Genomic DNA, 88787 nt, shown 5'->3' with positions numbered 1-88787 from the left:
CCCCTGACCCTGGACCTGCGGGCCCTGCCGCCCGGCCCCTACCAGGTGCAGGTGCTCGACCTGCTGGGCCGGCCGCTAGCCACGCACACGCTGGCCGGCAACGAGCAGTACGCCCTGGCCGCGCAGCACCTGCAGCCGGGTCGCTACCTGGTGCGGGTGGTGGGCCAGACCGTGAACCTGACCCTGCCCCTGCCCCTGCTGCGCAACTAGAGTGTGCGCCTAGCGACAGGAACGTCATGGGCCTATCCTCGGCCTAGTCCTTCGCGACTTATAAGCAAAGCTCTGGCTATCTGGCCAGAGCTTTTTTTGTGCGTCCATGCGGCGCTGATTATCCCGGCAGGGCTATCGCCTCGCACGCGGCCCGATGGCGTTAGGCTTCCCATACCCAAGCGTACCTGTTCGGCCTCCCTAGTGGCTTGGCGGCGATGGGGTGCTGGGGCCAGCACCCCATCGCCAGTAAGAGTCTGGAGCCATAAGACTGGATCGCCAAAACGAGCTTAAGATGTACAGATACATTTCTATACTATTCTTAAACAAAACCCTGACAGCCCAAAATGTTCTGCTCTTCACTCTTTTTATTGTGTTATTCATTTTTTTTTGCGACATTGTGACTAGTATACCAATTCAGTTATGGCATTGTGATTATTTGTCACACTCACCACATTAGCTCGTAGCCCTATTTATGGGTGAATTTTGTACTATTTTAACCATCCTTCAACTGAATATGGCACTCCTACAAGTACTGTTATCCCCAACCTGAGCTGAAGTTGGTACGTCCCATGCAGAAGTTTTTAACTCTCTTTTCCTCGCTCCTATGAGAACAGCATTTACTACCTAACTGGTACCACTGGCGCATTTAGGTGGCACCTGGGTTTCTCTCGTCTGGGACTACTCAGTCAACCACTAAGTACAGAACCTTATGGGAACGGGGGCGATGCCTGGATAAGTCCTTGACTTCTAGTGGATAACCAGCTCCGCCCGATTGAAGCACGACCGTGAGCCGAAACTAGTAGCTCCTGGCCTATTAGCTACTAACCCCATGGTGAGAGAAAAGGAAAGAATAGGGAAAGGACACTGCGGGATAGAGCAGGCGTTGGTACCGCCTCGTTTGTGAAGCTTGACCTCGAGCAAGCGCTATTTACACTTTTTCGACCCATTGTTTGCCTTTTTCACTTAATTTATTAAACAATTTAACCGCTGGTTTAGTATAGCTCCCTTGAAAATCCTTTACAATCCGGCCTAGTCTCGGGTTACTGTATCACATCTACTACATAAGATTTTGACTCCCTTTTCATTGCTCCTAGGAAAACCTTGTTTACTACTAACCTGAGCCCTCCTAATTTAGGCGCTATCTCGGCCCTTCCCTATCCCTAATACTGGAGCTGTTCTGTGTCTCTCCCACCATTCCGGTGGTTGTCTACAAAAGTTGATTTAACGCATTGGTTTTCTGATTACCATCTCTCATTTTTTTATTACTCTTTATGAAAAAATTTCTTACTCAGCTTCCGCCGTTTGTCTTCTTGGGTCGGCCCTTACTTACTGCCCCGGTGCTAGGGCTCCTTCTTAACCTAGTGCTAAGCTTTTCAGCGGCCGCGCAGTTTGGTGAGGACATATCGGTTTCCCTTGCTAGCAATGCCGCCACGGCCCCAGCAGGTTCGCAAGCGATCTTCATCTTTACCTGCTACAACAACGGTGGATTTTTTAACTCAACCGTCAACGTGACGTTAAACATGACGCTAGTTACAAACCCGCTCTTTCTGCCGAAACCCAATCCGGTACAGGTGACGCCCTCGGGCTCCTATAATCCCTCCACCGGGCTATTAACGCGCACCGTTTCCATTCCAAGTGGCCAGAGCGCTTTTATCAAGGCGACCTTCACTATGCCCAACTATGCTATCACTGCCAACTGCCAGGCTGTATACATATCTGGCTATCTGGGGACTGAAAACCCTGGCAACAATGGGAGCAACACCAGCATCCCCCTACCAGTGGAGCTGGTGCACTTCGAGGCGGTGGCCGCCAGCAGCGACGCGCTGCTGAGCTGGACCACAGCCAGCGAGCGCAACAACGACCGCTTCGAGATCGAGCGCGCCTTCGACGGCCACGCCTTCGAGCGCCTGGCCACCACCCCCGGCCAGGGCTCCAGCACCCGCCCCAGCAACTACCGCTTCACCGACGCCGGGGCCGCCCGCTACGGCTTCCCCCTGGTCTACTACCGCCTGCGCCAGGTCGACACTGACGGCACGGCCTCCTTCAGCCCCGTGCGCACCGTTGCCTTCGCCAACAGTCCCGAAACCGGCCCCAGCCTCTACCCCAACCCCGCCGCCGACGGCCAGCCCCTGACCGTGGACCTACGGGCCCTGCCCCCCGGCTCCTACCAGGTGCAGGTGCTCGACCTGCTCGGACGCCCGCGCGGCCGCTACACGCTGGCCGGCGCCGAGCAGCACCCGCTCCCCATCTCGGACCTGGCCCCCGGCCGCTACCTCGTGCGCATCCTCGGCCAACAGGTGAACCTGGCCCTGCCCCTGACACGCAACTAAGCCGGTCACTGGCATCCAGACGCCTCACTTCTGCGCAAAGCTCCGGCGCTCGGGCCGGGGCCTTCTCATTGTATCGACGGTTGTCTACCAAAGCTGTAGAGCAATTTAACGCCTTGGTTTCCTGACTACCATCTCTCATTTTTTGTTACTTCCTATGAAAACCCCTCTTACATCGCTTCTGCCGTTTGCCTTGTCGCGCCGGCCCTTATTCACTGCCCTAATACTAGGGCTGCTCAACCTAGCAATGAGCTTTTCGGCCGCCGCGCAGGCGGACGTAGGCACATTCTTCCAAACCGTTGGCCCCTCGCCAGCCGCAGCGAACACGCCTGTAAGATTCGAGTTTGCAGTCAGTAACTTCTCTGCTTTCCCATCCTCAGGCGTGCAGCCGAGTCTAGTCTTCACTAACCCAATCACTGGTACGACGTCGTCTCTCACTAATGTCGTGGTATCCAGTGAGGCTAAAGGGACCCCTTTTAGTGTACCTTCTCCCTCTTATAATTCCAATACCGGGGTGATGTCGTTTGGCACCTTTAGCATTCCCGCTAACACTTATGTTCTCTACACAATTAGGTTCACCATGCCCAACAGAAGTGTCAGGGCCAACGGCAACGTATCCTACGTATTCGGTATCCCTGACCCCACCCCAAACAACAATGCGTCTACTGCTACCATCACTTCGACGACGCCGCTACCGGTGGCGCTGACCCAGTTCGAGGCGGTGGCCGCCAGCAGCGACGCGCTGCTGAGCTGGACCACGGCCAGCGAGCGCAACAACGACCGCTTCGAGATCGAGCGCGCCTTCGACGGCCACGCCTTCGAGCGCCTGGCCACCACCCCCGGCCAGGGCTCCAGCACCCGCCCCAGCAACTACCGCTTCACCGATGCCGGGGCCGCCCGCTACGGCTTCCCCCTGGTCTACTACCGCCTGCGCCAGGTCGACACTGACGGCACGGCCTCCTTCAGCCCCGTGCGCACCGTTGCCTTCGCCAACAGTCCCGAAACCGGCCCCAGCCTCTACCCCAACCCCGCTGCCGACGGCCAGCCCCTGACCGTGGACCTACGGGCCCTGCCCCCCGGCCCCTACCAGGTGCAGGTGCTCGACCTGCTCGGGCGCCCGCGCGGCCGCTACACGCTGGCCGGCGCCGAGCAGCACCCGCTCCCCATCTCGGACCTAGCCCCCGGCCGCTACCTCGTGCGCATCCTCGGCCAACAGGTGAACCTGGCCCTGCCCCTGACACGCAACTAAGCCGGTCACTGGCATCCAAACACCTCTCTTCTGCGCAAAGCTCCGGTGCTCGGGCCGGAGCTTTTTTGTATACTGCCAGGTCAACCAGCCCGACAAACCTGTCTCCTTGCGCACGGATCGCCGCCGTGGTAGAACGTTCAGCATCCGTCCCTGACCGACCCCAGCCAACGAGTGGGCCCGGGACCCAGCGCCACCGATATAGCCGAATCAGAATCATACCGCGAGCCACGTTCTGACCCATAAGATTGAAGCTCAGCATTGAGCCGAGGCAGTAGTCCCTCGTCTACCAGCACTTAACACAACATTTACAAATTATTATTCTGATAGGCACTTGTGTTAGCGTCTCCTATCCGTATCCCTGCCGGCTAGCGCCCCTTTCTACAAGAGTGGCCCCTTACCCGATACGTCCGACAGGGGCATGTCAGGTTAACTCCTATGGGGCTACAGCTATTACTATGAGTCGTTTCCATAAGCCACTAATTTAGAAACATTTACCTTGAGCTCAAGTACAAAAATCAGAACACTATACTCACTAGATAAATATTCTTGCCTTTAGTTATCCTTTCAACCATTTTGTTCAACTTTCATATTTAATATGTCAAACAAAATCACTTTCTATTCGTAAAAGCTCGGGAAAGCACATCAGCCTTGCTCAGGCGATACCAAAGCTCTTTTCTTGCCCTGGGCATAGAACGATTTAACGATTTGATTTTCCGAATTGTATCTCACTTACATTACCCCCATGGAAACTTCTCCTACCGCTCAGTTGCCGCTGTTTGCTTTTGTGCGCCGACCCTTATTCACTGCTTTAGTAGTAGGGCTGCTGCTTAACCTAGCGCTGAGCTTTTCAGCCGCCGCGCAGACTTGTGACGTGTATACGGTAACCACCGCTAGTACAGCCACAGCCGCGCCGGGCCAGACCGTGAGCTTTACCCTCACCACCTACGCCGGCTCGGGTCCATTTGGTTTCGCTGGCCCACCCTTCACTGTGGAACGGATCATGGACCTGGGAGCGTCCCCGATACCGCCATTCTCAGTTGCTGATCTTCCTAACCTAGTGTTACCCCCCGGAGCCTCTGTCGCAGTCATTTCCGGGGGCTTGAGGGTAACCTTTCAGCAGGTTTTTTTGACTACCGTTCCCTCTGGCACCGCCAGCAACAGCACGGTTAGCTTTACCATGCCCACCAGTAGGACGGTCATCTCGGCCAACAGCACCGCACGCTCGCTTAACGTCCCTAACGATGTCAATCCGCTCAACAACGGGTCTAGCACCGTCATTAACCGGGGGCCGCTACCGGTGGCGCTGACCCGGTTCGAGGCAGTGGCCGCCAGCAGCGACGCGCTGCTGAGCTGGACCACGGCCAGCGAGCGCAACAACGACCGCTTCGAGATCGAGCGCGCCTTCGACGGCCACGCCTTCGAGCGCCTGGCCACCACCCCCGGCCAGGGCTCCAGCACCCGCCCCAGCAACTACCGCTTCACCGATGCCGGGGCCGCCCGCTACGGCTTCCCCCTGGTCTACTACCGCCTGCGCCAGGTCGACACTGACGGCACGGCCTCCTTCAGCCCCGTGCGCACCGTTGCCTTCGCCAACAGTCCCGAAACCGGCCCCAGCCTCTACCCCAACCCCGCTGCCGACGGCCAGCCCCTGACCGTGGACCTACGGGCCCTGCCCCCCGGCCCCTACCAGGTGCAGGTGCTCGACCTGCTCGGACGCCCGCGCGGCCGCTACACGCTGGTCGGTGCTGAGCAGCACCCGCTCCCCATCTCGGACCTGGCCCCCGGCCGCTACCTCGTGCAGGTCCGCGGCCAACAGGTGAACCTGGCCTTGCCCCTGACACGCGACTAAGCCGGTCACTGGCATCCAAAGTTCCGGAAACCCCTTATTCGTTTTCCAATATGGGAGTGAAGCTCCGGCTCAGTAGCTGGAGCTTTTTTGTGCGCACTCCTGAGGGAGCAACAGTACAAACTTCGTGACAATAACTCAATAGTGAGTTTGTGGGCTCCATTTAAATGACCGGGATGGGCGTTTAAGCGGAGCTCTACAACCCTCTCTTTTTTTCGCTGAACCCATCCTACTGTTATAACAGCGGCTATGTAATCCATCGATTCCGTGTTGTCTTAAATATTCATAAAATTCATCAATAGATTTCATTTCCTTTTTCCATTCAGGATTCAACTCAGGGAAAAGATTATGAGCATCTGTGTTCTTCATAAATTCTGAATTATTTCCCAGAATCTTTTTCCACTCGAATAGGCTTGTCAGATAATTCCTGAATAGCAGAATGCTAATGAGTTAGGTTTAGACCCATATCTGCTGATCAAGCTTTTTATTACTTCTTGATATTTTTCTAAGTAGTTCATTTGATTAAAGTTTGTAAAGCGACATACTAGTTTGCCATTTCTAAATTATCATAATTATTTAAATTAGGCACTACGCTACCTCTATGATATTAAAGTTTAGGGGTTAACAGCCGCCTGCCCAACTAACAGGGGTTGGAGCACCGTCCACACGGTGCGGGCCACGATGCGGTGGCCGGCCGCCGTGGGGTGAATACCGTCGGGCTGATTAAGCTGCCGGATACCGCCCACGCCTTCGAGCAGAAAGGGAATCAGCACCAAATCGTTTTGGGCGGCGATTTCCTGATACAGCGCTTTGAAGTCGGCGGCATACGCGGTGCCCAGGTTCGGGGGAATCTGCATGCCCGCCAGCACGATTTGGGCGCCCGGGCTGCGCCGCCGCACCGTGTCGATGATGGCCTGCAAGTTGCGCCGCGTGTCGCCCAGGGGTAGACCGCGCAGGCCATCGTTGGCCCCCAGTTCCAGCACAAACACCGCCACGGGTTGGCGCAGCACCCAGCCCACGCGGCTGCGCCCCCCGGCCGTAGTTTCGCCACTCAGCCCGGCGTTGACGACTTCGTAGCCCAGGCCCAGGGAATCGATTTTCGCACTTACCAAAGCGGGGAAGGCCTGTTCCGGCTCCACCCCGTAGCCAGCTGTGAGGCTATTGCCAAAAAACAGCAGCCGCTTTTTACCCGCCGCTGGAGTGGCCGGCGCGGCCAAGGGCCGGCCGGTGGGCGCGGCCGACGATGAGCCTGCCACCTCCGCCGGCTGATTAGAGTTGCAGGCACCCAGCGTCAGGGCCAGTAGGGCAGCCAGCGAAAAACAAACGACGTTCATGGGTAGCGTTTTGGGCACGAAGCCGTAAAGCAGAAAATATGATAAAGTATTTGGCGTCTTCCCTAAACGTAACGCGCGGCGCGGCCTCTGGTTACGCCAGGACCCCGAAACTGGGTGCTTGGCCCCGACCTACTGGCTTGCCAGGGGTGGCCCCAGACGATAACATCGATATTATTTTTTCGCATGAGCATCCTTCGAGTCGATAACCTCACCAAAACCTATTCCGGCGCCGGCCAGGACCTGACCGTGCTGCACTCCGTCAGCTTCGAGCTGGCGGCCGGCGACACGTTCGCCATTGTAGGGCCTTCGGGCTCGGGCAAAACCACCTTGCTGGGCTTATGCGCCGGCCTCGACCGGGCCACTTCGGGCAGCGTGTGGCTCAACGGCATTCTGCTCGATCAGCTGAGCGAAGACCAGCGGGCGGCGGTCCGCAACCAGCACGTGGGCTTCATTTTCCAAAACTTTCAGCTCTTGCCTACGCTCACGGCCCTGGAGAACGTGCTCGTGCCCCTGGAGCTGCGGGGCCGGCGCGGCGCGGCCCAAGTGGCCCTGACCCTGCTCGACCGCGTGGGGCTGGCCGACCGGGCCCACCACTACCCGGCCCAGCTCTCGGGTGGCGAGCAGCAGCGGGTGTCGCTGGCCCGCGCCTTCGCCAACCGCCCCGCCGTGCTCTTCGCCGACGAGCCCACCGGCAACCTCGACCCGAACACCAGCGAGCGAGTGGTAAACCTGCTTTTCGAGCTGAACCGCGAGGCCGGCACTACACTGGTTCTGGTGACGCACGATTTGGAGCTGGCGGCCCGTACCCGACGCATTCTGCGCCTGCGCGGTGGTGAAGTGGTCGCTGCCGGAGCCGCCACTCCTTAATTAGGAGTTAAGAACACGATAAACTTAAAAGATAAAAAAAGATCCAATGGACAGCCTGGAATCCGGGGTGAACGGGCACCCAGATGCCTTCGGTAAAAGTCTGGCAGTTGTCATCTTGACGATGGGGATATTGGTGATCATCACCGCAATAAGAAAATGGGCTTGGTTATACGCCGCGATCTCCATTACCGCTCCGGCTGGATACGCGACCGATCAGCAAGTACCTCGGAAGCCATACTGCCCGCGTATGGGGAGCCATTATAGGGGAATCTTATTACCATTCGGGCTTCTCATGGTTTGCAGCAAGTTTCTTAAATAACAATAAGTTATGAGCAACCCTACTGCGGGATGACATAGTCGTAGAACAACCACCGAACGACCTGCTGCGCACTCGCTCGGTGGTTGTTCTCCAATTAATATCCATTTCCGCGACTGGTTCCTCATTCCTCCCCCCGGGACCTTTCCGTTTTCGGTATTTCCTGCTTCCTTCTATTCCACTCCCTGTTCTACTTCACCGATCCTACCTCACTCCGATGACCCAATTCCGCTGGCTCTTCCGCATGGCTTGGCGCGACAGCCGCCGCAGCCGGACACGGTTGCTACTGTTTATGGCCAGCATCGTGCTGGGCATCGCCGCCCTGGTGGGCATCAACTCGTTTGGCGACAACCTGGCGCGGAGTGTCGATGAACAGGCGCGGGAGCTGCTGGGAGCTGATTTGGTGTTGTCGTCCGGCGGCCGGCCATTCCCGGCCAGCATGGAGCCGCAACTGAAAAGCCTGGGGCTGGAACGCACCCGCGAGGTGGCTTTTGGCTCGCTGGTCGAGTTCCGGCCGGGTGGCGGCATTCGACTGGTGCAGGTGCGGGCCCGCGATGGCGGCTTTTTTTACGGCCAGTGGCTGACCGCCCCGCAGTTGGCGGCTCAACAGTTTGCCACTCCGGGAGCAGCCCCCGGGGCCTTGGTCGACGACGTGCTGCTGGTGCAGTTCGGGGTCCGCATTGGCGATTCGGTCCAGGTAGGTCGGGTGAAGCTGCCCATCATCGGGCGGGTGCTGAAAACGCCGGGCCAGTCTACCATCACTGCCTCCGTGGCTCCCACGGTGTTTATCCCGGTGGCGCTGTTGCCGAAAACGGGCCTCATCCAGCGCGGCAGTCGGGTGCAGTATCGGCGGGCCTTCCGGTTTGCACCGGGCACCGACGTAGCCGCCGTGCTCCAGCCTCTCACGGACCGCCTCAACAAGGCTGATATCGACATCGACACCGTAGCCAGCCGCCAAAAACAACTAGGCCGCTCCTTCGACGACCTCACCCGCTACCTGAGCTTGGTCGCCTTCGTGGCCCTGTTGCTGGGCTGCGTGGGCGTCGCCAGCGCCGTGAACCTTTATGTGCGCGAAAAGCTGGCGGCCGTGGCCGTGCTGCGCTGCCTGGGGGCCAGCGGCCAGCAGGCTTTGCTGATCTACCTGTTGCAAACTGCCGGACTGGGGCTGGTAGGCGCGGCGCTTGGGGCGGCGCTCGGGGTGGCCGTGCAAGGGCTGCTGCCGCGGGTACTGGGCGATTTTCTGCCGGTGACCATCACCGTAAGCCCATCGTGGCCGGCCGTTCTGACGGGTCTGGCCACCGGCCTGCTCATGGCCATCCTATTTGCGCTGCTGCCGCTGCTCAGCATCCGGCGCGTATCGCCGCTGCGCGTGCTGCGCGTGGCGTTTGAGGACGACGCTTCCCGGCCCGACCCGCTACGCTACCTGGTAGGAATTGTTATCGGCCTGTTCATTATGGGTTTTGCTTACCACCAAACGCAGGAGTGGAAACTCGCGCTGGGCTTTGGGGCGGGGCTGCTCGCGGCATTTATGGCGCTGGCCCTCCTGGGCCGGCTGCTGATGGTGCTGCTGAGGCGCTTTTTCCCCGTGGGCTGGAGCTACGTGTGGCGGCAGGGGCTGGCTAACCTATTCCGCCCCCAGAATCAAACCCTGACTCTGATTACCTCCATCGGGCTGGGCACATTCCTGCTGGCCACTCTCCTGCTCACGCAGGCCCTGTTGCTGGGCCGGGTGCGGTTAGCCGAGCGGGGGGCGCAAGCCAACCTGGTGCTGTTCGACATCCAGCGCGAGCAACTGGCCGGGGTCGAGAAACTACTCGGCGCGCAACGGCTGCCGGTCCTGCTCCGGGTGCCCATCGTTACGATGCGCCTGACGGCCATCAACGGCCGCAAAACTGCGGACCTGAAACGAGATACTACTTCCGGTATTCCCAGCTTTGTTTTCAGCCGCGAGTACCGCGTGACCTACCGCGACACCCTGAATTCTTCGGAAAAACTGGTGGAAGGCACCGCGCCCAAGCGCGACCTCAATGGCACACCGCTTATTTCGGTTGAGGCCGGGTACTTGCGGCGCGCCAAGCTGCAGCTCGGCGACACGCTGGATTTCAACGTGCAGGGCGCCCCCCTCCGCACTATTGTGGGCGGCACGCGGGAGGTTGACCGCAGCCGGGTGCAGCCTAGCTTCCTGGTGGTGTTTCCCGCTGGGGTGCTGGAGCAGGCGCCCCAGTTTCAGGTGCTGCTCACGCGCACCACTACCACCCGGGAGCTGGCCGCCGTGCAACAGGCATTGGTCCGGCAGTTTCCCAACGTGTCGGCCATCGACCTGGGCCTGATTCTGCAAACCATTCAGGACATTCTGGGTAAGATAAGTTTCGTCATTCGCTTCATGGCTGGTTTCAGCATGCTCACCGGCTTGCTGGTGCTGAGCAGCTCGGTAGTCATCAGCCGCTACCAGCGCGTACGCGAGAGCGTGCTGCTGCGCACGCTGGGCGCCAGCCGCGGCCAAATCCTGCGCATTACCCTGGTTGAGTACGGCCTGCTGGGCTTGCTGGCGGCGCTAGCTGGTATTGGCCTGGCAGCCCTGGCGGCCTGGGCCCTGGCGGTATGGGTGTTTGAGGTTAGGTTTGGGCCGGCGGTGCTGCCCCTGCTCGCGCTGGCTGCCTTGGTTGCCACCCTCACGGCGGGCATCGGCCTGTTTAATAGCCGCGACGTATTGCGTCGTTCCCCGCTGGAGGTGTTACGAGCAGAGGGCTGAAGCAGGCAGTGGCGAGCGCTGCCCCTGTCTTTATTCTCGTTCGGTTGGGCACTTGCCCACAACCAGAGCAGTTTTCGGAAAAGAATTAAAAATCGGCTGGTCAAGTTTTTAATTCTCCATTTTTAATTTTTAATTCCTAAAAAACAGTGCCCTGACTGGAGAACGGCTCTGCTAGTGCTCCTACCAACCAGTAGGCCGACTGCCTTTGCTCTCCCTCGTGGACGCCTCCCCCAAGCACGCCTTGGTTGACCCACCGGGTACTCCGCCCTGCCTGCTACTTGCCTCCGGCTAAAAGGCCAATTGCCCGTGGGCCGCCGAGCACAAACCATGTGGGGCCCAACCTGCCAAGCCTGGGCGCGCAACTGGCCGTTCGCCGAGAACAAGACGGTCGCCACAGCTCATTGCCCACAGCTTGTACTGCGACCGCAACAAAGCTGCTCGCTTTCGCAGTTGCCTCAAGCGGCTTCGGCGTTTGGCGAGCTACTCCAATCAAGCCACGAACTGCTTCCTGAGAGCGCTTCGTTGCTGCCTTGGGGTGCAGAAGTTACTGCACCCCAAGGCAGCAACGTTACGACAGCAGACTCTAGGGCATCCGCAACCAGGTAGCCTCTGGGGCCGACTGAGGTACGGAGCTGCGCAACCAGCTCCTAAGAATGCGGCTTTCTTCCCTGCTCTAACGCTTCTGCGGGTCCGCTCGATGGAGCAGGCCAACTGTACGGATGCCTACGATTGATAAAATCCATTCGCAGAAAAGTTTTCGTTGAAATTATAATTTTATACTTTAAAAAAATTCAATTTTACTTAATCCAATATAAAACTCGGTAAAAACCAGTTTGATATGGATAAATTGTGATATTACCTCTGCTCACTTGGCGGTTATACAAAAATAAAAAAGCCATTATAGTTGCACATCACAGATTCTTTCTGTTGATTTACAAAGGATTTTCGTTCTTCTAATTGTGTTTTTCGAGCAAGTCTACCAGAGGTTTGTTTTTTTGACCATAACTTGCAGATATGATTTTTAATGCTTGAGATTGCCATCATTTTATCTTCTTTTAATACTAATTCAAAAACACACTTAATTTAACCATATCCATGAAACACCTCTTCTTTGCCGAGTGGCCGCTGCTAGCTCGGCCAGTTCCTACTTGGATGCTTGGTCTTTTGGCCTTGTTGGTGGTCCAGTCTCATTATGCTTATGCTCAGTTTCCGCGCGCTGAGTCGTTCCAGAACTCTACAACAATAGGCCAAGGTTTCAGACTCGGAGGCACTGCCAAGCTGACTGCTGCCAACCCCAACCCCATTGACCCTCAGGGCGCGGGCTACCTGCGCCTGACCTCGGCGGGCAACGACCAGGCCGGGTTTGCCATTGACCGGGGTTCGTTTCCGGCTCCGCAAGGCTTCAGCATTTCATTTGAATTTTTTGCCTACGGCGGCAACGGAGCTGATGGGTTCTCGGTATTCCTGGTAGATGCGGATAAAACGAGTGCCAATACTTTTACGCCGGGGGCCTCGGGTGGCTCGCTGGGCTACGCTCAAAAGACCATTAATCCCCTTAGCGATGGGGTACCGTTTGGCTACATCGGTATCGGCATTGACGAATATGGTAACTACGCGAACGGCACCGAAGGCCGGGTGGGCGGCATCAATACGCCTAACCTGACGCCCGACGCGGTTTCTATCCGGGGGGCGGGCAACGGCCGTAGCGCTACCGACTACCCTTACCTGGCCGGCAGCCCCACCCTGCCCTTCAGCCTCGACGTGCCCACCGCCCGAGCCCAAGCGGGCTCCAACGACTATCGGCGGGCCTACATCGACGTGGTTCCCCAGAACACCACGCCAATCACGTATAAGATTACCGTGCGAATTCAACACGGATCCGTGGTAGAAACAGCCGTGAACGGTGTCTCCGTCCCGACCCCGCCCAGCAACCTACGTATTGGCTTTTCGGGCTCGACCGGGGGCAGCACCAACTTCCACGAGATCAGAGCGCTGGAAGTAAAGCAAACTCCCATCCTGAGCGACGACCTGGCCAGTACCAACTACAATCAGCCCGTTTCGATTAACCTTCTTAGCAACGACCTCTTCCTATACGCTAACTACGCGCCCGGCAGCTGCGACCTGGACCCCACGACCCCCGGGGTCCAGCAGGTGCTGAACCTGCCTCAAGGCCAGCTGACGGTGTCGAACAGCGGCGTAGCGACCTTTACTCCTAACGGCACGTTTGCGGGTGTCGTCACCGTGCCGTACACGGCAGCCGACGTGCTGAACGTGTCGGAGACCCCACCTTTGCAAGCGAACCCCGCTAATATTACCATCATCGTGCGCGGGGCGGATATCACCAACGCCGTAAGCGGCCCGACAGCCGCAACCCCTGGCAGCCAGGTGGAGTACACGGTGACCACCTCCAACCTGGGCACCCTCTCGGCAACGAACGTGGTGCCAACCCTACAACTGTCGGCCGGCCTGACCAATGTGGTGGTCAGCAACGGCGGCACGTATAATGCTGGTTCGGGCCTCGTAACGTTCAGTACCACCAGCTTGGCGGCGGGCGGGACTCCGGCTACCAACACGGTGAGCTTTACCGCCCCGAATAGTGGATCGGTAACGGGTACCACCGGCAATACCTCAACTGAGCCCGACCCCGTAGCAACTAACAACATCTCCTCCATTACAACCCTCATCACGGGGATAGCGAACGTCGCGGGCGTGTGCGCTACCCCCGGCAAGGATGGAATCAGCTCCATCGGTCTGGGATCAGCTCCTAACACGTACTTCCCGGGCCAGTCCATTACGAACAGCGGCGGGGCTTCGAACATCGTCCTCGGCGCGGCCCTGACCGGCACGGGGGCCAGTAGCACTCCCATCACGGCGGGCGACCTGGTGCTGGTAATGCAGATGCAAGGGGCAACCCTGAACACCTCCCAATCAGCGGCCTATGGCAGCGGCGGCTCTCAAGGCAAAGGCAACATTACCACCAGTGAGTTCACGGCTGGGTTGTACGAGTACGCCGTGGCCACCAACTCGGTGAGTGCCTTAAGCGGCGGTACCCTCACCCTAGATCGGGTATTGACCAACACCTACGCTAATCTCGATTACGACGCCGCAACCAATACCGGCCAGCGCCGCTTTCAGGTAATCCGCGTGCCGCAGTACTCGGCCCTTACCGTGGCCGACTCGGTGGCCGGGGCGGCCTGGAATGGGCGGGCCGGGGGCGTGCTGGCCGTGGACGTGGCCGGGCGGACTACGTTTAGCGGCAATGCCTTACTGACCATGACCGGTCGCGGCTTTCGGGGCGGAGCGGGGCGCGCTCTTAGCGGCACGGGCGATGAGAGCCTGCAAGGCGATGAATACCGGACCTTGTCGACGGCCAATGCCAACGGCCAGAAGGGAGAAGGCACGGCCGGTACCCCACGGTACGTGAACAACGACGGCACCCTGCTCGACACGGGGGTAGAAGGCTACCGCGACGGCAGCAGCGGCCGCGGAGCCCCGGGGAATGCTGGCGGGGGCGGCACCGACTTATTCCCCCGGGATAACTCGCGCAATAGTGGCGGCGGCGGCGGGGCCAATGGCGGCGCAAGTGGCCTGGGCGGCTACGGCTTGGGCTACGTAGGTAATACCTCTGATAATGCCCAAGGCATCGGGGGCGACGCATTTGGAGCCTCGGTGGGTCGGCTGGCGATGGGCGGCGGCGGCGGCGCGGGCTCGGCCCAAAGCGGCGGGATGGCGAGCAGCGGCAGCAGAGGTGGCGGCATCGTCATTCTCCGTACGGGCTTAGTAGCCGGTAGCGGCCGCGTGAACGCTAACGGCCTCAACTCGGCCAGTACTACCAATGCCGGCGCCGGCGGCGGCGGCGGTGGCGGCTCGGTACTGCTGTTAGCAGCTAATGCCAGTACGCTCAGTAACCTAACCGTAAGCGCCAAAGGGGGCCGGGGCGGCAGTGCTAACCGGCTACTCGGCGCGGCCTATGGCCCCGGGGGCGGGGGCGGCGGCGGAGCGGTACTCGCCAATGGCACCCCGGGCTCATTTTCGGCAGTTGGGGGGCAGAACGGCACCACTACCGTGCTCGGCGCTTCCTTCGGGGCGACTAAGGGCGCGGATGCCACGATTCAAACCAACGCGCCCGGCAGCGGGTCGGGTAATACGGTCTGTCTGCCGGCTCTTAATGTGTCGATGTCCACCACGACGCCCGTCCGGGTACGCTCCAGCGCCACGGGCCCAATAAAACCAGCCGTTTATACGATTACCGTTGCCAATACGGGTGGTACCGCTACGGGGGTGAGTGTACTAAGCACGCTCCAAGCCAACGTCTTCAAATACGATGGGGCGGGCAATACGACTACCGTTACGTTGAAGAAGGCTGATAACAGCACCTCCACTCCTACCTATACTGCCCCGGCCAATGGAGTAAGTGTGCTGGAATTTGGTGGCCTCACCATCCCCGCCGGCGCTACCCTTACCACCAATTTCCAAGCCACCATTGATCCGCTCACGGCCCAAAATAATTTCCCTTACCAGGCATCGGCAGCGGTGAGCTACGACAACCCCCGGCGAACTTCTGCGGCTACCGGCACCATCCAGCCCGGTGGCAACTACGCTGGTGGGGTCGATGCCAGCCTAGACGCGGCGGGCGGCCGAAACTATACCAGCAGCTCCAGCACGGCGGAAGACGTGACCATCACGGCGCCGCTGCCAGTGTCGCTAGCCCGCTTCACAGCGGTGGCCCTGCGCCTCGACGCCCAATTGCGCTGGACTACCGCCAGCGAGCATAACAACGACCGCTTCGTCGTTGAGCGCAGCCTGGACGGCTACTCCTTCGAAGCAGTAGGCAACGTGCGCGGCCAGAACAATAGCTCCCGATCGACGGACTACGAGTTTATCGACGCCGGAGCCGCTCGCCTCACGGCTTCGAATAAGCCCGTATACTACCGCCTGCGTCAGGTTGACATCGACGGGAGCAGCGTACACTCGTCGGTACGCGACGTACTGTTCGGGGGCAAAGGGGTGGTTGCGGTGTACCCCAACCCGGCAGGATACTCGGCCACTCTCGACTTGAGTAGCTTGCCTATTGGTAACTACTCGGTGCAGGTGCTCGACCTAACGGGCCGCCAGGTAGCTAACTACTCGCTGCCCGGCACGGCCCGGCACCCGCTGGATTTGCAATCGCTCGCTGTCGGCACGTACATGGTGCGCGTTAGCGGCGGCGCCATGAACCAGTCGCTGCTACTAACCCGGGAGTAAACAACTCGGCTGAAAGGCAAAAAAGGCTCCCGGCAATGCTCCGGGAGCCTTTTTTATTGTCGGGAAAATCCGTTATGACAGGCTAAAGGTGGGGCGGGCATACGTCGGCGACGGGCGGGCGACTCGGGGCGTGGCTACGGAGCAGACCCGGCCCCAGCCCAGGAAGCGCGGGTGGGGCGTCACAGCCCCCAAGCCAAACGGCAGCCCTACTCCCGCTTGGGTATCACGTGTGCAAAACCCAGCCAGAACCGGATAGTACAAGCCGTTACGACGCAGACCGCGCCAGGCGGGCTTTCCGTTGCCGCAGCCACCGGAAGCTTAGGATAGCCCCGGCCAGCAACAGCAGCCATTCGCCAGGCTCCGACATCCGCTGCGCTTCCTCGCCGGCATCGAGCGCACGGTGGCCATTCAGCATTTGCTCCTGCTTGCGGCGCAAAGCTGCTTTTTGGGCCTCATTTTCGAGCGATAAATACGCGGTAAGGGGGGTGAGAATGCCCGAGCGGAAGCTGTGTTGAATCAGGCTTACCTCCGCCGGGGCGGTGGTCGCGGGGTGATGCAGCCGGGCTCGCCATAAACCCTGGAGCAGCAGGCCCGACTGCCAGTCGCGCTGCCGGATGGCCGCTTCGGGCACATCCAGATGGGAAGTAGCCAGCACGAAGTCGGGTTGGCCATTGGCCGGCAGATAGGCGGCCGGCCGCTGAGCATCAGGCCAGGCCACTACGGGGGCCGCCGCGGTGGGCTTCGTTAGCGCCGGCCCCGTACGCGAGATCGATTCGGTATCTAGTGAGTGCGGGACTAATTGACCGTCTTCCAGCAATTCATAAAATGTGTCGCTTTCGGGGTAGGCGTGGCGCAGGTCGGCGAAATTATCGGGTAATATGGCCTGATTAAAATCAGCTGATACGACTACGATAAGGGGGTAGCGGTTCTGGGGCTGCTCGGCGGCCTGCACAAGGATTTGCCGAATGGCCCGGTCAAGGTAGAAGCCGCCTTCGTAGCGGCCGGCGGCCGGATAATTTACATCGCGGCTGGCGGCCGGCAGCGTAGTCACGTAGGTGCCCACCAAACTGACACGAACATCATCTCCCGACAAGTGTTGGCGGGCCACCAACGCATCTATCTGACACTGGTACCGGGCCTGGTACCGCGCCTTTCCCGCCGACATATCCACTAGAAAATGATAATAGGGTTGGCGGCGCACCACCGGCAACGTGGCTTTTTCGGCGGCCGTCACGTAGGCCACGCCAGGAACAGGCGGCACAGCTGACGTCGGCTCTGGGACGGCTGGCGTGGATGCGGCTGGCGGGGGCGTGGCAGCATGGCCCAACGCCACCGTGTGGTCGTCGATGCGGAAGCGCAGCGGTTCCTTGTGGAGCAGTTGTATGCCAGTGAACCGGATTTCACCGGCCGCAATCGGGAACATGCGCAACGCCACGCGGTTGCCGCTCACGTACTGGAGCAGGCCCGGGTCCCGGCTTTCGTTGCGAATCTGCGAGTACACCCAGGCCGCCGCTCTTTTCTCCGCTAAGATGCCCGGCTCACGGCGGCCGTTGATATCGAGATAATAGTCGCTGATAAAGCAGCCGGCCGGGAGCCCAAAGGTGGTGGCATACTCGCGGCTCCCAGAACCATGAGAATTGGTGATCGTAAGATCCAGCCAGCTTACCCAGGCCCGCTGGCGCGCATCGTAGTGGCTACGGGCCGCCAGTTGCGTGAGGGTGGGCCGGGCAGTCGGGGTCTCCTCATCCGAGCGGCTAACCGGGGTCCCGCTAGCGGAGCCAGACGGTTCAGAGCCCCAAAAGACGCGTTTCAGGGTCGTTATTTTCTCTTCGGACAAGGTAAGATTGTCGAGTACCAGCCAGTTGAAATACGCCGACAGATAAGGTACTCGCGCCCCCGTAAACGAAGGGCGCGGCCGAAAAACACTCGTCTTGTACTGGTCGATTACCTGCAAGGTGTTGCCCAGCACCTCGGCGTCAATCGGGCGATAAGAGCGGGCATAATCAGGGGCATACACGTAGTCAAGGGCCTCGTGGAGCACCATACGGTGGTGGTAATAATGCAGTGTAATACCCAGCGGCAGCACGGCCGCGGCTTCGGCCAGACCCAGGGCCAGCACCCGGCCCGAAAAGAAGCCGCGGAGCATGGCGTAATCCTGAGCCAGCTCGCGAACATGCACGATAAACAGGGCCAGCGGCGTCAGGAGCAAAAAACCCACCCCGATGGCGATTACGGCCACCACCGACAACGGCAGGAGCGGTAGAAATACCAGGAAGAAGTAGAAGGTATACGAGAGCGTAATGCCGCGCCCCAGGTACAGGGCCAGCCGCACCCGGGGCTTCGTGGGCGTCGGCACGCACAGCAACCCTGCGTTTAGTACCGCCAGTCCATACCACCAGGGACCGTCAAAGTCACCGAAAAAATTATCTGTTCCCACCCCTAAGCTGAGGTAGTCGCGGGCTTGCCCATTGTTAATGGCTAAGCCTAACAGGGGAAGTAAGCCCGTGATTAACACCTTCCAGGCCCACTGGTACTGGCCCCACCTGCCTGCCCGACGGGAAGCCAGGATGTAGACTCCCCGGGCCAGGAAAAGTAGAAAGATCAGCGTACCGGCAATGATCATTACTACTACTCCGTGCAAACCTAATTTCTTTAGCCCGCCGCCCACCCTATCTAAGCCCAGCACTTGCCACAGCGGCAGCACCAACTGCGCGAACACATACCAAGCCACTGGCACGGCCAGCGCGGCCCCAAAGCTGGGCAAGGGGCTACGTTCCTTATCCTCGGGGGTAAGACGCAACACCAGTACCGCGACGGCATGGGCCAGCGTGGGCATAAGAAAGGTGCCGACGTAAAGTGGCAGGTCGCCTGCTACCATCCACCGGGGCAAGTCGAATGGTATTAGCCCCGAGAGATGATAGCAGTAGATGTACAGGAATGCAGTGTATGCCACCAGGGCCACCACGGCATACCCGCCGGAAAGCGTGGCCCGACGACGCCATTGCCAGGTAGCGTACCCGGCATGCAAGCCTCCGAGCAACACGAGCACTCCCCCAAACCACTGCCACAGATGCTGGCTTTCCGCCGGCAGCAGGGTATGGATGACGTCGTAAGTGGCCCTCAGCAACGTGAGTAGGACCAGCAGCGGCAGCGTATTCAGAAGCCACAGCCATTTCGGATTAAGCAGAGTGCGCACGGATAGCAGTGGTTTTAAACAGGAAATACAACAGCGCGCAGTGGGCGGCCACCAGAGAAAACAGATACACCAGGGCCCCCTGCGCTTCGTGCAGCCACCCCGGTGGCGGCCCGCCCACCGGCAGTACCCGGCCCAGCGTTACCGCCCCCACTATGCGCGCGGCATTGACCAGTAAGGTGAGTCCGAAGCTGACGACCACCAGCGCTAACACTGCCAGCGCCGGTCGCCGGCCGTGCTGGTGCAAATACGTCGCAGCCAGCAGCAGCCAGCTCAGCAACCAGAAATTCCCGCCGGCACACGATTTATCGATCACGATGCGCAGGCCCGGGTGCACATAGCCGCGGCCAGCATCGAAGACGGAGGTGGAGCTGAGCATAATCTCCACCAGTGCATTAGTTGGCGCCAGCAGAAACCGCACGTCCGCGGTAGTAGCCTGGGCATACAGCAGCTTAGCCGCAATGAAGGCGGCTACAACCACGACATAAGAAGGCCGGCAGGGAGATGACATTGGGAGGTAAGCTGAGCTTGTGCTTCGACCTCGCAAACATAGTTTAAAGTACTTTGTAATTAAAAGTAACGGGTAAACAAATTTCACATCCTTGACATATAACGCTGTATATCAAACATAATAAATCAGTAACTTCTCACTTAGGAGCCCCGCTTGAGCGGAGGCATTGCGGCCAAGAGCCTCGTATCTTACATGAAAACAAAGCGCGGATCAGGTAGGAAATGTTGAATCGTGCCAGGAGTTTTCGGCGCCCAGCCTGTAATCACCGCATCAGGAAGGAAATGCTGAATCGTGTTAGCCGCTGGCGGTACCAGTGATTCAGTTGCGGGCGTTCCGTGACGAGCGGGTGCCATTCTGTGCGCGGTTGCCGATTTGTATTCTTTGAGAACATAGAATAGTAGGAAAACCGAAGTTGGGGACTAGCCGCGTGGCGGCGGGAGGTTGGTAGAACAGGGTACCCCGGGCTAAACCAGAGCTACGTCGCGGTTGGCAGGGCCAACAGCCGAATCTGTCACCGCTACGCGGCTCTTAACCACATGACCTCTTGATTACTACCAACCTTCCGCCGCCACGCGGCTCTCAACCACCTGGCCTCGCTGACTTACTACTAACCTACCGCCGCTACAAGGCTATTTCGCAACTTGAGATAGGAAAATATACCGTACGCTGCATCGGACACTCAGCCTCCAGTTGGAGTTGACTTCTTCGGTAGCGGTCCGGTCTATTAAGGTGCTCAGACAGCGCAGTCGTACCTTTGCAATTCACCCATCCAAAGTACTCTATACCGTACAATTGGCTGGGTATCAGTTTTTGATTTCCCGTATCAATTTTCACCAGGAAATTCGGCACACGTCAGTCGCGGGCGCTTTACATGGGCCTTGACTGCATCGAAACGGTATACTTTTACCTATGAACCTGTTATCCGCCGAGAATATCTCGAAGAATTACGCTGACCGCTGGCTTTTTAAGGACCTGAATTTTGGCCTGCAACAAGGGCAGCGCGTGGCTTTTGTGGGCATCAACGGCACCGGCAAAACCACGCTCATGCGCGTGCTGGCCGGCCTGGAAATCCCCGACTCCGGCTTGGTGAGCGTCCGCAAAGGCATCCGGGTAACTTACCTGGGCCAGCAGCCCGTGTTCGACGAAAGCCTGAACGTGGAGGAAACCATCTTCGCCAGCCAAAACGACACGCTCAAGGCCATCAAGGAATACGAGCACGTGGTGAACGACCCCGACCACAAGCCCGACGACCTGCAGCGGGTACTGGAGCGCATGGACGCCCTCAACGCCTGGGACTACGAGGCGCAGGTGCAGCAGATCCTGGGCCGCCTGGGCATCCTGGGCGAGCTGCTGACCCGCAACGTCAGCCAGCTCTCGGGGGGGCAGCGCAAGCGCGTGGCCCTGGCCCGGGTGCTGATTGAAGAGCCCGACGTGCTGCTGCTTGACGAGCCCACCAACCACCTGGACCTGAGTACCATCGAGTGGCTCGAAAACCGCCTGTCCTCCCCCACCCTCACGCTGCTGATGGTGACCCACGACCGGTATTTCCTCGACAAGGTAGCCAACGAAATCGTGGAGCTCGACAAGGGCCAGATGTACCGCTACCAGGGCAACTACGCCTACTTCGTCGAAAAGAAAGCCGACCGCGAGCTGCGCGAAGCCACCGAGGTTGAGAAGGCCCGCAACCTGTTTCGTAAGGAGCTGGAGTGGATGCGCCGCATGCCCCAGGCCCGGGGTACCAAGCAAAAAGCCCGCATCGACGCGTTCTACGTGACCAAGGAAAAGGCCAGCACCAACCTCAGCAAGCAGCAAATTGAGCTGAGTGTGAAAACTACCCGGCAGGGTGGTAAAATCATCGAGGCCAGCCACCTCAACAAGCGGTTTGGCGACAACGTGGTGCTGGATGACTTCAGCTACGTCTTCAAGAAAAAGGACCGGATTGGCCTCGTGGGCCCTAACGGGGCGGGCAAGTCTACCCTGCTCAACCTGCTCACGGGCAAAATGCTGCCCGACTCCGGCACCGTCGACGTGGGCCAGACCACGGTGTTTGGCTACTACACCCAGGCCGAGCTCGAATTTGACCCTGAGCAGCGCGTCATCGACATCGTGAAGGAAATAGCCGAAGTGGTAGAGCTGGCCAACGGCGACGTGCTCACCGCCAGCCAGTTCCTGAACCTGTTTCTGTTCCCGCCAGCCCAGCAGTACACCCTGGTCAGCAAGCTGAGTGGCGGCGAAAAGCGCCGCCTGCAGTTGCTGCGCGTGCTCATCAAAAACCCCAATTTCCTGATTCTCGACGAGCCTACCAACGATCTGGACCTGGCCACGCTCAACATTCTGGAAGACTTTCTGCTGCACTTCACCGGCTGCCTGCTCATCGTCAGCCACGACCGCTACTTCCTCGACCACCTCGCCGAGCACCTTTTCGTGCTGGAGCCCGGGGGCGCCATCCTCAATTTCCCCGGCAACTACACCGACTACCGCGAGTACCTGGCCGAGCGCGAAACCGAAGCGGCCATCGAAGCCGAAGAAAAGGCCGCCAAAGCCGCCCGGGCCGCCGCGAAGCTCGCCATCCCCGCAACCGTGAGCACGGCCGGGGCGCCGACCACGCCGGCTCCGAAGCGCCGCCCGACCTTCGCCGAGAAGAAAGAATACGAACAGCTCGAAGCCGCAATGGCGGCGCTGGAAACCGAGAAGCAGGAAATCACCGCGAAGTTGAACGGCGGCAGCGGGAGCCCGCAGGACTTTGCCGCCTGGGGCGCCCGCTTGCAAGCCCTGGAAAAGGAGCTGGCCCAAAAGGAAGAGCGGTGGCTGGAATTAGCCGAATTCATTTAGGTACGCTCCCTTCTTATTCCTAGCCTCCAAATCAAAGAGCCGGCCCCGCTACAGTGCGGGGCCGGCTCTTTGATTTGAGCGTTTTTCCTGACGGCAGTCTAACCTGCCGACTATTCTACTCACTCACTGGTGGAGGTTAGCTGATGATGGATTTACCAGTGGGCGCTATTGCCGCGTGCGCACCTGCACAAATTTCAGCGGCACCGTGCGGGAGCCCACCGGAGCCTGGACCACCACGCTGTCGGCAGCGTCGTAGCGCGGGAAGTAGACGTAGCCGCGTACCTCGTAGCCGGGAGCCAGGGTTACTTTGCGCAGGGCATATTCCTGCAACTGAGCAGCCCGCTGCTGCATGAGGTCGGCAGCTACGGCCTGCTCCATCTTGGTAGCGGAAGAAATGACGTTGTACGTCACGGCTACGTTTTGAATAGCGGCCCGGCTCTGGTACTGCGCTACGGTTTCGCGCTTGCCGATGCTGGCGATGTCGGTAGCCATGCTAACCGCGCCCAGGGCCAGCCCTAACCAGTCGACCCGGGCCGCTTTGGCGGCGGCTTTGTCGGACCCTTCGCGCAGGGCGGTTATTTCCGGCTCGGGGTCGTAGGCCGCCAGCGACCTTGGGGGCAGCGGCGGCAGCGGCAGCGACATGCTGGCGGCAGCCACGGCGGCCGTTACCTGGGTGTCGGGCAGCGGCTTGGGGCGCTTGGTTCGCGGGGCCGCAACGGGGGCGGGCGCCCGGCTTACCTCGTACTTGAAGGCCGTCGGGTCGACCACCACAGGGTGATTGGTAGAGTTGTGGTACTCTGCTTCAAAAACCACCCGCGTGGGCTCGTAGTGCACGAAGCGCAGCCGAACTTCTACATTGTCGGCCACGGCCTGAGCTTGGGCCCGCCCGTTGTTAAACAAGCCCGCCGGCCGCGCCGGCTTCAGTTCCAGCCAATAGGTAGGAGAACAGGCCGTGGTGGCCAACCCCACTAAGGCCAGTAGATACAAGCGGCGGCAATAAACAGACAGCATAAAATCCATTACGTAGAAAATGGCTTCTCGCGGGAAGATGCCACTAACCCGGCTAAGGTTGCACCCGCCCGCGCTTTTTTTCACAATATCGCTACTGATCGGGTATCTGCCTGTCAAATACCTTGCCCGTATCAATCCGAGTTGGCTAAGCCTGATGGTGAAAAGTAGAAAAATACGTAAAGCAATTTACTGAACGAGGTACGGCTGGTTATCCGCCTTAACCTCCTGGGCCGCCCTGGGCCAGGCCCCCAGGTTGCTCGCCGCCGAGAAGCTCAAAAAGAGGACGAGCCACACGTACCTCGTCTGTGCAATGGGAAGCTGACGACGAGGGCCCACAGGAGCAGTTGAGCTACATGTACCTCATCTGTGAAATGGCTTAAGCAGTGAGAAAACAGATGTCTCACGCCCCTGGAGTCGGGGTCCAATCATTGATAGCGATACGGCACAGCTACCCTGTGGTAGCTCCAAAGCCGATTTTATAGCCATTGACGCAATTTTGAACAATTTTGCGGCCGGCTTAGCAAGCTAATGCAGCCAGGGGTGGCAGCGACGATGATACGCTATCAACGAGACCTCTCGGAAGTGGCACCTGGCCTACGCTCGCGTTATTTTGAATCTTTCTTCCGCCCATGCCCGCCCTTTCGCCCGAACTCCGACGTGCCCTTTTTCAGCTTCCGCAGAAAGAAAAAGACCAGCTCTTAGCCCGCTTGGTGGCCCAGGACCCGGTTCTGACCGAGCAGCTCACCTATCGCCTGCTTGAGGGGCCCGACGCGCTGGAAACCCGACGCGCCATTCTGCGCGCTCAAGTCGATGACCCCGTGCGCGGCTTTCACCAAACTCCCAACGACTTGCTCGTTATTCTGCGGCAGCTGCAGGCCCGGCTGGCCTACCACGCCAAGATTACCGAGGACGTAGTCGGCGAAACGGAGTTGAGCTGGCGCCTGTTGGCCAACGTATTCCGGCACCAGCCGACCATGACGGCCCAGTTGCACGGCCCCACCCAGCCCCTACTGCAGCACCTCACCAAGCGCACTCACGAGGCCCTGAAGCAAACCACCAAGCTGCACGAAGACTACCTCCTCGAACTGGCCCCAACTGCCAACGCGGTGCTGGCCGCGCTGTGGCAGTCGGGCGCCGCGCCCCTGGCCCGCGAGGCCGGCCTGCCTCGTTCACTTGCTGCCTAACCAATAACCAACCCAAGTTACCGCCTAGCCGCAGCGCGGCGACAGGTTGGTAGAAATAAATAGCGTCGTCACCTGAAAGCCGCGTAGCGGTGACAGAGCCGCTGGACGAGTCTGTCACCGCTACGCGGCTTTCAATTCACCATCGTTATTCGGTTCTATCAACCTGTCGCCGCGCTGCGGCTAGCCGGCAACTGGGCATTGCTCAGATTCGTGTCCCGTTGTCTGGCCGCTCTCCTATGGATGGGTGAGGTATTATCAATTTAGTATAGTACACGGAAACGGAATAGGACGCCGCTCTAAAAGATTAATAAACAGCTAGCAATTCGAGAATTTTGCCTTGGGGGCCCGCGCGGCACCAGCCTAGGTTGCGCCAGGTGAAACCAGCTGTCGCAAAACCACCAAGCCTCGCAGGGCCGTGGAGACAGCTGCTTTTTCCTTAGTAGCGCTCGGGTTAATACCAAAGACTTGGGCGTCCGAATCAGGGCCCAAGGCATCCTTTCCCTGCCGAAGGCAGTACAATCCTCAGCTTCTTTTCTACTGGCCTGTTTTTCTGAATTGCCATGTCTAGCACTCCCGGACCCGAGGGCCAACGCCCACCCCAGCTATCCGAAAACGACCTGCGCCATGCGCTCGACGAGTTGGATGCCAAAATCAAAACCTTGCACAACCGTGCTCACGCCACGGCAGCGGGCTCGCCCAATACCTACCAGGCCCACGCCGAGGCCCTCGAGGCTAAACGCGCACGGCTGGCCGAGCAGCTCGGGCAGGCCCCCGCACCGGCCGATGGCTCGGAGCCAGGGGTATGGAACCAGATTCGGCACGGCATCGAGAACCTGCGCGAAGACTTACGACAAATTCTATAAATATTTGGTAATTAGCTGCCCGGAGTGCAGCTGTGAGCCTTACACCATTGCCTGTTTCAGGGCGCGGCACCAGAGACCAGATGCTTCAGCATGCTCAGCTGGGCGGCTCGCTCTTCTTCGGTCTGTTACAACGCAAACGGCCCCGGCTTTAGGTGAAGCCGGGGCTGTTTATTACTGATTCAAGCTATTACTGTTTACTCTATCTCGTTGGCCAACGCTACGCCGGCTCGCGGAAGCCCACCCAGGTGAAGCGCTTGATGACGAACTCCGGGTTGGTGAAGCTGGCGTTGCCGGCGGGGTTGCCCCCGGTTACGTGGAAGTCGGAGAAGCCCGCGTTCTGGTTCACGTAGATGCCGCCGGTGAGGTTGAAGCTGACGGGCGTGCCGGCCAAGCTCATCTCGTCCATAATTTGCTCTTTAATAGCCTCATCGGTAGTATAAGCCCCGCAGGAAATGGCGCCGTGCTCGCGGGCCAGCTGGGCGGCGAGGCGGAGACTCTCCTGGGTGTCCTTGGTTTTGATAATCAGCATAATCGGCCCGAACAACTCCTGGCTGAACTGCTCTACCCGGCTGGAATCGACCTCGTGAATGCTCGGCGAGCAGGTCCGGGCATTTTTGAAGGTGGGGTTTTCCACGGCGCCGTGGGCCAACACGCTGCGGCCCCCGTCGAAGGCCAGCTGCTTCACCCGCTCGTGGGTGGCCGGGTTCTGAATGGCGCCGAACACGTGCGGCGCGGCCTTGGGGTTGGTGGCCAAGCCGGTGATGGCAGCCGAGAGCTTCTGCACCACTTCCTCGTAGGGCACAACGGTGTCGCCCACCCGCACGCCGGCAGCGGGAATGAAGAAGTTCTGCGGAGCGGTACACATCTGACCCGAATACAGGCTCACGGAGAACGCCAGGTTCTGAGCTACTTTGTCGAGGTCGGTGCAGCTGTCGAGGATGATGCTGTTGACGCCGGTTTTCTCGGTGAAGACTGTTTTCCCTTTCAAGCTTTCCACGTACTCCCCAAATTGCGAGCCCCCCGTATAGTCAATCAGCTTTACGGCGGGGTCTTCGGCCAGCTCCTTGGTGATGAGGTGGTCGTCGGCGTCCACGGCCAGTTGGCAGATAAAGGGGCTCAAGCCGTGCTCGACCAGCACCTTTTGCACCTCGGCCACGACAATGGCGATGGGCAACACCGCCTTGGGATGGGGCTTGATGATGGTGGGGTTGCCGGTTACCAGCGAGGCAAACATGCCGGGCACCGTGTTCCAGGTCGGAAAGGTGGAGCAGCCGATAACCAGCGCCAGGCCCTTGGGCACGGCGCGCCAGGTCTTGTTCAGGGTGAGGCTGTACTTGCCCATGGGCTTTTCCCAGCGGGTATCTTCGGGAAAGCGGGTTTGCTCCTCGTAGCCGGCCGCAATGGCCTCCAGGGCGCGGTCGGCGGCGTGGGGGCCACTGGCCTGGAACGACATCATGTAGGCCTGCCCGGTGGTGTGCATGGTGGCGTAGGCAATCTCGAAGAAGCGGCTCTTCATCCCTTCCAGCGCCTCGGTGAGCAGGGCGGCACGCAGGGCAGGCTTCAGCTTACGCCACTCGGTGAAGGCTCCCTGGGCATTCTTAATCAGGGTTGAGGGCGAGTAGAAAGGGTATTTGATGCCCAGCGACTGCTGCTCGTAAGGCGATTCTTCCTGGCCGACCCAGCCTTCGGGCTCGCCCTGCTGGAGTTCGGTAAACTGCTGGCCGCGCAGGGCGGCGAATTTCTCGCGGCCTTGCGCGTCGGCGTCGGCCCCGTAGATCTCGGGCGACGGGTTTTCGGGGAAAGCTGCAAAGAACGTGCGCCCGTGCAGGGCCTGCACGGCGGCGTCGAGGGTAGCTTGGTGCTTGTTAATCATCGTGGGTCGGACGAATTGATTCGTGGGAGGTGAGCGGCAGTGAAGCCGGGGCGCAAGTTACAGCAGGCCGGCGACCTTGCCTTTTCCCGGGTTAAATCACATCGGCCAAGGCCAAAAATAAGTGCCTTGTCTTGCTGGCCAAGAACAATTTACCCCCCTTAATAGTCTCAAAGAATAAATCTAATTAATCATGAAAAAGCGTATCTTTGTTGATGTTACTCTACCCTATACAATATACACTTTATTATATTACCGTCCAATGCAAAGAATTCTACTCCTGTTATATGTTTTGGTGGTGGGTAGCCTGATGGCGCCCCTGCGCGCCGCGGCCACACCACCCACCGTGCCCGGTCAGCTGACTGTTAAGCTGCGGCCCGGCTTCCGGCCGACTGCTTTGGCGGGAGCTTTGCTCACGCTAAATGCCCAAGAGCTACGGCAAAAGTTTCCGCGGGCCCTCCCTCCCGAGGAAAAAAAGCCCGGCAGCATCGATTTGCGCGGCATTTACCAGTTCACCCTGTCCCCCACTATTCCCCTCGACCGGGCTCGTGCGGTGCTGTTGGCCACTGGAGCCGTCGAATACGTGGAGCCGCTCTACATCCGACTGCCCCAGGCCCAACCCAACGACCCCCTGTCGGACTCCATGCTCATCAGCATTAGCCGCAGCCAGTTCTACCTGAAGCAAATCAGTGCTTACCGAGCCTGGGATGTGGTCAGCGGCGACAGCAACATCGTCATTGGGATTACCGACGGCGGGGTGCGTCTCACTCACGAGGACCTGCGCTCGCAGCTTAAGTACAACTACAACGACCCCATCAACGGCGTCGACGACGATGAGGACGGCTACGTGGACAACTTCATGGGCTGGGACATGGCCAACAACGACAACAACCCTGGCTACGACCCGTCCATCGTGCACGGCACGCTGGTGGCGGGCGTGGCGGCCGCCCAGTCCAACAACGGCGTGGGTATTGCCGGGGTGAGCAACCAGTGTCGGTTTCTACCCGTGAACATCTACCCCAATACGCTCACGGGTGTCTTTTCCGGCATCGAAGCCATCGTGTACGCCGCCGACCACGGCTGTCAGGTCATCACCATGAGCTGGGGCGCGCCCGGCGGCTACTCCCGCCTCGAGCAGGACGCCATCACTTACGCCGCCGTGAACCGCAATGTCGTGCTGGTGGCCGCCGCTGGCAATACCAATGCCGACCTGCTCTTTTACCCAGCATCCTATAACCACGTGCTGTCGGTATCGGGCGTAGACAATAACGACCGAAAAAGTCCCAATGCCACCTTCAGCCGCCGCGTCGATCTGGTAGCGCCGGGCGTGAGTATCCTCACTACTTACGGCTACCACGCCACCACTGGCAACGGCCCGGCCGATGCCGACTACGGCGCCGTGGGCGGCACCTCGTTTGCCGTGCCGATGGTGGCGGCCGCGGCGGCGCTGGTGCGGCAGCGGTTTCCGGACTTTACTGCGGCTCAGGTAGTGGCCCAGCTACGCCAAACTACCGATAACATTGATGCGCTACCCGTTAACGCCGCCTGGGTCGGCCGCCTGGGCACCGGCCGCCTCAACATGCTGAAGGCCGTGACCCAAACCACCACCCAGGAAGCCCGCGTAGTGACCAGCACTTTCGCCCCCACACTTCCGGCCTACGCCCCCGGCGACGCCTTCCGCCTGACGGCGGAGGTGCAAAACATCCTTTACCCCATGGCGGCACTCACCGTCACGCTTACCTCGCTTTCGCCTTACCTCCGGGTGGAGCAGGGCAGCTTTACGATTGGCAGCCTGCCTATGCTAGGCCGAGCGAGCAACGCCGCCGCACCTTTCCGGTTATCCGTGGTCAGCAGCGGTATTCCTCTGAATACAACCGCCACGCTGCGCTATCGCCTCACGGCCAGCAGCGGGTACCAATTCGATCAGTTTGTCGATGTTACGCTGAATCCTGATTACGTAGTGCTGGAAGCCAATGACCTAGCCGTGACACTGACCAGCCGCGGCAACCTGGCGTTTGACGACTTGGGCGCTACGGTGGGCCGGGGGGTAACGTACCGGGGTAGCGGGAACATTCTGAACGAAGGCGGCCTGATGCTGGCCACCAGCCCCACCCGCGTGTCGGACCGTCTGCGGACCCGCTATGGACAGTCGCGGCAGTCGTTTTTCAGCCTGACTCAAGCCACGCGCCAGCAGCCAGGCCCCCGCGCCGACCAGGAAAGCCTCGCCGAGTTTCAGGACTCGGTTCCGGTAGCTGGCACCCGCATTCGGAGCGTGGGCGTGGCCGTACGCCAGCGGGCTTATGCCTGGGCTGCGCCCGAGCGCCGCGACTTCGTGGTCCTGGAGTATTCGCTCCGTAACCTCACGGCCGATACGCTCAAGCCGCTTTACGCGGGCCTGTTTATGGACTGGGACTTACCCAACCCCGACGGGGCCGCCCGCAACGTTGCAACCTGGGACGACACCCGCAACCTGGGCTATTGCTACGCGCCGGTTCAGACGCCCAGCCCCGGCGTGCCGGCCGTGTATGCCGGGGTCCGCTTGCTGCGGGGGGGCACGCCAGCCGTGTATTCCATTAACAATAATGCGCCAGTGGGCTCGCCCGTGAGCCTGTCCGATGGCTTTTCGCTGCCCGAAAAATTCCTCACCTTAAGTAACGACACCGACCCCGACCAGCGCACCGCCGGTTTGCCCAACGGGGCCGATGTATCGCAGGTAGTGGGAACCCGACTCCTTAGGCTGGCCCCCGGCGACTCTACCACCGTGGTTTTTGCAATGCTTACGGCCTCGACGCTGGCGCAGCTGCAAGCTGCGTCTGACGCTGCGGCCCGCTCGTACACCACCTTGCTGTCCTCCCGGTCGGCCGCGCTCGCCACGAGCATTCGTGCGTACCCTAACCCCACCAGCGGCTTGGTCTGGGTGGAATTTTCGTCGACGCTTGGCTCGTTCGAGCTGCAGGTGCTCAATAACATGGGGCAGGTGGTTCTGCGCCAAGCGGGCCGTGGCAGCTCGACAAATCTTAATTTGGCCAACCTCGCGCCGGGGCTTTACCAACTGCGGGTGCAAGGACCAGCGGGCGTGCTAACCCGCGCCGTCGTAGTAAATTAAGCGGTAGGGATTCGTGTAAAATGACCAAATAATAGCTTACTAATAAGCTTCTACTACTATTACACTTGTTGTCAAGTATAAAAATATCGGACTACACTTCAAGGGTCATTGCTAATTTTGTAAGCCACCAAGTTATGTTTGGCAACTTGCAGAAAATATTATCCTAGCTGTTCAACAAGCCAAGGATGATCGAGTAGCATTGTAACGTTCCTAGTTCTACAAAGTGTCACTATGAAAATCTATATATTCGGCAATGGAAACATTAGCTTCTCTAATTTCAAGAAGTATTATGAAGAGGTCATTAATCAGTACTTAGACAGTGGCAACAGCTCTTTTCTACTTTGCGATTTTAAAGGTGTTGACACATTAACAATGGAACTCTTAAAATGTAGTTCATCAAGAGTTACTGTTTATCATATCGCTGATAAACCTCAATACTTGCCGGATAAATTCAAGACGAAGGTAGGAAGCTGGACAGTTTTAGGAGGTTTTGAGAATGATGAACAGCAGGATTTAGAAGTCATAAAAGAATGCTCTCATTTTATCGCGGTGGACTTCAACTCTGATAGCAAACGCAAAAGCGGGACGCAGAAAAATATTGAGCTTTGTAAAGAATTAGGTAAAATCGAATTGAAAGTTTAATAGTAGTACCGGGTCTTTTTCCCGCAACAAGCCCCGTACTTGTCTAGATAGAGCCGCTACAGGCTGACTCCTCAGGCAGATTTGTAACCTCGGCTAGGCGAGTCTTCGGAGCGGCCGTTGTGAGTTCATGCCCGCTGTTTTACTTTGACAGTGGCCGTTGAATCCCAGAGATGGTAGCCCACGTGTTTTTTGATTGATAGTCAGCCTGTTGATAACTAAATTAATTAGCAAAATGTTTTACGCAGGCTTCTGTAATTCACCTATTGCTTACTGACGTGCCTGCCCTTAGTCCATTACCTGGTTAAGCCAAGCTTATAAGATTACCCACTAGGCCTATAGAAAAGACTAAAAAAGTCTTTTCTAATATTTTTAGTCTTTCAGAAAATTTGTATCTTTGGGTATGTCAAACGTAAAGCTTCCTACGCAGCTGCCTTTGCAGCAATTTGCCCGTTGTGTGAACAATTCGCAACGACCCGCCGACTACGTTGGCGATTGGCCCGAAGCTGGCCGTGTGTATTCCGTGCGCGTGCTGCCGCACGCTCGCACCGGTCAGCCCCAGGTGCACATCCTGGGCTTTTACGCCGAGCGTCCCTACGGCGCCTTCGCTGCCCACCGCTTCGAGCAAGTAGCCGATGTGTGGCTGAATTAAGCCTTACCGGCGGTCGGCCGGTTCATTTCACCCATTTTGGCCCCGTTGGCTTAGCAGCCGGCGGGGCCGGTTTGTAGAGTGGAGCCCTGGCTCCGCTACTCCGAATGCATTTGCCGGTGGCTCAGAGCCTCTCCGAAAAATAACTGGAACATCCCGCCATCTAGCATAGGCTGAGCACATAGAAAGCACAATAATTGGCTGTTTATCCGATTGCGCCGCTGAAGGCTTATTTTGGGGCCCACTTTCTTTGGCTTTACTACCTTTCTGCTATTATGCCGGTTACGAAACCAACGCTGCTGTACCTGACAGACCTGTATTTTGAGGCCAAAGGCCGGCGCTACTACGAGGAAGATTTGTTCCTGACTAGCCGCTTACGGGAAGATTTTAACCTGGTGCTCTGTCATCCCTGCGATTCGCAGCCCTTCGAGCAATTAGTGGACCTCATCGTTTTTCGTAATACGGGGCCAGTCCTCCAATACCAAGCTTATTTCACGGCTTTTGTCGAGCGGGTGGCCGCCCAGCAGCTCCGCACTTACAACACGATGACCGGCCAAGGTGACCAGGCGGGTAAGGGGTACTTGATGGAGTTGACCCGGCAGGGATACCCGGTTATCCCCTCCATCGAGCAGGCCGCCGACCTGTTTCGGCTACCGCTGGCCGAGCGTTACATGGTCAAACCGAAGGACGGGTCGGACTCAATTGGCTTACAGGTCGTCTCGCGGGCCGAGCTGACTACCCTAGACTGGCAGGGTCAAATAGCTCAGCCGTTTATTGACTTCCAATACGAAGTATCTTTTTACTACATTGACCAGCAGTTACAATACGCCCTCTACGCGCCGGATACCCAGAAAAGGTGGCAGTTAGCAGAATATGAGCCCACACCCGCCGACGCCGCTTTCGCAGATCAGTTCATTGCCTGGAATACCATTGCGCACGGCATCCAGCGGGTGGACGCCTGCCGTACCACGCAGGGCGATTTGCTGTTAGTTGAATTGGAAGATCTCAATCCCTACCTGTCACTCGATTCGCTCAGCCCAACCCGACGGGAAGCCTTCCTGCACAACTTCAAGCAGTCGCTCCAAGCAACTATTTCGGCGAAGCGGAGGTAGGGACCTCAGTCTAACTTGGCATGGGATCGGGCCCGGGGCGGATGAATACATAGTCTGCATGGTCGAGGAGCCCAGTAAGCACGCGGCCAGGCCGCTCCACCGCGTTGTTCAGGCGCGGCGGGGAAGTGCTCCACCCCACCGGCTACCGGCCGTAGTGGTAGAGAATACCCCGGTCGGAGGGCGTCCAGAGGCAGGCCTTTTGGCCGCAGGCTTTTAGCGCATTATTGGTCCAGGTGTTGCACGTGTACAAGAAGCTGTACACGCGGCGGGCCTCGTAGAAAGCGTCGTTCGGGCCGTAGCTGTGGCCCTGGATGTGTTGCACGTGCCCGGCCGCATCGTAGCGAAAGCTATCTTGAATATAGGCAATCAGGCGAGCGTACTCCGCCCGGCTTAGGTGCAGGGGCACGGTGTCGGGGCCGGGGGTCGGAGCGGGTAAATACGTGGTGTGCATGGCCGAGGAACCCAGCCAAAATGCGGCCACGAATGCCGTGCGGAATTTAAGGTCGGCCCAAGTGGGCGTGTAGAGGTAAAAACCCTTGTCGCCCCACCCGAAGGCCAGGTAGCGCAGGGTAGTATCGCGGGAGGGGATGTTGCGGAAGGGCAACAGCTGGCTCCAATCCTGCTGCGGGGTTTTGACGGGCACCACGATGTCGGTATGTACGCCGTTGGTGTGCACAAACACCAGCACGTCGGCCGGGGCATTGGGCTGGGTTTTGGCCACCGGAATGCGCCCGAGGACGAACGCGGCCGCCAGGTACAGGCAGATGGCCCCCACCAGGACCCCCACCGCGTACCCAACCGCTTTCATTACCTGCCGAATCGTAATCCGCATGGCATCGCGATGTTGAAAGTTATAGCCTTGGCTACCCCCGATAACTATTGCGCAGTACCGGCCTGCTGGCTGTCGCGCGTATTTTTCTGCACGGCGATGGCGGCAAACAAGCTAAGCAGAAACGACATGGCGTAGAACCCCTTTTCGCTCAGTGTGAGGGTGGCGTGCCACAAGCCTACCACCAGTAGCAGCAGGCAAAGCACGGTGGAGAACCAACTCAGACCATAGTAAATAGCGGTAACCGGAGTGCCTTCGAGACGGTCGCGTACGCTTTTTTGCAGGGAGATGGCGGCGAACAAGCCATACATTAGCACCGTGAAATAATAGCCCTTTTCATTAAGCGCCATCTGGGCGTTCCATAGTCCAACAATGAAGGCCGCTATGCCTGCGAGGAGGGCAACCCAGGAAGCAGCAATAAAGGCGTTGGACGGTTTTGGCTGGGGGTTCATGGTAACTACTGAGTGAGATTGGCTTGCCAAGTACGGTATAAAGTTGGACAATATGCGGGCCCAGGATAAATAGACTAAGCCTCGGAACACTGCCGCCGTCGTGGGCCGTACGCCAGCGGCAATCTACAGCTTCGGCGGGAATCCTTATTCATGGGTGGCTCCAGACCATCTGGCTGCTTCCCATACCGAATGGCACCCACTCCCGCTACGCTTCTCCTCCCCAAGCTGTTTAAAGGCCCCTACTCCAGCGAGCGGATGTCCCGCCCTAGTCAGCGCCGGTGGCCGGCAACCAGTGCTGCTGCCCACGGCAACGGGAAGCCGGGTAATTAGAACGTGCTCGTCCGGGCACCCGTGGCCATTCCTCAATGCAGGGGGCGTTTTTTTACCAGCCCGCCCTTGGTTTCGCGCACGCTGTGCATCACCACGAAGGCCTGGGGGTCGATGCGGTCGATTTCCGTCTTGAGGCGGGTTACTTCCAAACGGGTGGTGACGGTGAACACGATGTCGATGGCCTCGCGGGAGTGGCCGTGCGAGCCAAACCCGCGCCGCCCCGCGTAGATGGTGGCCCCGCGCCCCAGCTTTTCGGTGAGCATGCGGCGAATCTGTTCGCTGTGCGCCGAAATGATAGTGACGCCGGTGTATTCCTCGATGCCTTCGATGATGAAATCAATTGTTTTGGCGGCTGACAGGTACGCCAGAATAGAGTACAGAGCCGTTTCCACGGAGAGCAGCGCGGCGGCCACCCCGAAAATCAGCAGGTTGATGAGCAGCACCACATCGCCCACCGACAGGGCGGTTTTCTTGCTCAGGTACAGGGCCAGCACCTCCGTGCCGTCGAGCACGGCCCCTCCCCGGACGGTAAGCCCAATGCCGGCACCCAGGAAAAAGCCGCCGAACACGGCAATCAGGAGCTTATCCTGCGTGAGCGTGGGAAACGAAATAACGAGTAGTACCAGGGCCAGGCTCACAATGGCGACCAGTGTTTTGAAGGCGAATGCTTTGCCTAACTGGTAGTAGCCCATCAGGATGAAAGGCAGGTTGAGCACGACAATCAGGAGCGAAATCGACACCCCGGTGAGCTGGTTGATCAGCAGGGATATGCCCGTTACGCCGCCATCAATGAAGCCATTGGGCAGCAGGAACCCCTTCAATCCCAATGCGGCAGCGGCCACGCCCGCGGCCAGGAAGGCACCTTGCACCAGCTGTTCGCGCACGGCCCACCCCGCAAAGGGAAAAACCCATTGCTCAGGCTGGGCCGGGGTGTTGCTGGCAAGTCGGCGCCGCTTCTCCCGATAATGACGAATAATAAATTGGGGCAGTAGCATACTAACGTGGTGGATACTTAGCGCCTCAATCAAAGGCGGCCATTAGATAAAGCGGGGGCCAGCAAGTCGCGTTTTTTCGTAACGGCTGGCCAGGTGATGGGCTTGTTTGAGACGGCCGAAGAAGCGTTTGCCTGCCCATTCGATCACATGCCCGCGTATATCGCAAGTTTAACGCTTTTCTCACCCATTAGTTGGCAGGCTCATGGAGGCGAGTTTGGTAGTCCCCACACCAACCCCAGTTGGCCACTTCGGCGCTTGTGAAATGGGAAGTCTTACAAACCATCCGCTATAATCAAGCATCAGAAAAATCACGGCCCGTCAGGCCCTGCTCAGTGAGTTGGCCGGAGCGGCCCGCTCACGGCACTCCACCAGGAAACGCAGCCTTGCGCCGGCTGGAGCATCGGAGAGGTGGAATCAGAAACTATGGCGACGGGCCGGCGCCTACCCTACTTACCTGACGCCTGCGCCTGGACCTGGTGCCCACGGTCGCGACCAATATCGGTGGCTTATGCGCGACGCCAGCCCGCGGCGCATTCCCTTGCTTTCCGGCATCTTTGCGAGGCAATGATGAAAACCCTCCGCAAACTGCTGGTCCGCACGCTCGGCTTCGAGCGTTACATTCGTTTCGTGAGCGGCGTGTATCTGAGGCTGGTAAGCCGGGGCTGGGGCCGGCAGAAATACCCGGAGCTGTTTTTCCTGGAGCAAATCATTAAGCCGGGCTTTGTGTGCCTCGATATCGGGGCCAACCTGGGGTACTACTCCGTGGCCCTGTCGCGGCTGGTGGGGGCAGAAGGCCAGGTGCTGGCCGTAGAGCCAATCCCCGATTTTCAGGCCATCTGGCAGGACAACGTGAAAAGCAGCGGCTTCAACAACCTCACGCTGCTACCCTATGCCCTGGGCGGGCAAAATACCACGGTGCAGATGGGTACCCCCGAGCGGGACGGCCTGCTCCACCACGGCATGACTAAAGTAGCCGCCAGCAACCCCCAGGAGCACTACGCCCGCACCTACGAGGTGCCCATGCGCGTCCCCGACGATCTGTTGGCGACCCTGTCCCGCCTCGACTTCGTGAAGTGCGATGTGGAAGGCTTCGAACACGAGGTATTCCGGCACATGCAAGCCACCCTGCGGCGCTTTCAGCCGCTCATTCAGACGGAGCTCAACGGGCTGGAAAACCGACGGGCGGTAGTGGCAGTGTTAGACGAGCTAGGCTATAAACCATTTATGCTCTCGGCTCATTCAGAGCTCGTGCCCTGCTCCGAAGCTCAATTGGCCAGCGCGGTTACCGCTGACTTTTACTTTTTGGCGCCGACCAGCCCGCTTCGCTAACAACCTTTTGGCGCGCCGGCCGAACAAGGGAGCTATGCACTTTACCGTCATCACCCCCACCCACCAGCGGCGCGAGTTGCTGCCCGAGGCCGTGGCCAGCGTACGAGCCACCATCAGCGCCCCCCTCGACTTCTCGTTCGAGCACTTGATTTATGATAATGGCTCGCGCGACGGCACCGCCGCCTACTTGCGCGAAGCCGCCGCCCAGCCCGGCCCGCCGCTGCGCCACTGGCATCACCCCGGTCGCCAGCTCGCCGGCCGGGCCCGCAACCAGCTCATCCAGGAAGCGGCCCCCGAGGCCTGGCTGGTACCCCTGGACGACGACGACATCCTGCTGCAGCGCACGCTCTACCACTACGCCACCCAAATCGAGGCTCACCCGGGCCGCCCTTGGTTCGTGGCTGACTTCCTGCGCGTAGACGAGCACGGCCGCTACCTGCCAAATGAGGATTACTATGCCTGGCAGTTCGACACGCCCGCCGACATGCTCCGGGCCATTTTCCGGGCCGAGCATTTCATCCAGGGTAACGTATGCTACAGCCACGCCTTCATCGACCAGGTGGGCGGCTACGACGGCGAGCTGGCCATGGCCGAGGACCTGGACCTGTACGTCCGCTTCCTGCTGGCCGGGCAGTTGCCGGTGCTGTGCCCGCACATCAGCCACCTGCACCGCTTCCACTCCCGTAATGTGAGCATTGGCGTCGATGCGGAGAAGCACAATGCTGATCTGCGGGTGATTTACGAGAAGTACCGCGGGCAATTGCAGGCCTTGGGAGTCGAGGCACCGGGCTAGCTCATCCACGATTAAGGGACTGGCTCCGAGGCCGAGCTAGCGCAAAGCGGACTCGCTCGTAGCTTAGCGCCCGCATAAATTGCCCCCATTGCCGATGTCTTCCGAAGAACAGCAGGCCCACGCCGAACTGCAAGCCTGGCAGCAGCGAATGCAGCGCCGGCCTTCGTTCCTGAACAACTTTGCCCGGCGGGTGCAAACCCGGCTCAACGCGCTGCTGCCCGAGCGGGTACACCAAGCCATTACCAGCGCCATCAAGCACATGGTGCGGGGCGTGCTGTTTGGCTCGAAACATACCACCAGCCAGCCGTTGGGCGAAGCCTCCCTGGCCGTGCGGGAAAGGGCCGTGCGCGACCGCATTCGCGACTACCGCACCATGGCCACTGCCGAAGGGGCCGTCACCGGGGCGGGGGGCTTCCTGCTCGGCCTCGCCGACTTTCCGCTGCTGCTGGGCCTCAAGATCAAGCTGCTCTTCGACGTGGCCGCGCTCTACGGCTACGACGTGCACGACTACACCGAACGGCTGTACGTGCTGCACGTCTTCCAGCTGGCCTTCAGCAGCCAGCACGCCCGCAACGCAACCTACCGCCGCCTCGCCGATTGGGACGCCTACCGCCTGGCCCTGCCGCTGGACCCCACCGAGTTCGACTGGCGCACCTTCCAGCAGGAGTACCGCGACTACATCGACCTGGCCAAAATGGCCCAGCTGCTACCCGTTATCGGGGCGGCCGTGGGGGCCGTGGCTAATTATAAGCTCATCGAACAGCTCGGCGACACGGCCATGAACTGCTATCGAATGCGGTATTTCGCCCCCCAAAAGGCGCCGTGGCTAGCCAACCCGACAGCTTGACCCAGCCGGGGTAGGCGCCAGATTCGGAAATAACCAGGAAATCCAGCCCCTCTGCTCGCTAAACTGACAATGCGGTGCCGAACACCCAGCAGCGCGCATAGGTTCTTGAGAACTGCCAGCTAGCATCCTTCCTACCCCACTCCAGACGCAGCTTTTCCGACCGGGTAAAAACGCTTGTTTGGTGCGGGCCGCTGCTGGTGGTAATAAAGGATTGTGGCGCGGAGTTCAGTCGGCAGCCTGACCGTTCAGGGTGAACAGCGCTAGGACGGAAGCTCGTACCACACGCGGCCCGCTAGGACCTGAAAGTTGTTGCGGTGTTTTCATCCTTATTGGGTTCTCCTCTTTTCTGCGAAAACGCTAAAATTAAGCTAGGATGGGAGCGCGTAACGGTTATACCCTCGCGCTCACCGAACCTTTGTCCGCGTCAGCAACTGGGCGAACAGGTCGGGCAGCAGGCGCTTGACCAGCACGGCCAGCGTTTCGCGGCCCCCGATGAGGACTTCGTTTTGGCCTTTGGCAATAACGTGCACTGCCTGCCGGGCAAAGTTTGCAGGGGTCATACCGCGGTTGGTAGCTTCGTCCATCGTACTTAGTGGCGTTCCGTTGCCGGTGAGCGCGTTGATGGAGATGTTAGTGCGGATAAAGCCGGGGCAGATGAGGGTGATGCTAACCCCCGTACCCGTCAACTCAGCCCGTAACGAATCAAAGAAGCCGTGCAGCGCGTGCTTGGAAGCCGCGTAAGCCGAGCGGTAGGGAGTGCCAAACTTGCCTACCAGGCTGCTGATGACGACCACCCGCCCCCAGCCCTGTCGTAGCAGCTGGGGCAGAACGGCCTTCGTGAGCGCCACGGTACCAAAATAATTGACCTCCATCAACTGCCGGTCCACGGCCAGCGTGGTTTCCAGAGCCAGGGAGCGTTGGCTAAGCCCCGCATTGTTCACCAGCACATCGAGACGATCATAATGCGCCAGCACGCGCCTAACCGCTGCCGGATGGCTCTCAATGTCGGCCACATCGAGAGGAAGTACCAGGGCCTCCGAAGGCGCACAGGCCGCTCTTACCCGTTCCAGGGCCGCCACGTTGCGCGCCGACAGCACCAGCCGCGCACCTTGCCGCGCGAACTCCAAGGCTAGCGCCTCCCCAATGCCCGCCGAAGCGCCGGTAATCCAGACAACTTGTTGAGAAAAGCGCATAGAACAACTGAGAAAGATCACGGGAAAGCTATCCAGGTAAAACTGGTTTTCAGACTCGCCTGAGCGGCCTCCCGCCAGGGGGCCGGAGTCGGGGCCAGTCGGTGGCACCACGGATGGTACTCCGCAGGGCTGGTTGAAGTACGAAGGTTGAATAGGCAAGCCGTTCTTCTGTCTTACCCATTTTCAACTGAAAATATGCTACAAGATGCTTAGTCCTTCTCACCAAAACAACCAAAACGGCCGCCTCAGCGTACTGAGGCGGCCGTTTTGCTAGGTTCCTAACCTAAACCAGAACCATTACTTCTGCGACATCTGGGCTTCGCCGTGCTCCATCATCCGAATCAGGTTCAGGGCCGAGCCGGCTTTGAACCATTCGATTTGGCCCTCATTGTAGGTATGGTTGAGGGTGATGAGGTCGGTGTCGCCGTCGGCGTGGTGCAGGCGCGCCTGCAGGGGCTGGCCAGGGGTGAAGCTGGTCAGGCCGAGGATGTCGATGGTGTCGGCTTCTTCCACCAGGTCGTAGTCGGCCTTGTTGGCGAAGGTGAGGGCCAGCATGCCCTGCTTTTTCAGGTTGGTCTCGTGAATGCGGGCGAAGCTCTTCACAATCACGGCTCGCACGCCGAGGTGGCGGGGCTCCATGGCGGCGTGCTCGCGCGACGAGCCTTCGCCGTAGTTCTCATCGCCCACCACCACCGTGCCGATGCTCATGCTCTTGTAGCTGCGCGCCGACTGCGGCACGGTCACGTAGCCGTCGCCCTGCACAGCGAAGTTGCGCACCGAGTTGGCCTCGCCGTTGAAGGCGTTGGTGGCGCCAATGAGCATGTTGTTGGAGATGTTGTCGAGGTGGCCGCGGTATTTCAACCAGGGGCCGGCCATCGAGATGTGGTCGGTGGTGCACTTGCCCTGGGCCTTGATAAGCAGGCGCAGCCCTTTCAAGTCGGTGCCTTCCCAAGGCTTGAAGGGCTCGAGCAGCTGCAGGCGGTCGGAGCTGGGGCTCACGATTACCTGCACGCCGCTGCCGTCAATGGCCGGGGCCTGGAACCCGGCATCTTCCACGGCAAAGCCGCGGGGCGGCATTTCTACGCCCACCGGCTCGTCGAGCTTCACGGGGCCGTTGGTCCCGGGGAGCGTGTCAGTGAGCGGGTTAAAGGTGAGGTCGCCCGCAATGGCGAAGGCGGTCACGATTTCGGGCGAGGCCACGAAGGCGTGGGTGTTGGGGTTGCCGTCGTTGCGCTTGGCGAAGTTGCGGTTGAAGCTCGTGATGATGGAGTTCTTGCGCTTGGGGTCGTCGGTGTGGCGGGCCCACTGGCCGATGCACGGGCCGCAGGCATTGGCCAGCACCACGCCGCCCATTTCGGCGAACGTATCGAGCAGGCCGTCGCGGGCCACGGTATAGCGCACCAGCTCCGAGCCAGGTGTCACGGTAAACTCCGCGTTCACGTGCAGCCCCTTGGTTACGGCCTGCCGGGCAATGGAGGCGGCGCGGGTGATGTCTTCGTAGCTCGAGTTGGTGCAGGAGCCGATGAGGCCGACTTCCAGCTTCTCGGGCCAGCCGTGCTCGCGCACGGCGTCGGCGAACTGCGAGATGGGCCAAGCCGCGTCTGGCGTGAAGGGGCCGTTCACGTGGGGCTCGAGCTCCGACAGGTTGATTTCGATGAGCTGGTCGTAGAAGCGCTCGGGCTGGGCGTACACTTCGTCGTCGGCCCGCAGGTGGGCGGCGATGGCAGAGGCGGCGTCGGCAATTTCGGCGCGGCCCGTGCCGCGCAGATAGTCGGCCATCTTCTCATCGTAGGTGAAGACCGAGGTGGTGGCCCCGATTTCAGCTCCCATGTTGCAGATGGTAGCCTTCCCGGTGCAGCTCAGATTCTCGGCGCCCTCGCCGAAGTATTCCACGATGGCACCGGTGCCGCCCTTCACGGTCAGGATGCCGGCTACTTTCAGGATAACGTCCTTGGGAGCCGTCCAACCGTTGAGCTTGCCGGTGAGCTTGACGCCGATAACCTTCGGAAACTTCAATTCCCAGGCCATCCCGGCCATCACGTCGACCGCATCGGCCCCGCCGACACCGATGGCAATCATGCCCAGGCCGCCGGCGTTGGGAGTGTGCGAGTCGGTGCCAATCATCATGCCGCCGGGGAAGGCGTAATTTTCGAGTACTACTTGGTGGATGATGCCCGCGCCGGGCTTCCAGAAGCCGATGCCGTATTTATTCGAAACCGAGGCCAGAAAGTCGTAGACCTCTTTGTTCTCGGTGTTGGCCTCGGCCAGGTCGGCCGTGGCGCCATCTTTGGCCTGAATGAGGTGGTCGCAGTGCACGGTGCTGGGCACGGCGGCCGTGGCCTTGCCGGCCTGCATGAACTGGAGCAGGGCCATTTGGGCAGTGGCGTCCTGCATGGCCACCCGGTCGGGCGCGAAATCGACGTAAGAAACCCCTCGCTCGTAGGCTTGCTTTGCCTGGCCCGTGTAGAGGTGGGCGTAGAGAATTTTCTCGGTGAGGGTGAGCGGGCGCGCCACAGCGGCACGGGCCGCCTCGATGCGGGAACCCATGTCGGCGTACACGGCGCGAATCATTTCTAGGTCGAAAGCCATAGGATATGCAATAAAAAGAGTGTGGTTGCGCAAATGTAGTACCTGCGCCAAGTTGTACCTAGCCAAAATGCGCGCGGGCAGTTTATGAAGGCTAACGCAGGATTTCGCGTCCGTGTTCGGGTGCTGAAGCACAGCCTTACACCACTACCGGAGCGGATGCTCGCCGGAGCAAGCACCCGGGCAACCAGCAGCCGATTGGGGCGGATGACGGTTTTGGCGCTTCCCTTCGCATTTTTGTGCTTATCTATTTTGCACTTCCTTATGAACAACTACCTCGTCGGCCTGATGGCTACCGCCGCGCTAGGCCTGGGCGCCTGCCAGTCCAACACTTCGCCAGCAACTGAAACTTCTACGCCGGGGGGCACGGCCGCTCCGGTCCTCACGCCGGGCCCCTGGCGCGGGGTGCTGGCGGCCCAGGGCCGGGAAATCCCGTTTCTGTTCGAGGTGAAAACCGAAGCCGGCAAGCCGGTGGTCTACCTCATCAACAAAGGCCTGGACGGGGAAGAGCGGCTGCGCTGCGAGGAAATCTTGTCGGCGGGCGACTCCACCACCATCCGGCTGCACGTGTTCGACGCGGCGCTGGTGGTACGGACCGACGGCCCCAACAAGCTGAAAGGCCACTGGGTAAAGTACGATGCCAAAACGCCGTACCACGTGCCCCTGACGGCTGCCCAAGGTCCGCAGCCGCTGTTCCCCCCGACCGATCGGAATTCCCGGGCGGAATTTGGCGGCACCTGGCAGACCACGTTTACCGACGAGACCGGTACGAAATACCCGGCAGTGGGCATTTTCAAGCAAACCAATGGCGAGGTCACCGGCACCTTCCTCACCACGACCGGAGACTACCGTTACCTAAGTGGCGACGTGAACGGCCAGGAATTAAGGCTGGCCACTTTCGATGGTAGCCACGCCTTTTTGTTCACCGCCACGCGCAACAGCGACACCAACACCATCATCCACGGCGACTTCTACAGCGGCAAGGCCGGCCACGAAACCTGGACGGCCCGCCTCGGTGGCCCCGCTAAGCTGCCCGATGCCGACGCCCTTACTTACCTCAAAAAAGGAGAAAGCCGCCTGAACTTCAAGTTTCCCAACGTGTTCGAGGGCGGCGCCATCTCCCCTACCGACCCCAAGTACCAGGGCAAGGTGGTGGTGCTCCAGATCCTGGGCTCGTGGTGCCCCAACTGCCTGGACGAAACCAACTTCCTGGCTCCCTGGTACGAGAAAAACAAGGCCCGCGGCGTGGAAGTCATTGGCCTGGGCTACGAGCGCAGCGCCGACTACAAAGTGGCCTCGGCCCGGCTGCGCAACATGCGCACGCGGCTGAACGTCGGCTACGACGTGGCGGTGGCCGGCGTAAGCAACAAGGACTCGGTGGCGAAGTCGTTGCCGCAGCTAGCCAAGTTCCTGGCTTTCCCCACCACCATCTTCCTCGACAAAAAAGGCAACGTACGCAAGATTCACACCGGCTTCGCCGGGCCCGGCACCGGCAAATATTACCAGGAGGAAATTGCCGCCTTCAACCAGGAGGTGGATAAGCTGCTGAAAGAGTAACCCCAGGCCGCGGCAGGAGCCCGGAAGAAATAAGTTAGACTACGCGATAGCCTAAGACCCGAGCCGTACGTATCCGTAGAAGTTATAGACCACTGTGCTTGTGGTAGTTTCCTTCTTTATTTTTTCACTCATGAAAAACATCCTAGTGCCTACCGATTTTTCGGCCGAAGCCCACCACGCCTTCGCCGTAGCCCTGCAACTGGCCCAGCACACGGGCGGTAGCGTGACGCTGCTGCACGTGTTGGAAGCCCCCGAGGCCACCACGGCCAACTTTAGCGCTTTCGGCGGGCCGGTGAACGGCGGTGAACTGCCCAACAGCAACGGTGGCATCGACGAAATATTCATCATTCGGCTGATGGAGGTGACCAAGGGCCGGCTGCACGCCCTGAAGAACGAAGCCTCCAGCCTGGCTCCGGGCGTGCCGGTGAGCGACGCCGTAGAGGTGGGCCGGATTGGCGACGGCATTCTGCAAGCCATCGAGCGGCATGGCACCGACCTGGTAGTCATCGGCGCGCAGGGCCGCGGCGCCATGGAGCATTTTTTCGTGGGTTCCAACACCGAACGGCTCATTCGGCTGGCCCCCTGCCCGGTGCTCACCGTGAAACACCAGGCAGCTGAATTCGCGGTGCGCACCATCGTTTTCCCCTCCGACTTCTCCGCCGAAACGGCCGGGGCTCTCGCGGGCCTGCGCCAGGTGCAAGCCACTTTCCCCAACGCGGCGCTGCACCTGGTGCAGGTGGTGTCGGGCGGCGAACCCGCCGACCAGCAGCAGATCGAAGCCTTCGCGGAACAAAACCACCTCAGCAACTACCACATCGCCGTCTTGGATGCGGCCAGCATTAGCACCGGCATCGAGCAGTACGCCCAGCAGGTGCAGGCTGATTTGGTGGTCATCCCCACCCACGCCCGTTCCGGCCTAAGCCGTTTTCTGCAAACCAGCATCGCCGAAACTGTGGCCACCCATGCCTTTCCGCCGGTGCTCACTTATCACTTATGATCAGAGTGGTATTTTAAACGATGAGTCACTATAGCTATATTTTACGGAGTGAACCAACTGAGTTAACCTTCTTCGACACGCTGCGAGTAGCTTTTGATCTTATAAAAGATGAGTATGGACTAGAATTCAAATACGCATTTTTTGAGGAGGGAGCTAACGATCTTGGTCGCCACGTTTATTGGGAAACAGGCAAGCAGGCTATTCTCAGCTTAGTTGAAGACTTGGCTACGCCTGTACGCTACTTAATGATCGAGGCGGCAACGCGAGCAGAAATGGAACGCCTTGGAGGGTGTTTGAAAGACCTCCTGCCTGTTATCTCCCTCGAAGAACTCCAGGAAGAGGCACGCCAAAAAATGATGGATGATCCGCAAACCTTAGTGCGAATGGCAATAGGCACAGGGAAGTTATTCGACCCCACTTCATTGGAAATTCTGCGGAGTGGATTACAGTGTGATGATGATATGGTTCGTTTCAGAGCAGCGGCAGCAACCAGCTTCACAGAATGGACGGATTTTTTACCAGATCTGATTCAGATGAGTCAAAACGACCCCAGCCCTGAGGTACGGAAGATGGCTTCTCTAGCAGTGGAGGCTTGTCAAAGAAGCTTATAATTCCAAAAATATTAAAGAACCTAATTTACTGCCCCCGAAGTATCAATTTCATTTCAAAGCATAGATTTAACACGTAGTAGATAATCTATCCTCATCTTCTTCAAATACTCAATCAGAGAAATTGAAAGAATTAAACTAATACCAAATTAATATTTTCAAATAATTTAATTTGATGGGTACAAAAACCTAGACTCATGGCGTTTAAATATGGGGGATTAATTTAATTCATTCAGCATTTCTTCTTGTATGATATTTTTTCTAGAAGAGAGGTTCGGCAATCCTGAACTATTACAATTAAGTAGTTATTAGGTGGGGTGGAACAATAGCAAGCCTACAGATTTTGAATCTTATATGAAGATGCGATTTGTAACACGAGGGATTAGAGGAGCCAGAAAAGAGATATACAACGAGTACCGAGGAGATAAGCAAACTGATACTCCCAAATAGTGCAGTACAAATTAAAGCTTAAACGATGCTTTCTACTACAATCACGCAAATTCTCGCAAATTCCTCACTCACAGTTGACGAAAAAGTTGAAAAGATAACCGGGGAGCTTCATTCTTACCCAGATAAAGGAATTGCAGAAAGCATTGAGTTTATCATGAACACGGATGATGCTAATGCGGCTAGCTATCCAGCAAACTACCTAGCTTTATTACCAAATCTGCAAAAGGAGAAAAGGAAAGTAGTTGAGAATATTCTTGATAGCAAACCATATCTTATGTCTGCCATTACTAATCTGGTTAAACAGTTACCAGATGATGTTATAGAACGATTAATTGACGATTATTTCAAGGATTCTTCATCAAGTGATTTATACAATGTGATTTTTGAAGCCGCCAGCTTTTTTCCAGAAAAACTGCATACGCACGCACCGCGAATAGAACATAAGTACATCAAAGAATTAATTTTACCAGGAGGACCAGATAGCTGGGTAGATGATTTAGTTAATGAATATCTGAAAAATAAAAGCCCGGAGTATCTAAAACAACTGGCAGGGCTCCGGACCGATAAAGCCTTAGATGCGCTCCTTACTCTAGCCCCGAGGGTTCCAGAGGAAGACCTAGCACAGCTTTATGCGTATATAGAAAGTTCAGGGGTATTTCCAAATACACGATTGGCTTCTGTCTATTTTCAAAGTTATCGTGGCTATGTTGTATCGCGCGGTGAAAGTCCTCATCATATGGGAGGAAGTTTTCCTCATCCGGTACCCAAATGCCTGGTGACAAATACACCAGCTAATCGCATTCTCACGTTAGATGTGTCACAAGTAGATTTAGAGATCGAAAGTGCATATAATCCCAGCTTTTTCTGGTATGAAAGCGATTACTCACCAGACTGCCTTTATGTGCGGTTTACGGAAGACGGTCTCCAAGGAATAGCAACTCCAATGACTGATGGAGAAGTGGGAACGGGCCTCATTCCTGGAGAACTGGCGCTGAAACTGGAAGCGTATCCCTTAAAATATGGTCGTGGAGGTTCAGCAGTTCCTGGGTACTCAAATCATCAAGTGGGCGGCTATCCTTCTCTTATGCGGTTCGAGCGTTTTCCCCGCTGCGCCGTCTGTGGTAAAGGAATGAGGTTTTTAGTCAGCATTGATAGTGGAATGACTCCCTTTGGCAGATTAGGATTCGATGGAATCCTTTATGGATTTTGGTGTGACGATTGTGCCGTTTCGTGCACCTATCGTCAAAGCGATGATTTCGACTAAAGGTTGTCTCCGCATCATCTGATAAATTTTATAAGATCTACCTTTGTAAATTTTTGACGATACGATTGCTCATGCTAAACATCATCAACTTTTAGAAGGCCGTTTCCAAAATCTAACCGCTCGTATAGTGACGTTAAGGATAAATACATGAAGGAATCTGACAAATATTTTGAGGAAGATGTTCCTTCCCAGAAGCTTCACCTTATTAACCAAATTAAAAGTCATAAAATATCGAGATTGGTGCGGTACAGCACATGGTCTCCGGAAAAAGCTATACGAGTTCACGGAATCCCTCATTCTTCACTTTTCCGTCTAATAAATGGCCCATTACTCATGACGCTGGAATCAGGTCTAACTATAGGGTTTGCCAGTCTTCCGGAACTGGTATCTATTATTGTATGGGTCGAAGAAACAGAATCTGGTGAGCATGGTGATGAAGGACTGATTTCCGAAGACAGCACACTTTTTCCGATAGATAGCTACGACCCAACTTATAGTGAAAATTTAATAGGGCAATTGATAGGGAAGCAGGTAGTCAGAGTCAAACTAATTAAGCGTAGTCCCAAAAGTGTCAGAGTGGCTAGCCGTCCTTGCGAAGTCGGGCTCGTTTTCGAGTTAGAAGGCGGCTTTGAGTTCATTTTATCACATGGGCTACACAATTGCTCAGATGATTTCGCTATTATTTACAGGCAGGAAATAGATCCCTATTTTCAGAAAGAGATTCAGGAAACAATAATTTAGACCATAAAGTAATTGAATCCCGCTTCACCTTCTACGTAAGCTCACAACTCTACCAGCGCATCGTACCCAAGGCATTATTTCATCTTAAACCAGGGCTGCACTGCTAGTTAAGTTAAGATAAGCTGACGTGCTTGTAAAAATCTCCAGATTAAACAGCTATTGAACTTGAGGATTAGCTATGGATATTAGCAAACAGATGATTGGTTTCCACCTGCGTATCGTAACATTGGCATACTTTGGTGAACACGACGATGTGCCCGATGATGTTGCAGGATACTATGAATACGTGGAGGCCATGAAGCAGCAGGTCATTTGGCGATCTCGATGCGCTGAAGCTAGCCTTTGAACACATCCTGAAAAACCCAACAATTGATACCGTAATCCTTTCGCAAGCAAACTTTCCGTATGAGGAAGAAGTGCGGGAGATTATTCGGTACGCTTGGGAGACGATCTGGCCGGATGCCAACCCGCTCCTGCCCGGTCCGGGTGTAAGGCTCGTAGATATACCTTGGAGTGAATGGCGTACCCACCAGGTTTAATCTTATCAGACAAGGCAGAAAATATGAACTGTGAAAAGGTAATTGCTGGAATCCTAGGTATGCTTGATGTCGATTATGAAAGCCCCGCTCAAATGAATGAGCTAGTGAATAAATGTTCGACTATGTTATCTCAACTCGCAGAGGAATGTTCCGAAACGCTACTGCAATTTGGTCAGGACTTATTAGAGCGCTCTAATGAATCCGAAGATATGAAGTACAAGTTTCAATTGATTCTGAAATCCCTGGCTCAACGCCACCAGCCTGGTGCTTTAGAACTCAATATAGCAGCCCTTTTAAGTCGAAACATCAGGGATAAGGAGGCTTATATTGACCTGATAGAAACGTTTAAAAGTTCACGAGCAATTCCCGCACTGATTCATGCCATTAAAACGGATAATTCGGTTGGAGAGGATGAGGGGTTAGTACGTTATAAAGCAATAGAAGCGCTTTGCTCAGTAGGCACAAAAGAAGTGGCGTCAATTATAATTCCTTACGTGAAAGATTCTGTCTACCGTGTAAGAGGAGCTGCTATTAATTTCTTACGCAAATTTGATATTTCTGAAGCGGCCCCTGTTATTGCTGAGTGGCTTAGCCAGGAAGAAAACCCTACTAATCTTGAATACTGCATTGCTGCCTTAGTGCATTGGAAACAGACGGGTAGTTTACCTGAACTAAGAGAAATTCTAACCAGTGGATGGATTTATAATGATAAAGATCTTCAAAGAAGCGTATCAGAAGGAATCTTAGCGCTTGAAGCAATAAATAAGGGGTTATAGATTTTTGAGAAGCATAAATAAACCCTGTTAATTATTGTTACTATGCGGTTAAAATATAGGAAACTCTTTTGGTCAGCATTTTAAGCAAATAAAGGCATCATACTATGATGATAGCACTCAGCACAGTACTCAATGTTTCTACCCGTTCGCGCAGCAGCTTGTCTAATCAAGCAGAGCGACCGTGAGGCATATTATCAAATAATTATGCATTGCAGAAAAATATGATTAAAAATCATTTTCACATCACAAAATGAAAGAGATACTCTTAGTAGAAATCGAATATAAAATGCTCAACACGCGAAATTGGGCAAAAATCAAGCTGACACCGGATGAATATTTTGAAAAAATCATAACTGATGAGGACATAAATCTGAACTCAGAGCGCTTAAATGTGGAATATGACTTTGATTCTGTTCCCAAATACTTTCATGCGGTAGAATATATCGGCTGCAAGCTTTCTGAGATTGAACACACCAAGCTACTAATAGTAGGCCCATCCAAAAATATCACGCTTATTCGATCAGAGACCTTTTGGAATGGAGGAAGTAATAGACTTATTTCAACTCAATATTTGGGAGTTGAAAAACCCAGCCATGAGATTTTGGTTGAGACTGTTATCAATAACATACCACTAACTGTACAACAGGTTAGCTTTCTGTTAGAAGAAAATCTTCCTAAATGCCCGCATCAATTACTTATTCAATGCCATGAAGATGGTAGCGAAAGCATTTTATCAGAGGTCTGATCCAGCAGCGAATGAGTGCAGAATGATCACCACGTATTTGACAGCTAAGCACTGATAGTTAATCGTTTGACGTAGTCATCAGCAACCGCAGCAAAGTGGTCGGAACGTCGTACGCCGCATAATTGGAGCGCTGGCGGACCTCGGCGACGTGCGACCGACTGGGTTCGCGTTTCTGACACGGGCGTTGTACGAGGCACATCCGTTCAGTACCTGGGCCAGGAGACCTAGCGCCCGTTGGCAGCACGCCACCGACCCGCGCCAACGGGTACTTGCCAATCTACCTTTTCCCGCCTCTAGCGCCGCCGCAGCCGGACCTGAAAATCGTTTTTCGGCCGCAGCGTAATCAGGGGCTTCGCTGTTACCGGTGCCTGGCCGGCCACCCACTCCACCTCGAACTGCCGCAGCAGCTCCAGCGCAACAAGCTGCATTTCGGTCAGGGCGAACTGCATGCCGATGCACAGGCGGGGCCCGCCGCCAAAGGGCACGTAGGCAAAGGGCGGCCGGGGCGGGCCCTGGCCGGGAGCGAACCGAGCGGGCCGGAACTCCTCGGGTGCGAGCCAGTACTTCTCATTGTGGTGCAGCCCGTGCACGTAGAGCGAAAACAACGTGCCCTTGGGGATGAGCAAGCCGTTGTAGGTATCATCGGCCAAGGCCAGGCGGTCAATCATCCAGGCGGGCGGGTACCGGCGCATGGCCTCCTGCACGGCGTACAGGGCCCGGCCCAAGTGAGGGAGGTCGTCGAAGGTAGGCGGCCGACCGGCGAGGGTAGCGTCCGCTTCGGCTTGGATGGCGCGAGCCTCTTCAGGATGGTGGGCCAGCAGGTAGATCAGCCAGGTGAGGGCGTTGGCACTGGTTTCGTGGCCCGCCACCAGCAGGATGAGCGCCTCATCGAGCACTTGGGTTGGGGTCATGGGCTCGCCGGTGTCCTCGTAGCGCACGTCGAGCAGCATTTGCAGCAGGTCGTCGGGCGGGATGGCGTTGGGCCCGGCATTGGCCTGCTGGCGCTGCGCGATGTAGCGCCCGAGCAATGCGCGCAGCTCCGACGCCAGCGCATCGTGGTAGCGAAACTGGCCCCGCAGCTTAAGCCACGGCTGCAGGTAGGGCTGCCGGATGGAGCGCACGAAAAACGCCTGAATTTCCGTCAGCAGCCCCGCCAGGCGGTCGAGCTCGGCTTCGGGGAAGTTGGTGCTGAACACCGAGCGGGCAATGATGCGGAAGGTGAGCCGGGTCATCAGCTCGTGCACCTCCACGGTTACGGTGCCCCCCGCCCGTCCGGCCTGGGCCACCAGCGGAGCCAGGGTTTCGGCCGTTATCTCTTGCATTAGGCCGGTAAGCCCCGCCACTCGCGGCCGGTGAAACCCGGGTTGAATGAGCCGACGCTGGCGCAGCCAGTCGGGCCCTTCATTGGTGAGCAGGCCGTGGCCGACGTAGCGCGAAAATCCTTGCGTATACTTCGACTTGACGTAGTTGCGGTGGTTTTTCTGTAAGATGTGCTGCATCAGGCCAGGGTCGCGGGTCAGGATGCTCTTTTCCACCCCGCCGACGAACAGCTCCACCGTGTCGCCGTGCCGGGCCAGGATTTCGTCTATCACTGGTAACGGGTCCCTGGCCAGCGCCACCGAGCGCAGCAAAGAGTGCCAGCGCGACACTCGCGGCAGCGAAGCCGGTGACAATTTCTCCGAAGCTTCTACCTCATTCATAAGCCGGGACCGCAACCAGATGCGGCGCCCAAAAGTAACCCGGCCCGCGGTGGATTCATCTTTTTTCAAACCACTCGCGTAAACCCAACCGGGCGGCGCCCACCTATCTCCTCTTTACTCCCAAACCCTTTCTCCCATGTGGATTCAGCAAAACCCCAGCACACCCGTGCCCCTCGCCGACTTACAAGGCCGTAGCGTGGGCCTCAAGTTCGAGTGCGAGCACTGCCACACCGAAGTCTTTACCGACCTGCTCGGCGTGCCCGCTCCCAACGACCAAGCCGATTCGCCCGAACACACCGGAAACCGCGAAATCGAAGAAGTGAAGTGCCCCGGCTGTGAGATGAAACACTCCCTCGAAGTAGACAGCACCTTCGACGGCGTGACCTTCAAGGTGAGCGATGCCAAATCCGTAAGCTACCAGGTGGCCTGAACCACGGATTCGCTCGGATTATTCGGATTCCACGGATTTTGTGGACAAAGCAAAAAGGCTCCCTATTGAGGAGCCTTTTTAGTGCAGGCTTCATTTAGCCAGATGAGAGCGACGTCCACGAAATCCGTGGAATCCGAATAATCCGAGCGAATCCGTGGTCTATTTTTCCCGCTCTATCGTGTAATTGATTAGCTGTTCCAATGAGGTACGGCTCGGCGACTCGGGGAAAGTGTGGAGAATGGCCAGCGCCTCGTCTCGATATTGCCGCATGGTGGTGATGGCGTAATCCAGGCCCCCTGATTGCTTCACGAAGTCGATTACCTGCTGTACCCGGTCGCGGTGGCCTTCGTTGTTTTTTACGTTGAAAATAACGCGCCGCTTCTCGAGCCAGTTGGCTTGCTGCAAGGCGTAAATCAGGGGCAGCGTCATCTTCTTCTCCTTGATATCGATGCCCACGGGCTTGCCTATTTCGGCGGCGCCGTAGTCGAATAAGTCGTCCTTGATTTGGAAAGCGATTCCGACCTTCTCGCCGAACAGACGGGCTCGCTCAATCGTCTCTTTATCGGCACTGACGGAGGCCGCGCCGACGGCGGTGCAGGAGGCAATCAGGGAAGCCGTTTTCTGCCGGATTATATCAAAGTAGACGTCTTCAGTAATATCCAGCTTGCGCGCTTTTTCAATTTGCAACAACTCCCCTTCGCTTAACTCACGCACCGCGTTGCTCACAATTTTCAGTAAATCGTAATCGTCGTTTTGCAGGGCCAACAGCAGGCCGCGCGACAACAGGTAGTCGCCGACGAGTACGGCAATTTTATTCTTCCAGAGCGCATTGATGGAGAAGAAACCGCGGCGGTAGTTGCTTTCGTCCACTACGTCGTCGTGCACGAGCGTGGCGGTATGCAGCAGTTCAATAAGGGCCGCCCCGCGGAAAGTCGCATCGGGGAGTGGAGCGGGGGTAGTGGGTTCGGGGCGGGTGGCGCGGGCTGTGAGAAACACAAACATCGGCCGGATCTGCTTGCCTTTGCGCTTCACGATGTAGCCCATTATCTTATCGAGCAGCAGCACCTTAGTGCGCATCGACTGACGGAACTTGTGCTCAAACTCTTCCATTTCGGCCGCGATAGGCGCCTGGATCTGGTCGAGGGAGAGAGTAGTAGGATGATGGGGCATTGCGGCGACAATGATACGGCAGGCCGGACGATATAGACGATATAACGGTCCACCTGGGGTGGGGCGGTAAGCAGTGGTCTGCGGTTCTCCCCTACCTTCGCTTTATGCTCACCCACGCCCCTTTTCTCCTAACCGGCACGCGCCACGGCCGGGCCTTCGAAGCCGATGCCACCTACCTAGCCGATGGCCGGGCCAAGCCCGTTGTTTTGTTCGTGCACGGGTTCAAGGGGTTCAAAGACTGGGGCCACTTCCCGCTGCTGGGCGATTTCTTCGCGGAGCGCGGCTTTGTCTTCGTGAAGCTTAACCTCTCGCACAATGGCCTGGTAGTGGGCGGCACCGGCGATCTGGAAGATCTGGAAGCGTTCGGCCGCAACAACTTCAGCATCGAGCTCGACGATATCGGCCAGGTAATCGACGCTCTTTTCACGCCCGGCGCCCTACCCATTGCCAGCGCCGAGCTGGACCTGACCCGGCTGTTCTTGGTGGGCCACAGCCGGGGCGGGGGCCTGGTGCTGCTCAAAGCGGCCGAGGACCCGCGGGTGCGGGCCGTGGCTACATGGGCCGCCATTGCCGATGCCGACCAACGCTGGCCCCAGTCGGTACTGGATGAGTGGCGGCGCACGGGCGTGCTGTATGTGCCCAACACGCGCACCGGCCAGCAATTACCGCTGCACTACCAGATCCTGGAAGACTACCTGGCCAACCGGTCGCGGCTCGACATTTCGCACAACGTGCGGCGACGGCTCCACCAGCCCCTGCTGCTGGTGCACGGCGACGAAGACGAAACCGTGCCCCTGTCCGCGGCCCACACTCTGCACCAACTCCGGCCCAACGCCGAGCTGCTGGTGGTGCCGGGGGCCACGCACATGTTTGGCGGCGCCCACCCCTGGCCTGCCGCCACCCTGCCCGAGCCCGCCCAGCTTATTGCCGAGCACACCGCCGATTTCTTCCAGCGCCAGGCGTGAGCTCAGCGATAACGGCCTACCTGCTGCTCGGCAGCAACCTCGGCGACCGGGCCGCGCTGCTGCAGACGGCCCGGGCCCATTTAGAAGCCACCGCTGGTGAAATACTACTAACCTCGGCCCTGTACGAAACGGCGGCCTGGGGCCGCGAAGATCAACCCGCGTTTCTCAACCAGGCGCTGGCGGTTCGTACCCGACTATCGGCAAGCCAGCTCTTAGACCAGTGCCTGGCCGCCGAGCGCCACGCCGGCCGTGAGCGACACAAGCGCTGGGGCAGCCGCACCCTCGACGTGGACATTCTCTTGTACGGGAACGCCATCATCACCCAGCCCGGCCTAACCGTGCCGCATCCGCGCCTGGCCGAGCGACGCTTCGCCCTGGCCCCGCTGGCCGAAATCGGCGGGCAGCTGCAGCATCCGGTGCTGCGGCGAAGCGTGGCCGAGCTGCTGGCTCAATGCCCCGACCCGCTGCCCGTACACTACCTGCCGGGCTAACCATTGCGGCCCCCGCCTGGAGTGGCTCAGCAAGCCCTACGGAGCCTACCCAATGGTGGCCGCGGGCACAATCTTCTTCACCAGGCCCTGCAGTACCTTGCCGGGCCCACACTCCACGAATTCGGTGGCCCCATCGGCGGCCATGTGCTGCACCGACTGGGTCCAGCGCACGGGCGCGGTAAGCTGGCGCAGGAGGTTAGCCTTAATCTCGGCCGCCGACGAATGGGGCTGGGCGTCCGCGTTCTGATACACCGGGCAGCGGGCTTCGCCAAAGGTTGTTTTCTCAATGGCTTCGGCTAAAGCGGCGGCGGCACTTTGCATGAGCGGCGAGTGGAAGGCTCCCCCCACGGGCAACGGCAGGGCCCGCTTGGCCCCGGCGGCTTTCAGGGCTTCGCAGGCCTTGGTTACCCCCTCGGTTGAGCCGGAAATAACGAGTTGGCCAGGGCAATTGTAATTGGCCGCTACCACGACGTCGCCCGCCGTGGTGATGGCCTGGCAAATGCGCTCCACCGTGGCATCGTCGAGGCCTAAAATAGCGGCCATGGCGCCGGGCTGCTCCTCACAGGCTGCCTGCATGGCCTGGGCCCGACGGGCCACCAGCAGCAGAGCATCCTCGAAGCGTAACACGCCGGCCGCCACCAGGGCCGAGAACTCTCCCAGGGAGTGGCCGGCCGTCATGACGGGCCGCAGCTCGGGCCGGGCGACAAATTGCGCCACCGAATGCACGAAAATAGCGGGCTGGGTCACATCCGTGCGGCGTAGATCTTCCTCGGAGCCGCTGAACATGATATCGGTGAGGCTGAAGCCCAGGATGTCGTTGGCCTGCGTTAGCAGTGCGCGGGCCTCCAGGCTTTGGTCGAACAGCTCTCGAGCCATGCCCGGAAATTGGCTGCCCTGGCCCGGAAAGACGACGGCGGTTTGGAGAGAATCAGAAGGGCTGGTAGGGTTCACGAAGCAGACAGTTGGTTAAGACATTACTCGTTGCCGACCACTGGTTTACTATTGAAGCTCACTCGATCAGGCAAGTAAATTCAACAACCAGCAGCGCAAAACCCGCCCGCGATAGGGCGGTTGGGGCCGCAAGCTGCACAAAAGCCGCCAACCTTACAAATCGACCCAAAAAAGGCCGCTGCGGATGCAGCGGCCTTTTTAAATGTTTTGCGAAGGTGTTAGCCGTCCTTATCGGACAATTTCGACCCATCCTTTGTAAGAGCGCCGGGTGGCCGCCGCGTCCGCGAACTCAACCTCGGCCAGGTAGTAGTACACCCCGTCCGGCACCCGGCTGCCCCGGCCCGTCTCCCCGGCCTGGCTGCCCCCGCCCCAGTTGATGAGCACCCCATCCGACCCGCTCGTCGTGTTCTCGAACACGCGCACCCCCCAGCGGTTGAAGGCCTGGAACCGCACCCGCCGCACCGGGCTGTAATTCTTGGGCCGGAACACCTCGTTCTGCATGTCCCCGTTCGGAGTGAAGATGTTGGGCAGCACAAAGAACACGCAGTTGTCCTGGCAGGCCACATTGCTCGTGTCGCTCACCACCCCGCTGGCCCCCACCGCCTGCACCGCGTAGCACCCCTGCGAGAAGGACAGCCCCTCGTGCACGAAGCTCGTCTGCCCCGTCGTCGTCAGCAGCGCAAAGCGCCCCGTCAGCGTGGGCCGGTAGTAGAGCCGGTAGCCGACCACCCCCGCATCGCAGCCCGCCGGCTCGGCGCTCAAGCGCCAGCTCACGCGCTGGCGGTAGGCCCCGCCCCCGGTCGGAAAGACCGGCAGCGCGGCCAGGCTGTCGCAGTTGAGCGGGGCCAGGCGCAACACCGGCCGGCAGGGCGGGCTGATGAGCAGCGCGCACTGCTGCTGGCTGCGGTTGTCCAGCGCCCGCAAGTACGGAATGCTCGCGTACTGCCCCCGCGTGCGCACATAGTAGCAGTAGGTCTCCCCCTTGACCAGGCCCGGGCCCGTGTCCAGGTAGCTGCCCCCCCCCGCCCCGGTCGGGGCCGGGCCCACCAGCACGAACGCCCCGCTCAGGCCCGCACGCCGGTAGACCTGCACCGGTTCGGCCGTGTTGTCCCAGGGCACCTGATACGTCCAGCTCACCTGCATGCCCGTCGCCGCGGCCGTCGGCACCACGCTCACCCGCACGCTGCTGGCCGGCGCGGCCACCTCCCGCACCGGGGGCGTGCCGTCGGCGAAGGTGCGCACGAACTCGAGGCGGTAGGTGTATTGGCGCTGCTCCGTGTTCAGGTTCGTATCTGTGTAGCACGTGTCCAGCAGCGAGGAGAGCGTGGCGACGGGCACGAACGCCGCGGGCGCCGGGCTCAGCCCCTCGGCCCGCGAGAGCACGTAGCTGGGCGTGCCCGGCAGCGGCAGGGCCCCGCCCCGAGGCTGGGTCCAGCACACCTGGATCTGCCCGCTGCTGACACTCGTCGCTTCCACGTCCACCTTGATGAGCTGGGCCGACCGCCCCGGAAAAGTCAGGCACACCTCCCGCGAGGCGATGCTGGCCCCGCCGGCCGGCAGCGGAAACTCGGCATAGATGCGGTAGCAGTACGTCTTGCCCCGCTCCAGCCCCTGGCGCACGCCCCCGGCCGACACGTTCTCGTCCACGAACACGCTCTGCCCCGCGCTCACCTGCCCCACCCGCTCGTAGCCGGCCTCGGCCGGGATGCCCGTCTGGCAGGGCCCGGGCACGAACGAGGAAGGGCCCTCCTTGCGGTAGATGTAAATGGTCTGGGCGTTGGCGCAGGTGTAGGGGTCCCACGTCAGGCGCGCGGCATTCAGGCCCGTGACCACGGGCTGAGCCTGCAGGTTCTGCGGGGGCGGGCCCACGACCGTGATGCGCCAGGGCTTCTCGTCGATGAGCGGCGGGTTGTTGGCCGTGGCCGGGCTGGGCGTGTCCTGGGCCTTGAACACGACCAGGTACGGCAGCCGGGCCACGCTCTGGCACGTGGTCTGCCACTCGAACGTGCCCTGGGCCTGGGGCGGGCCGGCGGCCGTCTGCTGGAAGGTGGCCGGGGGCAGGATGCCCGAGTAGGCGAACAGGCTCACCGCCGTGGCCGGGCTGCTGGGCGAGGAGCCGTCGACGGCCGTCACCGTGGCCCGGACCCGTTCGCCGGCCACCACGCACAGGTCGGGCGGCACGGTGATGGTTGGCCGCAAGTTTGTCGTGCCCGACACAATAATCTGCATGTCCCGTATCACCTCCCCGATTTTCTGACGACCACCGGGGGTGCGCCGCCACTCTTCTACCACCATCGCCACGTTATAAACGCCGACCCTCTCGGGAGCATTCCAGGTAATCTGGCCGGTGTAGGGGTCCTGCACGAAGATGGCCGCGCTGCCGGGCACACCCGCCGGAATCCCCGAGTAAGGCACTTGCAGTGGTACGGAACCCGTGATGGCCGGGTCGTTGGGATAACGGAAATTGGGCACATCCCTCGGAATAGGAGTGTTGTCGCCAGTAGCTCCGGGGCACGGCGGACCCACGATATCACTCGCCAGCGAGTTCACTTTTTGGCTGGTGCGCAAGCGGAAGGCCAGGGAGTCGCCATCGGCATCAAAGGCTGCCGGGTTGTGCAAAAATACCTGGCCCCTAGCTCCCTTGTCTATGGCTGGGGCCGTGAGTACCGGCGAGCGGTTGCGCCCCAACGACGGGCTTATCGTGATACTCGTGCTGATATAGAATGACTGGTTAACTGAATTTTCCATGTTCAGCACTCCTTCAACCCGGTTTTCGCCAATAAAGTGGACGGTAAAGGTGCCGCTAGAAGGATAAGTATGCTCGAACAGGTAGATGTTGATATTGGTGTCGGGGCTCCCGGGTACGGCGCGCTCGATTACGCGGGGCACTCCATTATTGCAACTCGACGTCCCATCGCCAAAAAAAATGGTGGCGGCGGGCTGTTTGCCCGGCGCACTAGGGTCGGTATAGAGGACCATCCTAAAAAAGATGCGCCGGGGGTTGGGGCTGGCAGTCGTGTCTGACTTGGCCTGGATGTCGCCGGCCCGGATGTGAGTGGCCCAGGCGGCCTGGGGTTGGGCGCTCAGCCCGGCCAGCAGCACGAGTACGAGTTGCACCACCCGCATCAGTCCCCAGCCCCGAAATGGAAAAATTTGTATCATATCAACTCAGTGACCAGAGATTAAAGAGAAGGGTTCAGGCTTTTCTAGCTTAATTAATAAGGTAACAAGGCGAGGACAAGATAGGCAAATCAGCAATAGCACGGGCCATCTACTGAATAACAACCTATCATACAGCACTCTGCTCGCAAACCACTCGGTCTGCCTCTACAATTGGCGTTGCAAGCTAAACCCTAATCACCCCCACAAATCAAACCAAGAAAAGCCGCTCCTATTATGAAGCGGCTTTTCTTGAAATACGGATACGTACGCAGTTCGTTCCGCGCTTGACGGATGAATCCGTCCTTATCGGACAATTTCGACCCATCCCTTGTAAGAGCGCCGGGTGGCCGCCGCGTCCGCGAACTCAACCTCGGCCAGGTAGTAGTACACCCCGTCCGGCACCCGGCTGCCCCGGCCCGTCTCCCCGGCCTGGCTGCCCCCGCCCCAGTTGATGAGCACCCCATCCGACCCGCTCGTCGTGTTCTCGAACACGCGCACCCCCCAGCGGTTGAAGGCCTGGAACCGCACCCGCCGCACCGGGCTGTAATTCTTGGGCCGGAACACCTCGTTCTGCATGTCCCCGTTCGGAGTGAAGATGTTGGGCAGCACAAAGAACACGCAGTTGTCCTGGCAGGCCACATTGCTCGTGTCGCTCACCACCCCGCTGGCCCCCACCGCCTGCACCGCGTAGCACCCCTGCGAGAAGGACAGCCCCTCGTGCACGAAGCTCGTCTGCCCCGTCGTCGTCAGCAGCGCAAAGCGCCCCGTCAGCGTGGGCCGGTAGTAGAGCCGGTAGCCGACCACCCCCGCATCGCAGCCCGCCGGCTCGGCGCTCAAGCGCCAGCTCACGCGCTGGCGGTAGGCCCCGCCCCCGGTCGGAAAGACCGGCAGCGCGGCCAGGCTGTCGCAGTTGAGCGGGGCCAGGCGCAACACCGGCCGGCAGGGCGGGCTGATGAGCAGCGCGCACTGCTGCTGGCTGCGGTTGTCCAGCGCCCGCAAGTACGGAATGCTCGCGTACTGCCCCCGCGTGCGCACATAGTAGCAGTAGGTCTCCCCCTTGACCAGGCCCGGGCCCGTGTCCAGGTAGCTGCCCCCCCCCGCCCCGGTCGGGGCCGGGCCCACCAGCACGAACGCCCCGCTCAGGCCCGCACGCCGGTAGACCTGCACCGGTTCGGCCGTGTTGTCCCAGGGCACCTGATACGTCCAGCTCACCTGCATGCCCGTCGCCGCGGCCGTCGGCACCACGCTCACCCGCACGCTGCTGGCCGGCGCGGCCACCTCCCGCACCGGGGGCGTGCCGTCGGCGAAGGTGCGCACGAACTCGAGGCGGTAGGTGTATTGGCGCTGCTCCGTGTTCAGGTTCGTATCTGTGTAGCACGTGTCCAGCAGCGAGGAGAGCGTGGCGACGGGCACGAACGCCGCGGGCGCCGGGCTCAGCCCCTCGGCCCGCGAGAGCACGTAGCTGGGCGTGCCCGGCAGCGGCAGGGCCCCGCCCCGAGGCTGGGTCCAGCACACCTGGATCTGCCCGCTGCTGACACTCGTCGCTTCCACGTCCACCTTGATGAGCTGGGCCGACCGCCCCGGAAAAGTCAGGCACACCTCCCGCGAGGCGATGCTGGCCCCGCCGGCCGGCAGCGGAAACTCGGCATAGATGCGGTAGCAGTACGTCTTGCCCCGCTCCAGCCCCTGGCGCACGCCCCCGGCCGACACGTTCTCGTCCACGAACACGCTCTGCCCCGCGCTCACCTGCCCCACCCGCTCGTAGCCGGCCTCGGCCGGGATGCCCGTCTGGCAGGGCCCGGGCACGAACGAGGAAGGGCCCTCCTTGCGGTAGATGTAAATGGTCTGGGCGTTGGCGCAGGTGTAGGGGTCCCACGTCAGGCGCGCGGCATTCAGGCCCGTGACCACGGGCTGAGCCTGCAGGTTCTGCGGGGGCGGGCCCACGACCGTGATGCGCCAGGGCTTCTCGTCGATGAGCGGCGGGTTGTTGGCCGTGGCCGGGCTGGGCGTGTCCTGGGCCTTGAACACGACCAGGTACGGCAGCCGGGCCACGCTCTGGCACGTGGTCTGCCACTCGAACGTGCCCTGGGCCTGGGGCGGGCCGGCGGCCGTCTGCTGGAAGGTGGCCGGGGGCAGGATGCCCGAGTAGGCGAACAGGCTCACCGCCGTGGCCGGGCTGCTGGGCGAGGAGCCGTCGACGGCCGTCACCGTGGCCCGGACCCGTTCGCCGGCCACCACGCACAGGTCGGGCGGCACGGTGATGGTTGGCCGCAAGTTTGTCGTGCCCGACACAATAATTTGCATGTCCCGTATCACCTCCCCAATCAGCCGCCGGCCGCCCGGGGTGCGCCGCCATTCCTCGACAACCATCGCCACGTTGTAGAATCCGATGGCCACGGGGGCGTTCCAGGTAATCTGGCCGGTGTAGGGGTCCTGCACGAAGATGGCCGCGCTGCCGGGCACACCCGCCGGCACCCCCGAGTACGCCACTTGCAGGGGCGGATTACCCGGACCCGTGATGACCGGGTCGTTAGGGTAGCGAAAATTAGTAGCCGTTTGGGGGGCAGGCTGATTGTCGCCGGTGCCACCGGAGCCGCCCGGGCACGAGCCCAGGGTGCCGTCGATACCCGCGGGTACCTGCTGGCTGGTGCGCAAGCGGAAGGCCAGGGAGTCGCCGTCGGCATCAAAGGCCGCCGGGTTGTGCAGAAACACCTGATTCACCCCGGCCTTGTCCACGGCCGGAGCCGTGAGCACTGGCGAGCGGTTGCGCCCCAGCGATGGGTCGAGCGTGATGCGCGTGCTGATGTAGAACGATTGATCCAGCGGTCGGTCTATGTTCAACGCCAGGTTGCGGTTTTCGCCGATGTAGCTAACCGTGAATGTACCGCTGGAGGGGTAAGTATGCTCGAAGTAATAGATGTTGACGCTGGTATCGTTGTTGCCGGGAATCGACCGCCGCCCTCCGAAGCGAGGCACGCCATCCCGGCAGCTCGAGGTGCCGTCGCCGTAAAAGATGGTAGCAAAGTCGGCCGTTACCGGCGAGCTATTATCTGTGTAGAGCGTCAGCTTAAAAAAGACACGACGCGGGTTGGGGTTAATCGTAGTGTCGATTTTAGCCTGGATGTCGCCGGCCCGGATATGGGTGGCCCAGGCCAGCCGGGGCTGGGCGCTGAGCCCCGCCAGCAGCACGAGCACGAGCTGCGCTACCCGCAGCCCCCCCCCACTCCGAAATGGAAAAATTTGTATCATATCAACCTGATAACGAGGAATAAAAAAACCGCAGCATTCGTCTCATCCGCAACCGATGAGCCCTGGTACGGGCCCAACATTTGGCGGGGGCAGCAAGTTATTGCCTAACGCGCTCAGACGGCGAAACGATGCGTGACCCGAATAGGAATCACCCTCTCAATGCCAAATTTTGGCGAAAAGAGTTCCACTGCTATCCATTGGGCCGCACTTTGTTCGGTTAGCGGGTGCGGCCTACCTTTGAGCGCAATAAACGCACTCCTTCACTTCCCCAGTTTGGTTACTTTATGAGTTGGATAACAAAAACACTAACCAGCAGCATCGGCCGGAAGCTAATAATGTCAATTTCCGGCCTGTTTCTGTGCACGTTTCTAGTAGTCCACGTAGTTGGAAACCTGCAGTTGTTTAAGCACGACCAGGGCGCGGCATTCAACGCTTACTCGCACTTTATGGGTACCAATCCCATCATTCGCACCATTGAATGGGTTCTGGTACTAGGTTTTGGTTTTCACATTTACGAGGCTTTCGCGCTCGTCCGCCGCAACAAAGCGGCCCGGGGCCACGGCTATGCCCAGTGGAAAGCCGAGCAAAACTCGGAGTGGACCTCCCGTAACATGGGCCTGCTGGGTACCATCATCCTGATTTTCCTTATCGTACACCTGTACAACTTCTTCTGGCGCGCCCGTTTCGGGGGCCTCGAAAAAATAGGGGGCGACAACCCCGAGATTAGCGACTACGACAACTTGTATCTGGCCGTCGTGTCGTCGTTCCACATCTGGTGGTACGTGCTGCTGTACGTGGCCGCGCAAATCAGCCTCGGCTACCACCTCTGGCACGGTTTCCGTTCCGGTTTTCAGACCCTGGGCTTGAACCACCGCAAGTACATGCCGGTTATTAAATACGCGGGCTACGTGTTCTCCGTGGTGGTTTCGGCGGCCTTTGCGTCCATGCCCCTGTACTTTTATTTGTTCACCAACGAGCAGGGCGAGCTGGCTGCCAATGCGCCTTCGCTCATTCACGCCGTGACTTCCGCTTTCTAATTGCTGGCGGACCATAAAAATAGCCATTTGCCGCTAACACCTGGCGGGTTGCGCTGTTGTTCTTGGTGCAGTTCAATCCGTCATACCCTCACTCCGTTATCCTATGCTGTTGGATTCTAAAATTCCCGAAGGCCCTCTCGCCGAAAAGTGGGAGAAGCACAAGTTCAACGTCAAGCTTGTGAACCCCGCCAATAAGCGGAAATATGACGTGATTGTGGTCGGCACCGGCCTGGCCGGAGCCTCGGCTGCCGCCTCCTTGGCGGAGCTGGGCTACAACGTGAAAGCCTTTACCTACCACGACTCGCCCCGCCGCGCGCACTCCATCGCGGCGCAGGGCGGCATCAACGCAGCTAAAAACTATCAGAACGACGGCGACTCGGTCTTCCGCTTGTTCTACGATACCATCAAGGGCGGCGACTACCGGGCCCGCGAAGCCAACGTGTACCGCCTAGCGCAGGTGTCGGTGAATATCATCGACCAGTGCGTGGCCCAGGGGGTGCCCTTTGCCCGCGAGTACGGCGGGCTGCTGGCTAACCGCTCCTTCGGGGGCGCGCAGGTGAGCCGCACATTCTACGCCCGCGGTCAAACCGGGCAGCAGCTGTTGCTGGGTGCTTACTCGGCCCTGAGCCGGCAGGTAGCCTACGGCAAGGTGAAGCTGTACACCCGCTCGGAAATGCTCGACCTGGTGGTGGTAGACGGCAAGGCCCGCGGCATCGTCACGCGCCACCTGATTACCGGGGAGGTGGAAACCCACGCGGCCCACGCCGTCGTGCTGGCCACCGGCGGCTACGGCAACGTGTTCTACCTGAGTACCAACGCTAAGTACTGCAACGCTACGGCGGCGTGGCGGGCCCACAAAAAAGGCGCCTTCTTCGCCAACCCCAGCTTCACCCAGATTCACCCAACCTGCATCCCGGTGAGCGGCGACTACCAGTCGAAGCTCACGCTGATGTCGGAATCGTTGCGGAACGACGGCCGGGTGTGGGTGCCCGCCACCGTGGAGCTGGCCGAGCGCCTGCGCAAAGGCGAGATCAAGGCCACCGACATCCGGGAAGAAGACCGGGACTACTTCCTCGAGCGCAAGTACCCCGCTTTCGGTAACCTGGTGCCGCGCGACGTGGCCTCGCGCAACGCCAAGCAGATGTGCGACGAGGGCCGGGGCGTGGGCAGCAGCGGCTTGGCCGTGTACCTCGACTTTGCCGACGTTATCAAACGTACGGGCGCCGAGGCGGTGAGCCAGAAGTACGGCAACCTGTTTGCCATGTACGAGAAAATCACCGACGAGAACCCCTACGAGCTGCCCATGCGCATCTACCCCGCGGTGCACTACACCATGGGGGGCTTGTGGGTCGACTACAACCTGCAAACCACGATTCCCGGCCTTTACGCCACGGGCGAGTGCAACTTCTCCGACCACGGGGCCAACCGCCTGGGGGCTTCAGCGCTGATGCAGGGCCTGGCCGATGGCTACTTCGTGATTCCCTACACCATTGGCGACTACCTGGCGCAAATACCACCCAAGCCGGTCGATGCCAACCACCCCGCCTTCGCGGAGGCCAAAGCATTTGTGCAAGCCCGCACCGAGCGGCTGCTCAGCATCAACGGCACCCGTACGCCGGGCCAGTTCCACCGGGCGCTGGGCCACATCATGTGGGAGTATTGCGGCATGGCCCGTAACGCGGAAGGCCTCACCCACGCCAAAGCCGAGGTTCGAAAGCTGCGCAACGAGTTCTGGCAGGACGTGAAAATCGTGGGCTCCGGCGAAGAAATGAACCAGGCCCTGGAAAGCGCCGGCCGCGTGGCCGACTTCCTAGAACTGGGTGAGCTAATGATTGACGACGCCCTGCACCGGAACGAGAGCTGCGGCGGCCACTTCCGCGAAGAGTACCAGACCCCCGATGGCGAAGCCCTGCGCGACGACGAGAACTTTGCTTACGTGGCGGCCTGGGAGTACTTGGGGGACAACCAGCCCGAGCGCCTCAACAAGGAAGAACTCATTTTCGAAAACGTGAAGCTCACGCAAAGGAGCTACAAATAAAACTAGCGTTCAGGCTGAGCGCAGCGCAGGATCTCGCGGGCGGCAGTAATCTTACACCTTAAATTTAGCACGGCGCGTGAGCTGCTTCGGCAAGCTCAGCCTGACGTTTTTACTACCATGGCTGGAAATAGCAACGGCAAACCAATGAACCTGACCCTGAACGTGTGGCGCCAACCAAACCGCCACACCGAAGGAAAAATGGTCGAGTACAAAGTGAAGGATATCTCGCCCGAGATGTCGTTTCTGGAAATGCTCGACGTGCTGAATGAAGACCTGCTGCACGCGGGTAAAGACCCGGTTGCATTCGACCACGACTGCCGCGAGGGCATCTGCGGCTCGTGCGATTTATTTATCAATGGCCGCAGCCACGGTCCGGAAAAGGGCACCACGACTTGCCAGCTGCATATGCGCAAGTTTTCCGATGGCGATACCATCACCATCGAACCCTGGCGCGCCAATGCCTTCCCGGTGAATAAGGACCTGAGCGTGGACCGCTCGGCCTTCGACCGGATTATTCAGGCCGGGGGCTACGTCAGCGTTAACACCGGCGGCGTGCCCGATGGCAACGAGATTGCCATTCCCAAAGAAATTGCTGACCGCGCTTTTGAGGCGGCTACCTGTATCGCCTGCGGGGCCTGCGTCGCCGCTTGTAAGAATGCTTCGGCCATGCTGTTCGTATCGGCCAAGGTGTCGCAGCTGGCCCTGCTGCCGCAAGGGCAGCCCGAGCGCAAAACCCGCGTGGAGAACATGGTGGCCCAGATGGACAAGGAAGGCTTCGGGGCGTGCTCTAACATTGGTTCCTGCGCCGCCGAGTGCCCGGTGGGCATCTCGCTCGAAAACATTGCCATCCTGAACCGCGAGTTTATTGCGGCCAAGGCTACGTCTAATAACCTAGCGTAGGCATAAGCGCTGAAGCATTGAGAAAGCGCGGCGGTTACTCGTCGCGCTTTTTTCATATCCATTTTTCCTGCTGCTGGAAGCCAATGGCTGGTGCTCCCTTCTGCGCTATTCCGCACCGAAGCAGGAGTTCCTTTGCATTTCTTCGCGCAGCTTGGATACCAGCCGCGTTATCAAGCCGCCCTAACAATGCTATCGGGGCGAATGCCAACGCCGGCCGACAACTTTAGCCGCGAGCTTCACCAATGGCGGCACCATCGGGAAGGCCAAGTAGCCCTGCGTGGTCAACAGGGCGCTTTTTAAAGACAAGGCTTACTGTACTTCATGTCTCTGCTACCCACCCGTACCCTGCCTCTGCTCTACGCCATCATCCTGCTCGACGTGGTGGTGGGCGCAGTAGTGGGGCCGGTGCTGCCGGATTTTGTGCGCGGGCTGCGGGAGCCGCAGCTGTGGCTGTCGGTGGGCACCGGGCTGTTTCTGGGGGTGCAGCTGTTTTCGTCGCCGCTGCTGGGGCGGCTGAGCGACGGCTATGGGAGGCGGCCCATCTTTATTCTGTCGGCGGTGGGTACCCTGCTGGCTAATGCCTTGCTGCTGCCGGTGCGGGCGGGGCTGTACTTCGTCAACCGCATATCGGATGGCCTGACCAATGGCATGTATGCCGCGGCCCGCTCGGCCATCACCGATGTTTCGGCCCCGGACCGGCTGTTTCGCAACCTGGGCATGGAGGGGGCCATCATTTCGTTAGGCTTCGTGCTGGGTCCAATGGCAGCGGGCCTGCTGCTTACGGTTCTGCAAGTGCCCCCGGAGCAGCAGGCCCGCTACGTAGTGCGGCTGGCCGTGGCCCTGGCTGGCCTGAACGTGCTGCTGAGCGGATGGCTGCCCGAAACCCACCGGCAACGCAACAACGTGCGAGGCGCCGAGCTTCGCACCGAGCTGGGGCAGGCCGTGAACCCGCTTACCCTATGGGCCCGGCTCCAAGCCAAGAACGCCAGCAACCCCGGCATCCGGCGCATCGTGCTCACGCAGGTGGCGCTCACGCTTAGCACCGGATATTACTTCTACTTCGTGGCTTTTGTCAGCCTGGGACCGTTACAGCTCGATGCGCGCAGCATCTCCTACCTGTTCATGTATTTCGGGGGGCTCAGTATTGCCTTAAACTATGGGTTCTACACCTACTTGGCCGACCGCCTCAACCAGCGCCGGGCCATCGTGTGGCTGGCGGCGCTCGGCACCCCCGTGCTGCTTGGTTACGGACTGGTGGGCACTTCCAAGGCTGCTTTTTACACGCTGGTCACCCTCGATTGCTTCACCCTTTCGTTGATTCAGGGGCTGCTGGAAGGCCGCCTGGCCCGCCACACCACCGACGCCGACCGCGGCGAGATTTTTGGGCTGAACCAAGCTTTTCAGGCCCTGGCCAGCTTTGCTACGGCTCTGGTTTTTGGCGGGTTGTCGGTGGTGGATTTACGGCTGCCGTGGGCGTGGTTCGCGGCCTGCCTGGCAATGGTGGCCTGGCTGGCGGCGCGGCGGGAGCGAACAATTTTGACACCCTAGAGCCGATGGTCAGGGCAAGGCCACGGGCCAGACAATAGGGCGCGTCAGGAGGGCTGACTGACGCATGGTGGGCGGCGGAGATTCGTGCTAAGTTAATTTTAGAGCGGTTCTCCGGTAAGGGTATCGTTTTTTAGGAATTAAAAATGAAGAATTAAAAAATGAACCAGCTGATTTTTAATTCTTCATTTTTAATTTTTAATTCCTTTCTCCGATGCGAAAACTACTATAAGGAACAGGAAGCGGCCTCGGCGCGGCGCCCGCAACCAATGACCGGGGTAGTAGGTTAGAGCACCGACAGTACCGTACCTCGTCGTTATTTTTGCTTCGTTTTGATAACCCTACTCGTCGGCACGAACCGACCCAACTCCCGCGCCCGCCGCATTGCGACCTACTACCGCGGCCTGCTCACTGACTTAGGGGCCGAGAGCCAACTCCTGGACCTAGCAGACCTGCCCGTAGACTTTATCGCGTCGGCCCTGTACGACAACGCGGGCACCAACCCCCTGTTTAACCGGCTGGCCGACCTACTCAGTGCCGGCAACAAATTGGTCATTGTCACGCCCGAGTACAACGGTTCCTTTCCGGGGGTACTCAAGGCTTTTATTGATGGCCTACCCTACCCCAGCGCTTTCCAGGGGAAAAAAGTCGCCCTTATCGGCTTGAGCAACGGCGGCCAGGGGGGCCTGCTGGCCATGGCTCACCTCACCGACATCCTGATGTACCTGGGCTCGGCGGTGCTGCCGCAGCGCGTCCGCCTGCCGTTCATCAACAAGGACCTCAACGAGGATGACAGCCTGAACCACGACTTGTCCCGGCAGCTGCTGCGGGAGCAGGCCGAAGCGCTGCTGGCATTTTAAGCAGTTTTGCCGGCCGCCGATGGGCGGGCAGCCTGGCGAGGCATCAGCCACGCACCATTCCGCTGGCGGCCCGGCGGGCCAGTACCAGCAGGGCTGCCAGGCACCTATCGGTATCCTCGGAAGTGAGGGGGCGGCTCAGCCGCGGACAAGAGCAATATCTCCGGAGGGTACGTGCGTATAAGCCTACGGCTTGCTGCCGATGCGCTGGATATCTTCGTTTGACTTCCCACCTTGTGCGTTGCTCTTCACCTATGTGTATGCTGAATGAATCCTGCTGATCAACCTCAACCAATATCATATCCCGATACCTGGCTCCGGCGGCTGGCCGTTCCTTTCATGGTGCTTACTGATTTTTATATTTTATATGGCAATTATAAGCTTGATTTCATCCATATTACGAGCCTAGTAGCCGATACGATCCAAGGCTATGTTGTTTTTGAAGCATGCCGACGCATTATTCTGCGGCTGGACACGCGGTGGCCCTGGGTAGAGAAACCGCTCCGAAGATTAGGCCTGCAACTGCTGCTCACCAGTGCCGTGGCACTGGGGATATTTGGGGTGCTGACCCAGGTCGTGAACGTACTGCTCAGGCTTCAGACTTTTACCGATGCCCGTTCCTTTGTCTACAGCCTCGACCTATCCGATAGCTTGGTGATTTTAATTTGGGTGGGCTGCGTAAACAGCCTCTACACCATCCTGTACCTGTACGAGCTGCACCGAATTCGGCAGTTGGAGAAAATGGAAATGCCTCCCGTCGCGGAGCCGCCAACGGGGAAAGGAGCTGACGCTGGCGCTTCGCACTTGCTGGTGCGGATGGGCAAGCAGGAACTGCTGCTGGCCCCCCAGCAGGTGCTACTCTTCTACATCGAGCAGCAGGCGGTGCTGGCCCTAACCACCACTTACAAGCGGCACGTACTAGATGCTTCGCTCGACAAGCTAGAAGCGCAGTTGGACCCGGCGCACTTCTTCCGGGCCAACCGCCAGGTACTTGTCACCCGGGCCGTGATCAAGAGCATCCGTTCAGAAGACAACGGCAAGCTGCGCGTGGAGCTGCTCGACTTGCCCCAGCTGCCGAGCCAGGATGTCGTCATCAGTCGCCTGAAAGCCGCCGCCTTCCGGCGCTGGCTCAAAGCTTCGTTTCCCGGCACCGACATTTCGCCGCCCGATTTATAGCAGTTCACGAACAAAAGCCCTTTTTAGGCCAACGGGGCCACATAGCAGGGAGTACGTTTGTCGTGTGCACTTCATCAGATTGTCGTGTACACTTCACCAAACCCCATAAACTCATGCTCCCCCTGCAACCCCTAAATCGGCTAAAAATCTCCGCCCGAATCTGGCGTTTTGCTCTGCCTGTACTCGCCAGCTTGGCCCTGAACGCGTGTCGTGACCATGACCGGCCGGTAGACCCGGCCCCGGAAGACTACTGCCATGCTCCCGCGAACCAAGAAGGGCACCCGAAAGCCGCGCAGTACCAGGCCTTGCTCGACTCATACGTGCAGAAGGGCCTGCCAGGCGTAGTGTTGCTGGTAAAGACCCCCAGAGATGGCCTCTGGATAGGCGCGGCCGGCAAGGCCAACCGGGAAACCGGCGAGGCCATGACCCGGTGCAGCCTCAACTACCCCCAGAGCATCGCCAAAAGCTTCACGGCCACGGCCATGATGATGCTCGTGGAGGAAGGCAAAGTCCGGCTTGACGCCAGGATCAGCGAGTACTTGCCCCAGCGTATAATCAGCGCGATTACCAACGCCGATAGAGTGACCCTGCGGCAACTGCTACAGCATACGTCGGGCATCTATAACTACCTAGATGATGAGGGCTTTCAAGCCGATGCCTTAGCCAACTTGAACAACCCCAACCGCACTTATACTACCGAGGAATACCTGAGTTACGCGGCTGGCAAACCGGCGTATTTTGAGCCGGGCACCGCGTATAAGTACTCCGATACCAATTATGAGCTGGCGGCGCTGATTATCGACCAAGTCACGGGCCGCAACCATGCCGATATGTTCACTGAGCGCATTTTCCGGCCGTTGGGCCTGCGCGACATCTATTATAAAAACGAGCCGGGCTACCCCACGCCGCGCGGCCTGGTGGCCAGCTACGCCAACGACCCGAGAGACGGCAGCCTGATTAACGTGTCTAACTTCCAAACTCGCAGTGTGCGCAGCTTCATCGGCGATGACGGCCTGATTTCGTCGGCCTATGATTTAGCGCGGTTTGTGGAAGCGCTGGGCAAAGGTCAGTTGGTCAAGCCTGAATCCTTACGGCAAATGACTCAGTGGGTCAACACCTACTCCACTACCCCTAACGTGCAGTATGGCCTGGGCTTATACAAATTCGATACGCCCTACGGCATCGCCTTCGGCCACGACGGCGATGGCCTCGGCGCGGGCGCCCAAATGTTTTACTTTCCCGATTCTGGGGTAACCTACGTGGCCTTCACCAACATCGGCACCTTCTTGCCGGGCCCAGCGGCGAGGCTCTTTCAAAGGGAGCTGCAAGCCGACGTGCAACGGCTTGCCTTTCAATAAGCCACTAGGAGAATGCGGTTTCTACTGCCGTAGTACCATCTTCTAAGCGGGCCAAGCATCAATTACTAGTGGATGCAGTCAGAGTCGCCCCACTAGTAATTGACGCTTTAAATACGTTGGCTATGGCAGGCCGCTCCCCAGCTACGCTGTTGTAACGGGATGCCTCGCCGTAAAGCCTTATCCTGCCGCCTGCTGAGCGCTACTCCGAGAACAGTGTAGTGCTCGGTAGGTGGCAGGGTTGGGAGGTGCCGTCGAGGCTGAAGCATCAGTTCACGGCGGACTCTGCCACTATAGCTAGGCCATGGGCCAATGAGTTGCTAAACAGCCCGGCGAGGCATCAGCCACGCACCATTCCGCTGGCGACCTGGCGGGCCACTACCCGCCGGAATACTCTCCGGAACAGGTAGTACAGTACGGCAACCAGCGGCCCCGCCGCCAGGGCCCAAAGCAGGAGCGCGCCCAGCTGGGCCCGCCAGAGTAAGTGGCCCGCCGCCCCCCAGCCGTCGTGGGCAATGAGGCGCCGCAGGCTAGTGAGCGTGAGGTTGGCCACCTCGTGGCCGTGGCCCAGCACGATGGCCCCGGCCCGCAACAACGGCACCAGCAACACCAGCTGAAAGGCACTCATGAGGTGGGCCACCAGCTGCATGGCCGCCAGGTTGAGCTGCAGGCGCAAAGCCGTCGCGGTGCTCACCACACTGGTAATGCCAAAGGTGGGCACCAGCCCAAACGCTACCCCCAGGCTCACGGTCAGGGCCAGCTTTTCGGGCGACAGGCCGGCCTTGAGCAGGGCCAGCATGGGTGCGAGCACCCGCCGGTACACCCAGGACCCAGGGGGTTTAGGCAGCTCGGCTATGGATGATGGCGGTATCTCGGGAGGGCACATGCGCATAAGCTGAAGGGCCCTTTTCGGGCCGCACTTCGCCCCGTAGCATTACGAGGGCTCCTCTATTTACGCTTAAATCACGAAATGGTGCCCATAAAGCATTATGGGTACGTTAGTTCTTTGTTTTTTTTGGGTAGCGGCTGGTCTGATTAAGAGCCTATCGGGAAAATAAGCAGCCCGTCCGGCTCCTCTGTCGTCCGTGAAGTCGCAGCCTCTATACCGCGGCTGTACTTCATTCGATTGGATCTACTCTCGTGGGAGAGAGGCTGCGACAAGCGGACACCAGATAGAGCAGGACGTTCTTTTCCTCTAGGACAGATCTGGGACAGACATTTTCCCGGATAGGGTCTAAGCCACTTGCCGCTCTTTGACAAAACGTTTAAACACTGGCCGTAGGCCGAAATACAGCACGAGCACCACCGGAATGGCGCCCAGCAGCCAGAGAGCCATGGCGCCGACCTCGGCCTGCCACAGGAGGCGCAGCGCCCCCCGCCAGTCGCTGGAAAAGAGATGACGAATGTGGGCGATGGTCAGCTCGTTTTTCTGGGTATTACCCATCAGGCGGGCCCCGTAGCGGAGCAAGGGAATGAGCAGCAGCAGTTGTAAGGGCGTCATCAGGTGGCTGATTAGCTGCAGGGCCGCTACGTTGAGGCGCAGGCGCAGGGCGACCAACGTGGCCACGGTAGTGATAGCGCCCAGCAACGGAATCGACCCAATGGCCACTCCCAGGGCTACCGTCAGGGCCAACTGAGAAGGCGACAGGCCCTGGCGCAATAAGCTTAGCAGCGGGCCCAACACGCGGCGGCGCAGCCAGTTGGCCGGCGGAGCCGGGGGGGCTGAGGTAGTTTCGGGAATTGGTGGCGGAAGTGGCGTGGACATAAGGGAGGCCGGAGGCAGGGCCCCGTATCTTCGCCGGGCCCGACCAAGGTAAAGCACTATGCTTATGATGGCCGCCCCAGCTTTTTCTGCTGATGACAAAAGTAACCCCACCCGCTGAGCTACCCGGCCCCTGGTGGCGCGAACTGCCCATTCTGCTGCGCCGCGCCGGCCGCGAGCTGGGGGCCAACGACCCGTTGCGGCTGGGCGCGGCCACGGCATTTTTCACGTCGTTTGCACTGCCTCCCATTCTCATCATCCTCATCGAGCTGCTCGGCTCGCTCTACTCCACATCGACGGTGCGGATGCTGCTCCTGGGTAAAATCAGCAACCTGGTGGGGGCCCCGGCCGCGGGCTTGGTGTCGCAGATTGTGATGAACGTGGCCGACCCGCGCCGCAGCCGGCTCGTGACGTGGGTAGGCTTCGCCTTTTTGGTGTTTGTGGCTACCACGCTGTTCACCGTTATTCAGCACTCACTAAACCAGCTGTGGCAGATTCGGCCGAGGCGCGGCACCGGCAAGTTCTCGCAGATCGTGCAGGAGCGGTTGCGCTCGGCGGGTATTCTCCTGGCCACGGCCGGGCTCTCGCTGCTGGCCTTCGGTGCCGATGCCGCCCTGGGCTTAGTTGCCGAAAGCATCCACGACTTCGATGCGACTCTGGCTTACTACCTGGCCCGTACGCTGAATGCCGGGGTGGCCTGGCTGATCCTGGCGGCCTGGTTTGGAGTCACGTTCCGCACGCTCAGCCTGGCCCGGGTGCCCTGGCGGGCCGTCACGCGCGGAGCGGCGCTTACGGCGCTGCTCATCAGCCTGGGCGAAGTGGTGCTGGGCCGGCTGCTGGTGGCGCAGAACCTGGGCCCGGTGTACGGGCCGGTGTCGAGCCTGGTGCTGATGCTGCTCTTCGTGTTTTACTGCGCCATGATCTTCTACTTCGGCGCGGCCTTCACCAAGGTCTACGCGCACCGCATTGGGCTGGATATTCGACCCAAAAAATCGGCCGTGCGCTACCGGCTGGTAAATGTGGAGGATGTTTAGTTATTGGTGCCTGGTTGTTGGTGCCCGGTGCGTGGTTGTTTTTCTTTTCATGGAAGGCCGTATACGGAATACGGAACGCGCCGAAGACCTACCCGAATATTTTCTGGGAGCCGACGAGTTGCAACGTCAACGAGCCGCTAACAGCTATTGCGGGCAGCTACAATATTCATATATCGTAGCTGCACTGGGAAATGGGGTAGCCGGGCGTAATAATTTTGATGGGGGTCATCACGGCGTTATAGCTGATTCCGGCGCAAAGCGTGGCTGTAGCGGGCAATTTAATAGGCCAGTTCGACGTTATTTCTTTAGGTTCGATGCACAAATCTTAGGTAGAGCAAGCTGAATTCTGTCACCACAGAACGGTCTGCAAAGCACAAAAACGACTAGTGCGAATATCCTGTTATCTGCTACAATAGTGACTTATGGTATAAATTATTTTTCTATATTTTATTACTTTTGTAACAAGAGTCTCTGTATTCTTTGATTAGTTGTAATGTAGCGCATAACTGCGGTCGATTTAGTGCTTCGTAGGCGCTATTCAATAGCTTATAGGTTGTGTCAAAGTATTCATGATAGATCCATAAATCTTTTCCAGCTTTTAGAGCAGTACCTGGATATCCTTCATGCAGAGCTTGTATGGCTTTTTTATATAAAGCATCAACATCTTTTTTTGTTGGGACATAGTTCCACACTTGAAAGTGGTCTTTACCCTTTATTGGTCGGTATAGATGGGGAGGCACCACAATTCCCATATTGTCACGGGTATTGGCAGTAATTTCTCTTTTCGCGCTATATTTATCATAATAGTCCCAACCTTTCTCAGGACGCTCGGCTGTTTCATAGCTTATTAGTATCTCTCTGAGTGTATCCAACAACTCAAGATCTTTTTTATTCTCTTCGATATAAGTTGGATTATTTGTCGTATCTCCAAGAATATGAGCATACATTAGCTCTAACTCTCTTCTAAAAGCCTCAAAAATGGTATTGCCAACTGTATTAAGTTCATATTCAATAGAAACTACACAAATGTTTTTTAGGTCATTGAAATCATCAATATAATAGCCCCAATGCCGTCCATCAGTATGGCCACGTAAAATTGTGAAAAACTCAGGAGGATCGCTATAATACCTGGAGATTTTTACAGGGTTAAAGTTTTTATTTTTTATTTCACTAAAAACCTGAAATACTTCACCCAAGGACATATACATTACACCCGCAGTCCCTTGAAATGTAGCTTCGGGCACCTTTTTAGTAAATTCATAAAAACTGAAAAAACTTTCAGGAAACTCGAATCCGTACAGTTGCTTAAGTAGCTCTTTTTGCTTTTTCATGACCTATTGTTTATCTAACCTCTTGGTGACCAGTCGCCATCTATTATAAACGTCCTGTAGCTTTGCGAGTTGCCCCATTCGAAGACGACTACTTTTGGTGCACGTTACCCGGCTAATTTCTGGCTACGTATTGATAAGTTAAGCATTTTCTGCTCAGGAATTATTATTCATAAACACGTGCCTTTAATCATTAAATGAGCATTCAATGCTCTAAGGCACTTTTCTAGCAAGTCTGATAGGTATAAATGATTCCGTGTTGGCATTATCTGTAGTTTTTCAATGCTCTCGCAACCGGCGCCTAAACTACCTTTGCCCCGTGCAAACTCCTGATTCCTCTGCCGCCGCGGCCCCGGCACCCGCAGCCGCCCCGCTATTCGCTGATTTCGCCCTCTCCCCCGCCCTGCTGGCGGGCGTGGCCGAATTAAACTTCACCCAGCCCACCGCCGTGCAGCAGTTGGTCCTGGCCCCCGCCCTCGAAGGCCAGGACGTGGCCGGCCAGGCCCCCACCGGCTCGGGCAAAACCGCTGCTTACGGCTTGGCCGTCCTTCAGCAGATTGACCCCACCTCGGCCACGCTACAGGCCATCGTGCTAGTGCCCGCCCGCGAATTGGTGCTGCAAGTGCGCGACGCCTTCAGGAGCCTGGGCAAGCACCTGCCCAACCTGCGGGTGGCCGGCTATTACGGGGGCCACGCCATGCGCGACGAAGTAAAGGGCCTGCAGCAAATGCCGCACGTGGTGGTGGCCACTCCGGGCCGCATGCTCGACCACCTCGAACGCCGCACCCTCATTCCGAACAAACTGAAAGTGCTGGTGCTCGACGAAGCCGACAAGCTGCTGGACCTGGGCTTCCAGGAGGAGATGGCCACCATCATCAGCCGGCTGCCGCAGCGGCGGCAGACGCTGCTGTTCTCGGCCACCATGCCCGACAAAGTGCTGCAGCTCGTGCGCCAACACCTCACCCGCCCCCGCGTGATGAACGTGGGGGGTGCTAACGCCACCACCCTGCCCACGAGCCTGGTGCTGCGCGGCCACGTGGTGAGCGCCGCCGACCAGAAACCGGCCGCCTTGTTTCACCTCATCACCCAGCCCACCGCCGGCCGCTCGCTGGTGTTTGCCAATACCCGCGACCGGGTAGAGGAGCTGACCCGCTTTCTGAGGGGCCGGGGCCTGGCCGCCGAGGCCCTGCACGGCAAGATGCTGCAACCCGAGCGCGACAAGTCCATGATGAAGCTGCGCAACGGCTCGGCCACGGTGCTGGTGGCAACCGACGTGGCGGCCCGGGGCCTCGACGTGAACGAGCTCGACACCGTGGTGCAGTTCGACCCGCCCCACGAAGCCGAAACCTTTCAGCACCGGGCCGGCCGCACCGCCCGCGCCGGGGCTGTGGGTACTGCCCACCTCATCGTGACGCCCTACGAGCAGCAGAAGCTGCAAAGCTGGCCTGCCGCGGCCAGCGTGCAGTGGGCCAGTATGCGCCCCCCCGTCTTGCCGGCCGCGGCGCCCAAGGCCCCGCGCCCCAGCACCGTCACCCTGCACGTATCGGCCGGCAAGCGCGAGAAAATCAGTGCCGGCGACCTGGTCGGAGCCTTCGTGAGCGTGGGCGAAATAGAGCGCGATGCCGTGGGTCGCATTGAGGTGTTCGACCACCACAGCTTCGTGGCCGTACCCGAGGCCATGGCCGAGGAAGTGCTCCACAAGATGCAGGGAGCCAAGGTGAAGGGGAAGAAGGTAAAAGTAGCCCTGATTCGTTAGTGGCCGATACTTTACTGGCCGCCCGGCGGCTCCTTTTCGTTTGTAGCCAAAACAAGTGGCGTAGCCTCACGGCGGAGGGGCTGTTCGACGGGCATCCGCACTACGAAGCGCGCTCGGCCGGCACTGAGCCGGGGGCGCGGGTGCGCGTCACGGCCGGGCACCTGGGCTGGGCCGAAGTCGTCTTCGTGATGGAGCGCCGGCACGCCGACCGGCTGCGCGAGAAATTTACCGAGGCACTGCGAAACAAGCCCGTTATCGTGCTCCGCATTCCGGATAAGTACCAATTTGGCGACAGCCGCCTGGTAGCACTGCTCCGGGAAAGGCTGGGAACGCATTTGCCCTTGCTCCCAGCGGCTAGCGCCCCAAGTTGCGGCGAAGCCGCGTAGCGGCGACCGGTTGGTAGCATCAACAGTTGGTGATGGCAGCAAGCCGCGTAGCGGTGACCGATTGTCACCGCTATGTGGCTTGATCGGTATAATAGCTTCGGTACCTACAAACCTGTCGCCGCAACTTGGGGAGCTAGGCAAAACCCGTCTGCACTTGGCATAAGCGCGCACTATCATTTATTTGCGGGATGAAAAAGCTTCTGCTTCCGCTCGTGGCGGCTACGCTGGCCGCCTGCGCGCCCACCGCAAAACCTCCCGTGGCCTCCGCGCCCGCCGCCACCCCAGCCCCTACGCCTCCCGCCTCCCCCACGCCCCCCGACTACCGCGCCCAGGCCGAGCAATTTCTGAGCGGCTACAATGCCGAGTACGTGCGGCTGACCACCGCGGCCAATGAGGCGGAGTGGCGCTCCAACACCCACATCGTGGCCGGCGACACGGCCAACGCGGGCGCCACTACCCGCGCCAACCAGCGCATGGCCGCCTTCACCGGCAGTGCCGACAACATTCGCCAGTTGCGGGAGCTGCTAGCCCACAAAGCCGACCTGACCGACCTCCAGGTTAAGCAGTTGGAAACGGCCCTCTACAACGCCGCCAATAACCCCCAAACGGTGGCCGACGTGGTAAAGCGCCGCATTCAGGCTGAAGCCGCTCAGACCGAAAAGCTCTACGGCTTCGACTACCAGTACGCCGGTAAGTCTGTTACCACCAACGACCTCGACGAGCTGCTGCGCAAGGAGCTCAACCCCCAGAAGCGCCAGGCCGTGTGGGAAGCCAGCAAAGCCATCGGTCCCACCCTGAAAGACGGCCTGCTGAACCTGCGCGACCTGCGTAACCAGACGGTGCAGGCCCTGGGCTACCCGGACTATTTCACTTACCAGGCCAGCGCCTACGGCCTGAGCCGGGACGAAATGATGGCCCTGGTGCGCAAAATCAACGACGAGCTGCGCCCGCTCTACCGCGAGCTGCACACCTACGCCCGCTACGAGCTGGCCCGGAAATACAAGGCCAAGCAGGTGCCCGACTACCTGCCGGCCCACTGGCTGCCCAACCGCTGGGGCCAGGACTGGGGCTCGCTGGTGGAGGTGAAGGGCCTGAACCTTGACGCCGTGCTGGCCCGGAAAGGTCCCGAGTGGCAGGTAAAGCAGGCCGAGCGGTTCTACCAGAGCCTGGGCTTCCCGGCGCTGCCGGCTTCTTTCTACGAGAAGAGCAGCCTCTACCCCTTGCCCGCCGGGGCCAACTACAAGAAAAACAACCACGCCTCGGCTTGGCATATGGACCTGAACCAGGACCTGCGCAGCCTGATGAGCGTGGAAGCCAACACCGAATGGTACGAAACCACCCACCACGAGCTCGGCCACATCTTCTACTACCAAACCTACTCCCGCCCCGACGTGCCGCCCCTGCTCCGCCAGGGGGCCAACCGCGCCTACCACGAGGCTATTGGCTCGATGATGGGCCTGGCCGCCAAGCAAAAGCCCTTCCTGGCCGGCCTCGGCCTGATTGACGCCAAAACCCAAACCAACCAAACGCAGCAGCTGCTGAAAGAAGCGCTGAGCTACGTGGTGTTCATTCCCTTCGCCTCTGGGGTGATGAGCGAGTGGGAAAACAGCTTCTACGCCGACAAGCTGCCCGCCAACCAGCTCAACGCCAAGTGGTGGGCCCTCTGCAAGCAGTACCAGGGCATGGTGCCCCCCACCGAGCGCGGCGAAAATTACCTCGACCCCGCCACCAAAACCCACATCAACGACGACCCCGCCCAGTATTACGACTACGCGCTGAGCTACGTCATCCTGTTTCAGCTGCACGACCACATCGCCCGCAACATTCTGCACCAGGACCCGCACGCCACCAACTATTACGGCAACCCGGAAGTGGGCAACTTTCTGCGCGACATCATGCGCCCCGGTGCCAGCCGCGACTGGCGCGTGGTGCTGCGCGAGAAAACCGGCGAAGACCTTTCGGCCCGCGCCATGCTAGCCTACTTCCAGCCACTGACGGCTTACCTCAAAGCGCAGAACAAGGGGCGCAAATACACCTTGTAAACACCCCGCAACCACTAGCCCCGCTCGAACGTGGGGCCCTACCGGCCGGCCTCCAGCAGTATCCAATCGGTTATGGTACTCAGGACTAGCGGGGAGGCAGTTACTGCGCCCTCCTTTTCGGCTCCTCGCTCCGCCGCGGCTGCCTGAAACCAATGGTTGATGCCGGGGAGGCGGTGGGCCGTTACGCGCTTGTTCGCCCGCAGCCCTTTTTCGAGCGCCGGTAAGTTGGTGGCGACGCTAACGTCAGCGTCGTCGGTGCCGTGGAGCAGCAGCACCGGGCACTGCACGCGGGCCAGGCCGGGCCGCGGATCGAACGTCAGGTAGTAGCGGCACCACGGCATGGTGAGCTGAGTAGCCCGTTGGCGAGCCAGGGTAGGGTCCAGACCAGGGTGGCGCTGGCGCAGCATGTTTAGCACAATGGCCTGGGCCTGGTCGTCGTTGGTGGTTTGGCGCACGATTTCCAGCATGGTGCGCCGGAACTCCAGCGTGGCTTCGGCCTGCTTGCGCTCTTCGCTCTTGATCTTCAGGCGCTGCTGGGCCACGTACGTTTCCACCTGAGCCGCGTTGGAGCCCTTGGCCCGCAGCTTGACGACCTGGTCGAGCACATCGGCCCACCGCTGGCGCCGCGCGGCTCCCGCCTGGGCGGTGTCAGCGGGAGTGGCGGGCTCTGCCTGGTGGGCCAGCAAATCGAAGCCCGTCACCCCCGCTGCCGCCAGCGTGACTACGAAGCCCGGGGGCGCCGGCTGGGCCGCCGCCAGCAGAGCCACGTTCCCACCTTCGCCGTGGCCAATAAGACCCGTACGAGCCGGGTCGACCGTCGGCTGAACGCGCAGGTAGCTGAGGCCAGCCTGGGCGTCGTGCACGAGGTCGGCAGTAGTGGTCGCGCTGCCGTTGCCGGTCGATTCGCCCACACCCCGGTCGTCGAGCTGCAGCACGGCAATGCCGTGGCTCGCCAAAAACGCGGCCAGCTCCGCAAACAGGCGGTAATTGCCTTGTCGCGCGTCGCGGTCGTGGCTGCCCATATCCGACAGCAGCAGGGCCCCCGGGAAGGGCCCACGGCCATCGGGCACGCTGAGGATGCCGGCCAGTCGCACGTTACCGGCCGGGCTGGTCAGGGTAACCGGCTCGGTGTGATAAGTGGTGGCGCTGGCTGGTGCGGCCTTGTCCTGCGCCGCAGCGGGGGTTGCCAGGCCCGGGCTCAGGTGCAGCGCGAGCGGGGCCCGCGAGCCCGGCTGCGACCATTGGCCGCGCAACCCTTCCCCATCGGGGGTGCGCACGCACACAAACCGGCCTTCGACCGCAGGCACGCAAAATACCAGCGTATCGCCGCGCAGCGAGAGCACCGCCGGGATGCGGTTCCGGGGCTTGACCGACCATTCCACCGTGGCAGCGAGCTCATCAGTTCCTGGTTGGGTGATAGTTAGTTGCACGGGCAAGCTACCGCCGGAAACGGCTAGCGAGCCTTGCCACCGCCCTGCCAGTTCGGAAGCGAGCGGCGCGGATACTACAGTTCCAGCCCGCGCCAGGGTACCACTCAGCAGCCCAATCCCAACCATGCACCTGCCGGCCAACCGGACAATCCTCTGTCGCATAACACTCCCAATTATAACTATTGTAATTCAATCTGCTCCTTTTGGCGAACCAGCCGGCGACTTATAGCTTATCAATCTTCATTAGGTCCTTTATCAAGGCAGCAGCACCCGGTCGATAACGTGCACCACACCGTTGGTGCACTGGATGTCAGGAATCACCAGGTTGGCCGCAGAGGCTCCGTTGCCGGGGCCCTTCACGGTCAGGGCGCCGTTGTTGAAAGAGCCAAAAACCAGAGGTCCCCCGCCGGCCGAAGCAACCGTGCTGTTTTCGGGTAGTTCGGAAGTGAACCGGCCGCCTTGGGCGCCACCCGCAATTACGTGGTTGAGAAGCACCGCCCTTACGGTGGCCACGGGCAGGTTGCGGATGTCGCGGGGCTGATTGAGCGGTACGTTCAGGGCCACGCCCAGCTCCCGGAAGGCTTGATCGGTGGGAGCAAACACGGTGAGTGGCGGGCTGCCCGGCGAGCCCGCAAGGGCGCTCTGCAAATTGCAGTATGCCACGGCCTCTACCAGAAAGGTCAGTTCGGGCCTGACGAAAACCAGGCCCTCCTCCAGGGCCAGCGCCGAGTTTAGCACATCGACTCCCGTCGCCAGCAGCACCTTGTCAATGGGGTGAATCAAGCCATTAGCCGCTGGCACGTCGGCGCGCAGGATTTTAGATCCATTCACGTACAGACTGTTGTCGGCCCGGCGAATAATGCGCCGCGTTGGCCCTAGCGCCGATGCCGGCATACTGCCCGGGGTGAGCGCGCTGCCGGGCAAAGTACCGCTGAATACGTGATACAGCAGGGTACTGCGCAGAAAAGCCGGCTGCAGCGCAATCAGGTCCAGGGCAGAGTTGAGACCCAAGCGGGCAAAGGCCGCATTGGTCGGCGCAAATACCGTGTAACTCCCCTGGGGGTCGCTGGGGTTTTTGCTGCTGAGCTGTACGGCTACGTCTCCCCGCACCGCCGCATCTTCCAGCATTTGAAAATCAGGATTAGTAACTACGACATTAGTGATTGAGGGATCGGCTTCGTTGTTTTTGGCGCAGCTTTCAACTAAAAAAAAGCTTATTATAAGTGCAATAGGAAACAATAGATTTTTTTTCATCGGGCAAAATGTTTTGTTCATCGGGATAATCAATAGCTTCACAATAGTTGGTTGACTATAAACGCTTTTTAAGGGATCTTCGGATTGTATTTCATCAATCCGCCTACTCTAACCGGTTCGTAGATTGCCCACCTGGCAGCCGGCTAACTGGGCCGTGATTTTATAAAAAATTTATTATTTATACAAGGCTTACTTTCTACTTATTTATGCATATGATAAACTTCTCCTCCTTATTTGTTAGTGCGTGTTTATTCGTTACCATTAGTCCTTCGGTACGCGCCCAGAGCCTGGTGAGCGGCTTCATGGCCGGCAAAGGCCACGGGTCCGTGGTGGTTTCCGCTACTACCGAGCATTATCAGAGTGCCTACCTCGCCCCCGATAAAGCCAACCCAATACCTGTCTTCCAGGAAGTACAGGTTAACTCGCTCAACCTCTACGCAACTTACGGCCTCACCGACAAGATTGACGCCGTCATCAGCCTGCCCTACATTCAAGCAAGAGGCCATGCCGACGACCGGGTAATCAGCGACCTGGCTGCCTTGTACGCGACGGCGGGCTACACCAACGTGCGCCAAGGCCTGCAAGATGTTACGGGCCTGCTCAAGTTTAAAACGTATAGCCGCGAACTAGGCGGCAGCGTTCTCGACTTGCTAGGCGCGGTGAGCTTTACCACCCCCGCCAGCAATTACCAGACAAACACCGGCTACGGGTACATCATCGCTATTGGCAACCGCGCCACTAAGTACACGGCAGTGGGCGTCGCGCACCTCAAAACCAGTTCGGGCGTATTCGCTACCGGGCAGGTAGGCTACAGTCTGCGTACGGGCCAAGTGCCCAACGCCCTCATCGGGGAAGCCCGGGTGGGGTATGCCGGCGCCAAAATATACCTCGAAGGGTTCGCCTCGTTTCAGGAATCAAAGGGCGGCCTCGATATTTTGCAAGCTGACTTTAAAGGATTTTTTCCCGCTACCCGCGTGAGCTACGTGCGCCTGGGCGCCAGCGTGTTTCGCCCCATTGCCAAAGGCGTGGGCGTGGTGGTGGGCGCCGCTACCTACGTGGCTGGCCGGAATATTGGCAAATCAACGGCTTATTCGCTGGGGGGATCATACAATTTTTAAACCCCTGACGCTAGCACCATCGATTAATCTTGTTTTTACACTATTACAAATCATTAAATTAATAAAATAGATCAGCTTGTCTTCCCGCCCAGCCACGGCTGCCAGGTTTGAAAATCAGGATTAGTGGCCACGAGATTGGTGATTGAGAAGTCGCTTTCTTTGTTTTTGGCGCAGCTTTCGGCTATGAATAAGCTTATCCACAAATACCGCAGAAAACAACATTTTTTTTCATCGGGCAAAATATTACGTTCGTCGGGCTAATCAATAGGCTGATAACAATTCGTCGACCATAACCCCTTTTTAAGGGACCTTCGGATTGCCTCAGATCAATCGGCATACTCAAACCGGTTCGTAAATTGCCCATCCGACGACCTGGCATTTGGTGGAAATCTGAAGATAAAGAAGCCCAGGCATATGAAATCAGCAATATCTCCTGATATCTATGGCGAATATTATCACCTTTTAAATTAGCAGATTTATATCAAAATGAAACAGGAGGCAAAAGTGATTATATCTTACAGTGTGAAGATATAGGAGCGTACCCTATTATCGAGAACCTAGATAAAGCACGCCAAACACGACAAGCACGAATTAGGGTTTCACGATGACTCCACCAAATCAAATTCTATTATAGAATCATTCTTAATGAATCAGACATTAACATGATTTGTGTTAGTGGAAATTACGAAGATCATGACCTTTTATAAAATTTAGAAAAAAAAATAAATTCCAAAGCACCCTATTTCCAACCGATATTTACAAGAGGTTTGTTGTTTGTAAGCCAGGCTTGAAACAAGAATCACGACTAACGGAGGAAGTTTATTCTATAGGGCAGCAGTTTTGGTTTACGCCTATCTTAAGCACTTACATAAAAAGTATTAATTAACTAACTTGATTTTATTGTAGCCCGTAACCTACTACAGCTAACCTCCTCGCTGGTACGCCGGCGGTGCAGCACGGTAGCTGCTACCACGGACACCAGTCAACCATTCGCGCCAGCTTGCGGCCACAAGCCGGGCTACTGCTTCTGACACGGCGCGGGAGCACCGTAAAGGCTCCCATTAACTGCTGTGATTACGCAGTATATTTTATTAAAATATCATCGGTCAGCTTCTATAGCTGACTTCCCCGAGCTATCCATTTCCTTTTTCTATACTACTGACCCGTTACCATGTATCGACTATACTATTTGTTCTTTTTCGCCCTGCTCTTAATTATCTCTCCCGGCGTGGCCCAGAGCCAAGATCTACTGCGGGTGAGTGGCCGGGTAATAACCGAAGGCGATGAGTCCTTGCCCGGCGCCACCGTACTTGTGAGTGGCACCTTTCTGGGCTCGGGGGCCAACAGCGACGGCAATTTCATTATCCCCGTAACTGGTGTCACCTTTCCGCTCATGCTCAACGTGTCGTATGTGGGCTACGAGACCCAAGCCGTGACGGTAGAGCAACCCAACGAGCCAGTGACCGTGACCCTGATTCCGGCCCGGGCGGAGACCAACCAAATCGTGGTAGCCGCTTCCCGCCAGGAAGAAAACATCCTGCGCGTGCCCGTGACGGTAGAGAAAGTGAACCAGACGCAAATCCGGCAGCTCAACCAGCCCGACTTGTTTACCAGCCTCACGCGGTTTAAAGGCATTGATGTGAACGTGAGCAGCATGCTCACCAACAGCATCAGCACGCGGGGATTTAACTCGGCTTCTTCGGAACGGGTAATCCAACTAGTGGACTACATGGACGTGCAGGCGCCCAGCCTGAGCTCGGGAGCGGGCAACTCGCTGGGCTTACCCGACATTGACGTGGCCAGCGTCGAAGTGCTCTACGGCCCTTCCTCGGCCCTGTACGGCGCCAATGCCTTTAATGGGGTGGTGCTGCTCAACTCGCGCGATGCCTTTACCGACGAAGGCCTGAGCGTCCGGCTGCGCGGCGGCCAGCGCGACTACCTCGATGGACAGCTGCGCTACGCTCGCCGGCTGGGCCGGCGCTGGGCCTTTAAACTGACGGGCAGCTACCTGACGGCCCTCGACTGGATTGCCGATAACTCCAGCGCCCAGCAGCTCTCGCGGCTGGTGCTGGTGAACAACCCGACCGGCTCGGGGCTGGGGTACGACGCCGTGAACCGCTACGGCGACGTGGGCTTAACCTACTCTGAAGATCCGAGCGACCCCACCTACGGCTTTGCGCTAGCCGGCCGGACTGTGTTCATGCCAGGCTGGACCGAGGGCGAGATGATTGGCGACGACAACCGCGCCCGGCTCTACCGGGTGATCCCCTCGCTTTCGTACCTGCTCACCGACAAAGTGAAGGCGACCCTGGGGTTTGAGTACGCCCAAGGCACTACCACCCTGCAAAACACCAGCCGCTTCCGGTCTAAAAACTTTGCTACCAGCCAGTACCGCTTTGCGATCGAGGGCGGCAAGTGGTTTGTGCGAGCATTCCAGACCCAGGATTTTGGCAACGAGTCCTACAACCTGGGCAACTTGGGCAATTTCATGCAGAATAGCGTTAACCCCAATTCTGGCAACACCTACGCGGTCGACTACTTCACCGCCTACGCCCAGAGCTACAATCTCGCCTACTTCACCAATGGCGGCAACGACGCCAAGGCGCAGCAGATGGCGCAGGCCGCGGCCGCGGCCACCCAGCTCAAACCCAGCGACCCGGAGTTTGAAAAACTACGCCGGGCCATTGCCCTGGATAACAAGCCCGGGCGGGGGGCCCGCATCACCCCTAGCTCCTATCTTAATGATGTAAGCGGGCAGTACAGCTTTGCGCTGGGCTTTGCCGACCTCATCGTGGGGGGGGCCTACCGCGAATTCCGGCTGGGCTCGCGGGGCAACTTGTTTGACGATGCCGACGGGCAACGCATCCACAACTACGAGTACGGCGGCTACACTCAGCTGAGCAAAACCCTTCTCAACGATCGGCTGAAGTTGGCCGCGGCCGGTCGCCTCGACAACTTCAAGAATTTCGACCAGGCCTTTTCGCCCCGGGTATCGGCCGTGTATTCGTTGGGCACCGAAAAGCAGCACAATTTTCGGGGCTCCTTCGCCCGGGCGTTCCGGGCGCCCACGCAGATCGATCAGTACACCAACATCGACCTGATTCTCGGCGTGTACCGCGGCAACGTGGGCAGCGGCTTCCGGGGTTATAAACCGACGCTGGCCCCGGAACTGCAACGCATCCGCACCAGCCCAAACCCCAGCGCCGCCCTGGCCGCTTACGCCGTCGACCTGGCTCCGCTGCGGCTGGAGCAGGTGAATTCGTACGAGGTGGGGTACAAGGGTCTGTTGGCTAAGAACCTGGTGCTTGATTTGAGCTACTACTTCAGCCTTTATCGCGATTTTGTAGCCCCCAATCCAATCATCGGCAACCTGGATGGCAGCCGACCCTCCCCCGAGCAGCTAACCGCCGCCAGCCGCGACCGCTTCCAGAGCTCCCAGCTACCGACCCGCGTGCTGGTAGTAGCCAGCAACCTCGACCTGCTCGTGCGCACCCAGGGCGCACTGGCCAGCCTCACTTACACGGCCGACCGCTCCCTGAACCTGACCGGCAACTACTCCTTCAACAGCCTCATTAACTCCCACGACGAGGTGCCTTTCTATAACACCCCCCGCCACAAGTTTAACTTGGGGGCTTACGGGGAGCTCACGCGCTACCTGGGCTACAACGTAAACTACCGCTGGGCCCAGGCCAACCGCTACGAATCTACCTTCGCCGCTGGCGACCTCGACGCCTACCATAGCTTCGACGCGCAGCTGCGCTACGGCCTGCCCAAGATCGGCGCCACCATCGAGATAGGTGGATCTAACATTTTGAATACGAACAATGTGCAGGCATTTGGCGGCCCGCAGATCGGGCGGCTGGTTTATGGTGGCCTGAGCGTGTCGGTGAATTAGGCTGCAGGTCATCCAAGCTCACTATACTTTCTCTATATGACTACTCCCCCCTGGCTTTCTTTCCTTTTCGCCCTAGCCTTGGGCTTATTGCAGGGACCTACGTTGCGAGCCCAGTGCCTGCCGCTGGAGCGGTTGGATCAGGGCGTGGCGGCCGGCCGCGTTACCGCCGACAGCTTATCGGCCCTGCTTCCCGCCGAGGGGTGGACGATTCACCGAGGGGACACCCCCTATTGGACTTACGTCGCGCCCGGCCAGATTGCGCTCGACTCAGAACAGGGCGACGCCTGGGTGGGGCTGCGCCGCAGTAACAAGCAGGGATATTACGACCTGGTTTACAAAACCACGCACCGCGAGTGCATCAACCAGTTGCGGGCTGAGTTGCGGCGCCGGGGCAAGCTCAAGGCAGAATTCATCAACTGCGTGCAGTGCGAGGGGGAGCGACTGGTGGGCAAGGATTATACTGTGACCATCTTCACTCAAAAATCGGGCTACGCCACTAAGCGCACCGCTTATCCGTACGTGCTGGTCATCCGCCGCACCGTAGCCGGGGCCAGCAACCTGGCACCCGAGGTCTCGTCGCAGGTCATTGCTAAGCCCTAAACCGGCCACCGGGCCCGCCCCGAATAATAAAAATTGCCCCTCCAAATGCCGGCAGCTAGCCGGCCTTGGAGGGGCAGTTGCATTCACGGCTAATGTTCCGTGGCGAGCGCCGGAGCCGGCTTGGGAGCCGGGGGCGTTCTGGTGGGGGCCTCACATGACTCCTACCGGGCCGGCTCTACTGAGTACGACCCCGCAGCTACTTTATGCGCAGAGTTCGGGGAGAGGTGGGAGCCTTACCAAAGTGACCTTTCGTACGGGGCTACTTCGGCAGGAGCCCTTTTCCGAATTAGCTTTTAATAATTAGCCTCGCTTGCGGGCAGGTCAATCAGTACAAACTGAGCGTCTTTACTAGCTCGGATCTGCACCACGTCTTCATCGGCCATGCGGGCTTGGTCGTTGGGGCCCAGCTCGGTACCGTTGACGAAAATAACGCCTTCTTTCACGTAAATAAAGGTGAGGCGAATGCGAAAGGTTTTAAACTCAATCTCTTTGCCTTCGTTCAGGTTCGCCCAGTACACGGTGCTGTTGGAGTTCATGTACACCACGTCTTCGAGCACTTTCTGGCCGGTGACGAGCGGTACTAATTCGTTTTTGGGGCCACTGGTGAAGCCCAGGTCTTTCTGCTCGTAGCTGGGCGCCAATCCTTTCTGGCCCGGAATAAACCAGAGCTGATACAAGTGCAGGGGCTTGTCTTGCCGGTTAAATTCGGAATGAGCCAAGCCGGTGCCCGCCGTCATGCGCTGCACTTCGCCCGCTTTAATGGTGGTTTTGTTGCCCATCGTATCCTGGTGCGTGATTTCGCCTTCGAGCACCAGCGTAACAATTTCCATTTCGGAATGCGGGTGCTGCGGAAAACCCGATTGCGGCGCTACGCTGTCGTCGTTGAAAACGCGCAGCGGGCCGAAGTGCAGGTTGGTACGGTCGAAATAATCAGCGAACGAAAACAGGAAATAGCTGCTAAGCCACGAAGCGGGGGCAGCATGGTAACGGTCGGCGGCGGAAATGTACTT

Annotated in this window: 62 protein-coding genes (1 of these 62 only partly in view); 41 read left to right on the top strand and 21 right to left on the bottom strand. The window is 58.9% G+C overall.

Annotated elements, in window-relative coordinates; genetic code table 11:
• The 4 genes from IC235_RS13685 to IC235_RS13670 form a co-directional block, all read left to right on the top strand.
• Nucleotides 1-210, top strand: a 210-nt coding sequence (locus tag IC235_RS13685) for a T9SS type A sorting domain-containing protein (RefSeq protein ID WP_191005744.1), incomplete at its 5' end; no start/stop codon positions are given.
• A 1520-nt stretch (nucleotides 211-1730) separates the two neighbouring features.
• A complete protein-coding gene (locus tag IC235_RS13680; protein WP_191005743.1) occupies nucleotides 1731-2540 on the top strand; it encodes a T9SS type A sorting domain-containing protein in 810 nt (269 codons plus the stop codon).
• A 577-nt stretch (nucleotides 2541-3117) separates the two neighbouring features.
• On the top strand, nucleotides 3118-3786 hold the full coding sequence (locus tag IC235_RS13675) for a T9SS type A sorting domain-containing protein (RefSeq protein ID WP_191005742.1): 669 nt from the start codon (nucleotides 3118-3120) through the stop codon (nucleotides 3784-3786).
• 742 nt (nucleotides 3787-4528) lie between these two features.
• Nucleotides 4529-5635 carry a T9SS type A sorting domain-containing protein gene (locus IC235_RS13670; RefSeq protein ID WP_191005741.1) on the top strand — a complete coding sequence of 369 codons (1107 nt, stop codon included), beginning with the start codon at nucleotides 4529-4531 and terminating at the stop codon, nucleotides 5633-5635.
• Between the two features lie 611 nt (nucleotides 5636-6246).
• Here the strand turns inward: IC235_RS13670 and IC235_RS13665 are convergent.
• On the bottom strand, nucleotides 6247-6966 hold the full coding sequence (locus IC235_RS13665) for an arylesterase (protein WP_191005740.1): 720 nt from the start codon (nucleotides 6964-6966) through the stop codon (nucleotides 6247-6249).
• Between the two features lie 183 nt (nucleotides 6967-7149).
• On the opposite strand from IC235_RS13665, the gene IC235_RS13660 reads away from it, so the two are divergent.
• The 3 genes from IC235_RS13660 to IC235_RS13650 all read left to right on the top strand — a co-directional run bounded on the left by IC235_RS13660 (nucleotide 7150) and on the right by IC235_RS13650 (nucleotide 16145).
• The gene (locus tag IC235_RS13660; protein ID WP_191005739.1) at nucleotides 7150-7833 is read left to right on the top strand and encodes an ABC transporter ATP-binding protein; all 684 of its coding nucleotides are present in this window, start codon (nucleotides 7150-7152) and stop codon (nucleotides 7831-7833) included.
• A 533-nt stretch (nucleotides 7834-8366) separates the two neighbouring features.
• Entirely contained in the window at nucleotides 8367-10901 is a 2535-nt protein-coding gene (locus IC235_RS13655; RefSeq protein ID WP_223847287.1) for an ABC transporter permease, read from the top strand.
• Nucleotides 10902-11996: 1095 nt separating this feature from the next.
• Nucleotides 11997-16145: a T9SS type A sorting domain-containing protein gene (locus tag IC235_RS13650; RefSeq protein ID WP_191005738.1), complete on the top strand. Its 4149-nt coding sequence runs from the start codon at nucleotides 11997-11999 to the stop codon at nucleotides 16143-16145.
• A gap of 265 nt (nucleotides 16146-16410) precedes the next feature.
• Here the strand turns inward: IC235_RS13650 and IC235_RS13645 are convergent, their stop codons facing one another.
• Entirely contained in the window at nucleotides 16411-19341 is a 2931-nt protein-coding gene (locus tag IC235_RS13645) for an MSEP-CTERM sorting domain-containing protein (protein WP_191005737.1), read from the bottom strand.
• Nucleotides 19325-19849 (bottom strand): exosortase K, encoded by a 525-nt coding sequence (gene xrtK, locus IC235_RS13640; RefSeq protein ID WP_191005736.1) that lies wholly within the window; start codon nucleotides 19847-19849, stop codon nucleotides 19325-19327. Before xrtK ends, IC235_RS13645 begins: the two co-directional genes overlap by 17 nt.
• 909 nt (nucleotides 19850-20758) lie before the next feature.
• Here xrtK and IC235_RS13635 point away from each other — a divergent pair.
• The gene (locus IC235_RS13635) at nucleotides 20759-22681 is read left to right on the top strand and encodes an ABC-F family ATP-binding cassette domain-containing protein (RefSeq protein WP_191005735.1); all 1923 of its coding nucleotides are present in this window, start codon (nucleotides 20759-20761) and stop codon (nucleotides 22679-22681) included.
• A 165-nt stretch (nucleotides 22682-22846) separates the two neighbouring features.
• Here the strand turns inward: IC235_RS13635 and IC235_RS13630 are convergent, their stop codons facing one another.
• The gene (locus tag IC235_RS13630; protein WP_191005734.1) at nucleotides 22847-23692 is read right to left on the bottom strand and encodes a hypothetical protein; all 846 of its coding nucleotides are present in this window, start codon (nucleotides 23690-23692) and stop codon (nucleotides 22847-22849) included.
• A 629-nt stretch (nucleotides 23693-24321) separates the two neighbouring features.
• Between IC235_RS13630 and IC235_RS13625 the strand changes: the two genes are divergently transcribed.
• A complete protein-coding gene (locus IC235_RS13625; protein WP_191005733.1) occupies nucleotides 24322-24876 on the top strand; it encodes a hypothetical protein in 555 nt (184 codons plus the stop codon).
• 560 nt (nucleotides 24877-25436) lie between these two features.
• Complete coding sequence (locus tag IC235_RS13620; protein WP_191005732.1) at nucleotides 25437-25739, top strand: sll1863 family stress response protein; 303 nt, start codon at nucleotides 25437-25439, stop codon at nucleotides 25737-25739.
• A 217-nt stretch (nucleotides 25740-25956) separates the two neighbouring features.
• Here IC235_RS13620 and paaN read toward each other — a convergent pair whose 3' ends face one another.
• Entirely contained in the window at nucleotides 25957-27612 is a 1656-nt protein-coding gene (gene paaN / locus IC235_RS13615; RefSeq protein ID WP_191005731.1) for a phenylacetic acid degradation protein PaaN, read from the bottom strand.
• A 259-nt stretch (nucleotides 27613-27871) separates the two neighbouring features.
• On the opposite strand from paaN, the gene IC235_RS13610 reads away from it, so the two are divergent.
• From IC235_RS13610 to IC235_RS13595, 4 genes are all read left to right on the top strand, one after another.
• Nucleotides 27872-30715, top strand: a complete 2844-nt coding sequence (locus IC235_RS13610; RefSeq protein WP_191005730.1) for a S8 family serine peptidase — start codon at nucleotides 27872-27874, stop codon at nucleotides 30713-30715.
• A gap of 231 nt (nucleotides 30716-30946) precedes the next feature.
• The gene (locus IC235_RS13605; RefSeq protein ID WP_191005729.1) at nucleotides 30947-31357 is read left to right on the top strand and encodes a hypothetical protein; all 411 of its coding nucleotides are present in this window, start codon (nucleotides 30947-30949) and stop codon (nucleotides 31355-31357) included.
• A gap of 454 nt (nucleotides 31358-31811) precedes the next feature.
• Entirely contained in the window at nucleotides 31812-32006 is a 195-nt protein-coding gene (locus IC235_RS13600) for a hypothetical protein (protein WP_191005728.1), read from the top strand.
• A gap of 272 nt (nucleotides 32007-32278) precedes the next feature.
• A complete protein-coding gene (locus IC235_RS13595; protein ID WP_191005727.1) occupies nucleotides 32279-33115 on the top strand; it encodes an ATP-grasp domain-containing protein in 837 nt (278 codons plus the stop codon).
• A gap of 142 nt (nucleotides 33116-33257) precedes the next feature.
• Here IC235_RS13595 and IC235_RS13590 read toward each other — a convergent pair whose 3' ends face one another.
• From IC235_RS13590 to IC235_RS13580, 3 genes are all read right to left on the bottom strand, one after another.
• Nucleotides 33258-33947, bottom strand: a complete 690-nt coding sequence (locus IC235_RS13590) for a TIGR02117 family protein (protein ID WP_191005726.1) — start codon at nucleotides 33945-33947, stop codon at nucleotides 33258-33260.
• Between the two features lie 44 nt (nucleotides 33948-33991).
• Nucleotides 33992-34396 (bottom strand): inner membrane protein YiaA, encoded by a 405-nt coding sequence (gene yiaA, locus IC235_RS13585; protein ID WP_191005725.1) that lies wholly within the window; start codon nucleotides 34394-34396, stop codon nucleotides 33992-33994.
• 362 nt (nucleotides 34397-34758) lie between these two features.
• On the bottom strand, nucleotides 34759-35721 hold the full coding sequence (locus tag IC235_RS13580) for a YitT family protein (RefSeq protein WP_191005724.1): 963 nt from the start codon (nucleotides 35719-35721) through the stop codon (nucleotides 34759-34761).
• A 564-nt stretch (nucleotides 35722-36285) separates the two neighbouring features.
• Between IC235_RS13580 and IC235_RS13575 the strand changes: the two genes are divergently transcribed.
• The 3 genes from IC235_RS13575 (at nucleotide 36286) to IC235_RS13565 (ending at nucleotide 38690) form a co-directional block, all read left to right on the top strand.
• Nucleotides 36286-37050 (top strand): FkbM family methyltransferase, encoded by a 765-nt coding sequence (locus IC235_RS13575; RefSeq protein ID WP_191005723.1) that lies wholly within the window; start codon nucleotides 36286-36288, stop codon nucleotides 37048-37050.
• Nucleotides 37051-37084: 34 nt separating this feature from the next.
• On the top strand, nucleotides 37085-37843 hold the full coding sequence (locus tag IC235_RS13570; RefSeq protein ID WP_191005722.1) for a glycosyltransferase family 2 protein: 759 nt from the start codon (nucleotides 37085-37087) through the stop codon (nucleotides 37841-37843).
• A 94-nt stretch (nucleotides 37844-37937) separates the two neighbouring features.
• Nucleotides 37938-38690, top strand: coding sequence for an EcsC family protein (locus IC235_RS13565; RefSeq protein ID WP_191005721.1), 753 nt, complete (start codon nucleotides 37938-37940; stop codon nucleotides 38688-38690).
• A 404-nt stretch (nucleotides 38691-39094) separates the two neighbouring features.
• Here IC235_RS13565 and IC235_RS13560 read toward each other — a convergent pair whose 3' ends face one another.
• Nucleotides 39095-39883, bottom strand: a complete 789-nt coding sequence (locus IC235_RS13560) for an SDR family oxidoreductase (protein ID WP_191005720.1) — start codon at nucleotides 39881-39883, stop codon at nucleotides 39095-39097.
• A 297-nt stretch (nucleotides 39884-40180) separates the two neighbouring features.
• Nucleotides 40181-42472 carry an aconitate hydratase gene (locus IC235_RS13555; RefSeq protein ID WP_191005719.1) on the bottom strand — a complete coding sequence of 764 codons (2292 nt, stop codon included), beginning with the start codon at nucleotides 42470-42472 and terminating at the stop codon, nucleotides 40181-40183.
• Nucleotides 42473-42733: 261 nt separating this feature from the next.
• Here IC235_RS13555 and IC235_RS13550 point away from each other — a divergent pair, with 261 nt between their 5' ends.
• The 7 genes from IC235_RS13550 to IC235_RS13520 all read left to right on the top strand — a co-directional run bounded on the left by IC235_RS13550 (nucleotide 42734) and on the right by IC235_RS13520 (nucleotide 50146).
• Nucleotides 42734-44026 (top strand): peroxiredoxin family protein, encoded by a 1293-nt coding sequence (locus tag IC235_RS13550; RefSeq protein ID WP_223847286.1) that lies wholly within the window; start codon nucleotides 42734-42736, stop codon nucleotides 44024-44026.
• 130 nt (nucleotides 44027-44156) lie between these two features.
• Nucleotides 44157-45023, top strand: a complete 867-nt coding sequence (locus IC235_RS13545; protein ID WP_191005718.1) for a universal stress protein — start codon at nucleotides 44157-44159, stop codon at nucleotides 45021-45023.
• 20 nt (nucleotides 45024-45043) lie between these two features.
• The gene (locus tag IC235_RS13540) at nucleotides 45044-45634 is read left to right on the top strand and encodes a HEAT repeat domain-containing protein (RefSeq protein ID WP_191005717.1); all 591 of its coding nucleotides are present in this window, start codon (nucleotides 45044-45046) and stop codon (nucleotides 45632-45634) included.
• 472 nt (nucleotides 45635-46106) lie between these two features.
• A complete protein-coding gene (locus IC235_RS13535) occupies nucleotides 46107-47345 on the top strand; it encodes a hypothetical protein (protein ID WP_191005716.1) in 1239 nt (412 codons plus the stop codon).
• Between the two features lie 147 nt (nucleotides 47346-47492).
• Nucleotides 47493-48086 (top strand): hypothetical protein, encoded by a 594-nt coding sequence (locus IC235_RS13530; RefSeq protein WP_191005715.1) that lies wholly within the window; start codon nucleotides 47493-47495, stop codon nucleotides 48084-48086.
• A 517-nt stretch (nucleotides 48087-48603) separates the two neighbouring features.
• Nucleotides 48604-49401, top strand: coding sequence for a HEAT repeat domain-containing protein (locus IC235_RS13525; RefSeq protein WP_191005714.1), 798 nt, complete (start codon nucleotides 48604-48606; stop codon nucleotides 49399-49401).
• A 250-nt stretch (nucleotides 49402-49651) separates the two neighbouring features.
• Nucleotides 49652-50146, top strand: a complete 495-nt coding sequence (locus IC235_RS13520; RefSeq protein ID WP_191005713.1) for a hypothetical protein — start codon at nucleotides 49652-49654, stop codon at nucleotides 50144-50146.
• A 293-nt stretch (nucleotides 50147-50439) separates the two neighbouring features.
• Here IC235_RS13520 and IC235_RS13515 read toward each other — a convergent pair whose 3' ends face one another.
• Nucleotides 50440-51846, bottom strand: a complete 1407-nt coding sequence (locus IC235_RS13515; RefSeq protein WP_191005712.1) for a cytochrome P450 — start codon at nucleotides 51844-51846, stop codon at nucleotides 50440-50442.
• 136 nt (nucleotides 51847-51982) lie between these two features.
• Between IC235_RS13515 and IC235_RS13510 the strand changes: the two genes are divergently transcribed.
• On the top strand, nucleotides 51983-52276 hold the full coding sequence (locus IC235_RS13510; RefSeq protein ID WP_191005711.1) for a hypothetical protein: 294 nt from the start codon (nucleotides 51983-51985) through the stop codon (nucleotides 52274-52276).
• A gap of 159 nt (nucleotides 52277-52435) precedes the next feature.
• Here IC235_RS13510 and IC235_RS13505 read toward each other — a convergent pair whose 3' ends face one another.
• Nucleotides 52436-53446, bottom strand: coding sequence for a polyprenyl synthetase family protein (locus IC235_RS13505; protein WP_223847285.1), 1011 nt, complete (start codon nucleotides 53444-53446; stop codon nucleotides 52436-52438).
• Between the two features lie 104 nt (nucleotides 53447-53550).
• On the opposite strand from IC235_RS13505, the gene IC235_RS13500 reads away from it, so the two are divergent.
• On the top strand, nucleotides 53551-54411 hold the full coding sequence (locus IC235_RS13500) for an alpha/beta hydrolase family protein (protein WP_191005710.1): 861 nt from the start codon (nucleotides 53551-53553) through the stop codon (nucleotides 54409-54411).
• Entirely contained in the window at nucleotides 54408-54902 is a 495-nt protein-coding gene (folK, locus tag IC235_RS13495) for a 2-amino-4-hydroxy-6-hydroxymethyldihydropteridine diphosphokinase (protein WP_191005709.1), read from the top strand. Before IC235_RS13500 ends, folK begins: the two co-directional genes overlap by 4 nt.
• A 45-nt stretch (nucleotides 54903-54947) precedes the next feature.
• Here the strand turns inward: folK and fabD are convergent, their stop codons facing one another.
• The 3 genes from fabD to IC235_RS13480 all read right to left on the bottom strand — a co-directional run bounded on the left by fabD (nucleotide 54948) and on the right by IC235_RS13480 (nucleotide 62264).
• Nucleotides 54948-55853 carry an ACP S-malonyltransferase gene (gene fabD, locus IC235_RS13490; RefSeq protein ID WP_317173578.1) on the bottom strand — a complete coding sequence of 302 codons (906 nt, stop codon included), beginning with the start codon at nucleotides 55851-55853 and terminating at the stop codon, nucleotides 54948-54950.
• Between the two features lie 228 nt (nucleotides 55854-56081).
• The gene (locus tag IC235_RS13485) at nucleotides 56082-59015 is read right to left on the bottom strand and encodes a T9SS type B sorting domain-containing protein (RefSeq protein ID WP_191005708.1); all 2934 of its coding nucleotides are present in this window, start codon (nucleotides 59013-59015) and stop codon (nucleotides 56082-56084) included.
• A 303-nt stretch (nucleotides 59016-59318) separates the two neighbouring features.
• A complete protein-coding gene (locus IC235_RS13480; protein ID WP_191005707.1) occupies nucleotides 59319-62264 on the bottom strand; it encodes a T9SS type B sorting domain-containing protein in 2946 nt (981 codons plus the stop codon).
• Between the two features lie 335 nt (nucleotides 62265-62599).
• Here IC235_RS13480 and IC235_RS13475 point away from each other — a divergent pair, with 335 nt between their 5' ends.
• From IC235_RS13475 to IC235_RS13445, 7 genes are all read left to right on the top strand, one after another.
• A complete protein-coding gene (locus IC235_RS13475; RefSeq protein ID WP_240540731.1) occupies nucleotides 62600-63301 on the top strand; it encodes a succinate dehydrogenase cytochrome b subunit in 702 nt (233 codons plus the stop codon).
• Between the two features lie 103 nt (nucleotides 63302-63404).
• Entirely contained in the window at nucleotides 63405-65339 is a 1935-nt protein-coding gene (locus IC235_RS13470) for a fumarate reductase/succinate dehydrogenase flavoprotein subunit (RefSeq protein ID WP_191005705.1), read from the top strand.
• Between the two features lie 144 nt (nucleotides 65340-65483).
• A complete protein-coding gene (locus IC235_RS13465) occupies nucleotides 65484-66239 on the top strand; it encodes a succinate dehydrogenase/fumarate reductase iron-sulfur subunit (RefSeq protein WP_191005750.1) in 756 nt (251 codons plus the stop codon).
• Nucleotides 66240-66560: 321 nt separating this feature from the next.
• Complete coding sequence (locus IC235_RS13460) at nucleotides 66561-67787, top strand: MFS transporter (protein WP_223847284.1); 1227 nt, start codon at nucleotides 66561-66563, stop codon at nucleotides 67785-67787.
• Between the two features lie 329 nt (nucleotides 67788-68116).
• A complete protein-coding gene (locus IC235_RS13455; RefSeq protein WP_191005704.1) occupies nucleotides 68117-68644 on the top strand; it encodes an NADPH-dependent FMN reductase in 528 nt (175 codons plus the stop codon).
• A 264-nt stretch (nucleotides 68645-68908) separates the two neighbouring features.
• Entirely contained in the window at nucleotides 68909-69817 is a 909-nt protein-coding gene (locus IC235_RS13450) for a LytR/AlgR family response regulator transcription factor (protein WP_191005703.1), read from the top strand.
• A 113-nt stretch (nucleotides 69818-69930) separates the two neighbouring features.
• Nucleotides 69931-71175, top strand: coding sequence for a serine hydrolase domain-containing protein (locus tag IC235_RS13445; protein ID WP_191005702.1), 1245 nt, complete (start codon nucleotides 69931-69933; stop codon nucleotides 71173-71175).
• Between the two features lie 337 nt (nucleotides 71176-71512).
• On the opposite strand, the gene IC235_RS13440 is transcribed toward IC235_RS13445, so the two are convergent.
• Nucleotides 71513-72058 (bottom strand): DUF2062 domain-containing protein, encoded by a 546-nt coding sequence (locus IC235_RS13440; RefSeq protein ID WP_191005701.1) that lies wholly within the window; start codon nucleotides 72056-72058, stop codon nucleotides 71513-71515.
• 348 nt (nucleotides 72059-72406) lie between these two features.
• Nucleotides 72407-72937 (bottom strand): DUF2062 domain-containing protein, encoded by a 531-nt coding sequence (locus tag IC235_RS13435; RefSeq protein ID WP_191005700.1) that lies wholly within the window; start codon nucleotides 72935-72937, stop codon nucleotides 72407-72409.
• A gap of 92 nt (nucleotides 72938-73029) precedes the next feature.
• Between IC235_RS13435 and IC235_RS13430 the strand changes: the two genes are divergently transcribed.
• Nucleotides 73030-73968 (top strand): YihY/virulence factor BrkB family protein, encoded by a 939-nt coding sequence (locus IC235_RS13430; RefSeq protein WP_191005699.1) that lies wholly within the window; start codon nucleotides 73030-73032, stop codon nucleotides 73966-73968.
• 440 nt (nucleotides 73969-74408) lie between these two features.
• Here IC235_RS13430 and IC235_RS13425 read toward each other — a convergent pair whose 3' ends face one another.
• Nucleotides 74409-75299, bottom strand: a complete 891-nt coding sequence (locus tag IC235_RS13425) for an ADP-ribosylation family protein (RefSeq protein ID WP_191005698.1) — start codon at nucleotides 75297-75299, stop codon at nucleotides 74409-74411.
• Between the two features lie 316 nt (nucleotides 75300-75615).
• Here IC235_RS13425 and IC235_RS13420 point away from each other — a divergent pair, with 316 nt between their 5' ends.
• The 3 genes from IC235_RS13420 to IC235_RS13410 all read left to right on the top strand — a co-directional run bounded on the left by IC235_RS13420 (nucleotide 75616) and on the right by IC235_RS13410 (nucleotide 79480).
• Nucleotides 75616-77052: a DEAD/DEAH box helicase gene (locus tag IC235_RS13420; RefSeq protein ID WP_191005697.1), complete on the top strand. Its 1437-nt coding sequence runs from the start codon at nucleotides 75616-75618 to the stop codon at nucleotides 77050-77052.
• Entirely contained in the window at nucleotides 77052-77438 is a 387-nt protein-coding gene (locus IC235_RS13415; RefSeq protein ID WP_191005696.1) for a low molecular weight protein tyrosine phosphatase family protein, read from the top strand. The genes IC235_RS13420 and IC235_RS13415 overlap by 1 nt, the downstream gene beginning before the upstream one ends.
• Before the next feature lie 188 nt (nucleotides 77439-77626).
• Complete coding sequence (locus tag IC235_RS13410; RefSeq protein ID WP_191005695.1) at nucleotides 77627-79480, top strand: M2 family metallopeptidase; 1854 nt, start codon at nucleotides 77627-77629, stop codon at nucleotides 79478-79480.
• A 38-nt stretch (nucleotides 79481-79518) separates the two neighbouring features.
• Here IC235_RS13410 and IC235_RS13405 read toward each other — a convergent pair whose 3' ends face one another.
• Nucleotides 79519-80910 carry an alpha/beta hydrolase family protein gene (locus tag IC235_RS13405; protein WP_191005694.1) on the bottom strand — a complete coding sequence of 464 codons (1392 nt, stop codon included), beginning with the start codon at nucleotides 80908-80910 and terminating at the stop codon, nucleotides 79519-79521.
• A 255-nt stretch (nucleotides 80911-81165) separates the two neighbouring features.
• Nucleotides 81166-82038: a fasciclin domain-containing protein gene (locus IC235_RS13400; protein ID WP_223847282.1), complete on the bottom strand. Its 873-nt coding sequence runs from the start codon at nucleotides 82036-82038 to the stop codon at nucleotides 81166-81168.
• Between the two features lie 338 nt (nucleotides 82039-82376).
• On the opposite strand from IC235_RS13400, the gene IC235_RS13395 reads away from it, so the two are divergent.
• The 3 genes from IC235_RS13395 (at nucleotide 82377) to IC235_RS13385 (ending at nucleotide 87777) form a co-directional block, all read left to right on the top strand.
• Nucleotides 82377-83282 carry a hypothetical protein gene (locus IC235_RS13395; RefSeq protein ID WP_191005692.1) on the top strand — a complete coding sequence of 302 codons (906 nt, stop codon included), beginning with the start codon at nucleotides 82377-82379 and terminating at the stop codon, nucleotides 83280-83282.
• A 1171-nt stretch (nucleotides 83283-84453) separates the two neighbouring features.
• On the top strand, nucleotides 84454-87177 hold the full coding sequence (locus IC235_RS13390; protein ID WP_191005691.1) for a TonB-dependent receptor: 2724 nt from the start codon (nucleotides 84454-84456) through the stop codon (nucleotides 87175-87177).
• A 36-nt stretch (nucleotides 87178-87213) separates the two neighbouring features.
• Complete coding sequence (locus IC235_RS13385) at nucleotides 87214-87777, top strand: hypothetical protein (protein WP_191005690.1); 564 nt, start codon at nucleotides 87214-87216, stop codon at nucleotides 87775-87777.
• A gap of 293 nt (nucleotides 87778-88070) precedes the next feature.
• On the opposite strand, the gene IC235_RS13380 is transcribed toward IC235_RS13385, so the two are convergent.
• Nucleotides 88071-88787: the 3' portion of a pirin family protein gene (locus IC235_RS13380; protein ID WP_191005689.1), read on the bottom strand. 6 nt of this gene lie beyond the right edge of the window; 717 of the gene's 723 nt are visible here — the last part of the coding sequence; the start codon falls outside the window, past its right edge; the stop codon is at nucleotides 88071-88073.

Source organism: Hymenobacter montanus, from assembly GCF_014699115.1.
GTDB lineage: Bacteria > Bacteroidota > Bacteroidia > Cytophagales > Hymenobacteraceae > Hymenobacter > Hymenobacter montanus.
This window is presented reverse-complemented; position numbering and strand designations above follow the sequence as displayed.

Coding starts and splice junctions, on each gene's coding strand:
- IC235_RS13550 (WP_223847286.1), top strand. CDS start 42,734: ATGAACAACTACCTCGTCGGCCTGATGGCTACCGCCGCGCTAGGCCTG.
- IC235_RS13425 (WP_191005698.1), bottom strand. CDS start 75,299: ATGAAAAAGCAAAAAGAGCTACTTAAGCAACTGTACGGATTCGAGTTT.
- IC235_RS13555 (WP_191005719.1), bottom strand. CDS start 42,472: ATGGCTTTCGACCTAGAAATGATTCGCGCCGTGTACGCCGACATGGGT.
- IC235_RS13390 (WP_191005691.1), top strand. CDS start 84,454: ATGTATCGACTATACTATTTGTTCTTTTTCGCCCTGCTCTTAATTATC.
- IC235_RS13590 (WP_191005726.1), bottom strand. CDS start 33,947: ATGCGGATTACGATTCGGCAGGTAATGAAAGCGGTTGGGTACGCGGTG.
- IC235_RS13530 (WP_191005715.1), top strand. CDS start 47,493: ATGAAGGAATCTGACAAATATTTTGAGGAAGATGTTCCTTCCCAGAAG.
- IC235_RS13440 (WP_191005701.1), bottom strand. CDS start 72,058: ATGTGCCCTCCCGAGATACCGCCATCATCCATAGCCGAGCTGCCTAAA.
- IC235_RS13675 (WP_191005742.1), top strand. CDS start 3,118: ATGCCCAACAGAAGTGTCAGGGCCAACGGCAACGTATCCTACGTATTC.
- IC235_RS13545 (WP_191005718.1), top strand. CDS start 44,157: ATGAAAAACATCCTAGTGCCTACCGATTTTTCGGCCGAAGCCCACCAC.
- IC235_RS13660 (WP_191005739.1), top strand. CDS start 7,150: ATGAGCATCCTTCGAGTCGATAACCTCACCAAAACCTATTCCGGCGCC.
- xrtK (WP_191005736.1), bottom strand. CDS start 19,849: ATGTCATCTCCCTGCCGGCCTTCTTATGTCGTGGTTGTAGCCGCCTTC.
- IC235_RS13385 (WP_191005690.1), top strand. CDS start 87,214: ATGACTACTCCCCCCTGGCTTTCTTTCCTTTTCGCCCTAGCCTTGGGC.
- IC235_RS13560 (WP_191005720.1), bottom strand. CDS start 39,883: ATGCGCTTTTCTCAACAAGTTGTCTGGATTACCGGCGCTTCGGCGGGC.
- IC235_RS13565 (WP_191005721.1), top strand. CDS start 37,938: ATGTCTTCCGAAGAACAGCAGGCCCACGCCGAACTGCAAGCCTGGCAG.
- IC235_RS13620 (WP_191005732.1), top strand. CDS start 25,437: ATGTCTAGCACTCCCGGACCCGAGGGCCAACGCCCACCCCAGCTATCC.
- IC235_RS13395 (WP_191005692.1), top strand. CDS start 82,377: ATGATAAACTTCTCCTCCTTATTTGTTAGTGCGTGTTTATTCGTTACC.
- IC235_RS13575 (WP_191005723.1), top strand. CDS start 36,286: ATGATGAAAACCCTCCGCAAACTGCTGGTCCGCACGCTCGGCTTCGAG.
- IC235_RS13520 (WP_191005713.1), top strand. CDS start 49,652: ATGAAAGAGATACTCTTAGTAGAAATCGAATATAAAATGCTCAACACG.
- IC235_RS13540 (WP_191005717.1), top strand. CDS start 45,044: ATGAGTCACTATAGCTATATTTTACGGAGTGAACCAACTGAGTTAACC.
- IC235_RS13535 (WP_191005716.1), top strand. CDS start 46,107: ATGCTTTCTACTACAATCACGCAAATTCTCGCAAATTCCTCACTCACA.
- IC235_RS13630 (WP_191005734.1), bottom strand. CDS start 23,692: ATGCTGTCTGTTTATTGCCGCCGCTTGTATCTACTGGCCTTAGTGGGG.
- IC235_RS13500 (WP_191005710.1), top strand. CDS start 53,551: ATGCTCACCCACGCCCCTTTTCTCCTAACCGGCACGCGCCACGGCCGG.
- IC235_RS13665 (WP_191005740.1), bottom strand. CDS start 6,966: ATGAACGTCGTTTGTTTTTCGCTGGCTGCCCTACTGGCCCTGACGCTG.
- IC235_RS13450 (WP_191005703.1), top strand. CDS start 68,909: ATGAATCCTGCTGATCAACCTCAACCAATATCATATCCCGATACCTGG.
- IC235_RS13595 (WP_191005727.1), top strand. CDS start 32,279: ATGCCGGTTACGAAACCAACGCTGCTGTACCTGACAGACCTGTATTTT.
- IC235_RS13465 (WP_191005750.1), top strand. CDS start 65,484: ATGAACCTGACCCTGAACGTGTGGCGCCAACCAAACCGCCACACCGAA.
- IC235_RS13510 (WP_191005711.1), top strand. CDS start 51,983: ATGTGGATTCAGCAAAACCCCAGCACACCCGTGCCCCTCGCCGACTTA.
- IC235_RS13400 (WP_223847282.1), bottom strand. CDS start 82,038: ATGCTGGAAGATGCGGCGGTGCGGGGAGACGTAGCCGTACAGCTCAGC.
- IC235_RS13670 (WP_191005741.1), top strand. CDS start 4,529: ATGGAAACTTCTCCTACCGCTCAGTTGCCGCTGTTTGCTTTTGTGCGC.
- IC235_RS13430 (WP_191005699.1), top strand. CDS start 73,030: ATGACAAAAGTAACCCCACCCGCTGAGCTACCCGGCCCCTGGTGGCGC.
- IC235_RS13470 (WP_191005705.1), top strand. CDS start 63,405: ATGCTGTTGGATTCTAAAATTCCCGAAGGCCCTCTCGCCGAAAAGTGG.
- IC235_RS13445 (WP_191005702.1), top strand. CDS start 69,931: ATGCTCCCCCTGCAACCCCTAAATCGGCTAAAAATCTCCGCCCGAATC.
- IC235_RS13580 (WP_191005724.1), bottom strand. CDS start 35,721: ATGCTACTGCCCCAATTTATTATTCGTCATTATCGGGAGAAGCGGCGC.
- IC235_RS13515 (WP_191005712.1), bottom strand. CDS start 51,846: ATGAATGAGGTAGAAGCTTCGGAGAAATTGTCACCGGCTTCGCTGCCG.
- IC235_RS13410 (WP_191005695.1), top strand. CDS start 77,627: ATGAAAAAGCTTCTGCTTCCGCTCGTGGCGGCTACGCTGGCCGCCTGC.
- IC235_RS13635 (WP_191005735.1), top strand. CDS start 20,759: ATGAACCTGTTATCCGCCGAGAATATCTCGAAGAATTACGCTGACCGC.
- IC235_RS13625 (WP_191005733.1), top strand. CDS start 24,322: ATGCCCGCCCTTTCGCCCGAACTCCGACGTGCCCTTTTTCAGCTTCCG.
- IC235_RS13485 (WP_191005708.1), bottom strand. CDS start 59,015: ATGATACAAATTTTTCCATTTCGGGGCTGGGGACTGATGCGGGTGGTG.
- IC235_RS13655 (WP_223847287.1), top strand. CDS start 8,367: ATGACCCAATTCCGCTGGCTCTTCCGCATGGCTTGGCGCGACAGCCGC.
- IC235_RS13505 (WP_223847285.1), bottom strand. CDS start 53,446: ATGCCCCATCATCCTACTACTCTCTCCCTCGACCAGATCCAGGCGCCT.
- IC235_RS13605 (WP_191005729.1), top strand. CDS start 30,947: ATGAAAATCTATATATTCGGCAATGGAAACATTAGCTTCTCTAATTTC.
- IC235_RS13460 (WP_223847284.1), top strand. CDS start 66,561: ATGTCTCTGCTACCCACCCGTACCCTGCCTCTGCTCTACGCCATCATC.
- IC235_RS13650 (WP_191005738.1), top strand. CDS start 11,997: ATGAAACACCTCTTCTTTGCCGAGTGGCCGCTGCTAGCTCGGCCAGTT.
- IC235_RS13475 (WP_240540731.1), top strand. CDS start 62,600: ATGTCAATTTCCGGCCTGTTTCTGTGCACGTTTCTAGTAGTCCACGTA.
- IC235_RS13435 (WP_191005700.1), bottom strand. CDS start 72,937: ATGTCCACGCCACTTCCGCCACCAATTCCCGAAACTACCTCAGCCCCC.
- paaN (WP_191005731.1), bottom strand. CDS start 27,612: ATGATTAACAAGCACCAAGCTACCCTCGACGCCGCCGTGCAGGCCCTG.
- yiaA (WP_191005725.1), bottom strand. CDS start 34,396: ATGAACCCCCAGCCAAAACCGTCCAACGCCTTTATTGCTGCTTCCTGG.
- IC235_RS13480 (WP_191005707.1), bottom strand. CDS start 62,264: ATGATACAAATTTTTCCATTTCGGAGTGGGGGGGGGCTGCGGGTAGCG.
- IC235_RS13570 (WP_191005722.1), top strand. CDS start 37,085: ATGCACTTTACCGTCATCACCCCCACCCACCAGCGGCGCGAGTTGCTG.
- IC235_RS13525 (WP_191005714.1), top strand. CDS start 48,604: ATGGCGTACCCACCAGGTTTAATCTTATCAGACAAGGCAGAAAATATG.
- IC235_RS13680 (WP_191005743.1), top strand. CDS start 1,731: ATGACGCTAGTTACAAACCCGCTCTTTCTGCCGAAACCCAATCCGGTA.
- IC235_RS13610 (WP_191005730.1), top strand. CDS start 27,872: ATGCAAAGAATTCTACTCCTGTTATATGTTTTGGTGGTGGGTAGCCTG.